General features: G+C 65.6%; 115 protein-coding genes, 2 tRNA genes and 2 pseudogenes (2 of these 119 only partly in view). 52 read left to right on the forward strand and 67 right to left on the reverse strand.

The annotated features are described in order from the left end of the window. A protein-coding gene (gene gltB, locus HALKA_RS0110885) for a glutamate synthase large subunit (protein WP_026190270.1) crosses the window boundary here: on the reverse strand, positions 1-1,630 show its 5' end (the start). 2,939 nt of this gene lie to the left of the window's left edge; the window shows 1,630 of its 4,569 coding nt (coding positions 1-1,630); its start codon is at positions 1,628-1,630; the stop codon falls past the left edge of the window. Between the two features lie 114 nt (positions 1,631-1,744). Between gltB and HALKA_RS0110890 the strand changes: the two genes are divergently transcribed. Continuing rightward, entirely contained in the window at positions 1,745-1,948 is a 204-nt protein-coding gene (locus HALKA_RS0110890) for a hypothetical protein (RefSeq protein ID WP_018258023.1), read from the forward strand. Here HALKA_RS0110890 and HALKA_RS0110895 read toward each other — a convergent pair. Then, the gene (locus HALKA_RS0110895; RefSeq protein WP_018258024.1) at positions 1,888-3,141 is read right to left on the reverse strand and encodes a Glu/Leu/Phe/Val family dehydrogenase; all 1,254 of its coding nucleotides are present in this window, start codon (positions 3,139-3,141) and stop codon (positions 1,888-1,890) included. The two genes, HALKA_RS0110890 and HALKA_RS0110895, sit on opposite strands and share 61 nt — an antisense overlap. A gap of 658 nt (positions 3,142-3,799) precedes the next feature. On the opposite strand from HALKA_RS0110895, the pseudogene HALKA_RS0110900 reads away from it, so the two are divergent. Next, positions 3,800-3,970 (forward strand): annotated as a pseudogene (locus HALKA_RS0110900) (IS110 family transposase); the annotation flags it as partial. Positions 3,971-4,101: 131 nt separating this feature from the next. Further along, the gene (locus HALKA_RS0110905) at positions 4,102-4,419 is read left to right on the forward strand and encodes an RPA12/RPB9/RPC11 RNA polymerase family protein (protein ID WP_018258026.1); all 318 of its coding nucleotides are present in this window, start codon (positions 4,102-4,104) and stop codon (positions 4,417-4,419) included. Between the two features lie 174 nt (positions 4,420-4,593). Here HALKA_RS0110905 and HALKA_RS0110910 read toward each other — a convergent pair whose 3' ends face one another. Continuing rightward, positions 4,594-5,760 (reverse strand): hypothetical protein, encoded by a 1,167-nt coding sequence (locus HALKA_RS0110910; RefSeq protein ID WP_018258027.1) that lies wholly within the window; start codon positions 5,758-5,760, stop codon positions 4,594-4,596. 127 nt (positions 5,761-5,887) lie between these two features. Here HALKA_RS0110910 and HALKA_RS0110915 point away from each other — a divergent pair, with 127 nt between their 5' ends. The 3 genes from HALKA_RS0110915 to HALKA_RS0110925 are packed head-to-tail and all read left to right on the forward strand — an operon-like array spanning position 5,888 to position 8,396. Then, positions 5,888-7,120 (forward strand): digeranylgeranylglycerophospholipid reductase, encoded by a 1,233-nt coding sequence (locus HALKA_RS0110915; RefSeq protein ID WP_026190271.1) that lies wholly within the window; start codon positions 5,888-5,890, stop codon positions 7,118-7,120. A 51-nt stretch (positions 7,121-7,171) separates the two neighbouring features. Beyond that, a complete protein-coding gene (locus HALKA_RS0110920) occupies positions 7,172-7,915 on the forward strand; it encodes an NAD(+)/NADH kinase (RefSeq protein WP_020493630.1) in 744 nt (247 codons plus the stop codon). Between the two features lie 52 nt (positions 7,916-7,967). Further along, on the forward strand, positions 7,968-8,396 hold the full coding sequence (locus HALKA_RS0110925) for a DUF7313 family protein (protein ID WP_018258031.1): 429 nt from the start codon (positions 7,968-7,970) through the stop codon (positions 8,394-8,396). Positions 8,397-8,836: 440 nt separating this feature from the next. Here HALKA_RS0110925 and HALKA_RS0110935 read toward each other — a convergent pair whose 3' ends face one another. From HALKA_RS0110935 to HALKA_RS0110970, 8 genes are all read right to left on the reverse strand, one after another. Next, positions 8,837-9,109 carry a DUF7314 family protein gene (locus tag HALKA_RS0110935; protein WP_018258033.1) on the reverse strand — a complete coding sequence of 91 codons (273 nt, stop codon included), beginning with the start codon at positions 9,107-9,109 and terminating at the stop codon, positions 8,837-8,839. Beyond that, positions 9,102-9,416 carry a DUF7315 family membrane protein gene (locus HALKA_RS0110940; RefSeq protein WP_018258034.1) on the reverse strand — a complete coding sequence of 105 codons (315 nt, stop codon included), beginning with the start codon at positions 9,414-9,416 and terminating at the stop codon, positions 9,102-9,104. The genes HALKA_RS0110935 and HALKA_RS0110940 overlap by 8 nt, the downstream gene beginning before the upstream one ends. A gap of 64 nt (positions 9,417-9,480) precedes the next feature. Then, on the reverse strand, positions 9,481-10,248 hold the full coding sequence (locus HALKA_RS0110945) for a cytochrome b family protein (protein ID WP_018258035.1): 768 nt from the start codon (positions 10,246-10,248) through the stop codon (positions 9,481-9,483). A 2-nt stretch (positions 10,249-10,250) separates the two neighbouring features. Beyond that, on the reverse strand, positions 10,251-11,054 hold the full coding sequence (locus tag HALKA_RS0110950; protein WP_026190272.1) for a cytochrome b: 804 nt from the start codon (positions 11,052-11,054) through the stop codon (positions 10,251-10,253). 4 nt (positions 11,055-11,058) lie between these two features. Beyond that, positions 11,059-11,913: a Rieske (2Fe-2S) protein gene (locus HALKA_RS0110955; protein WP_018258037.1), complete on the reverse strand. Its 855-nt coding sequence runs from the start codon at positions 11,911-11,913 to the stop codon at positions 11,059-11,061. A gap of 2 nt (positions 11,914-11,915) precedes the next feature. Beyond that, positions 11,916-12,332, reverse strand: coding sequence for a DUF7318 family protein (locus HALKA_RS0110960; protein ID WP_018258038.1), 417 nt, complete (start codon positions 12,330-12,332; stop codon positions 11,916-11,918). Further along, positions 12,332-13,012, reverse strand: a complete 681-nt coding sequence (locus HALKA_RS0110965; RefSeq protein WP_018258039.1) for a halocyanin domain-containing protein — start codon at positions 13,010-13,012, stop codon at positions 12,332-12,334. The genes HALKA_RS0110960 and HALKA_RS0110965 overlap by 1 nt, the downstream gene beginning before the upstream one ends. A gap of 110 nt (positions 13,013-13,122) precedes the next feature. Further along, positions 13,123-13,986 (reverse strand): DUF7319 domain-containing protein, encoded by an 864-nt coding sequence (locus HALKA_RS0110970; protein ID WP_018258040.1) that lies wholly within the window; start codon positions 13,984-13,986, stop codon positions 13,123-13,125. Positions 13,987-14,100: 114 nt separating this feature from the next. On the opposite strand from HALKA_RS0110970, the gene HALKA_RS0110975 reads away from it, so the two are divergent. Continuing rightward, on the forward strand, positions 14,101-14,586 hold the full coding sequence (locus tag HALKA_RS0110975) for a DUF7321 family protein (RefSeq protein WP_018258041.1): 486 nt from the start codon (positions 14,101-14,103) through the stop codon (positions 14,584-14,586). A gap of 19 nt (positions 14,587-14,605) precedes the next feature. On the opposite strand, the gene nth is transcribed toward HALKA_RS0110975, so the two are convergent. Then, on the reverse strand, positions 14,606-15,292 hold the full coding sequence (gene nth, locus HALKA_RS0110980) for an endonuclease III (RefSeq protein ID WP_018258042.1): 687 nt from the start codon (positions 15,290-15,292) through the stop codon (positions 14,606-14,608). Between the two features lie 172 nt (positions 15,293-15,464). Next, positions 15,465-15,926, reverse strand: a complete 462-nt coding sequence (locus tag HALKA_RS0110985) for a redoxin domain-containing protein (protein WP_018258043.1) — start codon at positions 15,924-15,926, stop codon at positions 15,465-15,467. 109 nt (positions 15,927-16,035) lie between these two features. Here HALKA_RS0110985 and HALKA_RS0110990 point away from each other — a divergent pair, with 109 nt between their 5' ends. Further along, entirely contained in the window at positions 16,036-16,569 is a 534-nt protein-coding gene (locus tag HALKA_RS0110990; RefSeq protein ID WP_026190273.1) for a GNAT family N-acetyltransferase, read from the forward strand. 33 nt (positions 16,570-16,602) lie between these two features. Then, complete coding sequence (locus tag HALKA_RS0110995; protein ID WP_018258045.1) at positions 16,603-18,045, forward strand: RtcB family protein; 1,443 nt, start codon at positions 16,603-16,605, stop codon at positions 18,043-18,045. A gap of 125 nt (positions 18,046-18,170) precedes the next feature. Here HALKA_RS0110995 and HALKA_RS19500 read toward each other — a convergent pair. After that, positions 18,171-19,396 (reverse strand): annotated as a pseudogene (locus HALKA_RS19500) (IS701 family transposase). 179 nt (positions 19,397-19,575) lie between these two features. Then, entirely contained in the window at positions 19,576-20,109 is a 534-nt protein-coding gene (locus tag HALKA_RS0111005; protein ID WP_018258046.1) for an inorganic diphosphatase, read from the reverse strand. 240 nt (positions 20,110-20,349) lie between these two features. Here HALKA_RS0111005 and HALKA_RS0111010 point away from each other — a divergent pair, with 240 nt between their 5' ends. After that, a complete protein-coding gene (locus HALKA_RS0111010) occupies positions 20,350-20,709 on the forward strand; it encodes a PadR family transcriptional regulator (RefSeq protein ID WP_026190274.1) in 360 nt (119 codons plus the stop codon). Positions 20,710-20,728: 19 nt separating this feature from the next. Here HALKA_RS0111010 and HALKA_RS0111015 read toward each other — a convergent pair whose 3' ends face one another. Together HALKA_RS0111015 and rnhA are read right to left on the reverse strand one after the other, a co-directional pair. Further along, positions 20,729-21,325, reverse strand: coding sequence for a DUF7108 domain-containing protein (locus HALKA_RS0111015; protein ID WP_018258048.1), 597 nt, complete (start codon positions 21,323-21,325; stop codon positions 20,729-20,731). Next, positions 21,318-21,911 (reverse strand): ribonuclease HI, encoded by a 594-nt coding sequence (rnhA, locus tag HALKA_RS0111020; protein ID WP_018258049.1) that lies wholly within the window; start codon positions 21,909-21,911, stop codon positions 21,318-21,320. The genes HALKA_RS0111015 and rnhA overlap by 8 nt, the downstream gene beginning before the upstream one ends. A gap of 170 nt (positions 21,912-22,081) precedes the next feature. On the opposite strand from rnhA, the gene HALKA_RS0111025 reads away from it, so the two are divergent. Next, positions 22,082-22,558 carry a DUF5797 family protein gene (locus HALKA_RS0111025; RefSeq protein WP_018258050.1) on the forward strand — a complete coding sequence of 159 codons (477 nt, stop codon included), beginning with the start codon at positions 22,082-22,084 and terminating at the stop codon, positions 22,556-22,558. Position 22,559: 1 nt separating this feature from the next. Here HALKA_RS0111025 and HALKA_RS0111030 read toward each other — a convergent pair whose 3' ends face one another. From HALKA_RS0111030 to HALKA_RS0111040, 3 genes are all read right to left on the reverse strand, one after another. Then, the gene (locus tag HALKA_RS0111030; RefSeq protein ID WP_018258051.1) at positions 22,560-23,600 is read right to left on the reverse strand and encodes a DUF5787 family protein; all 1,041 of its coding nucleotides are present in this window, start codon (positions 23,598-23,600) and stop codon (positions 22,560-22,562) included. A gap of 64 nt (positions 23,601-23,664) precedes the next feature. Then, positions 23,665-24,084 carry a hypothetical protein gene (locus tag HALKA_RS0111035; protein ID WP_018258052.1) on the reverse strand — a complete coding sequence of 140 codons (420 nt, stop codon included), beginning with the start codon at positions 24,082-24,084 and terminating at the stop codon, positions 23,665-23,667. 99 nt (positions 24,085-24,183) lie between these two features. Continuing rightward, a complete protein-coding gene (locus tag HALKA_RS0111040; RefSeq protein WP_015764017.1) occupies positions 24,184-24,609 on the reverse strand; it encodes a bis(5'-nucleosyl)-tetraphosphatase in 426 nt (141 codons plus the stop codon). Positions 24,610-24,834: 225 nt separating this feature from the next. Here HALKA_RS0111040 and HALKA_RS21415 point away from each other — a divergent pair, with 225 nt between their 5' ends. The 3 genes from HALKA_RS21415 (at position 24,835) to HALKA_RS0111055 (ending at position 26,539) form a co-directional block, all read left to right on the forward strand. Next, on the forward strand, positions 24,835-24,996 hold the full coding sequence (locus HALKA_RS21415; RefSeq protein WP_018258053.1) for a hypothetical protein: 162 nt from the start codon (positions 24,835-24,837) through the stop codon (positions 24,994-24,996). Between the two features lie 53 nt (positions 24,997-25,049). Continuing rightward, positions 25,050-25,376: an uS10/mL48 family ribosomal protein gene (locus HALKA_RS0111050; RefSeq protein ID WP_018258054.1), complete on the forward strand. Its 327-nt coding sequence runs from the start codon at positions 25,050-25,052 to the stop codon at positions 25,374-25,376. A gap of 185 nt (positions 25,377-25,561) precedes the next feature. After that, on the forward strand, positions 25,562-26,539 hold the full coding sequence (locus tag HALKA_RS0111055; protein WP_018258055.1) for an aldo/keto reductase: 978 nt from the start codon (positions 25,562-25,564) through the stop codon (positions 26,537-26,539). 153 nt (positions 26,540-26,692) lie between these two features. On the opposite strand, the gene HALKA_RS0111060 is transcribed toward HALKA_RS0111055, so the two are convergent. Both HALKA_RS0111060 and HALKA_RS21420 read right to left on the reverse strand, forming a co-directional pair. Continuing rightward, the gene (locus HALKA_RS0111060) at positions 26,693-27,112 is read right to left on the reverse strand and encodes a DUF371 domain-containing protein (RefSeq protein ID WP_018258056.1); all 420 of its coding nucleotides are present in this window, start codon (positions 27,110-27,112) and stop codon (positions 26,693-26,695) included. A gap of 25 nt (positions 27,113-27,137) precedes the next feature. Further along, entirely contained in the window at positions 27,138-27,311 is a 174-nt protein-coding gene (locus HALKA_RS21420; protein WP_169333102.1) for a hypothetical protein, read from the reverse strand. Between the two features lie 108 nt (positions 27,312-27,419). Between HALKA_RS21420 and HALKA_RS0111070 the strand changes: the two genes are divergently transcribed. The 3 genes from HALKA_RS0111070 (at position 27,420) to HALKA_RS0111080 (ending at position 31,151) form a co-directional block, all read left to right on the forward strand. Next, positions 27,420-29,249 carry a glycoside hydrolase family 2 protein gene (locus HALKA_RS0111070; protein WP_018258058.1) on the forward strand — a complete coding sequence of 610 codons (1,830 nt, stop codon included), beginning with the start codon at positions 27,420-27,422 and terminating at the stop codon, positions 29,247-29,249. A 254-nt stretch (positions 29,250-29,503) separates the two neighbouring features. Next, entirely contained in the window at positions 29,504-30,394 is an 891-nt protein-coding gene (locus HALKA_RS0111075) for a coiled-coil protein (protein WP_018258059.1), read from the forward strand. Positions 30,395-30,485: 91 nt separating this feature from the next. Then, positions 30,486-31,151: a LysE family translocator gene (locus HALKA_RS0111080; RefSeq protein WP_018258060.1), complete on the forward strand. Its 666-nt coding sequence runs from the start codon at positions 30,486-30,488 to the stop codon at positions 31,149-31,151. On the opposite strand, the gene HALKA_RS0111085 is transcribed toward HALKA_RS0111080, so the two are convergent. Further along, entirely contained in the window at positions 31,148-31,867 is a 720-nt protein-coding gene (locus HALKA_RS0111085) for an HD domain-containing protein (RefSeq protein WP_018258061.1), read from the reverse strand. The genes HALKA_RS0111080 and HALKA_RS0111085 overlap by 4 nt on opposite strands. Before the next feature lie 1,000 nt (positions 31,868-32,867). On the opposite strand from HALKA_RS0111085, the gene HALKA_RS0111090 reads away from it, so the two are divergent. Next, positions 32,868-33,593, forward strand: a complete 726-nt coding sequence (locus HALKA_RS0111090; protein ID WP_018258062.1) for a GNAT family N-acetyltransferase — start codon at positions 32,868-32,870, stop codon at positions 33,591-33,593. A 168-nt stretch (positions 33,594-33,761) separates the two neighbouring features. Here the strand turns inward: HALKA_RS0111090 and HALKA_RS0111095 are convergent, their stop codons facing one another. Continuing rightward, positions 33,762-33,941 carry a hypothetical protein gene (locus tag HALKA_RS0111095; protein WP_018258063.1) on the reverse strand — a complete coding sequence of 60 codons (180 nt, stop codon included), beginning with the start codon at positions 33,939-33,941 and terminating at the stop codon, positions 33,762-33,764. 114 nt (positions 33,942-34,055) lie between these two features. Here HALKA_RS0111095 and HALKA_RS0111100 point away from each other — a divergent pair, with 114 nt between their 5' ends. Then, positions 34,056-34,472 carry a Rieske (2Fe-2S) protein gene (locus HALKA_RS0111100; RefSeq protein WP_015764031.1) on the forward strand — a complete coding sequence of 139 codons (417 nt, stop codon included), beginning with the start codon at positions 34,056-34,058 and terminating at the stop codon, positions 34,470-34,472. 45 nt (positions 34,473-34,517) lie between these two features. Here the strand turns inward: HALKA_RS0111100 and HALKA_RS0111105 are convergent, their stop codons facing one another. After that, positions 34,518-34,808 (reverse strand): transcriptional regulator, encoded by a 291-nt coding sequence (locus tag HALKA_RS0111105; protein ID WP_018258064.1) that lies wholly within the window; start codon positions 34,806-34,808, stop codon positions 34,518-34,520. A 100-nt stretch (positions 34,809-34,908) separates the two neighbouring features. Beyond that, positions 34,909-35,544: an FAD-dependent oxidoreductase gene (locus HALKA_RS0111110; RefSeq protein ID WP_018258065.1), complete on the reverse strand. Its 636-nt coding sequence runs from the start codon at positions 35,542-35,544 to the stop codon at positions 34,909-34,911. Positions 35,545-35,722: 178 nt separating this feature from the next. On the opposite strand from HALKA_RS0111110, the gene HALKA_RS0111115 reads away from it, so the two are divergent. From HALKA_RS0111115 to HALKA_RS0111140, 6 genes are all read left to right on the forward strand, one after another. Further along, complete coding sequence (locus tag HALKA_RS0111115) at positions 35,723-37,486, forward strand: 2-oxoacid:acceptor oxidoreductase subunit alpha (RefSeq protein WP_018258066.1); 1,764 nt, start codon at positions 35,723-35,725, stop codon at positions 37,484-37,486. Next, positions 37,483-38,346 (forward strand): 2-oxoacid:ferredoxin oxidoreductase subunit beta, encoded by an 864-nt coding sequence (locus tag HALKA_RS0111120; protein WP_018258067.1) that lies wholly within the window; start codon positions 37,483-37,485, stop codon positions 38,344-38,346. The genes HALKA_RS0111115 and HALKA_RS0111120 overlap by 4 nt, the downstream gene beginning before the upstream one ends. 443 nt (positions 38,347-38,789) lie before the next feature. After that, positions 38,790-39,095 (forward strand): DUF7565 family protein, encoded by a 306-nt coding sequence (locus tag HALKA_RS0111125; RefSeq protein WP_018258068.1) that lies wholly within the window; start codon positions 38,790-38,792, stop codon positions 39,093-39,095. A 154-nt stretch (positions 39,096-39,249) separates the two neighbouring features. Continuing rightward, positions 39,250-40,152, forward strand: coding sequence for an ABC transporter permease subunit (locus HALKA_RS0111130; RefSeq protein WP_018258069.1), 903 nt, complete (start codon positions 39,250-39,252; stop codon positions 40,150-40,152). Further along, complete coding sequence (locus tag HALKA_RS0111135; RefSeq protein ID WP_018258070.1) at positions 40,149-40,898, forward strand: ABC transporter ATP-binding protein; 750 nt, start codon at positions 40,149-40,151, stop codon at positions 40,896-40,898. The genes HALKA_RS0111130 and HALKA_RS0111135 overlap by 4 nt, the downstream gene beginning before the upstream one ends. Next, a complete protein-coding gene (locus tag HALKA_RS0111140; protein ID WP_018258071.1) occupies positions 40,895-41,467 on the forward strand; it encodes a DUF8130 domain-containing protein in 573 nt (190 codons plus the stop codon). The genes HALKA_RS0111135 and HALKA_RS0111140 overlap by 4 nt, the downstream gene beginning before the upstream one ends. A gap of 185 nt (positions 41,468-41,652) precedes the next feature. On the opposite strand, the gene HALKA_RS0111145 is transcribed toward HALKA_RS0111140, so the two are convergent. The 5 genes from HALKA_RS0111145 to HALKA_RS0111165 all read right to left on the reverse strand — a co-directional run bounded on the left by HALKA_RS0111145 (position 41,653) and on the right by HALKA_RS0111165 (position 46,361). Then, on the reverse strand, positions 41,653-42,090 hold the full coding sequence (locus HALKA_RS0111145; protein WP_015763885.1) for a transcription elongation factor Spt5: 438 nt from the start codon (positions 42,088-42,090) through the stop codon (positions 41,653-41,655). 4 nt (positions 42,091-42,094) lie between these two features. Then, positions 42,095-42,274: a protein translocase SEC61 complex subunit gamma gene (locus HALKA_RS0111150; protein WP_015763884.1), complete on the reverse strand. Its 180-nt coding sequence runs from the start codon at positions 42,272-42,274 to the stop codon at positions 42,095-42,097. Between the two features lie 95 nt (positions 42,275-42,369). After that, positions 42,370-43,539, reverse strand: coding sequence for a cell division protein FtsZ (ftsZ, locus tag HALKA_RS0111155; RefSeq protein WP_018258072.1), 1,170 nt, complete (start codon positions 43,537-43,539; stop codon positions 42,370-42,372). A 102-nt stretch (positions 43,540-43,641) separates the two neighbouring features. Continuing rightward, positions 43,642-45,003: a D-aminoacyl-tRNA deacylase gene (locus HALKA_RS0111160; RefSeq protein WP_018258073.1), complete on the reverse strand. Its 1,362-nt coding sequence runs from the start codon at positions 45,001-45,003 to the stop codon at positions 43,642-43,644. Then, positions 45,003-46,361 carry a calcium:cation antiporter family protein gene (locus tag HALKA_RS0111165; RefSeq protein WP_018258074.1) on the reverse strand — a complete coding sequence of 453 codons (1,359 nt, stop codon included), beginning with the start codon at positions 46,359-46,361 and terminating at the stop codon, positions 45,003-45,005. The genes HALKA_RS0111160 and HALKA_RS0111165 overlap by 1 nt, the downstream gene beginning before the upstream one ends. A 171-nt stretch (positions 46,362-46,532) precedes the next feature. On the opposite strand from HALKA_RS0111165, the gene HALKA_RS0111170 reads away from it, so the two are divergent. The 5 genes from HALKA_RS0111170 to HALKA_RS0111190 are packed head-to-tail and all read left to right on the forward strand — an operon-like array spanning position 46,533 to position 50,885. Continuing rightward, positions 46,533-47,330 carry a shikimate dehydrogenase gene (locus HALKA_RS0111170; protein ID WP_018258075.1) on the forward strand — a complete coding sequence of 266 codons (798 nt, stop codon included), beginning with the start codon at positions 46,533-46,535 and terminating at the stop codon, positions 47,328-47,330. Positions 47,331-47,385: 55 nt separating this feature from the next. After that, positions 47,386-47,862: a DUF4332 domain-containing protein gene (locus HALKA_RS0111175; protein ID WP_018258076.1), complete on the forward strand. Its 477-nt coding sequence runs from the start codon at positions 47,386-47,388 to the stop codon at positions 47,860-47,862. A gap of 46 nt (positions 47,863-47,908) precedes the next feature. Further along, entirely contained in the window at positions 47,909-49,384 is a 1,476-nt protein-coding gene (gene pabB / locus HALKA_RS0111180) for an aminodeoxychorismate synthase, component I (protein ID WP_018258077.1), read from the forward strand. Continuing rightward, complete coding sequence (locus HALKA_RS0111185) at positions 49,381-50,028, forward strand: anthranilate synthase component II (protein ID WP_018258078.1); 648 nt, start codon at positions 49,381-49,383, stop codon at positions 50,026-50,028. The genes pabB and HALKA_RS0111185 overlap by 4 nt, the downstream gene beginning before the upstream one ends. Beyond that, complete coding sequence (locus tag HALKA_RS0111190) at positions 50,013-50,885, forward strand: aminotransferase class IV (protein WP_018258079.1); 873 nt, start codon at positions 50,013-50,015, stop codon at positions 50,883-50,885. Before HALKA_RS0111185 ends, HALKA_RS0111190 begins: the two co-directional genes overlap by 16 nt. Positions 50,886-50,895: 10 nt before the next feature. Here HALKA_RS0111190 and HALKA_RS0111195 read toward each other — a convergent pair whose 3' ends face one another. From HALKA_RS0111195 to HALKA_RS0111255, 13 genes are all read right to left on the reverse strand, one after another. Further along, positions 50,896-51,186 (reverse strand): DUF7526 family protein, encoded by a 291-nt coding sequence (locus tag HALKA_RS0111195; RefSeq protein ID WP_018258080.1) that lies wholly within the window; start codon positions 51,184-51,186, stop codon positions 50,896-50,898. 156 nt (positions 51,187-51,342) lie between these two features. After that, positions 51,343-51,415: transfer RNA gene (locus HALKA_RS0111200), tRNA-Gln, on the reverse strand. Between the two features lie 121 nt (positions 51,416-51,536). After that, positions 51,537-51,968 (reverse strand): metal-dependent transcriptional regulator, encoded by a 432-nt coding sequence (locus tag HALKA_RS0111205; RefSeq protein WP_018258081.1) that lies wholly within the window; start codon positions 51,966-51,968, stop codon positions 51,537-51,539. A 31-nt stretch (positions 51,969-51,999) separates the two neighbouring features. Further along, positions 52,000-52,479, reverse strand: a complete 480-nt coding sequence (locus tag HALKA_RS0111210) for a hypothetical protein (RefSeq protein ID WP_018258082.1) — start codon at positions 52,477-52,479, stop codon at positions 52,000-52,002. Positions 52,480-52,692: 213 nt separating this feature from the next. Continuing rightward, a complete protein-coding gene (locus tag HALKA_RS0111215; RefSeq protein ID WP_018258083.1) occupies positions 52,693-54,267 on the reverse strand; it encodes a PKD domain-containing protein in 1,575 nt (524 codons plus the stop codon). A gap of 69 nt (positions 54,268-54,336) precedes the next feature. Next, positions 54,337-56,265, reverse strand: a complete 1,929-nt coding sequence (locus HALKA_RS0111220; RefSeq protein WP_026190276.1) for a glycosyl hydrolase family 18 protein — start codon at positions 56,263-56,265, stop codon at positions 54,337-54,339. A 266-nt stretch (positions 56,266-56,531) separates the two neighbouring features. Further along, positions 56,532-58,517: a glycosyl hydrolase family 18 protein gene (locus HALKA_RS0111225; protein WP_026190277.1), complete on the reverse strand. Its 1,986-nt coding sequence runs from the start codon at positions 58,515-58,517 to the stop codon at positions 56,532-56,534. A 769-nt stretch (positions 58,518-59,286) separates the two neighbouring features. Beyond that, entirely contained in the window at positions 59,287-61,161 is a 1,875-nt protein-coding gene (locus HALKA_RS0111230) for a PKD domain-containing protein (protein ID WP_018258085.1), read from the reverse strand. A gap of 622 nt (positions 61,162-61,783) precedes the next feature. Then, positions 61,784-62,995, reverse strand: a complete 1,212-nt coding sequence (gene sufD, locus HALKA_RS0111235; RefSeq protein ID WP_018258086.1) for a Fe-S cluster assembly protein SufD — start codon at positions 62,993-62,995, stop codon at positions 61,784-61,786. Between the two features lie 14 nt (positions 62,996-63,009). After that, a complete protein-coding gene (sufB, locus tag HALKA_RS0111240) occupies positions 63,010-64,440 on the reverse strand; it encodes a Fe-S cluster assembly protein SufB (RefSeq protein ID WP_018258087.1) in 1,431 nt (476 codons plus the stop codon). Positions 64,441-64,510: 70 nt separating this feature from the next. Next, on the reverse strand, positions 64,511-65,440 hold the full coding sequence (locus HALKA_RS0111245; RefSeq protein ID WP_018258088.1) for an ABC transporter ATP-binding protein: 930 nt from the start codon (positions 65,438-65,440) through the stop codon (positions 64,511-64,513). A 173-nt stretch (positions 65,441-65,613) separates the two neighbouring features. Further along, on the reverse strand, positions 65,614-66,693 hold the full coding sequence (locus tag HALKA_RS0111250; protein WP_018258089.1) for a hypothetical protein: 1,080 nt from the start codon (positions 66,691-66,693) through the stop codon (positions 65,614-65,616). Between the two features lie 44 nt (positions 66,694-66,737). Then, positions 66,738-68,813 (reverse strand): GAF domain-containing sensor histidine kinase, encoded by a 2,076-nt coding sequence (locus HALKA_RS0111255; RefSeq protein WP_018258090.1) that lies wholly within the window; start codon positions 68,811-68,813, stop codon positions 66,738-66,740. 447 nt (positions 68,814-69,260) lie between these two features. Here HALKA_RS0111255 and HALKA_RS0111260 point away from each other — a divergent pair, with 447 nt between their 5' ends. Next, on the forward strand, positions 69,261-69,719 hold the full coding sequence (locus tag HALKA_RS0111260; protein ID WP_018258091.1) for a MaoC family dehydratase: 459 nt from the start codon (positions 69,261-69,263) through the stop codon (positions 69,717-69,719). On the opposite strand, the gene HALKA_RS0111265 is transcribed toward HALKA_RS0111260, so the two are convergent. From HALKA_RS0111265 to HALKA_RS0111280, 4 genes are all read right to left on the reverse strand, one after another. Further along, positions 69,716-70,060, reverse strand: a complete 345-nt coding sequence (locus tag HALKA_RS0111265) for a DUF5658 family protein (protein WP_015763861.1) — start codon at positions 70,058-70,060, stop codon at positions 69,716-69,718. The two genes, HALKA_RS0111260 and HALKA_RS0111265, sit on opposite strands and share 4 nt — an antisense overlap. A gap of 143 nt (positions 70,061-70,203) precedes the next feature. After that, positions 70,204-71,964, reverse strand: coding sequence for an acyl-CoA carboxylase subunit beta (locus tag HALKA_RS0111270; RefSeq protein ID WP_018258092.1), 1,761 nt, complete (start codon positions 71,962-71,964; stop codon positions 70,204-70,206). A 118-nt stretch (positions 71,965-72,082) separates the two neighbouring features. Continuing rightward, positions 72,083-72,967 (reverse strand): class 1 fructose-bisphosphatase, encoded by an 885-nt coding sequence (locus tag HALKA_RS0111275; RefSeq protein WP_026190278.1) that lies wholly within the window; start codon positions 72,965-72,967, stop codon positions 72,083-72,085. Continuing rightward, complete coding sequence (locus HALKA_RS0111280; protein WP_018258094.1) at positions 72,964-73,752, reverse strand: class I fructose-bisphosphate aldolase; 789 nt, start codon at positions 73,750-73,752, stop codon at positions 72,964-72,966. The genes HALKA_RS0111275 and HALKA_RS0111280 overlap by 4 nt, the downstream gene beginning before the upstream one ends. A gap of 162 nt (positions 73,753-73,914) precedes the next feature. Here HALKA_RS0111280 and HALKA_RS0111285 point away from each other — a divergent pair, with 162 nt between their 5' ends. Then, the gene (locus HALKA_RS0111285; RefSeq protein WP_018258095.1) at positions 73,915-74,775 is read left to right on the forward strand and encodes a 3-hydroxyacyl-CoA dehydrogenase family protein; all 861 of its coding nucleotides are present in this window, start codon (positions 73,915-73,917) and stop codon (positions 74,773-74,775) included. Between the two features lie 326 nt (positions 74,776-75,101). Then, positions 75,102-76,271: an acyl-CoA dehydrogenase gene (locus HALKA_RS0111290; protein ID WP_018258096.1), complete on the forward strand. Its 1,170-nt coding sequence runs from the start codon at positions 75,102-75,104 to the stop codon at positions 76,269-76,271. Here the strand turns inward: HALKA_RS0111290 and HALKA_RS0111295 are convergent. Both HALKA_RS0111295 and HALKA_RS0111300 read right to left on the reverse strand, forming a co-directional pair. Continuing rightward, a complete protein-coding gene (locus HALKA_RS0111295; protein WP_018258097.1) occupies positions 76,268-76,522 on the reverse strand; it encodes a hypothetical protein in 255 nt (84 codons plus the stop codon). The two genes, HALKA_RS0111290 and HALKA_RS0111295, sit on opposite strands and share 4 nt — an antisense overlap. Before the next feature lie 57 nt (positions 76,523-76,579). Beyond that, positions 76,580-76,867: a PadR family transcriptional regulator gene (locus HALKA_RS0111300; protein WP_018258098.1), complete on the reverse strand. Its 288-nt coding sequence runs from the start codon at positions 76,865-76,867 to the stop codon at positions 76,580-76,582. Positions 76,868-77,294: 427 nt separating this feature from the next. Between HALKA_RS0111300 and HALKA_RS0111310 the strand changes: the two genes are divergently transcribed. Continuing rightward, complete coding sequence (locus HALKA_RS0111310) at positions 77,295-77,570, forward strand: DUF7111 family protein (RefSeq protein WP_015763852.1); 276 nt, start codon at positions 77,295-77,297, stop codon at positions 77,568-77,570. Positions 77,571-77,587: 17 nt separating this feature from the next. On the opposite strand, the gene HALKA_RS22145 is transcribed toward HALKA_RS0111310, so the two are convergent. Then, complete coding sequence (locus HALKA_RS22145) at positions 77,588-77,716, reverse strand: hypothetical protein (RefSeq protein ID WP_018258100.1); 129 nt, start codon at positions 77,714-77,716, stop codon at positions 77,588-77,590. 120 nt (positions 77,717-77,836) lie between these two features. Beyond that, positions 77,837-79,057, reverse strand: coding sequence for a proteasome-activating nucleotidase Pan1 (gene pan1, locus HALKA_RS0111320; protein ID WP_018258101.1), 1,221 nt, complete (start codon positions 79,055-79,057; stop codon positions 77,837-77,839). A 191-nt stretch (positions 79,058-79,248) separates the two neighbouring features. Here pan1 and HALKA_RS0111325 point away from each other — a divergent pair, with 191 nt between their 5' ends. Genes HALKA_RS0111325 through rad50 form a run of 4 tightly spaced genes read left to right on the forward strand, consistent with a single transcriptional unit; the run spans position 79,249 to position 83,891 of the window. Next, positions 79,249-79,527, forward strand: coding sequence for a MarR family transcriptional regulator (locus HALKA_RS0111325; protein ID WP_018258102.1), 279 nt, complete (start codon positions 79,249-79,251; stop codon positions 79,525-79,527). Positions 79,528-79,568: 41 nt separating this feature from the next. Next, positions 79,569-79,922, forward strand: a complete 354-nt coding sequence (locus tag HALKA_RS0111330) for a DUF7966 family protein (RefSeq protein WP_018258103.1) — start codon at positions 79,569-79,571, stop codon at positions 79,920-79,922. Continuing rightward, a complete protein-coding gene (gene mre11 / locus HALKA_RS0111335) occupies positions 79,919-81,184 on the forward strand; it encodes a DNA double-strand break repair protein Mre11 (protein WP_018258104.1) in 1,266 nt (421 codons plus the stop codon). Before HALKA_RS0111330 ends, mre11 begins: the two co-directional genes overlap by 4 nt. A 31-nt stretch (positions 81,185-81,215) precedes the next feature. Further along, entirely contained in the window at positions 81,216-83,891 is a 2,676-nt protein-coding gene (gene rad50 / locus HALKA_RS0111340) for a DNA double-strand break repair ATPase Rad50 (protein WP_026190279.1), read from the forward strand. Here rad50 and HALKA_RS0111345 read toward each other — a convergent pair. The 3 genes from HALKA_RS0111345 to HALKA_RS0111355 form a co-directional block, all read right to left on the reverse strand. After that, the gene (locus tag HALKA_RS0111345; protein ID WP_026190280.1) at positions 83,888-84,313 is read right to left on the reverse strand and encodes a DUF7346 family protein; all 426 of its coding nucleotides are present in this window, start codon (positions 84,311-84,313) and stop codon (positions 83,888-83,890) included. The two genes, rad50 and HALKA_RS0111345, sit on opposite strands and share 4 nt — an antisense overlap. A gap of 116 nt (positions 84,314-84,429) precedes the next feature. Beyond that, entirely contained in the window at positions 84,430-84,816 is a 387-nt protein-coding gene (locus tag HALKA_RS19510; RefSeq protein WP_018258107.1) for a DUF7322 domain-containing protein, read from the reverse strand. 43 nt (positions 84,817-84,859) lie between these two features. Then, positions 84,860-85,048: a DUF7331 family protein gene (locus HALKA_RS0111355; RefSeq protein ID WP_018258108.1), complete on the reverse strand. Its 189-nt coding sequence runs from the start codon at positions 85,046-85,048 to the stop codon at positions 84,860-84,862. A gap of 144 nt (positions 85,049-85,192) precedes the next feature. On the opposite strand from HALKA_RS0111355, the gene HALKA_RS0111360 reads away from it, so the two are divergent. Next, positions 85,193-89,230, forward strand: a complete 4,038-nt coding sequence (locus HALKA_RS0111360) for a DNA polymerase domain-containing protein (RefSeq protein ID WP_018258109.1) — start codon at positions 85,193-85,195, stop codon at positions 89,228-89,230. A 63-nt stretch (positions 89,231-89,293) separates the two neighbouring features. Next, the gene (locus HALKA_RS0111365; RefSeq protein ID WP_018258110.1) at positions 89,294-89,878 is read left to right on the forward strand and encodes a GNAT family N-acetyltransferase; all 585 of its coding nucleotides are present in this window, start codon (positions 89,294-89,296) and stop codon (positions 89,876-89,878) included. Between the two features lie 82 nt (positions 89,879-89,960). Here HALKA_RS0111365 and glyA read toward each other — a convergent pair whose 3' ends face one another. Then, a complete protein-coding gene (gene glyA, locus HALKA_RS0111370) occupies positions 89,961-91,205 on the reverse strand; it encodes a serine hydroxymethyltransferase (protein WP_026190281.1) in 1,245 nt (414 codons plus the stop codon). Positions 91,206-91,331: 126 nt separating this feature from the next. Between glyA and HALKA_RS0111375 the strand changes: the two genes are divergently transcribed. The 6 genes from HALKA_RS0111375 (at position 91,332) to HALKA_RS0111400 (ending at position 97,565) form a co-directional block, all read left to right on the forward strand. Then, entirely contained in the window at positions 91,332-92,063 is a 732-nt protein-coding gene (locus HALKA_RS0111375; protein ID WP_026190282.1) for an HFX_2341 family transcriptional regulator domain-containing protein, read from the forward strand. A 150-nt stretch (positions 92,064-92,213) separates the two neighbouring features. Beyond that, positions 92,214-93,869: an MBL fold metallo-hydrolase gene (locus tag HALKA_RS0111380; RefSeq protein WP_018258113.1), complete on the forward strand. Its 1,656-nt coding sequence runs from the start codon at positions 92,214-92,216 to the stop codon at positions 93,867-93,869. Positions 93,870-93,915: 46 nt separating this feature from the next. After that, positions 93,916-95,598, forward strand: a complete 1,683-nt coding sequence (locus HALKA_RS0111385; RefSeq protein ID WP_018258114.1) for an acyl-CoA mutase large subunit family protein — start codon at positions 93,916-93,918, stop codon at positions 95,596-95,598. A 58-nt stretch (positions 95,599-95,656) separates the two neighbouring features. Continuing rightward, positions 95,657-96,097, forward strand: coding sequence for a hypothetical protein (locus HALKA_RS0111390; protein ID WP_018258115.1), 441 nt, complete (start codon positions 95,657-95,659; stop codon positions 96,095-96,097). Between the two features lie 39 nt (positions 96,098-96,136). Next, the gene (gene mce, locus HALKA_RS0111395) at positions 96,137-96,526 is read left to right on the forward strand and encodes a methylmalonyl-CoA epimerase (protein ID WP_018258116.1); all 390 of its coding nucleotides are present in this window, start codon (positions 96,137-96,139) and stop codon (positions 96,524-96,526) included. Between the two features lie 70 nt (positions 96,527-96,596). Then, positions 96,597-97,565 carry a nucleotidyltransferase family protein gene (locus tag HALKA_RS0111400; protein WP_015763833.1) on the forward strand — a complete coding sequence of 323 codons (969 nt, stop codon included), beginning with the start codon at positions 96,597-96,599 and terminating at the stop codon, positions 97,563-97,565. Between the two features lie 18 nt (positions 97,566-97,583). Here HALKA_RS0111400 and HALKA_RS0111405 read toward each other — a convergent pair whose 3' ends face one another. Then, positions 97,584-98,840 carry an NAD(P)/FAD-dependent oxidoreductase gene (locus HALKA_RS0111405; RefSeq protein WP_018258117.1) on the reverse strand — a complete coding sequence of 419 codons (1,257 nt, stop codon included), beginning with the start codon at positions 98,838-98,840 and terminating at the stop codon, positions 97,584-97,586. A 127-nt stretch (positions 98,841-98,967) separates the two neighbouring features. Here HALKA_RS0111405 and HALKA_RS0111410 point away from each other — a divergent pair, with 127 nt between their 5' ends. After that, positions 98,968-100,086, forward strand: a complete 1,119-nt coding sequence (locus tag HALKA_RS0111410; protein ID WP_018258118.1) for a threonine synthase — start codon at positions 98,968-98,970, stop codon at positions 100,084-100,086. Here HALKA_RS0111410 and HALKA_RS0111415 read toward each other — a convergent pair. The 7 genes from HALKA_RS0111415 to HALKA_RS0111445 form a co-directional block, all read right to left on the reverse strand. Beyond that, positions 100,083-100,694: a J domain-containing protein gene (locus HALKA_RS0111415; protein ID WP_018258119.1), complete on the reverse strand. Its 612-nt coding sequence runs from the start codon at positions 100,692-100,694 to the stop codon at positions 100,083-100,085. The two genes, HALKA_RS0111410 and HALKA_RS0111415, sit on opposite strands and share 4 nt — an antisense overlap. 49 nt (positions 100,695-100,743) lie before the next feature. Beyond that, positions 100,744-101,499, reverse strand: coding sequence for a proteasome assembly chaperone family protein (locus HALKA_RS0111420; RefSeq protein ID WP_018258120.1), 756 nt, complete (start codon positions 101,497-101,499; stop codon positions 100,744-100,746). A 4-nt stretch (positions 101,500-101,503) separates the two neighbouring features. Then, on the reverse strand, positions 101,504-101,686 hold the full coding sequence (locus HALKA_RS0111425; RefSeq protein WP_018258121.1) for an RNA-protein complex protein Nop10: 183 nt from the start codon (positions 101,684-101,686) through the stop codon (positions 101,504-101,506). A 4-nt stretch (positions 101,687-101,690) separates the two neighbouring features. Continuing rightward, positions 101,691-102,524 carry a translation initiation factor IF-2 subunit alpha gene (locus tag HALKA_RS0111430; RefSeq protein WP_015763827.1) on the reverse strand — a complete coding sequence of 278 codons (834 nt, stop codon included), beginning with the start codon at positions 102,522-102,524 and terminating at the stop codon, positions 101,691-101,693. Then, a complete protein-coding gene (locus tag HALKA_RS0111435; RefSeq protein WP_015763826.1) occupies positions 102,521-102,694 on the reverse strand; it encodes a 30S ribosomal protein S27e in 174 nt (57 codons plus the stop codon). Before HALKA_RS0111435 ends, HALKA_RS0111430 begins: the two co-directional genes overlap by 4 nt. A 4-nt stretch (positions 102,695-102,698) precedes the next feature. Then, complete coding sequence (locus tag HALKA_RS0111440; protein ID WP_015763825.1) at positions 102,699-102,983, reverse strand: 50S ribosomal protein L44e; 285 nt, start codon at positions 102,981-102,983, stop codon at positions 102,699-102,701. A gap of 76 nt (positions 102,984-103,059) precedes the next feature. Further along, the gene (locus HALKA_RS0111445) at positions 103,060-103,287 is read right to left on the reverse strand and encodes a hypothetical protein (protein ID WP_018258122.1); all 228 of its coding nucleotides are present in this window, start codon (positions 103,285-103,287) and stop codon (positions 103,060-103,062) included. A 176-nt stretch (positions 103,288-103,463) separates the two neighbouring features. On the opposite strand from HALKA_RS0111445, the gene HALKA_RS0111450 reads away from it, so the two are divergent. Further along, positions 103,464-103,724 (forward strand): HAH_0734 family protein, encoded by a 261-nt coding sequence (locus HALKA_RS0111450; RefSeq protein ID WP_015763823.1) that lies wholly within the window; start codon positions 103,464-103,466, stop codon positions 103,722-103,724. A 151-nt stretch (positions 103,725-103,875) separates the two neighbouring features. Further along, a complete protein-coding gene (locus tag HALKA_RS0111455; protein ID WP_018258123.1) occupies positions 103,876-104,547 on the forward strand; it encodes a ribonuclease HI family protein in 672 nt (223 codons plus the stop codon). A gap of 56 nt (positions 104,548-104,603) precedes the next feature. Here the strand turns inward: HALKA_RS0111455 and HALKA_RS0111460 are convergent, their stop codons facing one another. Beyond that, positions 104,604-106,988 (reverse strand): DUF2298 domain-containing protein, encoded by a 2,385-nt coding sequence (locus tag HALKA_RS0111460; protein WP_018258124.1) that lies wholly within the window; start codon positions 106,986-106,988, stop codon positions 104,604-104,606. A gap of 102 nt (positions 106,989-107,090) precedes the next feature. Between HALKA_RS0111460 and HALKA_RS0111465 the strand changes: the two genes are divergently transcribed. The 3 genes from HALKA_RS0111465 (at position 107,091) to HALKA_RS0111475 (ending at position 108,461) form a co-directional block, all read left to right on the forward strand. Continuing rightward, positions 107,091-107,858 (forward strand): glycosyltransferase, encoded by a 768-nt coding sequence (locus HALKA_RS0111465; protein ID WP_018258125.1) that lies wholly within the window; start codon positions 107,091-107,093, stop codon positions 107,856-107,858. Continuing rightward, entirely contained in the window at positions 107,851-108,312 is a 462-nt protein-coding gene (locus tag HALKA_RS0111470) for a GtrA family protein (protein WP_018258126.1), read from the forward strand. The genes HALKA_RS0111465 and HALKA_RS0111470 overlap by 8 nt, the downstream gene beginning before the upstream one ends. Before the next feature lie 74 nt (positions 108,313-108,386). Beyond that, positions 108,387-108,461, forward strand: a tRNA-Met gene (locus tag HALKA_RS0111475). A 609-nt stretch (positions 108,462-109,070) separates the two neighbouring features. Here HALKA_RS0111475 and hpt read toward each other — a convergent pair. Further along, the gene (gene hpt / locus HALKA_RS0111485) at positions 109,071-109,640 is read right to left on the reverse strand and encodes a hypoxanthine/guanine phosphoribosyltransferase (protein ID WP_015763818.1); all 570 of its coding nucleotides are present in this window, start codon (positions 109,638-109,640) and stop codon (positions 109,071-109,073) included. Between the two features lie 36 nt (positions 109,641-109,676). Beyond that, positions 109,677-110,971: the 3' portion of a hypothetical protein gene (locus tag HALKA_RS0111490; protein WP_018258127.1), read on the reverse strand. The gene runs 568 nt beyond the window's last position; 1,295 of the gene's 1,863 nt are visible here — the last part of the coding sequence; the start codon falls outside the window, past its right edge — the gene reads right to left on this strand; it ends in the stop codon at positions 109,677-109,679.

Raw genomic sequence — 110,971 nt, forward strand, 5'->3', positions numbered from 1 at the left:
AGTCCAGCGGCGGGTTCGTCACCTGTGCGAACAGCTGCTTGAAGTATGTAAACAGCGGCCGGTTGAACTGAGAGAGCACCGACAGCGGCGTGTCGTCGCCCATCGAGCCGACGGGGTCTTTCCCCTTCTCGGCCATCGGCTGGATGAGGTGGTCGACCTCGTCGTAGGTGTAGCCGTACATCGCCTGATGGCTCCGGAGTCCGTCCACGTCGCCGATCGGCGCGTCGGACTCGCGGCCGGCGATGTCGTCGATATCGACCTGTTCCCGTTCGACCCACTCGCCGTACTTCTCGTCGCTGATGTCCTCGAACACCTCTTCGTCGGGGATGACGCGACCCTCCTCGGGATCGGCGAGGAAGCACTGTCCCGGCTGGAGACGGCCGCGTTCGTCGATCTCGTCGGCGGTGTGATCGAGCGCGCCGGCTTCGGAGGACATCACCAGCGTGTTGTCCTGCAGGATGTCGTACCGGCAGGGGCGCAGGCCGTTGCGGTCGAGCACTGCGCCGACGCGGTCGCCGTCGGTGGCGGCGACGAGCGCCGGACCGTCCCACGGTTCGACGAGCGAGGCGTGGTAGTCGTAGAAGTCCCGCCGGTCGCCCTGCACGTCGTTCATCTCGCCCCGCCAGGCCTCCGGAATGAGCATCCGGAGCGCGTGGGGCAGGTCTCGACCGTCCTGCAAGAGGAGTTCGAGCGCGTTGTCGACGCTCGCGGTGTCGGACTGGTCGGGATCGTCGATGATCGGCTTGAGCTTCTCGATGTCCGACTGCGCGCTCTGCTCGCCGTCGTCGAACGCGTCGCTCTCGATGTCGGTCTCGCGGGCGCGCATCCAGTTGATGTTGCCCTGGATCGTGTTGAACTCGCCGTTGTGGATGATGTTCCGATACGGGTGAGCGAGGTGCCACGCGCCGAGCGTGTTCGTCGAGAAGCGGGCGTGGACCAGTGCGAACGTCGATTCGAACCGCTCGTCGCTCAGATCGGGGTAGTAGCCCGACAGCTGTTCCGCCTTCAACAGCCCCTTGTAGACGATCGTCTCGTGGTCCAGCGAGCAGACGTAGAACCGTTCGTGGCCCGCCGGCTCCGCCGTCTCGATTTCGTTCTCCAGCACGCGGCGACCAACGTAGAGCTGTCGCGAGAAGGCGTCGCCGGTCGCGCCGGTGGCCGACGTGACGACGACCTGTGTCACGTCCGGCTCCGATTCGAGTGCCGTCGCGCCGAGGTCCTCGTTGTCCGTCGGCACCGAGCGCCAGGCCAGCACGTCGAGCCCTTCTTCGGCCAGCGTCGATTCGACGAGATCTTTCAGCGCCGCGGCCTCGTCGTCGTCCTGTGGGAGAAAGAGCGTCCCGACGGCGTACGCGCCGGGGTCGGGGAGATCGGCGTCGAGTTCGTCCGCGAAGAACTCGTGGGGGATCTGCAGCATGATACCTGCGCCGTCGCCGGTGTCCTTCTCGGCACCGGTGGTCCCGCGGTGTTCGAGGTTCGCCAGTAGTTCGAGTCCGTCCTGTACCACCCAGTCGTGTGACCCGCCGTCGAGATCCATGACGACCCCGACACCGCAGTTCGACCGAGCATCGGTCGGGTCCGCGAGCCCTGCGGCGCTCCCGGACCGGTCACTCTGCTGTCGCTCAACCATGTGTAATCCGAGCATAGTAGTTCCCCCACAAGAGGGTGTCCCTGATACAATAAGGGTACATCATACACATTCCAATGAGTATTATTACCATATAAGGATTTGTGCGGATCGACCATGAGGATCTCCGACATCGTCGGTACGACCGGCCGCTACACGGCAAAGAAGACGGTTCTGTGGTCTCTCCGCTCGTCGCTGGCGACGGTAGCGTCGCCGAAAAACGCGGCGACGGGCGTCTCGACGACGGTCCCAGCGCCGGCCTACGGCCAGGTGCCGGACTGCTCGGCGGCGGTCAGCACGCGCTCGATGGCGACGACGTAGGCCGCGATGCGCATGTTCGGGAGGTCGTGTTCCTCGTAGGCGTCGACGAGCGTGTCGAACTGCTCGACGATGATGTCTTCGAGCCGCTCGTTGACGGTCTCCTCGTCCCAGTAGAAGCGCTGGCGGTTCTGGACCCACTCGAAGTACGACACCGTGACGCCACCGGCGTTGGCGAGGATGTCGGGGACGATGAGCACGTCTTTCTGTTCGAGCACGTCGTCGCCGTCGGGCGTGATCGGGCCGTTGGCTGCCTCCGAGATCACGTCCGCCTGGACGCCCTCGGCGATCTCTGCGTCGATCGCGTTCTCCAGTGCGGCCGGGACCAGCAGATCCACGTCGAGCTGGAGGAGCTCCTCGTTCGCAATCTCCTCGTCGGCACCGTGGAAGCCGACGACGGAGCCGGTCTCACGCTTGTGGTCTTTCGCTGCGACGGCGTCGAAGCCGTCCTCGCTGTAGATCCCACCGCTGGAGTCCGAGGCGGCGACGACCGTCGCACCCATCTGCTCGACGAGCTTGGCGGTGATCCAGCCCGCGTTCCCGTAGCCCTGGATCGCGACGGTGGCGTCGGCGATGTCCTCGCCGAGGTAGTCGAAGGCCTCGCGGGCGGCGATGACCGTCGAGCGACCGGTCGCCTCGACGCGGCCCTCGCTGCCGCCGCTCGCGAGGTCCTTCCCGGTGATGACGCCGGGCTCGGTCGTGCGCTCGATCGTCTCGTAGGTGTCTTTGATCCAGTTCATCTCGCGCTGGCCCGTGTTCACGTCAGGCGCTGGCACGTCCCGGTCCTCGCCGATCAGCGGCGTCAGCTCCTCCGCGAACGCGCGGGTGACGCGTTCGAGCTCGCTCTCGGAGTAGTCGCTGGGGTCGATGATGATACCTCCCTTACCGCCGCCGAGCGGGATGTCGACCGTCGCCGTCTTGTAGGCCATCCAGCCCGACAGTGCTTTCACTTCTTCGCGAGAGACGTTCGGGTGATAGCGGATTCCGCCCTTGTACGGGCCGCGGTCGCCGTTGAACTGCGAGCGGTACGCGCGGAACACTTCGATGGAGCTGTCGTCCATCTCGACGGCGAGGTTCGTCTCTAGAATGCGCTCCGGGTTCTTGAGGCGATCGAGCATTCCCTCGTCGACGTCGAGGTACGCTGCCGCGTCGTCTACCTGCTCCTGGAAACTCTCGAACGGGTTTACGTCTGCCATAACTGAATGTTTGTACACCAAGCTTAAAAGATAACGAAACGATACAGAGTGCATGACCATCCGATATAAAAATATGACGTAATATTCTCCCGATGAATATGTATTATTTGGTGGCAAATATATTCCTTGTATGCGACTATATTACGTATAAGGTAGTGACCGAACATTCTAACGGCAACAAAGTCCGCATTCTTCTCTCAGTCTGTCGTTTGTCACACGACAGTCTGACGCCCTTTTATGATGAACCATCCGCCACTCTCTCCCGGGGGCACCGGAGAATGTCACACGCTCCCTCGACCCCATCTTCGTTTCGTCACGGCCGTCGCTCGGGCACTCTCACGTGACAGACCGCGTCGACGACAGCGGTGGCTCTGCTTCTCTCAGGTGACTGCCTGTCCGGTACGTCGACAGATGCGGGCTCTCGGAACGGTAGTGATTCAATGGAAACGCTGCTACGCCATGAAAGCGTGAAACAAGATATGGGGCGCAAGAGACCGATATCTGAACCGTGCCTTCGAGCACGTGGTAGTGACTGGTCCGTGTGCGAAGGAAGCTGAGTCATGGGCGCTACAGCTCGGATACCGCGCCGCGCGGCATCCGGGAAAGCCCGAATAGGTACATCTCTGCTTCACGCACTGGCGTCCCGGGTGAACGAACCATGTACCTCGGAATCGACGTCCACAAGCGGTACGCACAGGTGGCAGTAATGGACGAGGCTGGAGAGATCGTCGAAGAGGTTCGCGTCGAGAACGCGAACCTCGATGACCTCGCCAAGCGGTACGCTGGTGCAGAAGCCGCGATCGAGGCGAAGTATACGATCCACCGGGTGTGAGTGCGTAGACGAGGGACGGAGTCTCCCGGTGACGCACGGTCGGTCCGGTAACGACCGACAGGCCTCCGTCTGAAACCTACGAACGAAAGCTAACACATATATCCGACAACCGCGTGTTCCGACGGTGTATGCGATTCTGTGACAAGTGTAGTTCGATGATGCACACGGAGGGCGACACGTGGGTGTGTCGCTCCTGTGAGAACGAGGAATCACGGGACTCGCACGCCGAAGCGGCGATGACGACCCAGGACGGACAGCGCGACGACGGGGCACCCGCCGTCGCCGACGCGACTCAGGACGCCACCGAGACGATGCACGAGTCCTGTCCGGCCGAAGGCTGTGACAGCGACCGTGCCGGCTACGAGATGCTGCCCAAGCCGGGCGGCTCCTACGAGGTTCGGCTGTTCACCTGCGTCGAGTGTGGCCACAAGTGGCGCGAGTCCTGACGGCGCGAATCCCGTCGAATCAGGGTTTGCCCGGCAGTACTTCGGGTTCTCCAGACCGATAGATGTTCTGGCAACCACCTTTTTCCCGCTCGGGTTCGCACTTCGTGCGAACCGCTCTCGGCAAAAACGTGGGCGAAAAAATCGGGATTCGCACACAGCGCGAATCCCGTCGAATCAGGGTTTACCCGGCAGTACTTCGGGTTCTCCAGACCGATAGATGTACTCCACGGCCACGCCGGTCAGCGGCGAGTCGACGGCGGTCGCGTACTCCTTGGCCAGATCGAGGTACTGTTCGGTGATGTCGACGACGCGGCGGTAGGCGGTCTCGTCGTCGGGGGCCAGCAGGTACTCGGCGGTGACGGGGGTTAACTGTCCCTCGCAGCGGTCGTCGGCGTAGTCGTCCACGTCGTCGAGCCAGATCTGTGCGCCGACGATCGCGAGCACGATGGCGCGGGCGAACTCGTCTTCGATGTCGAGACCGGCGAGTCGGTACAGGTCGAGCATGCCGTCGTACAACACGCCGACTCGGGCGTACTGCGTCTTCATGTACGGAAGTTCTCGTTCGTCCTCCGAGAACAGTTCGGCGACGTCGTCGTCGGTGAACGCGGCGAACTTGTACTCGTCGCGAACGTTTGCGAGCGCCGTGTCGTCGCCGTCTTCGGCGGCGTCCATGAGGTCGCGAAAATGGGTGTCCCGATCCTGGTGGGCCTCGCTGTAGTCGACGGCCCACTGGTAGCGCCGGGCGACGATCGGCGGCAGCCCGTCGAGGATTTCGTCGAGGTGGTCCTGAAGCGCGCCCTGTGCGACCTCGGCGACGCGGCGCATCTCGTCGGGCTCGAAGTCGACGGCGAAGTCCTCGAACTCGGCGTCGTTGATCGCGTCGCGCATGTCGCCGTCGATCAGCGCCTCGATGGAGAGGCGGGTCATCTGCTCGGCCCGAACGACCATCTCTCGGGACGACAGTTCCTGAGTGGGGCCGGCCTGGAGCGCCGTCTCGTCGACGTCGGGAACGCCGCTTTCGATCTCGTCGGTCACAGGGTCCTCGCCGGCCCGCTGGCGCGCGCGGCGGTAGACGTAGCCAAGCGTCAGCTGTGCGGGCAACACGAGCTTCGTGTCGTACTCGAAGCTGACGCTGTCGCGGTCGAACGCCTCCGCGAGGGCGTCCTCGACGAGCGCGAACACGTCGTCGATCATCCGCTCGGTCCGATCGTCGACCTCGCCTTTCAGCGACAGACTCCCGTAGTCGAAGACGCCGGCGTCGGCGTAGTAGCCAAGCACCGCTCTGACTGCCGTCGGGAGCCGACCGCTGTCGGCGAGTCGCCCTGCACCTGTCTTGAGCATTGAGACCACCTGCGGACGACATCGCCCGCGCTATCGAAGTGCTGTGCTCGGCGGGGGCTTTACGCTTTCGAGAGACGCGGCGACGACGTTCAGCAAGACTCATTACCGACACGTCGTATCACAGGATATGAGTGAGCGTTTTGACGTGGTCGTCGCCGGTGCCGGGCCAGCAGGAGCCCAGTGTGCCCGGGACCTGGCTGCGCGGAACTACGACGTTCTCGTCCTCGAAACGGAGCCAGAAGACGGGTTCCCACGTCAAAGCAACAAGTCGACGGCAGGTACCTTCCCCTCGATGATGGCGTCGTTTTCGATCCCCGACGACGTGGTCATGCAGTACACGGACAGCGTCGTCCTCGAATCGCCCAACGACTACTACATCCAGGACCAGGCCGGCGCGGTGCTGGAGTTCGCCGAGTTCAAGCAGTTCCTCGTCGCCGACAGCCGCGAGAAGGGCGCAGAGTATCGCTTCGACTCGCGGGTGACCGCCCCGATCACCGAAGACGGCGAGATCGTCGGCGTCAGCTACAACGGCGATCGGGAGGTCTACGCCGAGATCGTCGTCGATGCGACGGGACCGGCCGCGCCGCTGGCGAAGAAACTCGACGTGTGTGACCTGAAGCGCGAGCACCAGGCCATCGGGATCGAGTACGAGTTCGAGAACGTCGACGTGAACCACCCCGAGTACGCCGACCTCCGGGACGCGATGATGCTCCGACTGGACCACGACCTCGCACCGGGTGGGTACTCGTGGATCTTCCACACGGGCGGGCGCTCGGCGAAGGTCGGGCTCTGCTACATCCAAAACGACTCTCACAGCCAGCGGGCGAAGGAGGGAATGGGCATCGACGACTACCTGGACTACTGGCTCGACCGCGATCCCCGCTTCGACGACGCCGAGAAGCTCGAATCGAAACAACACCGCGGCTCGGCACACATCCAGCGGCCGTCCTCGATGAGTACGGACTCGTTCATGGCGATCGGCGACACCGTCCCGACGATCGATCCGCTGTGGGGCGAGGGGATTCACAAGGGGATGAAGTCGGCTCGGATGGCCGCGATCACCGCCGACGCCTGCCTCACGCCCGAGACGCCCAACACCGACGCCGAGACGATGGCGACCTACGACAAGCTCTGGCACAGCGAGGTCGCACCGCGGGCCCGCGAGCGGCTGTTGATGACGGAGCTGCTCTATCTCGTTCCCAACAGCCGCTACGACCAGCTGATGGCCGACCTGAAGGAAGTCGGTGCCGGGACGCTCGCACGCGTCAACGCCGGTGAGAAGCGCGCGATCAGCAAGCTGTTGCACCTCTCGGACCTGCCGACGCTCGTGAAGTACGCCCGTCGGCGACTGAGCGCCTGACTGTCGCGGTCGTTCAGCAGCTTTTTTGCCGGCCACTCGGATGCACTACCAATGAGTTCTGGGGCACCAGTCGTCGGTGTCGTCGGTGAGGTCGACGACGACCTCGCCGACGCAATCGAAGACGCAGGGGGCCAGGTGCGAACCGGCACAGCCGAGGCCGTCGTCGCAGACGCCCCCGACGTAGTGGTCGCTGTCGGCGAGCCCGCGACGCTCGCGGTCGCACGCCAGCACCCGTCGATACCGGTCGTGCCCGTCGACGCGGGTCGTGGGCTCCGCTCGGTTCCCGGAGCGGCCGCCGTCGAGGCGGCCGCCTCGATCGTCGCCGGAGAGTGGACGACAGAATCCCACCCGCTCGTGGCCGTCGAGTTAGACGGCGAGCGAGTCGACTGCGCCCTGTTCGACGTGACCCTCGTCACGTCGGAGGCCGCCCGGATCTCCGAGTTCGCCGTCACCGCACGGGCGACCCACGTCGGGAAGTTCCGGGCCGACGGCGTCGTCGTCGCCACGCCGGCCGGAACGCCCGGGTACGCACGGCAGGTCGGAACGCCGATCGTCGCCGCCGAGACCGGCGTCCTCGCAGTCGCTCCGATCGCACCCTTCGCGACCAACCCCGACCACTGGATCGTGGGCGACAAGCGGATCACTCTCACCGTCGAGCGGGACGAAGCCGACGTGACGCTGTTTGCCGACGATCGGTCCGTCGCTCCGGTCTCACCCGGAGAGACGGTAGCGCTGACGACGGATCGATCGGTCACGGTCGCCGTGCTCCCGGCGAGTCGGCCCAGGTTCCCGTAGGCCGGACCGAGAATTGGAAAGACACTAATGGGCGTCGGACGGATTTGCTTCTATGGAGCCGTTCGTCAACATCTTCGGGCAGCTGGACACGCTCCACAGTTTTATCGAGCCTGTCCTGCTCGCGCTCGTCGTCGCCAACATGGCGACGCGATACCTCGCCCACAACCGTCACGTCGAACAGTACGAGGACGGCGGTGCGGACGCGATCAGCCGCTTTATTCCTCACGAGGCGACCAACGTGCTGTTGATGCTGGCCTCGTTTTACTACCTCACCGTCAACCACCACGGGGGGATGATCCTCTCGATGTTCGTGGCGGGACTGCTCATCACCGACCTCTTCGAGTTCGAGTCCCGAAAGGTCGAAGCCCGTCGTGACATCCCGCTGGATCGGCCGAAGGCGTCGCTGAGCCTCTGGACGCTGTCGCTTCTGTACCTGGGCTTCCAGATGCTCTTTACCGGGACGATCGGAACGATCATCTGATACGGTTTATTGTAGTTGCTTACCGGTGATCGTCTACTCCGTGGCGACGATCACCGGTAAATCGCTACAATAATCCGTATGAGACTGGCCGTCGCCGTCGTCCGGTCGCCCGCACGTGGCGTGCGGTCGGCCGGTGATCGTTACCAGTCGGTGTGGGACCGACAGTCGTCGCCTCGTCTCCGATCGGCACACCTCGTTTTCGATCTGTGATCGGCAGCTCCCCTTTCGACGCCGCCAGATTGCTCGCCGGCTCAGCGCCCACAGTGGTGCAGTCGGCCGTCGCCGTCACGAGCGCTGTGCGACGCCCGGTACGAACTGTGTCGAGACAGCGCAAGCGACGTTACTGGCGTCACCCGCCCCACAAAGCACCGCAATCTCACGGCAGAGAGCAAACCCGCTGTCGACCTCACGTGCCGGAACACCGAGACCGACGCCGACGATCAACTGCTACGCTCGGCCCAGACCTGACGGCCTTCCTCGACCAGCGGGATCAGGAGCCAGAACGTGAGCGCGCCGATGATAGCGAACCAGAAGAACGCGTCGCCCATGAACAGGGCCACCTGGTCGTAGACCGTCAGCGTCTCTGCGGGCGGCGCTTCGCCGGTCAGCTGTGCGCCTTCGAAGCTCGGAGTCTTGTACCAGCCGGCGACCGTCATCCAGCCGAGACCCCCGATCACGAGGGCAGATAACCCTTTGATGAACTCGTCAGCCATTACCTGAATCTTCGGCAGCGTCGTCTTTAGACTTTCCCATTTCCTCGGTCCGAAAGCGCGTCGAGAAGGCGTAGACGACGGCACCGAACACGATCAGCCCGATCCCGGCGAGTGCGACGATCGGGTCGATCTCCGAGGCCGGAAGCGTCGCTCGTTCAGTTGCCCGGTCAACGAGCACGAAGCCACCGACGACGCCGACGACCGCAAAGAGCGTCGAGAACACGGTGACGGTCTTGTACATCCGGAGCGGGACGACCACGTCTCGGTCCTGGTCTGTGTCCGCGTCGACCGACTGTTCGTCCGTCATCGGCGGCTCTAGGGGCGGCAGCTACTTATATGGGACGAGACGCCGACAGAAGAGCGACGCCGAGTTACTTCGGCGGCCGCAGCCGGTAGTAACGGCGGTTGAGGTTGAACATGTACCCCTCCCGCATCGTCCGGAGCGCGGCGTAGGTGATCACCCCGCAGACGATCGGGAACAGGAAGCTCAGGTCGAGCAGGAGATCCGAACCCATGGGAATGAGGTTCTGGACCGACAGCGCCGCGATGGTCAGGCTGAAGACCACGCCGGTCATCCCGACGGCCGCCCAGAACGGCTGTTCGACCGGTCGCCGCGCCGAGCCCTTGTTGAGGAAGGGGACGATCGCGACGAATCCGACGACGACGACGTTTGCGATGACGCCGTACATCCGGTCGCTCATCAGCTTCTGGCCGCCGAGGAGGCTTATTTCTGGATTGAGAGTCTGAAGCTTCAGGAGGCCGAAAGACCAGTAGAGATACCAGTCGGGCAGGATGATCGCCGGCGTCTGATTGGCGTTGGCCGGGTGGGGCATCTCGGGGGGGAGTGCCGCCGAGAGGAACAGGATCATGCCCACGAAAAACGAGGTGAGTGCGAGGTTGCGCATCATCTCGTGGGGCCAGGCCGGGAACGCCAGCACGTCGCGCTCGACGTAGTCCGACTGCTGGCGTAGGTCCTGATCTTCACGCCGGGACCGCTCGAAGTACTCGTAGGTCAGGCGCGCGAGTCCCTCGGTTCGTTCCTTGCGCTCTCGCCACGTCGGCGTCTCGTCGTCCGGCGCGACGATGCCTGTCCCGGAACCGTCCGTGCGAACGTCGTCGTTGGTGTCGTTGTCGCTCATGATTAGTGTGGTTCAGCGATGCCCTGCATCCAGACGATACCAATGTGGACCGCGATGATCGCAGTCGTGATGAACGGCAGGAAGAACACGTGCAGGATGTACATCCGTTGTAGCGTGCTCTGTGACAGAGTGAACCCGCCGAACATCAGCTGTGCGACCCACTCGCCGATGAGCGGGATCGACAGCGCCATCTCGACGCCGATCTGGCCGGCCCAGTAGCTCAGCTGGCTCCAGGGCAGCAGGTAGCCCGTGTACCCGAACACGAGCGTCAGCGAGATCAGCACGATGCCGATGATCCAGTTGACCTCACGGGGTTCCTTGTACGCGCCGGTGAAGTAGACCCGGAGCATGTGGAGGAACACGGCGGCCACCATCACCTGCGCGGACCAGCGGTGGATCGAGCGCAGGAGATACCCGAGGTTGAGCTCGCCCATGATGAGCTGGACCGACTCGTAGGCGACCGTCGCGGTCCCGTCAGAGGCGGCCGCAGCCGGTGCGTAGTAGAACCCGAGCAAAGCCCCGCTGATCGCCGCGACGATGTACGAAATCGTCGAGAACGATCCGAGCGCGTACAGCGGGTACCAGTACCAGAACTTGTTGTCGAGGTTGTACTGTTCCGTGTGGCTCTTTGGCATCTGCATGTTGACCTTGTAGTAGAGGTCTTCGAGCAGTTCCAGGTAGTCGACGATGCGCAGTCGCTTGTCGAGCCACAGCAGCGTCGTCAGGTAGATGGATTCGAGCGTCGTCAGCTCTCTGGACTCCATCCACCCTTTGTGGTCGTGGTCGTCTTTGCGTTCTAAACTCATTGTTCTATAGTGGCCGCGGCAGCGCGGTGAAGGTCACCTGTGTCGGGCTGAACGGGTCGTACACCGACTGGTGGCACTGGCAGTACACCTTGTCTTCCGCGTTGTACGCGGCAGCGCCCGACAGCGTCTTGTAGCCGGGGTTACAACAGAAGTGGGTACACTTGTTGACCCAGGCCATGAAGGACTGTTCGGTCGCCTCGGCGAAGTACTGCTGGACCGGGCCCGGGATGCTGGAGTACTTGCCTTCCCCGTTGGCGATCTTGGGGACCTCCGGGGATCGGAGGACCTGGACGGTGATACTCTGTACGTCACCCTCGGACCGCCAGCTCGCGGTCGCGGGTTTGCCCAGCCCTTCGCTCCCGATGTCGTTGCCCCACTCCTCGTAGTTGTCGAACATGTCGACGGTGAGGGGGTCGCCGTCGGAGTACTCGGACTGCCAGTCGTAGTCACCGGTCGTCATGGTGAACGTGTTGTTCTGCTCGGCCTGGGGTTGGACACCCTCGGCCGTCTGGAGCCCGCAGTACTGGAGCATCTGGGAGGAGTACGGGATTCCGCTCCCGCCGAAGTCGTCCTCGATCGCGATCCCGCGCTCGGAGTCGTACTCCGGCCAGAGGCCGTTCAGTTCCCCGTCTTCGATCGTGATCGGGATGACCGGCATACCGCGCGGAGCCGGACCTGCCGTGTTTTCGATCCCGACGTACGTCGCCGAACCGCCACCGGCACCGCCCGACGACGTCGTGGTTTCGAGGGCCGCCGCGCCGCCAGCACCGACGCTCGACAGCGTCGCGCTCCCGACGACGCCCTTGACGAACCGTCGACGGCCGGATTCGGCCGGATACTTGTCTTCGTCTAGTGGCATAGTTATTTCTTGTAGTAGGGGTAGACCGCTCGCTTGATGCTCTCGATGGGGTCGTCGCCGCCGAAGGACTCGCCGTCGACGTCTTCTTCGCGGATGTAGAGATCTTCCCACTTGCGACGGCGCTTCTTGACGATCATCACGTCCGGGAGGAACTCTTTGCGATACAGCAGCATGATAAAGGCGAGGTCGACGAAGATCACGGTCAACACGCCGCCCATGAACATGTTGGCGTTGATGAGCCGCGATGTCAGGGACGGCCCGACGCCCGAGGCCCAGCCCGCGAGGATGCCGTAGGTGAACAGGCCGACGAAGACGACCTCGATGATCGTCAGGAGGACGATTCCCAGGGCCGCCGCCGTACTCTCTCGTGGCTGTTCGTAGCGGTGGATGTCGCCGTAGTTAGAGCCTGTCGAGGACATCAGTTGTTCCCTCCTTTCGTGTTCGCCGATTCACCGTACTTCAGCAGGTAGAACGTGAAGATCGTCGAGACGACCATCGCGAGTCCCGCACCGATACCGACCCAGTGGGGCTGGATCGGCACACCGGCTTCCTCGGGATTGAGGGTCTCGACGCCGCCGCCTTCCCCGCCACCGCCGCCGGAGTCAGCCGTGGGGTAATCGGTCCCGACGACGATCGCGCCTTTCATGTTGAGGCTCTTGTGGGGGACACAGTAGTACGGGTAGATACCGTCCTCTTCGAAGGTGTGCTCGTACTCGACGCCGGTCGTGTCGACGGCGTCACCCGAATCAAGCGGACCGTCGCCGTCGGAGATGACGTTGTGTCGGCCGCCTTCGCCGGTCCACTCGAACTGAACGGTCGCGCCGTTGTCGACGTGGACCGCCGCTGGCCCGAAGCCGAAGGCACCGCCGTTTGCCTGGACGCCGACCTCGACGGTCGTCGAGTCCTGCCCCGTGGCGTCGACGGTCTCGCCGTCGAAGTTGCTCACGCTGCCTAACCAGTCGCCGTAGTCCGGTGTGCCACCACCGCCGCCGCCGTCGCCGCCTTCCTCCTCTTGGGCGACGGCAGCACCGGTGGCACTGGCGGCCGCGGAGGCCCCAGCGACACCTCCGGCAGTCCGGACGAACTCCCGCCTATTCATAGACGTGCGAAACTCAGGACCGAATTTGTATAAACCCACCGAATACCGCCGGCAGGCACCGTTATAGACGACTCAAGGCTAAAACCTCGCCCTTCAGGGCGGGGAGGATGTCAACCTTCGTGTTGACCGTCCTCACCCTCTCCGGAACCGTCGGGTTCCAGCGCCGGCACGAACTCCGGACGCTCTCCGTCCGAGAGGCCGATCGCCCGGAGCCGATCGCGGTACTCCTCCGAGCGGAACTTGTCCGAGAGGCGGGCGTTGGCGACCACCAGGAAGAGCACGAGCGCGATCGCCAGGAACGCCAGCCCGCCGACGATCAGGAGGACCGGGCTCGCACCCGCACCGCCGATCTGACCAGCGGCAGCCAGGATACCGCCGCCGATCAGCACGAGTCCGGCGAGCAACTGGACACCGGCGATCAGCTGGAGCATCCAGTTGCCGAGCTCGGTGCCCCCCTCGGGGACCTCGTCCGGTTCCGGGAGCGGGTCGTCGCTGGGCGGTTCCGGCACGTCGTAGTCGTCCATCGAACAGAGCGCGACGGTCGGCTTCACGTCGCGCAGCACCGTCCCGTGTCCCTCGACGGTCCCGTCCGGAAAGACCAGCGCGTACCCCTCGTCGGAGTACGCGAGCACGCGCTGGGGGTCCGTGTGGCGTTCGACCCGAGCGAACACCTCCCGTGTGGCGACGCGCGAGCGGAGGTCGTCGGCCACCCGATCGAGCAGCGCGCCACCGGTGATCCAGCTCTCCTCCTCGAAGGCGACTTCCCACTCTTCGGCGGTCATCTTCGCCATGTCCTCGGGGCCGAAGTCGTCGAAGTCGTACTTCTCCTCGACCTCCGCCCGGAGCGCCTCGACCGACGCCTCGTCGGTGGCTGGCCCGGACGACTGCTCGCCGTCGGCGTTGACCCCGCTGTCGGCTGTCGCCCCCTGCTGGTCGGCGTCGTCTCCCGGTGGCGTCGATTGCGGGTCGGCCATTTGCCGACGCTAGGTCCCAAAGGCTCTTGTGCTTTCTGACATCACCGCTGTCGCCGTCCGGCAACGCGATCGGGGCTCCGGCACGTTTTAGCGCGGGCTTTCCCTAGGTGGGGTATGCCGGTCTCCGACGCCCTCGTCGCGACGATCGTCTTCGTGGCCGTGACCGCGAGTCTCCCGTGTTTCCTCTACGGCGCGTACTACATCATCGAGACCGAGCCCGTCACCTGGGGCGTGCTGATGCACCACCTGAAGTTCGTCGTCACCGGCCTCGTGTTGACGACGGTGCCGATGCTGGTCTGGATGGTGCCCCGGCTGCCCGACCAGTTCGGTGGCCTCTCGGCGCTCCACGCCGTCCTCGGACTGCAGGCGTACGCGATGCTGTTGTTCGGGATGACGGGGATCGTCCGCATCTTCAAAGCGAAGTACGAACACGACCTCTACGAGGAGTACGATCAGGAGCTACTGCTCGACGAGATCGGCGGCGACCGGATGGACCACTGGCGCAGTCGCCTCCGGATCGGCGTCTTCGGCTACGTGATCTTCTGGCTGCTGGCCTACGTGGTCGGCGTCGTCCGCTACGTCATCAGATACCTGGTGTGACGGGCCGGCACGCACCCGATCACGACCAGGGCTCGCCGCTGGCGAGGTCCACGTCGCCGTCGCCCTTCTCGGACGGACAGATGTCGCCCAGCACGCAGTCGCCGCAGTCGGGGTTGCGAGCGTCACACACCGCGCGGCCGTGGTCGATCAGCAAGTGTGTGAACTGCTGCCACTCCGATTCGGGGACGACCGGCATCAGGTCCTCCTCGATCGCTTCGGGGCGCTCTTCGTCGGTCAGTCCCAGCCGACGCGTGATGCGCTGGACGTGCGTGTCGACGACGATCCCCTCGACCACGTCGTGGCCGTGCTGGAGCACGACGTTGGCCGTCTTGCGCCCCACGCCCGGCAGGTCGGTGAGCCCGGACATGGTGTCTGGCACCGCCCCGTCGTACTCCTCGACCATGATCTGGCCGGCCGCCGTGAGGTAGCCGGCCTTGTTGTTGTGGAACGTGATCCCGTAGATGTCCTCGGCCAGTTGCTCCTCGTCGGCCTCGGCGTAGTCCCGGGCGGACTGGTACGTCTCGAAGAGGTCTGCGGTCACTTCGTTGACCCGTTCGTCCGTGCACTGCGCCGAGAGGACGACGGCGACGAGCAGTTCGAGTCGACTAGAGTAGTTCAGCGAGATCGCGGAGTCGGGATACTCCTCGTGCAGTCGCTCGATGACTTCCTCGGCCTGTGCCTCCCGCGTCGCGAGCGTCGTGCCCATAGGCGTGGCTCGGTCCGGCGAGGCTTGAGCGATTCGACTCCGGCATGCGTGGCGATTTTTGTGCGTGGTGACTGGATCACCGCGAACAACCAGAAAGCGCCACCCGTCGGCTGGTCGGTCGGCCGACACTGGTGGGGGTTCGGGTTCGACGAGTGTTGGTCTGGTCCCCCGGTCAGAGAGACGCGAACGCCGCGAGCACGTCGTCGATCGGCGGATCTGCGGCCGGACCGTCCGCACGCCACGCGAACCGGAATCGACAGGACCGGTCGACGACGAACAGCGCGCGCCGAGGCCGCCGGCCGTCGGGCGTCTCCGCGAGCGCGTCGTACCGTTCGGCGAAGAATGCGTTCGGGTCGGCGAGTAAGGGAAAGGGGAGATCGAGGTCCGCGGCCAGCGCCTCGACGGTGTCGAGATCGGCGACGACGACCCCGAGCACCGAGAGCCGGTCGATCGATCGCGACCAGTCGACGGCCGCGAGATTTCGGAGGAGCGCCGTCCCCGCGTCGTCGGGCGCGACGAAGGCGACGGCGACAGGCGCTTCGCGGGCCGCCGCGGAGAGCCGATAGGTCTGGTCGCCGTCGGCGGTCGGGCGCGGGAGGTCGAAGTCCGGAGCGGGGTCGCCAGCATCGAGCATACGCCGACGGAGGGGCGACCGGCACAAGAAAGCGCGGTGTGTCTGAGAACGCGGTACCACGCACCACACCGGGGAAACACTCAGGTGTGTCTCACTGATGGGTTGGCGTATGCCCGGCCCAGTGTTCATCGACGGCGACGATGTCGAGTTGCGGACGATCGAGCGCGAAGACCTCGACTTCTGTCGGCAGACACTGAACGATCCGGCAGTCCGTCCGGGACTCGCCGCGACCGATCCGCTGACGAGCAGCGACGAAGAGGAGTGGTACGAGCGCCACGTCGTCGAGGGAGACGACGTACACCTGCTGGTCTGTGACGACGGCGAACCAGTGGGGACCGTCGGCCTCAACGGCGTCAACGAGACGTTCGGCAACGCGGAGCTTGGCTACTGGATCGCCCCCGACTACCACCGGAACGGCTACGCGACGGCGGCGGCCCGAGCGCTCGTCGACTACGCGTTCACGGAGCGGCGGCTCCACAAGGTGTACGCCAACGCCTTCGCGTTCAACGAGGGATCCCAGCGCGTCCTCCAGAAGGTCGGCTTCGAGCGGGAGGGAGTCCACCGAGAGCAGGCCTTCATCGACGGCGAGTACGTCGACGTGTACCGCTACGGCCTCCTGGCACCCGGTCACACGGCACCGTGAGGTTCATGCGCGCGAGCGGAGTACCCATCGCGTATGATCGAACTGACGGGTGACCACACCACGGCCCGGGTCATGGTCGAGGACGAGTCGCTGGTCGAGGAGAACTGCCTCGACCAGATCCGGACGCTGATCGACCACCCCGCGTTCACCGAACCGGTCCGCGTGATGCCAGACACCCACTGGGGAGCCGGCGCACCGATCGGCTTCACGATGCCACTCGGCGAGCGCATCGTCCCCAACATCGTCGGCGTCGACGTGGGCTGTGGGATGGCCGCGACGAAGCTGGGCTCGACGCTCCCGCTCTCGGACGCCGAGCGCGAACGCCGCGTGCGCGAGGCGATTCCGATGGGCCAGGATGTCCACGACTACGACGACGCGGTCCACCTGGTAGAGGAGTTCCCCTTCGAGCGGGCCAACGAGGTCTTCGAGGCGTTCGCGGCCAGCTTCGAGGAGCGGTTCGGCACCGCGATCGATCCCCTGGAGTTCGACTTCGAGGGCTACGACGCCGACTACTTCGAGTCGCTCTGTGAGCGGGTGCTGGCCCAGCAACGCCAGAGCATGGGCTACGTCATCCGCGGGGTCGGGACGCTGGGCGGTGGCAACCACTTCGTGGAGTTCGCTCGCGCCCAGACGACCGGGGACTACTGGCTGATCGTCCACAGCGGCTCGCGATACCTCGGCAAGTCGGTCGCCGAGTACTGGCAGGGCAAAGCGACCGAGCGGCGCAACGTCGCGACTATCCGCGAGTCCCTCCCGGAGCGGTACCACGAGTACCTGCAGTTCGACCCCACGGCGGTCTCGGACCGAGACCTCTACGAGTGGGTCACCGGCGGCAAGGGCGAGTCTCACCTCCGGAAAGACGCCATCCGCGAGGCGTTCGACGGCGGCGAGATCGAAGACGTCTTCGACCGGCTGGGCGATCTCCGGCCCGACAGCGCCGACCGCAACACCGATCTCGACTATCTGGTGGGCCGGGAGGCCCACGGCTACTACGTCGACATGCTGTTCGCCCAGCAGTACGCCCGCTGGAACCGCGCGGTCATGTCCGACCGGATCTGCGAGGCCATCGGCGTCGAGCCCGTCGAGCGCTTCCAGTCGATCCACAACTACGTCGACTTCCGCGACCTGACGATCCGCAAGGGCGCGACGCCGGCCCGCGAGGGCCAGCGACTCGTCGTCCCGTTCAACATGGCCGAGGGGTCGCTGCTGGCACGCGGGCGGGGCACCGACGAGTGGCACGACACGGCCCCCCACGGCGCGGGCCGCGTGATGGGCCGAGGCGAGGCCCACCGCACCGTCGACATGGACGAGTTCGAGGCGGCGATGGAGGGCGTCTACTCCGAGTCCGTGGTCGAATCGGTCCGCGACGAGGCACCGATGGCCTACAAGTCCGCCGACGCCATCGCCGACGCGATCGAACCGACCGCCGAGGTCGAAGACTGGCTCGACGCCGTCCACAACCTCAAGGCGAAGTAACGGACCGACTGGTGGCGACCGTTGCCACGGAGGTGGTCAGCCACTATAGTAGCCATTGAAAATCAATGCACACCCGATCGCACGACGGCAGTGCGATCGGTGTGTAAATCGTTTCAATTGTTACCTCAGCTTTGAACGTTAGCGTCGGCTGTTGAGTGAACGAAGAGGTGATCGATCTCCTCCATGAGGTCATCGACGCCACGATCATTGTTGTCTCGAACCCACGAGAGGAGGTTGTAAACGGCTTCTTTCAGGGAGTGCTCAAGGTTCGCTCGAAGCGATGACGCTTTCGAGCGAACCGTCCCCAAGGCGCTCGATTCGGGATCAAGACGAACGAGACTGTAGGCAGCCATCAGAAGGTGCCAGTGCCGACTGGCACCTTCGTCGGTCTGCATCTCGCAGTCTCCCAAGCCGAGATCCTGCTTCGAGTCCTCGAAGAACGTCTCGATGCGCCACCGCATCCCGTAGGAGCGAATAATGTGCTCGGTCGGTGCGTCGATCTTGTTCGTAGCGAGGTACTTGACCGGGTTCTCTTCGTCTTCTTTGTCGGTTTTTTCTCAGCGAGGACCAGCTTCACGTCTCCCAACTGGGAGACGGGAAGCTTCTTCGTCCAGATGTGGTAGATTTCGTCCTCAACGTTACGCTCAACCGTGTCGATGCGCTCTTCCAGCGCATCGACGCGGATCACTTCTCCGCCGTAGGTCACCTGTCGATTGCTCCGGAGCGGGCCAATCCAGTCCTTGTCGTATGATTCGATGAGTTCAGGAAGGCCGGAGTCGTGGGCGAACCACGAGTCGAAGAGGTAGGTGTCCGCTGGGACACCTACCTCGTCTTCGAGTTCTGTGACGATATCGCGGGCGAGGTCGTACTTAGTGTCGTGGTCTTGGCCGTCTCCATCCTGTTTTTCGTAGAGGCGGAAAGTGAGCGGATAGGCGGTTTTGTCGTCAGCGTAGAAGGCGTAGATGAGGTCTTGGCCCCAGACAGTGTCGCCTTGGGCGTGATCGTAGAAGCGACCGACGCCGGGGACGTCGTCCCCGGCTTTCTCGGTGATCGTGTCGTCGAGGATGATGTAGCCATCCTTCGACCAGCGCGTTTCACCGTGTTTTTGGAGTTCTTCGAGGCGTTCGTGGTTGAATTGCTGTTCGTCCCAGTCGTACTCGGTGAGGAACTTGTTGAGAGCGCGTTTGTCTCCAGCTGGAAGGACTTCGCGTGCGATACCTGCCACGGTCTTGTTGCTGGCCGCAACAAGACCTGTGGCGTAGGTTTTGGCGTGATAGCGTTGCGCCGGTGAGAGCGACTCGAACTCGTCGAACACACGCATACACGACAAGAAGTCCGTAATCGGCATCATCCGTCTTCGCTACCGCCTATGTCACGCTCCAACTTCAACGTTCAAAGCTGAGTTGTAGTTGCTTACCGGTGATCGTCTACTCCGTGGCGACGATCACCGGTAAATCGCTACAATAATCCGTATGAGTGGACGGATCGTACCACGCAAAAATGGCGGAGTCGAACAGCGACGCGGCTCGCTTACGCGATCTGTTCGTCGTACAGCTCTTGGGCGTGTTCGATCGCGTCGTAGGCGGCCTGCTTGTCCTCCCAGCCCAGCGTCTCGACTTCCTTACCGGCTTCGAGGTTCTTGTAGGTCGCGAAGAACTCGTCGATCTCGTCGAGTTGCTGCTGTGGGATGTCGTCGAGGTCCTCGATGTGGTCGTAGCGCGGATCCTCGCTCGGGACGGCGATGACCTTGTCGTCTTGCTCGCCGTCGTCGTCCATCTTCATCAGAGCGACCGGACGCGCCTCGATGATACAGCCGGGGAACGTCTGGTCCTCGACGAGGACGAGCACGTCGAAGGGGTCCTCGTCGTCGTAGTACGACTGCGGGATGAAGCCGTAGTCCGACGGGTAGTGGACGTTGCTGTGGAGCACGCGATCGAGGACGACGCCGGGAACGTCCTTGTCGTACTCGTACTTGTTGCGCTCGCCTTTCAGGCACTCGACGACCGCGTAGATCTCTTCTGGCGGGTTCGGACCGGTTTCGAGGTCTTCCCAGAGGTTCGTCATCATCGGCGACTCCGACGGGCGTCCAAAAAGTACTTTCGTAATCAACTACGACTACCGGGAGGAAGCGCAAGACGACGGGTATTTCGCCGCCGGTAATATTCGCTGGTGATAACAACACCCGTTATTTGGAATATTTTCGATACACTGGCGCAGCGACCACGACGGCGCAGTCTCTCGGTAACGCGCCGACCTGCGAGCGAGTTAACAAGTGTTAAATAGCTTGATGACATTCAGCTAACCATGTCAGAGGCACAAACCAAAACTGACACACCCGGTATCGCAAGTGAATTGACGGCGTTCCAGCAGAACATCCTCGTCATTCTCTCCGAAGAGCCACGCTACGGGCTGGCCATCAAGCGAGAGCTGGAGAGCTACTACGACGGCGAAGTCAATCACGGGCGTCTGTACCCGAACCTCGACGACCTCGTCGAACTCGGCCTCGTCGAGAAGAGCGAACTCGACAAGCGAACGAACCAGTACGGACTGACCGAAGCGGGGAAGGAAGCTGTGCTCGACCAGCTTTCGTGGGTCTTCGGGAAGTTCGTCACCGAGGAATCGCGCGCCGAAGAACTCCGGGACCTCGTCCAGCAGCACGAGTAAGAAACACGATTGCCCCGAGTCACTCGGGGTGATCGCTGCCGAGTGGGTACGGCACGTCCATTTTTTCGAAGGTGCGACGAAGTGACTCGTTCAGCAGCGACGCCTGCCGGTCGTCGGGCCAGACGTTGCGCTCGAAGTAGTCGTCGCGAAACTCGACGAGCTCTGCCCGCGTGAGGTCCTCGATCGGTTTCGCGTAGTGGTTGCTCGCGAAGTCCGCCAGCGCGCGGGCGTTCGCTGCGTGGACCTCGCCGTCGTCGTCGGCGACCGCTGCGACGAGTTCGTCGTTGTGTTCGGCCACGACCGCCCAGTCGCTCCCCTCGCCGGGACCGGACAGCGGCCGTTCGATCCCACGGTCCACGTCGTCGATCCGGTCCGGGTGGATCCGTCCGTCGGAGATCCACTCGCCCGGGTGACAGACGAGCACGTCCCTGGCGTCGTCTTCGCGGACCCGAGCGGTGTACTCGTGCTCGGCGAGCAGTTCGTCGCGCTCGTCGCGGTAAGCCCGCGCTTCCGCGTCGTCGACGGCGTCTCTGGCCAGTCGAGTGAGTCGCTCGGCCTCGTCGACCACGTCCGTCGGCAGCGCCGAATCCGTCGTCGAATCGTCGTGTTCAGGCATCGTCGAGTGCCTCGTTGGCCAGTTCGTCTGCGCGTGCGTTAATCTCTCTCGGTACGTGTTCGATCGACCACTCCTCGAAGGCCATCAGCCCCTCGCGGGCGTCGACGCGGTGCTCTCGGAGTTCGGGATCGTTCGTGTTCCACTCCCCGCGGACCTGCTTGACGATCAACTCGGAGTCGCCCCGGAGGCGGATCTCGTCGAACCCGTGATCGCGTGCGACTTCGAGCACGCGAAGCAGCGCCCGGTACTCGGCCTGGTTGTTCGTCGCGGTGCCGATCCGCCCGCCGCCGTCAGCGACGATTCCGTCGTCGGTCACGAGTACCCAGCCGACCGCGGCGGGGCCGGGATTCCCGCGCGAGGCCCCGTCGAAGTACGCGTGGACCCGCCCGCCGTGGTCGCGAAGGAGCCCCTCCAGCTGGGCCGTGTCGCCGCCCTGGACGACGACTTTCCCGTCGTAGGCGACCGCCGTCCCACCACCGTGGCTGGCCCGCCACTCCTCGTGGTCGGTGTTGCCCGCCTCGACGGCCACGCCCGCCGCTTCGAGGCGTTCGCGAGCCCTCGTCTCGTCGCACTCGATCGTCGGCATCGTCTCGTTGATGACCGACGGATGGATAAAACGCTTCCTTCTCCGAGACTGGCGGCGGGTCACGGTACACGTGTGCCGCGTCGTTTGGCGGGACACGCCGCGGCGACCCCAGCCGCCGGCCGGCGAGAGTCCAGAACCACCAAGTATGGTGGTGGTCGTACAGGCTACCGATGGCACTTTCCGAGGAGGCTCGCGACCGGCTCGCCGACATCGTCGAGCTCCAGCCCACGAAGAACGCGGATCTACAGGATCGGTGGGGGATGGACAGCGGGAGCGAGGTCCACCAGTACCTCGAAAACGAGCTCAAGGAGTACTACTACCGCGACGAGAGCAGCCTCATCTGTGCCACGCCGGAGGCCGTCGAGGTCCTCGGCGGCGATCCGGCAGACGGCCAGCAGGTGACCGTCACCGAGCTACAGCAGGCGGTGATCGACTGTCTGGCCGGCCCGGACGAGGAGAGCCAGAGCGTCGTCTCGGTCCTCCACGACCTCCGCGAGGCGGGCCACGACCCCGAGGTGGACGACGTTCGATCGGCGCTGCGGTCGCTCGCGGACAAGGGGATCGTCGAAACCGTCCAGAAGACCGTCCCGACTTTTCGGCTGGCCGTCGAACGCGACCGGATCGACGTGGCACAGCTCGACGACTGAGTCACCCGGTCCCGTCGTCGAGGCCGGGCCTGTGCCGCCGTCGCTGGTCGTCGAGCAGGCGTCTGATCCCCGCGCCGGGTCCGCCGTCGATGGGCCACCCGCCGGTTCGCCAGGTGGGTGGTTCGGGCTCGAACTCGCGACAGCCCGATCGACACGTCGACGGCATCGGCACTCGTTCCTTCGCTTCGCAGTACGGTACGACGCTGTCGCCCTCGGTCCGGAGCCGGAAGTGCCGACAGTCCGGCCGGAGCGAGTCCGCGTAGGCCCGCCAGCCCCGTTCGTAGGCGCGTTCCGCGATCGAACGCCGCTTCTCGGCCTTCCACTCGGGATCGACGTACTCGAAGCGCGCGGCGCTCAGGTCGTCGTCGGGTCGCTCCACGATGCGCGTGCCCGGCTCCGAGACCGCGAGAGACTGGGGGTACCACGCCACGTCGGCCTCGACCGTCGACGGATCGACCGTCAGGACGCCGGCCGCCGCGGGCAGATCCTCCAGCAGGATCGGTTCGATACGCTCGTCGGTCCGTTCAGTCGCGACCCACACCTCGTCGGCCAGCCCCAGCGCCACGTCCCGTTCGAGCTGGGGCGCGAGCCTGCGGGCGGCACTCGCGTCCAGATCGGGCTTGTTCTCGATGGCGACGATCCGCTCGATCCAGTCGGGGTAGGCGTGCCGCCGTCGGATCTCGATCCGGTTGCCCCGCTTGCGCCGGTCCAGAACGCCGCGGTCGGCGGCCGTGTGGATCGCCTCGCGGACGTACCGCCAGGGGTAGCCGGGGTCGGGCAGCGCGTCCCGGTAGTACGCCCACTCGGTGGGCGCGTGTCCGAGGACGTGACGGAGGTCCGAATCGAGTCGCTGGCGGCCGAAGTTCGCTCGCCGGCGGAGTCCCGCGGGATCGCACTCGACGACGATCGTGTCCCAACGGCGTCGCTTCGTGCCCAGTTGCCGAGCGACGAGAGCGGGGCTGTCGCGGTCGCCGTCTGGCGGCCACGCTCGCTCGGCCCACTGGCAGACGCGCAGTTCGAAGGCGAACTCGGAATCACTCATCTGAGCGCTGTGCTGTCTCTCTGACGGCCACTCCACAGTACCGAACAGCGGGCTACGAGACCGATCAGGAGTTGAGGACACTCCCGATCGCACCACCGATGGTGTATCCGATCGGCGACATGAACAGGAGGCCGATGAGATTGGAGAGCGCACCGATACCGCTCAGGAGTGCCATCCCGCCGGCCGCTTCGCCGGTCGCACCGCTTGCGGCACCCATGACGCCACTCAGGATGATCTGTCCAGGGATGAATACGACGTTGAACGCGACAGCTGCGATCATCCCTGTGACGAGCGCGAACTTGATCCCGCGTTTGACCTCCGAGAGTGACGTAAAGACGGCGACGACCGCCGCACCGAGGACGACCTCTTTGAAGAACGGTACGATTCGAATGAAGTTGATAATCGGAACGAACCCCATCACGAGAAGCGCGACGAAGATCGTGCCGATCGATTTCTTGACTTCGGAATCGTCGAAACCAAACATTCGTGCTTATCGCGTACAGCCCATCGTGTCTAAAAGATACCGCTAAGGAAATATGCGCCAGAGTGCAGGCGGTGGACCGGAACACGGTCCACACGCCGCTCACTCCGCTAGCTTCTCGTCGAGGAACTCGTGAGCCTGTTCGAGGATCTCACGAGGACCGTCCTGCGTGACGGTGTTGATCGCCTGCTCGTAGTCGCGCCACTGCAGGTCGCGGTGTTCGTTGGACAGCTCTGCCGATGCCTCGTAGGACTTCGCGACGAACAGATGTACCGTCTTGTGGATGGTGTTGCCGTTCGCCTCGAAGACGTAGTCGTAGTCTTCGCGAAAGCCATCTAACAGCCGGAAATCGCCGATTCCGGCTTCCTCTTTCACTTCGCGGATGGCGGTCTGTTGTAGCTCCTCGTCGCCTTCGACCCCGCCCTTGGGGAACTCCCAGTCACCGGGTCTGCTCTTGAGCAGCAGGTACTCCCGCCGGCCACGCGTGTCGCGAAAGAGGATGGCTCCCGCGCTCGTGGCCTCGATCATTAGCGTAGCTTAGACCGGCCCTACTTATGAGGATATCGGAGCGACGACGGCCGGGCGGACACCCGCAGCGGTCGCAAGCGTGCCGCCGTGCCGCGACTCGGTCCCTCTGTGCCGTCCGTGTGCAGCGTCGCCAGACCGAACTGGCGGCCCTCGTCACGACCGCGGGCCGACGGTCCCGACTGCGATGCGACACTGTTTTGATCGTGGTTTCGTATGCAAAAACGTATGCCGTACATGTCGGCCGACGACTTCTCGGTCCACGACGACGACTGCGAGAAACAGGAGAGCGACTGGATGCCGCTCTCGGACCTCCCCGACGAGGTCACGTCGATCGAGGATCTCGACTGCGAGTGCTGGGCGGACTACGAGTCGCTGTCGGAGATCTAGTCCGGTCCGAAAGCGAGCCCTTTTGAGCACGCTCGCCGACACAAACACCAGAGATGCCCTTCGTGACGAAACTCACACTGGAGAGCGGAGATCGACGGCGTCTGGACAGCGTCGTCGACGAGATCAAAGAACAGGCCGAACGGAAGGGTGTCGAGCTCAAGGGCCCACACCCGCAGCCACCGGACCACCTGCGCGTGCCACAGTCGAAGACGCTCGACCCGGCGGGCGGGCGCTTCGAGTCCTGGGACTACACCGTCTACACGCGCACGATCGAGATCGTCGACCACGAGGAGTTCGCCCGCGCGGTCGCGGGCCGAGAGTTCGACGACGGGATCCACGTCGCCGCCGAGGTCGAACAGCGCAGTCACCTGGGTTCCTGACGGGTCCAGACAGGAGAGACCACAGGCCCCGATCAGTGTTTTCCGGCTTGGACGTTCGTCACAGACGCACAGCCGGTAGTACCAGCGACGGCAGCCGTCACTGCCCCGAAGCCGGGACCACTGTCTGTCCGGCGCAGGCCGTCCAGACCACGATTTTTATGTGAGTGGAAAATCGTTCACAACACATGGAGTACACACGACTCGGTTCGACTGGGTTGCAGGTGTCACCGATCTGTTTCGGAACGTGGCGGTTCGGGCTGGAACACGAGGACAGCGGCGTCGTCGAGACCGACCGCGAGGACGCCCACGAACTGCTCGACGCCTTCGCAGCGCAGGGCGGGAACTTCATCGACACCGCCAACGGCTACGGGCAGGGCCGCAGCGAGACGTGGATCGGCGAGTGGCTCGAAGACCGGGACCGCGAGGACTTCGTCGTCGCCTCGAAGTGCTACTGGTCACAGGTCTCTCGGTTCCAGGAGAACCTCTCGAAGAAGAACGTCAAAGCGGAGGTCGAGGGCTCGCTCGACCGACTGGGCACCGACTACCTCGACATCCTCTACTGTCACCGCTTCGACGACGGGACGCCGCCAGAGCGCACGCTGCGCGCGCTGGACGACCTCGTCAGCCAGGGGAAAGTCCACTACGTCGGCATCTCGACGTGTGACGCCTGGAAGCTCACGAAGGCGCTGTGGGAGGCCGACGTGAACAACTACGAGGCCTTCACGGTCACTCAGCCCCAGTACTCTGCGACCTACCGCGAACCGGTGGCGGAGTACCTGGACGTGTGTGCCGATCAGGACCTCGCGGTCTGCCCGTACTCGCCGCTGCACGGCGGCTTCCTCACCGGCAAGTACGAGCGCGTCGGCGACGGCGAGGTCGAGGCCCCGGACGGTTCCCGCGGCGACATCGACGACCACTTCGAGGACTGGTACCTGACAGAACGGGCCTGGGACGTGCTCGACGAGGTCCTGGCCGTCGCCGACGAGGCCGACGCGACCCCGGCACAGGTCTCGCTGCGCTGGCTGATGGACCACGAGCGGTTCACCTGCGTTCCGATCATTGGTGCACGCACGGTCGACCAGCTCGACGAGAACCTCGGCGCGGTCGAGGTCGAGCTGTCCGACGACCAGTTCGCCCGGATCGACGACGCGATCGAGGTCTGAAGCGCCGCTATTCGACCGCTTGCGCAGGATCGACGACCTCGCCAGTGGACGATTCGACGCCGACTTGGTCACAGCTCTGCTAGCGGACTGGCGTCGGGATCGTCACTCATGGGCGTGTCTTGGGCCAGCCGGGATAAAGGCTCTCCAGTTCCGTCAGGGCCTCTCGACGGCGAGCGTGATCGTCGCGCCGGCACCGTCCGCGAGCGCGGCGACGAGCCCTCGATCGAGGTCGGTCGCGGCAGCGTCGGCCTCGACCATCACGGTCCGGTCGTCGACGTAGTCGCTGGTCCGACAGACGTGGCTCCGGTCGCTCTCGAAGGTCAGGTCGGGATGACCGCTGCCAGTGACGGTGTCGGTGTGCCCGCCGGCTTCGATCGTCATCGTGATCGTCGCCTCGTCGTCCCGGCAGGCCGCGACGAAGTCGGGGTCGAACTCGCTGGGCACTCGGTCGGCCTCGATACCGAGGATACAGTCCCCGGCGGGCGTGAGGAAGTCGTCGCTGGTCACTTCCAGCGTACTCTCGTGTTCGGCGCTGACGTGCTCGTGGCCGTGTGCGTGAACGACTTCGTCCATACGGACGCCTGCCGCCGCCCGTACTTCAGCGGGTCGACTCGGGCCGGGAGACGGCGATCGTCACCGCACCGCAGACACACTCGTAGGCCGACTGGCGACCGGCGGCCGTTTCGAAGACGATGGCGGGTTCCTCCGGCAGCGCTCGGTCACACTCCGGTGCCTCACAGGTGGCCGAACCGGTCGTGAGTTCCTCGATCATGGTCAGTCGTTCGGCCGACACCCACGTCAAGGTCCGGAAACCCCGGAGTGAAAGTGAAAGTGGTTGTCGAGGGTAAAGGATATGCCCACGGGGAACGCCCGATGATGCATGTCGCTGGAGTGGAGCGCTGGGGCGGTCGATCCGGGGGGAGATCCGCCGTCAGCCGAGACCTGGCAGCCGATCGACGTGCCCGGGCGACCGACCGAGTTCGTCGACGCCGAGGCCGTGGCCTACCGGGCGAGGTTCGACGACCCACGGGACCCAGACGAAGCATACGCTGTTCTGGTACTCGAGGGAGTCTACGCTCACGCGCGCGTGTGGCTCGACGGTGAACTGATCGCGGAACACGACGCGTACTTCGAGCCACTCCGAGTGCCCTTGCCCGTCGGCGAGGACAACGAGTTGCTCGTCGAGTGTCGCCGTCCCGAAGATCGGTTCGGCGGGATCTACGACACCGACCGCGTTCCGACCGCGTCGTCCGTGCCGGGAATCTGGTGGGACGCGCGCATCGAGACCCACCCGGACCCGTACGTCGCCGAGTTGAACGTTGCGCCCCGCGTCGACGGGGAGTCGGCCTCGGTCGCGGTCGAGGCGACGGTCGTCACCGACGAACCGCTCGACGACCGGCTGACACTCTCCTTGCGGCCGACCAGCGAGGTTCGGGGCGGAGGAATGATGAACAGAGCGCGGGTCGACACCGACGCCGGCCGAGCCACGGTCGCCCACGAGATCGACGTACGAGACCCCTCGCTGTGGTGGCCCCACGACGTGGGGAGCCAGCCGCGCTACGCCGTCCGGGCGAAGCTGGCCGACGACGAGCGGACGGTAGAGACCGGACTGCGGTCGGTGTCGTACGACGAGTCGGGACTGCTCGTCAACGGACAGCGCGTCCCGGCGCGGGGCGTCACTCTCGTCGACGGGACGGTCGAAGACGTTCGGCGGGCGGTCGACGCCAACGCGAACCTCGTTCGAGCCCACGCCCACGCGCTCTCGCCCGCAGTGTACGAGGCCTGTGACGAGCAGGGAGTGCTCGTCTGGCAGGACCTCCCGCTGACCGGACCCGGCGAATTCGACGTCGACCGCGCCGCGGCTCTACTGGAGCGGCTCGTGTGGTCGCGCCGTCGGCACCCGAGCCTCGCAGCGGTCAGCGTCCACGACGGGCCGGTCACAGACTACGCCGACGGGCTGGGTTCGGGACTGCTCGACCGAGTTCGGTTCCGCTGGCGGGCGTGGCGTGCCGACTACGACGGTGCGTCCGCGGGGCGGGTGGCCGACGGCATCACCGAGGTCCCGGCGTTCCCCGTCGTCGGGCCGGCGGGCATCGACCCCGACGCGGCGACGATGTATCCCGGCTGGACGTTCGGCGAGGCTCGCGACGCCGAGTGGCTCTGTGATCGCTACGGGCTCGGCACCGTGGTCGCGGCGTTCGGTGCCGGGGCGCTCGCGAACGGCGACGACGAGGCCACCGCCTTCGAGGGGGAACGCCGCGCTGCCCGCGTCGACGGCGGTGTCGACGACTCCCAGGCGATGCAGGCCAGCGTCGTCGGGACCGTCGCCGAGACGCTCCGCCGACGCGACGCCGACGTACTCGCCGTCGACACGCTCCGGGACGCCGACGGGGCCGGCATGGGCGTCCTCGCCGAGGACGGGACGCCCAAAGCCGCCTTCGAGCGACTCCAGAGCGCCTACGAGCCGACACAGGTCCTGCTGGCCGACCCGACGCCGGGCGACAGCGAGGTGGTACTGGTCCACGACCGGCCGACCGGCGGTCTCGCGACGGTCGAGTGGGACGTAGACGGCGACAGAGAGCAGACCGAAGTCGAGATCGAGGCCTGCGGTCGCCAGACGGTGACGACGATAGCGCCGCCGGCCGGCTCGGACGTGACCCTCGCGGTCGCGATCGACGACATGGTCGCACGGAACCGGTACACGGTTTAAGTTGACTGCGTTCCGTGTGAATGTCTCACAATTACCGTTCTGGGCCGTGTGACGGGCAACCACGGTAGTTGGTGTACCGGAATATTTAAACAACACCCACCCGAATGTGTAGCTACCAGAACGTCTTCGACGTTCAGGCAGTATCGCGTTACGCCCAGCATGACAGGGAACCCTGCTTATCGGAGACAGCCCATCATCGTTAGGGAGTCGACTGCCCAGCGTCGTGGCGGACATGGCATCGAGGATTAACAACAATGGTAGATTCGATAGATCAATCGAAGAACGTAGAACTCACAGAAGACGATCTCGAAAACAAGTCCAAAGGCGAGCTCATCAAGCTCGCGGGACAGCTTCGAGACCGACGAAACGAACTCAACCAGATGGCGTCCGAGCGCGCGTCCGACCGGGACGATCTCAACGCCAAGACGCGTGAGAAGGTCGACGAGGCCCAGGAACACCGCGAGGAGCGCGACGAGCTCAACGAAAAGGTTCAGGAACACAAAGAGAGCCGCAACGAGCTCAACGCCGAGGCCAACGAGCTGTTCGACAAGGTCGAGCAGCTGAAAAACGAGATGGAGCTCGACGAGGGCAAGTCCATCGATGAGCTCGAGTCCGAGATCGAGGACCTCGAATTCAAACAGCAGACGGAAGTCCTCTCCAGCGAGGACGAGCGCGAACTCATCGAGAAGATCGAGGAGAAGCGCGACAAGCTCGCCAGCAAGAAAGAGAAGCTCGACCAGACGGAGGACCTCGACGGCATCAAAGAGGAGGCCGAGGAGGTCCGATCGGAGGCCAGCCAGCACCACCAGAAGGTGACCGAGCTCGCCGACGAGGCCCAGAAGCACCACAACGAGATGATCGAGGCCTATCGCGAGGCCGACGACATCCGCGACGAGGCCGACGAGATGCACGAGAAGTTCGTGGAGGCCCAGGAAGCGGCCGACCAGCACCACGAGGACTTCGTGCGCGTCCAGAAGCGCCTGCGCGAACTGGACAAGAAGGAGGAAGCCGAGGAACGCTCGGCTCGCGAGGAAAAGCAGGAGGCCGCCCGCGAGGAGGCCGAAGAGATCTACCAGAAGTTCAAGGAAGGCGAGACCCTCGACACCGAGGACCTCATGAAGCTGCAGAAGGCCGGCAAGCTGTAAGTTCTCTCTCACTCTCTCCCGTTTACGCCCGTCCAGCAGTGCCGACGGTCGCGAACGACAGGATTACACCGGACAGAGACCAACGCCTCCCGTGGAACTGTTCGTGACACTGCTTGGCGGCGTCGTGTTCGGACTCGCGCTGGCGGCCCCACCGGGACCCATGAACGCCGTGATCGCCGAGGAGAGCGTCCTCCGAGGGTGGCATGCCGGCTTCCGGGCCGGCCTCGGCGCGATGATCGCCGACCTGGCCTTTCTGGGCCTCGCGATCGTCGGTCTGGTGACAGTCGTGCGCGACAACCCCAACGTGGAGACGGCGATGCTCGCGGTCGGCGGCCTGTTGATGCTGTACTTCGCGGTGGGTGCAATCGACGACGCACAGACGTTCGTCGGCGACGATTCGGGAGACGGAAACGGGTTCTGGAAGGCTTTCGTGCTGGCGCTGACGAACCCCTATCAGGTGGTGTTCTGGCTGACCGTCGGCGTCGGACTGCTGGAGCAGGGCCGACTGGACGTGCTGGCACCGCTTCCCGTCGTCGGCCCGTCACTGGCAGAGCAGGTCGTCGTCCAGACCGGCCATCCCGTCCTGCTGGTCGGGCTGTTCGCGGGCATCGTACTGTGGATCACGAGCTTTCCCGCGGCGCTCGTCGGGGCCCGAGAGCGTGTCGAGCGCCTCGCACCGGCGGTGGCGTGGCTCTCGGCGCTCGTGCTGGCAGGCTTCGGTGGCCTCTTTCTCGTCGAAGCCGTGGGTCGGCTCTAGTCGTCGCCGCCGACGCCGGTGGCCACGTCGCCGACGTGCGAGTCGTCGTCCATCTCGGCGACTTCCAGCTCCAGCCACTCCTGGAACCACTTGGCTCGTTTGAGCCGGCGGTGGACGATCGCTTCGGCGGTCTCGCTCTCGATGCGCTGGCGAGCGTCCTCGCCGCGTTCGATCACGCGGCCGACCATCTCGGCGGCGTCCATGTGCGAGCGCGACTCGTAGCCCATCCGCAGGAGCATCAGCGCCGTCCCGTTGGCACCGACCTTGTCGAGCACGTCGGCCTCGATGAGACACTGAGTCTCCAGCGGGAGGTCGGTCAGATCGTCCTGGTAGGAGTGGTCGCGGACGGCACTACACACCTGCTCGACGAACGAGTCCGGGTAGTCGCCGTGGCTCAGCAGGTACTCGCGGGCGATGGTCGCGCCGACCTCCGCGTGGACGTCCTGCTCGGCCTCCAGTTTCGCGATGTCGTGAAACAGCGCGGCCACGCGGGTCACGTCGACGTTCGCTCCTTCCTCGCGTGCGATCTCGACGGCGAGATCGACGACGTTCAGGATGTGGTTGAAGCGATACTCCGCGGAGTGCCACGGGTACCACCGCATTCGGCCGCCTTCCGCTTCGTTCTCGACGCTCGCGGCGAGATAGTCGTGGACGAAGTCCCGCATTGCCTCGAACTCGGCGTCCGAAACCGGTGATTCACGGATTTCGACGCCCACAGAAGCACCTCCGTCGTCGCAGTTCGGTATTCATCTTACGTACAAAAAGGTCCGTTCGACTCTTTAGCGTTACGACACCTCCAACGACTCGAAACGATCCCGAATTCCCCCACGAGCAGGCACCAGAAGCGCCACAGCGACACTCTCCGTGTCGGCCGGGGCGAAGAGAGGGACGAACGCGTGTCTCGATCGTGGTCGTTGAACGTCACGGCGCGTCCGACAGCGACTGGCCGAATGTTCACTGCTCCGTCCGTCGGCTGTCAGAGCCCTCGGCTGACACACGGTTAGAGAGCCGCAACACGAAAAGAGACAGGGGCGACAGATTAGTAGTGTTCAGAGAAGAGATCGAGAGTGGCATTGTGGAGGCACCGAAAGCCCTCGTACAGTTGCGGTCCCGGGACCCACGCTGCGCGCGCTCACTTTGCTCGCGTGCTTGTGGGGTCCGGGTTCCCGCAACTGCACTCGCCCTTTCATCCGCCAGGGTTTAGATGACCGAGCAGCCGAAACCTGCCGGATGAAAGGGCGAGGCGCGGTCGGCGGTTCTGCAGCGGCACTATTCGACTGGAAGGAGAATATCCGCTACAGAACCGCCGAGCGTACCGAGGGCTTTCGGTGTCTGCGGCTCTGCAAACACAGTTGCTAAACTGAACACCGCCGACAGATTCGACCGCGGTCGTGGTTGAGCGACGTGTGGAATGCGGTCGAGACCTGCCACCGAGAAGTACGCTCTGGAGCGTCGAATGCCAGATAAGGGTCGATGGTATCTTCTGTCACCGTTCGAGTTTTCGTTGCCGTATCGTACACCTCCAACAATAGAAGACAGGCATTCGGACAGTAATAAGCGTTTCTTCGGGAAAGAATAAAGTAGTAAATCACGGCCCCCACACCTCTAGGAGTTCTAGGGAACTGTGCGGGGAAAGCCGGTCGAAAACATACGACTCCACCAGAAGTAGTGTTGCTCATCTGAATTTTTATCCCACCGGAGCCCGAACGAGGACGTATGTCGATCAGAAGAGCGGCGTCCGCCGACAAGCCCGCGATCCGCGACGTTGCCCGACGATCGTTACAGGCGTCGTACTCGCTCGGACCGCACGCGATCACGAGTGCGATCGAGGAGTGGTACGGCGAGGAGCGACTCGACGAGACGCTGTCCGACGACGGTCGCGTGTTGCTCGTCGCCGTCGAAGACGAGCAGGTCGTCGGCTTCTCCGAAAGTACGCTGGCCGGCACAGAGATCGGGACGCTCCTCTGGTTGCACGTCGACCCGGCCTACCGGGGTCACGGCATCGCCTCGGAGCTGTTCGAGGCGACGAGGACGGAACTCGAATCGCTCGGTGCCGAGCGAATCCACGGACGCGTGCTCTCGGACAACGCGGACGGAAACGCGTTCTACCGTTCGAAGGGCTTCGAGCCTGCCGGCGAGGAGTCCGTCGAGATCGACGGGCGAACCTACGTCGAGCGACGCTACGTCGAAACCAGCCCGAGCGGTCGCGAGCCCATCGAGACCGACGGTACCACCGTGTTCGTCGACCACGACGCGACCGAGAACGGTTCCGTCGACGCCTTTCACGTGGTGTACCGAGACCAGGCGGGCGGCGATCCGTACGGGTACTACTGTGCGAACTGTAGCACGCTCGCGAACGCGATGGACGCGATGGGACGGATCGAGTGTGACAACTGCGGCAACGCCCGCAAGCCCACGCGCTGGGACGCCGCGTACCTCTAGGTGCGTCTCCTCGTACGGATGTCAAAGCGGCAGAGAGACGCCGTCACGGAGAGAGCCGAGAGAACGGGCGGCGATGGGGCCATCGACTCATACTACCGGCTGTAACTCTGTCACGGATTTCACCACCCCGGAGTGGCGAATATCCGAACGAAGTTACAGCCGGCAGTATCAGGAATCGGAGCCGCGGCCGTCCCGTGCTGGGCGTAACACGAGCGCGTAGTAGAGGACGAACACCGCGATCGCGATGGCGACGCCCAGAATCGTGTCCATCAGGACCGTTTCGAGCGACGAGTGCAACGCGACGGCTGAAGCGATCGTACCCCCGAGAACGAAGCTTCGGACGAACATGGGCGTAGTTCGAACCACCGTTATATAAACGGAGATCCCCGTTTTCAGTCGCTGGGAGAGGTCCGTACAGAATCGGGGCGTTGAAACGGACCTCCCTCCAACGGAGAGGCGAGCATGGACGCCGACCGACGTATCGTCGATACCGAGGCCGTTCCCGACGACGGTACCGTGCTGTTCACTATCGTCGACGGGAGCGAACGGAGAGAGGGGATCTTACTGCGACTGTCCGACGGCATCGTCGCCTTCGAGAACTACTGCCCACACTGGCGAGACGTGCGTCTCGACAAGGGTTCGGGGGCGACGCTACGGGGTGCCGAACTCGTCTGTGAGAAACACGGCGCGACCTTCGAGACCGACACTGGATACTGCAACTTCGGTCCCTGCGAGGGCGCGACACTCAGCGAGGTCGACGTGACCGTCGCGGACGGCGGCGTCTACCTCACCGAAGACGGCTGCGAGTTCGGCGGGCTGGGACCGGCCGACGACGGAGACCTGTCCTCGGGGAGCCGGATCGGCTTCTCGGGGAACTGAACACGGCACGCCGAGCAGTCTGTCGGAGCCCCGGTCCCGACAGCGTCACTCGACGCGATAGGCGGGTTCGGAGATCGCCTCGCTCTTGCACTCGGGGCACCTGCTGGGCCGATTTGTCAGGTCGTCGAAGTCGTCGAACCCACACTCCTCACAGGCCGGCGGTGCGACGAGTAACTGCTCGTCTGTCGACTCCAGCGAGCGAGCGATGTGTTCGACGTGATCGAGCGCGTCGCTGGTCGGTATTTCGAACTCGCGAGCGATCGCGCCCGCGGCGAGCGCCTCGGCCCGGAGTCGGTCGGCGATGCGCTGGCGCGTCGTCCGACTTGCCTCGCGCATGGTATCTTTTGGCACACTGTCGGTAAAATACTTTTTGCCTCCGGAATCGCCCGACGACGCTGTTCCCCGATACCCCAGCGGAGCACCCTGGGACTCCCAGCTACCCGAAGTTCTCGATCTTGGCGTCGTCGGTCGTCCCGCCGGCATCCTCGACGGCGGCCGTCGCCGCGTCGATGAAGTCGGCGAACCCGTAGACGAACAGCTGGCCGCCGTCTTCGAGCGCCGCGGCGGTGGCGTCGGTCAGATCCTCGTCGGCGTCCAGGAGTCGCACGAACGTACCGGCGTCGTCGAGAGCCGCCAGTCGCTCCTCGTGGACCGGCTCGTCGTCCCGGTAGACGATCGCCGCGTCGTTGCCTTCGGCCAGCGCGCGCTCGGCGATCCCGACGGCGGGGCCGACACCGGGACCACCGGCCAGCACGACCGCTCGTGACTCGTCCTCGTAGTAGTCACTGCCGAAGGGACCGGCCACGGTGACGGTGTCGCCGGCCGTCAGACCGCCCAGCAGCGGTCCGACCGTTCCGTCGGAATCGATCCCGACGGTGATCTCGAACGTCTCAGTCACCTCGGGCGAGGAGATCGTGTAGAATCGCGGTTCGGTCTCGCCGTCGACTTCGAAGGTGAGCTTGACGAACTGGCCGGGTCGAGCCGAGAACTCCGTCGGCGTCTCGATGTCGATCGCCACCGTGTCGGGGCCGACCGCTCGGACAGCCGCGACGCGACAGTCGGTGTCGTCCATGGGACCGCTTGGTGGATCGGCGGCAAGCCGGTTTCGGTCCCGGCGACGCACCGCGTGGCGAAAGTTGTGACTCGGAACCGGGTATATGTTCCCGCCGCCACGATCACCGAATCGCCCCACCCGATAGTCGACGGTTTACAGAAGGTTTTTCCTTTGGCGACGGGTACCCGAGGCTAGAATGCCCGAAGACCTCAACTGGGCCATCGGCGGCGAAGCCGGCGATGGAATCAACTCTACCGGGAAGATCTTCGCCCAGGCACTCTCGCGGGCAGGTCGGCACGTCTTCACGTCCAAGGACTTCGCGTCGCGTATCCGCGGTGGGTACACGGCCTACAAAGTCCGGACGGCTGTCGACCGCGTCGAGAGTGTCGTCGACAGACTGGACGTGCTGATCGCACTGACAGAACGCACCATCGACGAGAACATGAACGAGCTCCACGAGGGCTCGGTCATCATCTACGACGGGGAGCGGACGACGATGCAGAACGTCGAGATCCCCGAGGAGATGATCGGTCTCGAAGTGCCGCTCAAGCGACTCGCCGAGGAGGCCGGCGGCGCGATCATGGCCAACGTCGTCGCGCTCGGGGCCGCCTGTGAAGTGACCGGCTTCCCCATCGAGAACTTAGACGAGTCCCTGGAGAAGCGCTTCGGCGACAAAGGCGAGGCGATCGTCGAGAACAACAAGAAGGCCGCCCGCGCCGGCCAGGAGTTCGTCCAGGCGGAATACGACCACGACTACGGCTACTCGCTGGAGACGACCGACAACGATTACGTCCTGCTCAACGGCGACGAGGCCATCGGCATGGGCGCGATCGCCGCCGGCTGTCGGTTCTACTCCGGCTACCCGATCACGCCCGCGACGGACGTGATGGAGTACATGACCGGCCGCGTCGACCAGTTCGGCGGCAAGGTCGTTCAGGCCGAGGACGAACTCGCCGCGATCAACATGGCGCTCGGCGCTGCCCGTGCCGGCGCACGCGCGATGACGGCCACGTCCGGCCCCGGGATCGACCTGATGACCGAGACCTTCGGGCTCGTCGCGACCACCGAGACGCCGCTGGTGATCTGTGACGTGATGCGCTCCGGTCCCTCCACGGGGATGCCGACCAAGCAGGAACAGGGCGACCTCAACATGGCGCTGTACGGCGGCCACGGCGAGATTCCGCGGTTCGTCGTCACGCCGACGAACATCTCGGAGTGCTTCTGGAAGACCGTCGAGGCGTTCAACCTCGCCGAGAAGTACCAGACGCCGGTCTTTCTCGTGTCCGACCTCGCGCTGGCAGTGACCGAACAGACGTTCGCGCCCGAGACCTTCGACATGGACGAGGTCGAGATCGAGCGCGGGAAGGTCGTCGACGAGGACGACATCGATAGCTGGCAAAACGAGAAAGAGCAGTTCCAGCCACACTTCCCCGCCGCCGACGGTGTCTCGCCCCGTACCTTCCCCGGAACGAGCGGCGGCGCACACATGACGACCGGCCTCGAACACGACGCGCTCGGTCGCCGGACCGAAGACACCGAGGTCCGCGAGGACCAGGTCGAGAAGCGCGAACGCAAGGTCGAGACCGCCCGCGAACGGGAAGACTGGGACTACCGCGAGTTCGGCGATCCCGACGCCGACACCCTGGTCGTCTCGTGGGGCTCGAACGAGGGCGCGATGCGCGAAGGACTGGAGATGCTCGCCGAGGACGGCCTCGACGTGCGCTTCATCTCGGTGCCCTACATCTTCCCGCGGCCCGACCTCAGCGAGGAGATCGAGGCCGCAGAGCAGACGATCGTCGTCGAGTGTAACGCCACCGGGCAGTTCGCCGACGTGATCGAACACGACGTGCTCGAACGCGTCGACCGCGTCAACAAGTACGACGGCGTCCGCTTCAAGGCCGACGAACTGGCCGAAGAGATCAAAGACGCGGTCGCCGAGGAGACAGAGGTGTCAGCATGAGCTCAGACATTCGCTTTACCGACTTCAAGTCCGACAAGCAACCGACCTGGTGTCCCGGCTGCGGTGACTTCGGGACCATGAACGGCATGATGAAAGCGCTGGCCGAGACGGGCAACGACCCCGACAACACCTTCGTCGTGGCCGGGATCGGCTGTTCGGGCAAGATCGGAACGTACATGCACAGCTACGCGCTCCACGGCGTCCACGGGCGCGCGCTCCCGGTCGGCATCGGCGTCAAGCTCGCCAACCCCGACCTCGAAGTGATGGTCGCTGGCGGCGACGGCGACGGCTACTCCATCGGTGCCGGCCACTTCATCCACGCCGTCCGCCGGAACGTCGACATGACCTACGTGGTCATGGACAACCGGATCTACGGACTCACCAAGGGACAGGCCTCGCCGACTTCCCGCGAGGACTTCGAGACCTCGACCTCGCCGGACGGGCCGAACCAGCCACCGGTCAACCCCAAGGCGCTCGCCCTCTCCGCGGGCGCGACGTTCATCGCGCAGTCCTTTTCCTCGAACTCCCAGCGCCACGCCCAGCTGGTCCAGGAGGCAATCGAACACGACGGCTTCGGCTTCGTCAACGTCTACTCGCCGTGCGTGACGTTCAACGACGTGGACACCTACGACTACTTCCGCGACACTATCGTCGACCTCGAAGAGGAAGACCACGACCCGACCGACGCCGACCAGGCCAAGGACAAGATCCTCGACGGCGACAAGGAGTACATGGGCGTCCTCTACCGCGACGACGACTCCGTGCCCTTCGACGAGCGTGAAGGGTTCGACCAGAACATGAGCGAGATCCCGGACGGCGCACCCGACGGTGCGATGGATCTCGTCCGAGAGTTCTACTAACTCACCTCTTTGCTCGGCGGGTTCGAGTCGCGCCCTCGGCGCGCTCGAACTGCTCCCGTCGAAAACACGGGTGAAAAAGTCGACTTCATGGTTCAAGAGAGCGAAGCTCTCTTCTCATCACGAAAGGCGCTTCACGCCTTTCGAACGACTCCGTTCGGTCGAGTGAATCACGCTACTCTCCCTCTTATCTGAACACTACCCTCGGTCGTCGGCGGTGTTCAAATAAGCCGCTGCATTTTCTGAGTTGGAGACACCGAAAGCCCTCGGCCCGCTCCGGGGTTCTGTGGCGGATATCCTCACTCCGTTCGGATAGTGCCGCCGCAGAACCCCGGACCGCGCCTCGCCCTTTCGGTGCTTCAGACTGCCTGCACTGATCTCTTATCTGAACACGACCCGGCCGTCGGGGAGAACGCTTTTGACTCCGGCTCGCATCCCCTCGGACAATGCCACGCTGGGAGTGTGCGATCGACGCCGACGGCGAAGTCTTCGAACGCGTGGAGGACCTCATCGTCCACCAGTCTATCGAACACGAGCGGATCGCGTGTAAGGTCTGTGGGGCGGTGCTTCCCGACGGCTACTTCGCGATCCGTCACGCGTTCGACGAACACAGCCGCGCCGAGTACGTCCGAGCCTACGACGCCGACGCCTCCGAGGTCCGCCGGCGTGAGAACGTCAAGGAGAGCATCGAGGAGACCGCCGACATCAGAGAAGTCATCGACCGCCTCGAAGGCGACGAGAGTGCGCCGTAGCTGCGTGTCGCCGTTCTCGCAGCTCGTGACTGATACGGACGGTTGTAGGCGTTTACCCAGTCGACCGCACGACGGCGTGCGGTCGATCTGGTAAAGGCCTACAACTTTCCGTATGATAGGTAGTATTATCAGATGGCGAGACAGACCCCATCGTATGGCCCTCCCGCGATGGTTCCCGATCGCTCGCAACGAGGCGTCCGCGCTTCTCACCGCCAAAGGTCCCTGGTTACTGGCCCTCCTCCTCGTCGGCTGGGCGTACCGCCCGCAGTACCTCGCCTGGGACGAACTCGGGCGGAACATGACGGTCGCCTTCCTCCAGTCGGCTGGGAGCGTTCTCCTCCCACTGGGCGTGTTGCTGCTGAGCTACCGCGCGATCGTCGAGGAACGAGACACCGGCAGCCTGAAGTTCCTGCTGGGGCTGCCGGTGACCCGCACCGACATCCTCGTCGGGAAGGTCATCGGCCGGAGCGTCGGCCTCGCGGTCCCGGTCACCGTGGCCGCGATCGTCCTGGGGCTGCTCGGAGCCGTTCGCTTCGGGCTCTTCTCGCCGCTGCTCTTTCTCGGAGTCACGCTCGTCACGCTGCTGTACGTCCTCACACTCGTCTCCGTCGCCACGGCGGTGTCGGCGGTGACGACCAGCACGGTCCGCGCGACAGCGCTGGTCTTCGGCGGCTTCTATCTCCTGCTCACGGTCTTCTGGCAGCGCCTCGCGAGTGGCCCCGTCTACGGGGCACTCACCGGCAGCGCCGCCGATCCGTACGCCGCGCCGGCCGACGGACTCCTGTTCGTCTTGCTCCGTCTCACTCCGGAACGCGCCTACGGCGTCGTGACGAACTGGCTCCTCGGCGTCGGCAACTCCGGCGCGGGCTACAGCGTGGTCCTGACCAAGCTCCAGCCGGGAACGAACGTGAACGCGTTCGTCGTCGACGCGGCGTTCAGCCAGACCACGGCACCGGCCTTCCTCCACGAAGCGCTCGGGCTCGTCGTGCTGGTGGCCTGGTGTGTCGTGCCGTTGGCACTGGCTCGCTATCGCTTCGAACGGGGGGATCTCGCGTGACGCCGCCCGCTATCGAAACGGACGGCCTCACGAAGCAGTACGGCGACTCGACGGCGCTCTCAGAGCTGGATCTGACCGTCGAGCGAGGCGAGGTGTACGGCTTCCTCGGGCCCAACGGAGCCGGCAAGTCGACGACGATCAACCTCCTGTTGAACTACATCAAGCCCACCGCCGGCACGGCGCGGGTCCTCGGCCACGATCCGTGGAACGACGTGGTCGCCTGTCACCAGCGGGTCGGCATCTGCCCGGACCGGTTCGACACCTACGACGAGCGCTCGGCGCGACGCCACCTCGAACTCGTCATCGACACGAAGCGCGCCGACGACACGCCGCGACCGCTGCTCGAACGCGTCGGGCTGGTCGACGCGATCGACAAGCCCGCCGGTGAGTTCTCCCAGGGGATGGAACAGCGCCTGGCCCTCGCGATGAGTCTCGTCGGCGACCCCGACCTCCTCGTGCTCGACGAACCCTTCACCGGGCTCGATCCCCACGGGGCGTCCCTCGTTCGATCGGTCGTCGAAGCCGAATCCGAACGCGGCGCGACGGTGTTTTTCTCCAGTCACGTGCTCGGACAGGTCGAACTGGTCTGTGATCGCGTCGGCATCCTCCACCGGGGTCGACTCGTCGCCGAGGGTTCGCTGGCCGAACTCCGAGATCGATGTGATCTGTCGGCCGACGCGACCATCGAAGCGGTGTTTATGCAACTCACAGGCGACTCCGTTCGTACGGGGGAGGTGGACCGATGAACCGACGCCGCTATCTCGGCGTCGCCACCGCGGCCATGAGCGGGCTCGCGGGCTGTCTGGCCGACACGGAGTACGCCGTGAGCGCCGTCGCCGTCGACGACATCGCTGCCCCACTCGCACTCGACGTGACTCCCGTCGACCGGAGTGTGACGGTCGACAGCCCCGGCACGCTCGCGCTCCGGCTCCGGAACACCGGCGAGGACGCCATCGAGATTCGAACGACGGGCGTCTGGCCGTTCGGCATGCTCGGCCTGTCCCCACCCGGCGAACGCGGACCCGACGCGATCCTCCTGCTGTCGGACCAGTACGAGGAGACCGATCGGGTCGAAGTCACGACCAACAGCGCCCACCTCGACAACACCCCGCTCACGAACACGCTCGACGGCGGCGAGTCGGTCGGCGCACAGTACGAGATCCACGGCCAGCGAGTCGTCGACACCGGAACCCACACGCTCCGTGGCTACTTCGACGCCGTGCCCCTCTCCTATCGCGAGCCCGACGCCGACGAATGGACCCAGTACCATCCCGACGTGACCGTCGACCTCTCGAAGCGGTCGCTGCTACCGTAGCACTCCCGATCGGGACCGTCGGGCCTCCACCTTTTTCAGCGTCGGGTCCGCTCGCAGTGCTCGCGGATCACTCCTCCAAAATGTGGATCTCGCTTCGCTCGGTCGAGTGAATCGGCGACGGAGTCGCCGAATGCTGGCTTACGGTTCCTCCCCGTTCGTACGATTCGAGAACCGGTTCCCTCCGGTCACCGCTCTTCGCTGTCCAGCACCCGAATCTGGTCACCGCGGACGGTGACCGGAATCGGGACCGTCGCCTCGTACAGCTCGACGGTGACCTGATCTTTGCCCTCGTCGATGCGCTGGACCTGGGCCTTCTCGCCTTTGAACGGGCCGGCGATGAGTTCGACGATGTCGCCCTCGGCGATCCCTTCCACGTCGGGTTTCGGCGAGAGGAAGTGCTCGACCTCCGACATCGAGGACTCGCCGGGGACGACGCCGTTGGCGTGGGGGATCTCGTCTAAGATCCGCTCGAAGACGCTGGCGTCGTCGGCCTCGACCATGACGTAGCTGGTCAGCGAGTCCGGCGCGAGGGCGGCGTGGATCGACTCCTCCTCGCGGCTGATGATCATGTCTGCGACGGTGCGCTCCTGACTGGCCGTGGTTTTGACTGCGTAGATTCCCATAGTATCACGCTGGCGTAGAGCCGGGGACGACCGACATCAACACGAAGATGACGAATCCGATGAGTCCGACGAGTACGATGCCAGCCCCCGCGATGAGGGCGACCCTGGAGAACTCCTCCCAGGAGGGCGTGCTGGCGAGCTTGAGCACCCGCACGTACGAGGTGAGATCGTAGGGTACGTCCATGCCGACCGGTAGCCACCGGGGGCTTTTCTATATTGTGGTCGGCATTTCGTCGCGGCGTCGCCCGCGTGACGGACGACACCCCGGTCCGTCGGCGACTACTCGACGTAGTCGATGTCTTCGCCGAGTTGCTGGGCGGCCTTTTCACGTTCGGCCTCGCTCTGGCCGTAGATCTGCGGGCTCTCGACGCCGGTGACGACGATCATGGTCTCCATCTTCCCCTCGAACTCCTGGTTGACGCTCGCGCCCCAGATGATGCGAGCGTCGGGGTCGATCCGGTCGTAGATCTCCTCGACGACGCCCTCTGCCTCCTCGATGGACATGTCGGGGCCACCGACGACGTTGACCAGCGCGCTGTTGGCACCGTCGAACTCCACGTCCAGCAGCGGCGAGCGCAGGGCCGAGCGGATCGAGTCCTGGGCCTTGTTCTCGCTGTCGGACTCCCCGAGGCCGATCATCGCGACGCCGCCGTTCTCCATGATGGTGCGAACGTCGGCGAAGTCGACGTTGACGAGGCCGGGCTTGGTGATCAGTTCGGTCATCCCCTTGACCGAACGCATCAGCACGCGGTCACAGATCTTGAACGCGTCCTGCAGCGGCATCGAGGGCGCGTAGTCGAGCAGGCGGTCGTTGGGGACGACGATGACGGTGTCGGAGACGGCTCGGAGGCGTTCGAGGCCGGCGTCGGCGTTGGCGCGGCGTCGCTCGCCCTCTGCGGTGAACGGGATGGTGACGATCGAGATCGTCAGCGCGTCGGACTCCTGTGCGGCCTGTGCGACGACGGGGGCGGCACCGGTCCCGGTCCCGCCACCCAGTCCAGCGGTGACGAACACCATGTCGGAGCCGTCGATGGACTGCTGGATGTCTTCGATGTTCTCCTGGGCGGCCTCCTCGCCGATCTTCGGGACCGACCCGGCACCGCGGCCGCCGGTGCGCTTCTTCCCGATGAGGATCTTCGTGTCGGCCTTGACCTCGTCGGCGAGGTGCTGGGCGTCCGTGTTGGCGGCCACGAGCTTCGCGCCGTGGATCCCCTCCTCCATCATTCGGGTGACCGTGTTGCCGCCCGCGCCCCCACAGCCGACGACGGTGATCTTGGTTTCGAGGTCCTTGACCACGTCGGCCAGCTCGTCGTCCGTCATCGTCCCAGACGTGTTCGTGGCGTCTGGCGTGGTCGAACTCTGGTCCTGGTCGGGCCCCTCGGAAGCGGGATCGTCTCCCTCCCGCTCCTCCTCGGCCTCGTCGATTGCGTCGTCGATTATGGAGTCCATAATTTGAACGCCGATAACAAACGAGCGCTTATTAGTGTTCCCCTGCTGTCTGACGACTGGCTGACGTATCTCGACGGCGACGGCCAATTTCGGGCCGAACAGTTACGGAGACCGTACTTCTGCGAGTTCGAACTCGTCGACGCGCTCTCGGACGACGTCCGCGGGATCGACGGTCTCGCCGTCGACCTCGACCGAGCGGCCGGCCGATAGCTGTCCGAACTTCGGGCCTTCCGGAACGCCGTGCTCGCGGGCCAGCGACGGGTCGAAGGCGGTTTCGCGAGCCCGGAGACGGTCGCCGTCCCGAGCGACCTCGTCGTAGGACTGTGCCAGGACCGCGGTGACCCCCTCGACGATGGGCTCGCGGTCGTCGGGCGCTGGCAGCGCCACGGGGCCAACGACTTCGGTCCCGTTCTGTTCGGTGTCGAACGCCAGCGCCGTCCGGGCGACGACCGCTCGGGTCCGTTCCCGGTCGATCCCGATCGCCCTGGCCAGCAACTCCTCGGACGGATCCCAGACGACGAACTCGCCGTCGTGGTTTCTCGCGGGCTCGCCACACCGGAGGCCGTCGTCGATGGGTCCGATCGCGGCTTCCAGTCGGTCGACCAGTCCCAGCGAGACGCCGCTGGTCTCGCGGACCCACGTCTCGTCGACGACCCGATAGCCGAGGTCTTCGATCGTCTCGCGCAGTGCCGGCCGCTCGGCCTCCAGCAGTGCGTAGTCGGCACGGCTCTGCTCGAAGGCCCGCTCGATCACGTCCCGGTTGTCCCGGGGATCGCCCATCGCGTCCAGCGCCCAGTCGGCACCGACGTGGCCGATCGCCCAGTCGGTCTCGCGGCGGACGCGCTCGAACCTGGGCGCGTAGTGGCCGCCGCCAAAGCCCACGAGGTGGCGACGCGTTCCGTTCTCACGCGGCGTGTCGGGCTCGGTGTCTTCGAGCGCGAGGATCGCTCGCGCGACTGCCCGCGCGGCGTCGGCGTCGTCCCACTGGGGCTCGTCGCTCCCGACTTCGACGAACATCGAGGGAGCGCCGACGACGCTGGGGCCGTGGTGGGTCGCCTCCATCCCAACCTCGTAGCCCTCGGGCGCGAACGATTCGAGAGCCTCGACGACTCTGCGGTGTGCGTTCGGACAGGCACGGGCGAGGACGCCGTCCGCGCCGCCGAACTCCGCCGGCCCGAAGTTTCCCGTGTGGTGGGCGGTCAGGAGCGGCCCCGTCTCACCGGCGTGGCGCGACGCGAAGACGAGCAGGTCGGGGTCGTCGAAGGCCGTCGCGACCGATTCGAGGTCGAGGTGGATCGCGTCGAACGTTCGGAGTTCGATCCCGTCCCGACGGTAGACGGTGCCGCCACCGTCGCCGTCCGGCCGCTCCTCGTCGACGGTCTCCGTCCACTCGACAAGATCGAGCAGCCGTTCGCCCACGTGTTTGGAGGCCGAGTCCGACCGCGAAACGACGACGGCGAGCATCAGTCCGCGAACTCCTCGTGGACGGGCTCACGGTCTGTCGCGTCACGGACCGCGTCGGCGGTCAACCCGAACAGTAACTGCACCGACTGGCGACGCTTGACCAGCAGCGCCGTCCCGGCGACCAGGTAGACCGCGGTGTAGACCAACAGGAGTTCGTAGCTGTCGACGGGCAGAGCCAGCCATTCGCGGATCAGGACGAACTCCAAGATCACCTGCGAGACGAACAGGCCAAAGAGGACGAGCGCCTCGCGGATGCTGATCTCGAAGTTACTGAGGATCGCCAGCGCGAAGTACGACTGGGCGGCGGTGATCCAGATCTCGGCGGCCTGCTTCGCGTCGAATGGCAGGACACCGTAGGCACCGTACGAGAGCGAGAACACGACCGAGAGGGTCCCGATCAGCAGCGTCCACTGGTTGAGCTTCGAGGAGATCAGAGCGTTGAAACCGGCCGTCGAGCGTGCCTTGTTGACCAGCACCGCGACGACGATCAGCTCCGGCGACTCGCTGGCCAGTGGCGCGACCCACTGGATCATGAAGAACTGCGGGACGCCGTTGTCGATCCCGATCTGTTCGAGCCCGTGGGCGAACGGCTCGACGGCCGTGAAGATCACGACGCCGGAGTAGACGAACAGCACGATCACGGACAGAGGTCGCCACGGCAGCGGCCACTGCTGGAGGTATCTGGGGACGCCGACGTGTTCCTCGCCCTGTTCGATGTCGGATTTGAGGATCAACGCGATGTAGGCGACGTAGATCCCCACGAGGACGACCGTATCGAGGATGTCGATGCCGCCGCCCAGTGGCACCAGGAAGGCCCACGCCGTCGCCGCGAAGAGGAAGGTGATCTCGGTCGCGATGTCGGTGTCGAGCTGGACCGAGTCGCCGAGCCATCCCTCGCGGTCCTGGACGGCGGGATCTTTCGTCTCGAAGGCCCGCCAGACGGTGAACACGGCGATACCGGCCCAGCCGATTCCGATGAGGATGCGGTTCGCGCCGGTCATGTTGGCCACGGCGAGGTTGGCGTCGTGGCAGGCCCCGGTAAGCGCCGTCTCGCCGGCCTCGATAGCGGCCGGTGAGAGCGCGTTACAGGCTTCGGTCGTCGCGCCACCGGCACCGGCGTTCCAGGCGTACAGCGCGTCGACGGCGTACTCCGGTGCGACGGCGAGCACCGCGAGGACGGCGATCGCGAAGGCGCGCGGCACGTCTTTCTCCGCCGTCTCGGCACCCCAGGCCAGCAGGAAGGACGCACCGAGGACGGCGATCCCCGTCAGGGCGACCTCCGGAAGCGTTCCGAGGTGGACGACGCTGCCGGCGAGCAGACCGACACCGACCAGCGTGTTGTAGACGAACAGCACCATCCAGGGGGCTGTCAGCCCGGCTACGACTCCGATCTGCACCAGTGGATGACGAAGGCGGCTCACTACCACACCCCTGGACAGGTCCGTTCGAAAAGCTTGCGGAACGGCCGGCGAGTGGTCGCCGGTCGTCGCGACCGTATCTTTGATATTCACCGCGCGTGCCCAGGAGATATGGACGTGTTCGGTCTGATCGGGAACCCGGTCGGTCACTCGCTGTCGCCGCCGATGCACGAAGCGGCCTACGAACAGCTCGACATGGACGCTCGCTACGTCACCTTCGAACCGGACGAAGACGCGGCCGCAGCCGCCATCGAGAGCGCCCGGACGCTGGGAATCGTGGGTCTGAACGTCACGATCCCGTTCAAGCAGGCGGCCTTCGAGGCCGTCGATCCGGATCCGCTGGCCCGGCGGATCGGTGCGGTCAACACGGTCGACCTGACCGGCGACGAGCCACGCGGCTACAACACGGACGCCGTCGGTGCCGTGCGCGCGCTCCGCCGTCACGACGTGGCCCTCGACGGCACCGCAGTCGTGGTCGGCGCGGGCGGTGCCGGTCGGGCGGTCGCGTTCGGGCTGGCCGACAAGGGGATGTCCGTCCGGATCGCCAACCGGACCGTCGAGCGCGCTCACGACCTCGCCGCGGACGTGCCGGGGGCGACCGGCCACGCGCTCGACGAACTGCACGACACCGTCGCCGACGCGGACGTGCTGGTCAACTGTACCAGCGTCGGGATGGACGAGGACGCGACCCCGGTGCCGGCCGACGCCCTCCACGGCGATCTGTCCGTCCTCGATGCCGTCTATTCGCCGATCGAGACGCGACTGCTCCGGGACGCCGCCGCCGCCGGTGGGACGACCGTCGACGGCGCGTGGATGCTCCTGTTCCAGGGCGTCGAAGCCTTCGAGCGCTGGACCGGCCTGGATGCACCGGTCGATCACATGAACGACGCACTCCGCGATCGCCTGTGAGAAGGTTGCCACTAACCCGGAAGGTGTTAAGTGTCGGCGACCAGTAGCCCCTCACATGGGTCTGTTGCAGAAACTGAAATCGGCACTCGGGCTCGACGTTTCGGGGTCGCCGTCCGCCGGGGGAAACACTCCACAGGACGTCGACGTGACCGTCGAGCGCGAGCCGTCGACGGAGTCGGAGGACGCCGTCAAGGGGACCGAGACTGACACGTCAGGAGCAACGCACGATGCCGACACGGCGACCGAATCCGAGCCCGCGAGCGAGCAGGCCGACGCGGACACAGACGACGAGTCCGAGACGACGGCAGCGGCGGCCACCCCGGAACCGACCGACGACGACTCCCCAGTCGACGACGACGCACCGGTCACCGAGATCAAGGGTGTCGGACCGGCCTACGCCGAGCGACTCGAAAACGCCGGGATCTCGACCGTCTCGGAACTCGCGGCGGCCGACGCCGACGAACTGGGGGAGGCGACCGACCTCTCTCCCAACAGGATCTCCGGCTGGATCGAACAGGCGAACGCCTTCTGACCGTCGACCGCAAGGGAATTATCCGCCGCTCACCTCCTGTTCGGTAATGCCAACTGTCGTCACTGACAGGGACTCGTTCCTGTCGGTCGCTGCCGACGCCGCTCCCACGGCCCGCGTTCCCGTCGAGGTTCGCGTCACGGTCTCGGACCCGTTCGTCGCCTATCGACGCGCACGCGACGGCGACGCGGCCGGCGGCGTCTATCTCGGGACGACCGGCGGCCAGTCCGGCTGGGGCTACTTCGCGACGATGCCCGCGGATTTCCGCGAGGTCAGACCCGGCGAGGCCGACTCGCTGGCAGCTCTGGCCGACGCAGTCGACACCGACGACCTCGCCCGCGGCGACTGCGACGTTCCGTATCCGTGTGGGGTGATCGGCTGGCTCTCCTACGACGTGGCCCGCGAACTGGAGTCGCTGCCCGACGACGCGCTCCGTGATCGTGCGCTCCCGCGCCTCCAGCTCGCGACCTACGACCGGATCGCCGCCTGGGAGGAGCCCCGCAGCGACGAGGTCACGCTCCGAGTGACCGCCTGTCCGCGCCTCGACGAGTTCGAACGGCCGGCGCTGGCCTACGAGTTCGGCCGCCAACACGCGCTGGAACTCGCCAGGGCGGCCGTCGACGGCGATCCGTCGGTCGGTGACCCGACCTCGGCGGCCGACGACGCACGGTTCGAGAGCGACTGCACGCCCGAGGAGTACGCCGACCGCGTGCGGGCCGTCCAGGACGCCGTCCGCGACGGCGACACGTTTCAGGCAAACGTCTCACAGCGCCTCGTCGCTCCGGCGGCCGTCCACCCCGTCGCGGCGTTCGACGCCCTCCGGACGGTCAATCCGGCCCCCTACTCGGCGCTGGTGGAGTTCCCCGGGATCGATCTCGTGAGCGCCAGCCCCGAGCTGTTGCTCCGCCGTGACGGGGACGCGATCGAGACGGAGCCGATCGCCGGCACACGCCCGCGAGGTGACACGCCAGAAGACGACGCCGCCCTCGAAGCGGAGCTACTCGACGACGAGAAAGAGCGGGCCGAACACGCGATGTTGGTCGATCTCGAACGAAACGACCTCGGGAAGGTCAGCCGGTTCGGCAGCGTCGAGGTGACCGACTACCGGCGGGTCGACCGCTACTCCGAAGTGATGCACCTCGTCTCGAAGGTCGAGGGCCGCCTGCGCGACGGGATGGACCTCGCCGACGCCGTCGCCGCGGTCTTCCCCGGCGGGACGATCACTGGTGCCCCCAAGCCCCGGACGATGGCGCTCATCGACGAACTGGAAGCGACCCGACGCGGCCCCTACACCGGCTCGGTCGGCATCTTCGGGTTCGACGATCGGGCGACGCTGAACATCCTCATCCGGACGCTGGTCCGCTACGAGTCCCGGTACTACCTCCGGGTGGGCGCGGGGATCGTCCACGACTCCGTCCCACGAAGGGAGTACGACGAGACCCTCGCCAAGGGGCGGGCACTGATCAACGCCGTCGACGAGGCACTCGACGCCGACGCCGAAATGACCGTGGAGGCCGAGCGATGAGCGTCGCGCCGACGATCCTGGTGATCGACAACTACGACTCCTTCGTCTACAACCTCGTCCAGTACGTCGGCGAGGTCGTCGAACGCCTCGGCGGCGGTCCCGAGGACGTGCTCGTCCGACGCAACGACGCGGTCTCCGTCTCGGACATCGAGCACCTCGATCCGGACGGGATCGTGGTCTCGCCCGGCCCCGGAACGCCCGAGGCGGCCGGCGTCTCGATGCCGATCTTCTCGCGACTCCGGTACCCGACGCTCGGGGTCTGTCTGGGCCACCAGGCGCTGTGTAGCGCCAACGGTGCCGAGGTGGGGCACGCGGAGTCGGTCGTCCACGGCAAGTCCTCGACGGTCACCCACGACGGGACGGGCGTGTTCGCGGACCTGCCCGACCCCTTCGAGGTCGGTCGCTACCACTCCCTGGCCGTCGAGCGAACCGCACTGCCCGACGCGCTCGAAGAGACCGCGGCCACGGTGTCTGGGACCGACGGGGACGTCAGAGACGACGCTGCGGGCGACCGCCGCATCGTCATGGGCGTGCGCCACCGCGAGCGGCCCCACGTCGGCGTCCAGTTCCACCCCGAGAGCATCCTCACCGACGGCGGTAAGACGATGATCGAGAACTTCTGTCTCCAATGCAATACCACGTAAACGGCGATCTCGTCCCGGCGAGTGAAGCGACCGTCTCCGTCAGAGACCGAGGCTTCCAGTACGGTGACGCGGCCTTCGAGACGATCAGGGCCTACGGGGGGATCCCCTTCGAGTGGACGGCCCACCGCGACCGTCTCCAGCGGACCGCCGAGACGCTCGGCTTCGGCCACGCAGTGCCCGACGACCTCCGGGACAGGGTCGACGAGACGCTCGCCGCCAACGACCTCGACGACGCCTACGTCAAGCTCTCTGTCACCCGCGGCGTCCAGCCCGGGACGCTGACGCCCGACGAGACCGTCGATCCGTCCGTCGTCGTCGTCGTCCGCGAGCTTCCACGCGGCGGGACCGAGGGCCGCTCAGTCTGGGACGGCCCGGCGGACGTACAGACCGTCAAAACCCGTCGGGTGCCCGACGCGGCGCTTCCGGCCGACGCCAAGACCCACAACTACCTCAACGGAATCCTCGCTCGGCTGGAACTGCGCCGCGCCGCGACCGACCGCTTCCGGGCCGACGAGGCGCTGTTGCGCGACACCGACGGCAACGTGGTCGAGGGTGCCACCAGCAACCTCTTTTTCGTCACCGAGGCCGGTCTGCGAACGCCCGCCAGCGACCTGGACCTGCTACCGGGCGTCACCCGCTCGGTCGTGATGGACCTCGCCGAGTCCGAGGACTTCCCCGTCGAGACCGGGACGTACACCGTCGACGACGTTCGCGAGGCAGACGAGGCGTTCCTGACCAATTCGACGTGGGAGATCCGACCCGTCGCCACCGTCGACGGCATCGACGTGGGCACCGGTCCGATGACGAAACTGCTCCAGCGGCTCTACGACGAACGCGTCGAGAGCGAGTGTTATTAGACCGACGCCCTCACCGCACGTCGACGGCCTCGTAGACCCCCGGTACGTCGGTCTTCCGGACCGTCGCCGTCAGTTCCGCGCCCTCTTCGACGGCGTCGTCGGCGACGATCGTCACCGGTTCGATCGGGTCGCGCCTGAGAAACGACCAGAGCCGTTCGAGCCAGCCCGGCTTGCCGCCCTCGCGACAGACGAGGACGTATCGGGACTCCGCCAGCGCCGCCAGCTCTGCGACCAGTTCGGCCTCGTCGAGTTCCGCCGGGCTGACGACGTGAATCACCTCGCCCGTGATCGTCTCGGTCATGGTCTCACTCACCAGGGCGCGGGAATCTACCTTGCGGTCCGGGACGCAACTCCGGAACGTAGCCTCGGGCGGATTCGAACCGCGAAGGCTCGAATTCTCTCGCCTTCTGCTTCGAATCCACCGTGCGCTATTCGTCCTCACTTCGCTCGGACAAAATAGTCCCGGGCGGATTCGAACCGCCGTCATGGGCTCCAAAGGCCCATATGATTGGCCACTACACCACGGGACTTCATCCAAGTATTGCTCGGCGGTGTTTAATAGAATTGTCTTTGCAGTCGCCGTCCGCTCCACCGCAAGACTGGCGACCGGGCAGCCGGGCCGCGGCGCGTCTCCGATCCAGATCGACGGCGCTAGTCGGACGCCTCGGCTTCCAGCTCGATCAGCCCGCACACGTCGTCTTCGGCGTCGAAACAGTCCGGACACTGCGGTTCCCGGTCGATGATCGTGTCCAGTCGCTCGGCGACGGTCTCGTCGATGACGCCCTCCAGTTGCTTTGCCTCGCCGCGGAACTCCTCGACTTCCAGCACTTCGAGGAGAAACCGCTCGATGATGCAGTAGTTCTGGAGCGCCTCGCGTGCGCGGTGAATCCCCTCGTCCGTGAGGTCGACCCCCTTGTACTTCTCGTGTTCGAGGAGGTCCTGGTCTTCGAGCTTGCCGATCATCTCGTTGGCACTGGCCGGGCTGACTTCGAGCATGTCGGCCACGTCACCGGTCGATGCTGGGCCGTCCTCCTGTTCCTGGACGAGGTAGATGGCTTTCAGATACTGGTTAGCGGTGTTCACGTGGATCCCTCCGTTGGTGTCGCGGCGGCACTCATTCGCGTCCCTCCATGAGTTCGGTCACTTCCTCGACGCCGTCTGCTTCCTCGTCGCGGATGCGTTCGAGCGTCGAGAGGAGCCGATTTCGGTCGATACTGAACTCGGTCTCGGAGGCCTCGATCGCTCCGATGAGGTCGTCGTAGAACTTGTACGCCGTCTCCTCGTTGCACAGCTGATCGTAGAGGACGCCGTCGAACTCGTCGTCGCTCTCGTACTGGGCCTCGACGAGCGTCTGGATCTCGTCGAACGGCACCGTCTCTGCCTCCAGTTCGCCGATCAGCTCTTCGAGCGCCCGACGATGTTCTTCGGACTCGCTGGCAGCGTGGTCAAGTAGTGTCTCGACTGCGGGATCGAGATCCGCCGAGACGCTGGCGTGCTTGTCGGCGCGGGCCTCGACGACCTCTTCGAGGACGACGCCGATCTGGAGCAGCCGTGCGAGCTGGTGGTCGGAGCCGACTGGCCGCTGGAGGCTCACGGTACCTGCCCCCGTCGGTCACGCGTCTGTACAGTCATGGTCGTTGCTCGGGGAGGCGACGACTTAAGCGGTTCCCTCGCGGGCCACGCTCCGTTGCCCCGAGCAGCTAAAAACGGCTGCGCCGGGCCGACCCCTTCGCACTGCCTGTTCGTCTGGACACCATCTCGCGATCCCCGCTGGGTCGCGATTCTCCTCGCATGGTCTACGTCCGCATCAGTCCTCGTCGGACTCGAACGTCGCGAATATGTCGGCCTGCTCGGCGGCACTGGACTTGTACAGCGCCCAGAAGCTCAGCAGTCCGAGGTCCTCGTTTTCCGCCCAGTCGACGATGGCGCTGGCGTCGTCGGTCGTGAAGTTGTCCTCGCCGACGTTCGGCGTCACACCCAGCATCTCCCAGCGTTCCTGCTCGGACTTGTCCGGGTAGACGTTGGCCAGCCAGTCGACAGTGCCCTGTCCGGCCGAGGGGATGATCGAGGTGTAATCGCCCGAGAAGCCCATGGTCATGATGTTGACGTAGGACAGGTCGATGCCCTTCTCGACGGCGTCGCTGACCATGTCCTTGGCGGGCGAGTAGTCGCGGTTCTCGATGCCGCCCTGTCCGGCCGGGACGGTGTAGGAGATCTTCACCTCGGGGCGCTCGTCTTGTAGCATCGCGAGCGCTTCGTTGCGGATCTCGTAGACGCTGCCGTCACGGCCCGCCTCGTTGGCGTTCTCGTCGTCGATGTCGAGGTGGGTGACCCCGAGCGTGTCGAGGATGTCGGCGTAGGCGTTCTTGAGTTCCGTCGCGTCGGTCGCGTCCCGCGCGACGGTGCGACCGTCCCAGCCACCGATGGCGACCCAGACCTCGATACCGTTGTCCTGGAGCGTCTGAATCTCGTCGGTGTAGTCGGTGAGCGGACGCTGGCCGCCGGAGGTGAGCCAGCCGGGATTGACCTCGCCGTCGTCGGTCGCGTCGCCGACGAACGAAACGACGACCCGATCGGTGTCGACGTTCAGCGTCCCGTCGACGAGACTTCCCCACGTGCCCTGGTAGGGCGCGAACACGTCGTCTTCCTTCTCGGACCCGCCACCGGTGTCGCCGACCGCGACGCTCACGGAGTCGCTGGCGGTCGCGCCAGCGTCGTCGGTGACGGTCAGCGTCGCCGTGTACTCGCCCTTCGCGTCGTAGCTTCTGGTGACGGTCTCGCCCGTCTCGGTGGTACCGTCGCCGAAGCCCCACTCGTAGCTCGTGACCGAACCGTCCTGATCGGCAGAGCCGGAGCCGTCGAAGGTGACCGTCTCGCCGACCTCCGGCGAGGAGGGCGAGGCCGAGGCGACCGCAGTGGGTGCGAAGTTCCCACACGCGCCGACCAGCGTCCAGACGTTCTGGCTCTCGGCGGGTTCGGTCCCGCTGGTCCACCACTCGGCTTCCCAGAGCCGACCGTCGTAGATCACTCGGTCGCCGCCGGTGTAGGTCGCCCCCGAATCGTACTGCGGGTAGTCGTCGCAGTTCGCGCTGTCACTGTCGTCGCCGTCGTCGCCATCGTCGCCGCCGTCGCCGCCGTTCCCGCCACAAGCGCCCTCTCGCGTCCAGACGTTGGCGCTCTCGGACGGCTCGTCCTGGGTCCACCACTCGGCGGTCCAGAGCGCACCGTCGTAGGTGACCTGGTCACCGCCGGTGTAGGTGGTGTCTGCGTCCCACTCCGGGACGCTACTGCAGTCTGCGCCGGCCGCGATGCCGCTGGCTCCGATACCGAGTGCTGTCAGTGCCGATGCTTTGCGTAGAATGTTCCGTCGTGTCTGTTTCATTGGTGTGATAACGTGATTCGTTCGTCCGCGATCGATTCGACGCGCCGAAAAAAAGCGATGTGATCGTCGCTACGCGGTCCGGTTGATCGTGTCGAGCAGCGTCTCGTTCCAGTCCTGGGAGAGCTCCCAGAACATGACGCCCTGCATGCCACGCTCTTTGGCGAACTTGACCTTCTCTTCGATGGCCTGTTCGTCGTCGTAGCTGATGATCGTCTCTTCGTCTTCGTTGACGATGTAGGGGACCGCACCGGGGTCGTGGCGCTTCTTCGTCCAACCGTCCGCGCCCTCGATGTTCTCTTCGAGGTCGCCGAAGTCGAACGCGCCGGTCGGATCGGCTCCGTCTTCGAGCTGGTCGTGCCACGTGCCCTTCGGGAGGCCGCTGTAGCTCCCGTACATCTCGGTGCCGTTGAAGCCGCGGCCGTAGAACGGCAGGCCGAGGATCAGTTCGTCGTACTCGGCGGGCTCGGCCGGCGGGTACTCCCACTGGCCGGGCCAGTAGCCCGTCTCGCCGTGGTCGCCAGCGTAGAGCTTGTCGACAGAGTACTCGACGAAGTACTGGGCGGTGTAGGTCTCGCCGTACTGTCCGTTCTCCGTGGGGTGGGAGTCGCCGTACAGCGGTGCGTTCTGACCGACTACGTCCATCCACGAGCCCGTGAAGTCGTAGGCCATGATGGAGGCGAAGTCACAGATCTCGCCGACGTCGCCGTGACGGAGGCCACCGGCGTTCCAGTCCGAGCCACCGTTCGCGACGGACAGCTCGTAGTACTTACCGTCTTCCTGGGCGGCTGCATCGAGCGTGTCGCGCAGTGCCTGCAGGAGGTCGACGTGGGTCTCGTAGTCCTTGTTGCTCCCACACTGGCACTTGCCCTGGGAGCTACCGGGGTGTTCCCAGTCGATGTCGATGCCGTCGAGGTTGTACTTCCGGAGGATCTCGACACAGCGGTCGGCGAAGGACTGTCGATTGCTCTCGGTCGCGGCGATCTCGGAGAAGCCGGTCGAGTCCGCCCAGCCACCGATCGAGAGCGTGATCTTGGTGTCGGAGGCCGCTCCGTCCTTGAGCTCCTTGAACCGTTCGAGGTTCTCGCGGTCCTGGTCGCTCATGATCGTCGGTACCGCCTTCTCGGCGTCAACGCCGAGGAACGCGTACTGGACGTGCGTGACCTTGTCGAAGGGGATGTCCTCGGGGTAGTAGTCGTACTCCGGCGTGGCCTTCCAGCCGGGGTAGTAACCGATGACCTTGAACTCGTCGTCGGGGCTGTCCGGTGCCGGCATGACCGAGAGCGTCTCGGTGACGGAACTGGACGCGCCCTCGGCGTCCGTGACCGTCAGCGTGACCTCGTAGTCACCGGCCTCGTCGAAGGTCAGCGAGTTCTCTGCACCCTCGACGGTGCCGACGGTCTCGATGTCCCACTCGTAGCTCAGGGAGTCCCCGTCGGGATCGGAGGACCCGCTGGCGTCGAGGGTCACTTCCTCGCCGGGCTCGGGCGAGGACGGCGAGACGGTAAAGGAGGCGTCGGGCGACTGGTTCTCGTCGCCACCGCCACCGCCGCCACCGCCGCCGCCGTCACCGCAGGGACCCTCCAGGGTCCAGACGTTCTCGCTCTCGGCGGGTTCGGTGCCCTTGGTCCACCACTCGGCGGTCCACAGCGATTCGTCGTAGGTGACCTGATCGCCGCCGGTGTAGGCCATGCTCGATTCCCACGCGGAGGCCTCGCTGCAATCCGTGCTGTCGTCGCCGTCGCCCGGTGGAGTGTTACCACAGGCACCCTCCTTGGTCCAAACGCCGGCATCCTCGGCCGGCTGGGTACCGCTGGTCCACCACTCGGCAGTCCAGAGCGCACCGTCGTAGATAGCCTGGTCGCCGCCGGTGTAGGTGGCGCTCGCGTCCCACTCGGAGACGCCACTGCAGTCCGCTGCTGTTGCTGTCGCGCTGGCTCCGACTGCCAGTGCCGACAGGGCCGTTGCCTTCTGTAGCATGTCGCGTCGTGTTTCTCTCATAGATAGTGTCGTGGTTTCGCTGCGTCGTCTGTGTTTGATCGGTCCGTGTGACGGCGGCGGGGCTATCGAGTCACGCTGTCGCCCCCTTTGCCGTCGGTTCGCAAAGCGGCCCGGGGGTGAACGTCAGTTACCCCCGTAATTGCACGCCACCGCACAGGCCGTGATACGGAAAGTTGTAGGTCTTTACCAGATCGACCGCACGCCGTCGTTCGGTCGACTGGGTAAACGCCTACAACTTCCCGTATGAGGCGCTGCTGGAACGGACGCTATTCGTTGAGCGTGTTCCAGAGCGTGCTGATCAGTTCGCCGTCCTTCGTGTCGCCACCGATGGCCCACAGCATCGTCCCGCCGTACGGCGAGTCGCGGAGCCACTGGGCTTTCATCTCCATGGTCTCGACGGTGTCGTGGGAGATCATCTCGCCGCTGGCCTTGTCGTAGCCACCGCCCTTGTCGGGGTTGTAGCTGTAGGCCGTCATGGCGTCCTCGTCGATGTAGGTCTCGTAGTCGTCGCCGTCGATGATACTGGAGCCGCCACGGGAGCCACCGGCGAGGTCGTAGTACTCGTAGATACCACCGATGGTACCGAAGGTCCCCTCGCCGCTGGCGTTGCCGTCCTCTCCGTCGAACTTCTGGAAGAGGCCGTCGTCCTCGCCGTTGCCCTCGCCGTCGGGGTCGTTGACGTTGCTCCAGCTACGCCCGTAGAACGGGACGGCCATGTTGAGCTGGTCCGGCGACCAGCCCTGCTGTTCGAACCAGCTGAGAGCGTAGGAGGCGTTCCAGCTGTCGGACTTCTCGAACGGGTTGTCCGGGTTCTCCTTGAGCGGGGCGTGATGGCGGGTGTACTCGCTCCAGATACCCGCGTAGTCGAAGGTCATCACGAGGATGAAGTCGAGGATGTCCGAGAGCGCGTCGTGCTCGTAGTCGGCCATCGCCTCGGGGTCCGCGTTGACCGCGGCGGTGACCTCGTAGGGCTCTTCGCGACCTTCCTCTGCGGCCTTCTCGTCGAGGCGATCGCGGACCGCCTGACACAGCTTCGTGAAGTTCGGAATGTCGATTTCGGGACGTTCGACGTTCTCCTTGTTACACGCCTCGCCGCCGTCGCCCTGACAGCCCCCGCCGTGGGGGAACTCCCAGTCGATGTCGATGCCGTCGAGGTTGCCTCGGTCGACCCACTCGGCACACTGATCGGCGAAGCGCTGGCGGTTCTCCTCGGTTTCTGCGGCGTACGAGAAGTACTCGGAGTCGCCCCAGCCACCGATCGAGAGCGTGAACTTGGTGTCTTCGTTCTCTTCGGCGAGCTCGGCGATGCTCTTTCCGCCGGGTGCGTCACGCCAGTCGGTGTTCTGGTTCCAGAACGCCTGCTGGCCGTGACTGTCGCCGACGAGGTTGACGGAGCCGTCTTCCTCCGGGCGCGCGAACGCGTACTGGACGTGCGTGATCTTGTCCAGTGGCATGTCGGACGGGGTGTACTCGCGGTCGTACTGTGCCCACTGTCGGTAGTAGGCGACGACTCGCTTGTCGCCGGGCTGCGTGCCGCCCGCGGTGCCGACGAACACGGATCGGGTCGCAGTCGCCTCGTTGCCGTCTGCGTCGGTGACGGTCAGCGTGACCTCGTAGGTGCCTTCCTCGTCGAGCGTGACCGTGTTCTCGACGCCGGAGATCGGACCCTGGTCGCCGACCATCCACTCGTAGGACTCGATGTCGCCCTCGGAGCCGCTGGCGTCCAGCGTGACGTCCTCACCGACGTCGACGCGCGTCGCGCTGGCGTCGATGACGGCGTTGAGGTCGGAGGACCCACCGTCCTCGCCACCGTCGTCGCCGCCGTTGTCGCCGTCGTCGACGGCGCGGACCTTCGTCCAGACGTTCGCGCTCTCGGCGGGTTCGGTACCCTTGGTCCACCACTCGGCCTCCCAGACGAACCCGTCGTAGGTGACCTGGTCGCCGCCGGTGTAGGTCGCGCTCGAATCGTAGGCAGGAATGTCGCTGCTGCCGCCGTCGTCGGAGCCGCCGTCGTCCCCGCCGCCTCCGTCAGCGGGTCCGACTTTCTCCCAGACGGCCTCGTCTGCGCTCGGTGCCGTTCCTTTGGTCCACCACTGTGCTTCCCAGACGTATCCCTCGTAGACGACTCGGTCGCCACCGTTGTAGGTCGCGCTCGAATCGTACGTCGGATACTCTTCTTGTGCTGTTACCGCGGAGACGCCGGCCAGACCGGCCAGCGCCGAAAGCGATTGTAGATAGTTGCGACGTTGCATGGTTATTGTCGCGGCGGTGTCGACCGTTGGCGTGCCACCGTTGGATCTGTCCGCCCCGCTGTCGGGACGGCGTTCTAGTCCCCAATCCGCACCCAACGTTCTCTCACCCAGCCGCTGTGGGTACCACGCACCTGCATACACTAAAAAACTCCGAAAATTAATATTTCCATGCATAGAACGGATATCCACATTCATCGGAACCGTCGCGTTATTTTATAATGATAAATGATATCCTCTCGGACTAACACGTGGTATGTGACACTTTCACTCACTACTGCTGTTGTCAACACTCTTCTCATTGCCTTCGTCGGTCTGTCAGGGGCCCGTGCGTACAATCTGCTCTCCACGCCGGTGCCGAGTCGTTGCCGAAGTCCTACACGATTGTTCACCCAGAAAAAACGCACTCGTGAGACTGATTGTGTGATCTTTTGTACCATGACTCAGGGAGAGACCTTGCAGGCACTCTACCGGAGCCTAAACGCTGTTTCGTGGCGTGAACCGACCGACTTCGTCGCTTGCGACAGCTCGTTCGTACGACCACCGTACCGACCGAACCGATTCACACCGTCGTCGTGCGGTCAGATACGGAGCGGTACTGTTGACCGTAAATACGTAATCGGTTTCGCCATCCCCGGCGGCGTATCTCTACACGAAGTTACGGCCACCGATATGTGCCCTGATTGCCACTGTCGCCGTCGTGGCACGGATCGGCGGCAAAAAAAACGGTGTCGCAGTCTCGTGACGGCCTCACGGTCGACCGTCGTCGCCGTCACTGCACCTGGTTGTAGATGCCTGCGAACTCGTAGGCGCTCTGGTCGATGCCGCTGCACTTGCCCGAGACGGTCCCGTCGGGACAGTCGCCGTTGTCTCGATCCAGCGACCAGAAGGAGACGAGACCGATCCCCTTGTCCTCGACGAAGGAGACGACTTCCTCGGCGTCCTCGGGCCGGTGCTGGCCACCGACGTTGTTCTCTCCGATCATCGGCGTGATGCCGACCATACTCCAGGCCTCGTCGGCGGAGAGGTCCGAGAAGATCGACAGCAGATCCTCGTGGGTGCCGTTCGCGGTGTCTTTGACAGTGCTCGCACTCGGACGGACCCAGCCGTAGTTCATCGTCATGACGTTGACGTACTGCACGTCGACGCCGTTGTCGCGAGCGTTCTCGACGACGTACGTGCCGTGCTCGGTCAGGCCGGTCGTCCGACAGCGCAGCGTGTACGACACTTTCAGGTCCGGGTTCTCCGACTGGAGTTCGGCCAGCGCCTGATTGCGTCGGTCGACGGCGGCCTCGTCGACGGACTCGATGTCGAAGTCCAGGTGCGTGACGCCGTACGTGTCGATCACGGACTGGTACTCCGATTTGATCTTGTCGATGTCGGTCGTGTCCTGGGCGATCATCGTCCCGACCGCACCGCCAAAGGAGATGATGATCGTGCCGCCCTGGTCCTGGTACGCCTGGAACTCCGATTTGAGCCCGGCCTCGCCGACGAGTTGGTCGACCTCTCCGCCCCACGCGGCGTTGCCGTTTCCGTCCGAGAGGACGAACGCGGTGGTGACGCTGTCGTTGCCCGCCTGCTCTGCGTGATCGACCAGCGTCGTCTCGGGATCGGTGAAGACGTAGTTGTACGGCGCGAACTCGGTCGTCCCTTCGGTGCCGCCGGAGCTGTCGCCGACCGAGACGAGCGTCTCGTTGGTGTCGCTCGCGCCCGCGTCGTCGGTGACGGTCAGCGATACGGTGTAGTCGCCGGCCGAGCCGTAGCTGTGACTGACGGACTCGCCCGTCCCCGTCGTCCCGTCGCCCAGGTCCCACTCGTAGCTCTCGATCGTCCCGTCGGAATCGCTCGAATCGGCCGCGTCGAAGCTGACCGACTCGTCGGGAGCCGGGTTCGATGGGGAGACGGTGAAAGAGGCGTCCGGCGCGGCGTTGCCGCTCGAAACCGAGATGGTCGTCGAGTCCGTCGCCGTCGCACCGGCGTCGTCAGTGACCGTCAGGGTCACGGTGTAGTCGCCGGTCGACTCGTAGCTGTGACTCGCCGTCTCTCCGGTCGCCGTCGTTCCGTCGCCGAGTTCCCACTCGTAGCTGGCGATCGAGCCGTCGGGATCGCTCGACTTACTCGCGTCGAAGGAGATCGAATCACCGGGTTCGGGCGTGCTCACGTCGGCCGAGAACGACGCCGTCGGCGCGGTGTTCTCGTCGCCGTCGTCGCTACCGCAGGCCCCTTCCAGGGTCCAGACGTTCTCGCTCTCGGCGGGTTCGGTGCCCTTGGTCCACCACTCGGCGGTCCACAGCGAGCCGTCGAAGGTGACCCGGTCGCCACCCGAGTAGGCAACGTCCGACGCCCACGACTGGACGCCGCTACAGTCGACGCCGCTGCCGCTGTCGCCGCTGTCGCCGTCGTCGCCACAGGCCCCTTCCAGGGTCCAGGCAGCCTCGCTCTCGGCGGGTTCGGTGCTCTGTGTCCACCACTCGGCGGTCCACAGCGAGCCGTCGAAGGTGACCTGGTCGCCGCCGGTGTAGGTGGCGCTCGCGTCCCACTCGGCGACGCCGCTACAGTTTGCTGCCGATGCGCTCGCACTGGCTCCGATCGCCAGCGCGGAGAGTGCTGATGCGTTTCGCAGGAAGCTTCGTCGTGTCTCTTTCATGTGTTGTGTGATCGTGTCGTCGGTTCGAACGCGGGCCAGAGCCGACCAGCGCCGCGTCGTGCTACCACGACCGACCGACACGGCGTCTGGTGACCCTCCCAGCTTCGCGCCCCCAGCCGTCGTGTCAGATCGGTCGCCGATACGTCGATCCGTATCGCCACTCGTGGCACCCCCCGGTGCGCCGAGTGCGTTTCCCGGCACATCCCTGTGTAATGATGCCACACAACCACACACGTTTCACACACAAAATCGTTACGAAAACTCGGGTCTACGTTGGCGAAACGTCGTCGCGTCGTTCAAACTACGGTCACACTGTTTCGTAATAGCGGGTCACTCGCTCACAGATTCCGACGACGCCGTTGGAGGCCTCATACGGACGGTTGTAGGCGTTTACCCAGTCGACCGCACGACGGCGTGCAGTCGATCTGGTAAAGACCTACAACTTTCCGTATCAGAGACGGAGACGACGATCACCGTGCGCTGTCGGCTTCGTACAGCGATTCGCCGCCCGGACTGGCGAAGCCGGCCACAGCACACGGCTAACCGTGGGAATCTCGAAAAAGCGTCAGAACCGAAGTCGTCGCCAGCCCAGCCGTGTCCGGGCCGTTCGTGGGCGAACGAACTACTCGCGGAGGCGCTCGACGACGAGGTCGTCGAGATCCTCGCGAAGTTCGTCGACCGCGATCTCCTCGAAGACGGGCACGAAGAAGCCTTCCACCAGCATGTTCTCTGCGCTCTCGGGATCGACGCTGCGAGAGGTCATGTAGAACATGTCCTCCTCGTCGACCTGTCCGACGGTCGCCGAGTGGCTGGCTTCGGTGTCGTGGTTGTTGATGATCAGCTTCGGCGACGCGTCGGCCTCGCTCTCGTCTGAGAGCATCAGGGTGTTCTCCCGCTGGTAGGAGTTGGTGTCCCACGCCTCGCGGCCAACGTCTTGGACGCCCTCGTACACCGAGCGGGCGGCGTCGTCGAGGACGCCGCGGGTGACGAGGTCGGCCGTGGTGTGTTCGGCCTCGTGCCAGACCCGGGACGCGATGTCGAAGTGCTGGTCCTCGTGGCCGAAGAAGGCCCCGACGATCTGGGACTCCGAGGCGTCGCCGAGCAGGCGCGTCTCGACGTTGGACTTGGTCAGTCGAGAGCCGATGTTGCCCTCGATCCAGTCGACCGTGGCGTAGGTGCCGGCGTGGCCGCGCTTGACCTGGAAGTTGTAGCTGTCGTCGTCGAGGTTCTGGAGCGTGCCGTACTGGACGCTGCTGTTTTCCTCGGCGGCGACTTCGACGATGCCGGAGTAGTACTGCTCGCCGTCGACGTTGGTGCCGGTGGTCTGGCGTTCGAGGATCGTCACGGACGAGGACTCCTCGGCGACGACCAGCGTGTAGTTGAACAGCGATCGGCTGTTCATCGTCGTCCGGATCTTCACGTCTTCGGCGTCGACGCCCTCGGGGACGTAGACGACCGTCCCGGCGCTAAACAGCGCCGTCGAGAGGGCCGTGAGGTAGTCCCGCTGGGTGTCGACGGCGGAGCCGAACTGCTCCTCGATCAGATCGCCGTGTTCGTCGAGCGCGTCGCTCCACGAGAGCACGTCGACGCCCTCCGCGTCGACGCGGTCTTTCTCCTCGTCCCAGTCGAGTGGGTCGACGAGCGTCTCGTAGTCGAGCGCGTCGAGGTTCGTCCAGTCTCGACCCGGCGTCCGGATCACGTCCGGCATGTCCAGCGAGTCGAGGGCCTCGTACGCGTCGAGACGCGTTTCGAGCAGCCACTCGGGCTCGTCGAGTTCCTCGGATATCTGCGTTACCTGTTCTTCCGTGAGGTTGGCGTGTACCTGCGTACTCATTGTCGATCCGGGAGTTACCCGAGGCTTCCCTCCATCTCCAGCTCGATGAGGCGGTTCATCTCGACCGCGTACTCGATGGGCAGTTCCTCCGTGAGCGGTTCGATGAAGCCGGCGACGATCATCTGCTTGGCGTCGTCGTCGTCCAGACCGCGGCTCTGGAGGTAGAACACGTCCTCGTCGCCGATCTTGCCGACGGTCGCCTCGTGGGCCACGTCGACTTTCGACTCCTGAATCTCCATGTACGGCATCGTGTCCGACGTGGACTCGTTGTCGAACATCAGCGCGTCGCACTCGACGCTCGTCGAAGCTCCCTCCGCGCCGTCCGCGATGTGGACGAGGCCGCGGTAGTTCGTCCGGCCGCCGTCCTTGGAGATCGACTTCGACTCGATGGTCGACTTCGTGTCGGGTGCGTTATGATATACCTTCGCGCCGGTGTCGATGTTCTGGCCCTCGCCGGCCATGGCGATCGTGATGTGGTTGTCCGTCGCGCCCGGTCCCTTGAGAACCGTCGAGGGGTACAGCATCGTCGCCTTCGACCCCATCGAACCGGACACCCACTCCATCGTCCCGTCGGCCTCGCAGATGGCGCGTTTGGTGTTGAGATTGTAGGTGTTTTTCGACCAGTTCTGGACCGTCGAGTACTGGACGTGAGCGTTCTCGCCGACGAAGACTTCCACGCCGCCGCTGTGGAGGTTGAACTCCGAGTACTTCGGGGCCGAACAGCCCTCGATGTAGTGGACCTCGGAACTCTCTTCGGCGATGATGAGCGTGTGCTCGAACTGGCCCATCCCGTCGCTGTTCATCCGGAAGTACGCCTGAATCGGCATGTCGACCGACGTGTCTTCCGGGACGTAGACGAACGAACCGCCCGACCAGATCGCGCCGTGGAGTGCAGCGAACTTGTTGTCGCTCGGGGGAACGGCCTTCGTCATGAAGTGCTCGCGGACGAGCTCTTCGTGCTCCTGGAGGGCCTTGTCCATGTCACAGAAGACGACGCCCTTCTCCTCCCACTGCTCCTGCATGTTCTGGTAGACGATCTCGGACTCGTACTGCGCGCCGACGCCCGAGAGCGCGTTCTTCTCGGCTTCCGGGATGCCGAGCTTGTCGAAGGTGTCCTGGATCTCTTCGGGGAGATCGTTCCAGTCGTCGACGCCGCCGCGGGTCTCGATGTCCGGGCGGATGTAGGGAACGATCTCGTCGACGTCGATCTCCGAGAGGTCCGGTGCGCCCGGCCAGCCGTCCGGCATCGGCATCTGTTTGAACTGTTCGAGTGCCCGGAGCCGACGCTCCAGCATCCACTCGGGCTCGTCTTTGTCCTCCGAGATGACGCGGATCGTCTCCTCGGTCAGGCCCTTCTCGGCTTCGAAGGCGGACTTCTCCTCCTTTTTGAACTCGAAGCGCTTCTCCGTGTCTGTTTCCTTGATGTGGTCTTGATCTGAACTCATGTTTTGTAGTCGTACTTAGGGTTTGCTGGTTATGTGGGTTGTGCCGTAGACGGAACGCCGTCGTTCTGTCTCAGGCGGCCTCGTAGACTTCCTCGCGGACCCAGTCGTACCCCTTGTCCTCGAGCTTCTCGGCCAGTTCCGCGCCGCCGGATTTGGCGATCTCGCCGTCGATCATCACGTGGACGTGATCGGGCTCGACGTAGTCGAGGATGCGCTGGTAGTGGGTGATCTGGAGGACACCGGTGCCCTGCTCGTCGCGCAGCGCGTTGATGCCGTTGGAGACGTCCTGCAGGCGGTCGATGTCCAGCCCGGAGTCGATCTCGTCCAGCACGGCGATCGACGGTTCGAGGATCGCTGCCTGGAGGACCTCGTTTTGCTTCTTCTCGCCGCCGGAAAAGCCGGCGTTGAGGTAGCGGTTGGCGAACTTCTCGTCCATGTCGAGCTGTTCCATCTTCTCCTTGAGGAGCTGCTGGAACTCGGCGACGCTGACCTCGCCCTCGTCGGCGGGGCCTTCCATCGGGGAGCTGTCGTAGCCCGCTGCGTCCTCGTTGGTCGCTTCCTCGTCGGCCTCGCTCTCCTCGTCTTCCTCCTCGAACAGCTCTTCTTGCTCTTCGAGCTTGGCGTTGAGCGCCGTCCGAAGGAAGTTCACCATCGTGACGCCCTCGATCTCGGCCGGGTACTGGAAGCCGAGGAAGATACCGAGCGCCGCGCGCTCGTTGGGCTCTAGCTCCAGCAGGTTCCAGGTGCGCTGGTCGTCGTCGATCTCGATGTCCTCGGCGACGTCGCCGTCTTCGAGGTGGATGAGCACTTCACCGTCGGTCACCTCGTATTCGGGGTGGCCCGCGACGATCTTCGCCGTCGTCGACTTGCCCGATCCGTTGGGGCCCATCAGCGCGTGGATCTCGCCCGACTCGACTTCGAGGTCGACGCCCCGAAGGATCCGTTCACCGCCGTCCTCTGCCACTTTCGCGTGGAGATTGTTGATTTCGAGTACTGCCATAGTATGTACTTAGGTCAACCGAAAAGATGGCCGTCACGCTCATAATACTTTCGCAATCCTCCGAAGTGTCTTTCGAGATCCGAAAATATTTTTCTCAGTTGCAGAACAGTCTCACAGGGAGTGTCCCGTGGCTCTCTATTGCTCTCGGGACACCGCCTCGACCGGACGACGTGTTATCCGTCGTCGAGGCGCTGCCCGCAGTTCGGGCAGAATCTGATCTCCGTCCCCGGCGAGAACGTCGCGTTGCAGGTGCGACACCGCTGACCGACGGGACCCTCGTGCGCGGTGTCGATACCGGCCGGGTCCGAGACCTCGTCGTCGGGATCGTAGACCCGCGTCGTCTGGATGTGGACGGGGACGCTCCGTCCCTCGCCGCTGTCGGTCGTGCTGGATCGCGTCTGGCTGGTCGCGGTCGCCCGTCCGCCCGCGGCGCTGGCGGCCACCTGACCGAAGGGGTTGCGCTGGCCGGCACGCAGCGAGCCGCGGTCGACCGTCGGCTCGGACCACCTGACGTACGCCGCCGCCAGCGACTGACAGACGAGGTATGCGCCGACGAGCACGGCCGGCGTCACTGCTCCGGCCGCCAGGAGCGCCGGAACGCCGACGGGACCGAGATCGACGACACCGAAGAGTGCCGTGGGCACGCCGAGGACGGCCATCGCGTCCCGGACCATCGCGCCGGCACCGGCGACGGCACCGAGCTGGACGACGCCGGCCGTGGCGTAGGCCGAGAACGTCAGGAACGACGCGGCGTGGACCAGCCCGGGACGGGAAAACGAGAAGACCCGGTAGCTAAACGCCGCGGTGCGTGCGAGCAGCTGTGCGCCAGCGACGAAGGCGACCGCGTACGCCGGCCAGGCGATCGGCGAGACGATCGTAGCGGCCAGCGAAACGGCCAGGACGACCACTGGGGGCCACAGCAGGGTCCCCGGCGCGTCGAAGCGGTAGTGACTCTCGACGTTTCCGGAGACGTTTGTGACCCGACTCCGGAGCCGGAGCGTCGCCGCGAGCGCGGGCAACACGATCCAGGCGACGACGCCCCCGGCGAGGAGCGCCAGCGTCTGGGTCGAGGCCGTCCCGAGCGCGAGCGTGCGGCCCGCTTCCCTGGCACCCAGAGCGGCCGCCGCGGCCGTGCCGGCGACCCACCCGACGAAGCCGATCACGGCGAGTAGGCAATCGAGGAAGAACCACCGTTCGGTCTCGACGGCGAGTCGGGCGGACGCCGCCAGTTCGCGTCGACGTTGCTCGGCCATCGATGTGCTCTTGCACACTCGGTGGCATAGCCCTTACGACACTTTCACGACCGTTCGACGTCGGTGATCTCGAACCGTGCGCCGCCGTTGGACCCGGTCGTCGCGGTGATCGTCCACCCGTGTGCCGTGACGATGTCTCGGACCAGCGAGAGCCCGAATCCCGTCCCGTCCTGTGCGGTCGTGTACCCCGTCTCGAACACGTCGGACCGTTCGGTCTCGGGGATCCCCGGACCGTCGTCTTCGACGTAGAAGCCGGGTTCGTCGGTGAGTGGTCCGATCCGAACGGTGACGTTCTCGCCCCCGTGTTCGACGGCGTTCGTGATCAGGTTCTCAAGGACGTGGGCCAGCCGTTCTCTGTCGGCCAGCACGGTGAACGCTCCCTCGAACGCCGTCTCCAGCGTCGCCGACGCCGTCTGTACCGTCTGCCAGCACCGGTGAGCGATCTCCGGGACCGAGACCGGCTCGCGGTCGCTCACCGAGTGGCCCTGCCGGGCGAGCGCCAGCGTCTCCTCGATAATTGCGGCCATCCGTTCGAGGGCCTGCTGGGCCGTCGCGAGGTGATCGTCGTCGCGGTCGTTCCGGACGTACTCGACGCGTCCGAGCGCGACGTTGAGCGGGTTGCGGAGGTCGTGGCTCACGATGCTGGTGAACTCTTCGAGGCGCTCGTTCTTCCGTTCGAGCTCTCGGGCCTGTTCTCTGAGGCGGTCTTCCTGTTCGGTCCGCTCCAGTGCCGCGACGATCCCCATCGAGAGCACCTCCCCCAGTGCGACGTCGACGGAGTCGAAGGCATCCGGCTCGCGTGCGGACGCGACGAAGACGCCGTAGTCGTCCAGCGGATAGATGATCACGCTTCGGACGTTCGTCGCCTCGCTCAACTGATCGTGCTCGGCCGTGTCCTCGACGACGGCCGGCCGGCCGCGGCCGTACGTCTCCCAGACGAACGTATCGATGGGATCGTCGTCGTGTGCCCGATAGCTCGGCACTTCGCCGATCACCTCCCACACGCGCTCGTTGACCGCCGTCGGTTCGAGCACGTCGCCGTCCCGGATGTGAATGCCGGCGAGTGGCAGCGTGAGCGCGTCCTCGGCCGCGTTCACTGCGACGTTTGCGATCTGGGACTGGGACTGTGCGCCGATCAGCCGCGTCGTCCGCTGTTGGAGCCGCTTGATTCGCTGCTCTCGCGAGACGTGCTCGCTCACGTCCGTCGACAGACCGATGAGCGTCGTTCTCTCGTCTTCCAGCAGCCCGGAGCGGTTTCTGAACCACCTGCTCTCGTCGCTGTCGGCCGGCTCCAGGCGGTACTCGAGTTCGACGCTGTCTCGTTGCCCGATCGTGACCGCCTGTATCTGCTCGACGAGGCGCTCTCTGTCGTCGGGATGGACGAACCCGTCGACGAACTCCGAGAGCGGATATTCGGTGTCTCGATCGAGACCGACGATCCGTTCGACCGGTCCGAACAGCCGGAGCGTCCGAGCGGAGACGTTCACCGTCCAGAGCACCGAATCGGTCGCGTCCAGCACGAACGAGAGACGCTCGTCGAGATCCTCCAGGGCGACGGGCGCTTCGGCGTCTGCTTCGGTCGGCTCACAGCGAGTCGTCGATCCACTGCTCGTGACGGCCGAGTAGACCGGCTCCGGGGAGCGAAACCGCGTCAGCGAAGACCCGACGTACAGGGCGACCGCTTCGAGCCACTCTCGATCCGACTCGGTGAACGCCATCGGATCGGCGGCGGTCGCAAAGACGACGCCGACGCCGTCGATCGGGACGCTGAGCACCGATCGCGTGGCGTCGCTGGGACTCCTCCTGCCGTCCCCGGTCGGTCTTCTCGTGGTCGACCCGTCGTCGGCGAGGTCGCCGACGAGATAGGAGTCGCCGTCTCGGACGGCGAGTGACTGGTAGTCCCAGCCGGGCCGGTCTCGGAGATCCTCGACGGTGGCCCCGTCGTCGCTGACTGCCACCGGCTCCAGGCCACCATCGGTGTCTAGCGAGATCACACAGCGATCTGCATCGAGCCGGTCGAGACAGGCGTCGACCACTCGGTCGTACACGTCGTCGGGAGTCTTCGCGGACAGGAGGCCGGTCAGCATGGACTGATCGACACGGGCTGCCGGGCCACTCATGTAACGACATCTACTTATTCCGAGGGTCCCAAATAGTTACCCCTTAGTGTGTAAATTGTTGGCTGATACTTTCGCGCCGGTAGTGTTCAGATAAGCGACTGCATCAGTGGACTTGTAGACACCGAAAGCCCTCGTGCAGTTGCGGTCCCGGGACCCACGCTGCGCTCCAGTAGGTGCTTGCGGGGTCCGGGTTCCCGCAACTGCACTCGCCCTTTCATCCGCCAGGGTTCAGACGATCAAATAGCCGATACCTGGCGGATGAAAGGGCGAGGCTCGGTCGGCGGTTCTGCGGCGGCACTATCCGAGCGTAGTGAGGATATCCGCCACAGAACCGCCGAGCGGGCCGAGGGCTTTCGGTGCTTCACTTCCGCCACTCTCGATCTCTTATCTGAACACCGCCTTCGCGCCACCCCCGAGTACTTTCACCGACGCCGACGACGAGCCGCTATGGCCGGCAACTACTACGAGGCGTTCACGGTCGGCGAGACGATCACACACCCCCGCAGCCGAACCGTCTCGGAGAGCGACAACCAGCGCTTTTGCGACATGACGATGAACCAGCAGCCCCTCCACCTCGACGCCGAGTTCGCCGCCGAAACCGACTTCGGCGAACGGGTCGTTAACGGGCTCTACACGCTCTCGCTGGCGGTCGGACTGACGATCCCGGAGACGACCGACGGGACCATCGTCGCCAACCTCGGTTACGACGAGGTCGAACACCCCGCGCCGGTGTTTCACGGCGACACGATCCGAGCGGAAACGACCGTGACCGACAAGCGCGAGACCAGCGACGGCGACCGCGGTGTCGTGACGATGTCCGTCGACGTGTTCACGCAAGACGACACGCTCGTTTGCTCGTTCGAACGGACGGTCCTCGCCGAGAAGCGACCCGACCAGCGCCCCTAAAAGAGCAGCGTGTAGTTGACCAGAGAGGCCGCGAGCCAGGGGAGCGCGAGTCCCAGCGGGATGACCGGCCCGTACTCCGGGCGGTACTCGCGTGCCAGTCCCGCGGTCCCGAGTACCAGCACCTTCACGAGACCGAGGACGGCGAACCCGACGTGTTCGAACGCGTACCCCATGATCGGGTTCCCCTCGCTGAACCCCGACTGCAGTCCGACGTACGTCAGAACCACGTCGAGGGTCAGGGTCGACAGCGCGACGAGCCACAGTTCGAGCTCGACGGTCGACAGTTCCAGATAGCGATGCTCCAGCCACGCACGTGTCGACGGTACGATGTACTGATCCATTCGTCCACCCACCCAGGGTTCTCTCTGCGAACCGCCTCGCAGCTAGGTCGACAGTGGCGCTACTGGTTCAAATAGTTCGGTGTTGGCAGACCGATCGCGAGCGCCGCGCCCGCGGTGAGCCCCGACTCGCGGTCGACGCACCGTCACAGCACGGTCCCGTGTTTCTTCGAGGGGAGGTCCTTCTCCACGTCCTCGTAGAACGCGAAGCGGGCGGCAAGCTCCGTCCGCAGATCGCTCGGCGGGACGATCTCGTCGATGACGACCTCGCTGGCCATCCGGTGGACGTCGATGTCCTCGCGGAACTGCTCGCGAAGCTCCGCCTCCCGTCTGGCGCGTTCCTCCTCGTCCTCGATGTCGGCCAGTTCGTTGGCGTAGACGGCGTTGATCGCGGCCTCCGGTCCCATGATCGCGATCTCGCCCGACGGCAAGGCGAGGGTCGCTTCCGGGTCGTAGGCCGGCCCGGACATCGCGTAGATGCCAGCACCGTAGGCCTTCCGGGTGATGACACACTGTTTGGGCACCGTCGCCGAGGAGGTCGCGTAGATGAGCTTCTTGCCCGCTTCGAGGATCCCCTCTTTCTCGACCTGCGAGCCGGCCATGAACCCCGGTGTGTCACAGAGGTACAGCAGCGGGACGTTGTACGCGTCACAGGTCCAGACGAACTCGGCGGCCTTCCGGGCGGCGTCGGGGAAGATCGCGCCGGCCCGCTGGCTCGGGTCGTTGGCGACGATCCCGACGGGGCGGCCGTCGATCCGGGCGAACGCCGTGAGCATCTCCTGGCCGTAGCGAGGGCGCAACTCCAGCAACGAGTCGGCGTCGATCACCCGCTCGACGAGGCGGCGCACGTCGTAGCCCCGGTTGGGTGCCTGCGGAATGACGCCGTCGATCCCCGCTGGGGACTTGGCGGGCTCGTGGCCGTCGGTCCGTGGCGGGTCTTCGTCGGCGTTGTCCGGCAGGTAGCCGATCAGCTGTGCGACGAGGTCCCGAGCGTGTTCTTCGTCTTCGGCGACGAGATCGGCGCTCCCGGAGTAGCGTGCGTGGACGTCCGGGCCGCCGAGTTCGTCGAGATCGATCTCCTCGCCGGTCACCATCTCCACCATTCGGGGGCTGGCGATGGCCATCGCGCTCATCCCTTCGACCATGACCGTGAAGTCGGCGAACACGGGCGTGTAGGCCGCGCCAGCGATACAGGGGCCGTACAGCACGCAGATCTGTGGGACGCGACCGGAGAGCATCGAGTGGTTGTAGTAGTACTTCCCGATCCCCTCGCGGTTGGCGAAAAAGCCCCGCTGTTGGTCGATTCGGCCCCCGGACGAGTCCATCAGGTACAACACCGGTCGTCCGGTCGTCAGCGCACGCTGTTGCATCCGGAGGAACTTCTCGACCCCGCGCTCTGCCATCGACCCGGCCTTGACGGTGAAGTCGTTGGCCATGAAGTGAACCGAGCGGTCCTCGAACTCCGCCGCTCCGGTCAACAGCCCGTCGGCCGGCAGTCGCCGGTCGGGATCTGCCTCGTCGACGGTGGGAGAATCCGGCGACCAGCTGTCGAAGTTCGCGAACTTGCCGTCTTCGAAGGTCAGATCGCCGAACCACAGCTCCAGTCGGTCCCGAACGAACAGCTTCCCCTGGTCGGAGAGGCGCTCGCGGTATCGCTCCGGACCGCCGGCCTCGATGTCGGCGATCTCCTCGCGCAGGCGACGCTCGCGGTCGGTCGGGCCGAGGTCGTCGTCGGCCGTCTCGTCGTCCCCGCTGTCGTCGCCCGACTCGTCGACCCGATGGACCACGCGTGGCTCTTCGTCGTCACCGACGAAGACGCGGACGGCCTCGCCGACGTGTTCGGCGATGGCAGCGGCAATTGCTGACGCCTCTTCGCGGGTTGCACCGGCGGCGATGCGCACCTTCATGTCTGTCGCATCACACCGCACTGTTACAAGACTGCCGGCGAGTCCGACCCCGTCGGCGTGGCAAGTGACGCCTCTGGACCGCTCCGAGATCCGCAAAACCAGCGTCGATTTCCGCAGACTACTCGTGGCGTTCGTATCGCTCTTCGAGGCGCTCGATCAGCGACGTGTTGCCGAGGTGCAGCGGCGTTCGGTCGTGGATGTCGTCGATCTCCCGGTCCAGGAGCGACTGCTGTCCGTCCGAGGACTTGCCGCCAGCGCCCTCCACGATGTAGCCCATCGGCTGCCCTTCGAACTGGAGTCGCAGTTTCCCCGTCGGCCGGTACTCCAGTGCGGGATAGGAGAAGAGCCCCCCGTAGGTGAGGACCTGGCTCACGTCGGCGATCATCGCGCCGCCGTAGCGGAGCTTGAGCCGTTCCTGGAGCTCCATCGCGTAGTCGGCGAACGCGTCGTTCCAGTTCTCCCGACCGCCCCCGAAGCCATAGACCGTCGGGTCCGTCGGGACCGACACGTCGTCGTCGACGACGCGAGCGTCGCCGTCGTGGATGATGTACTCGCGGACGCGATCGTTGCGCGCCACGACCATCGAGGTCGTCGGGCCGTAGATGACGAAGCCGGCGGCCACGAGGTTCCGGCCGATCGTCGGCGGCTGCGTGTCGTAGATGCCGAAGATCGTCCCCATGCCGCTGTTTGGTTCGAGGTTCGAGGAGCCGTCGAGCGGGTCGACGGCGACGTGGCGGTGGCCCTCGTCGACGGTGACTGACTCGCGTTCCTCGCTGGCGTAGCTCCCGACGCCGTCGAGTGCCAGGAGGCGCTCTTCGAGCAGTTCGTCGGCGACCAGGTCGGCCGCGAGCTGGCTCTCGCCGCTCGGGTTCTCCTCGTCGGCGAACTGGCGCTCCGTCGCGATCGCCTCGCGGATTTCGGTCGCGGCGTCGGCGAACTCGCCGACGATGCGCCCGGTCGTCGTGTCTGTCATGCCCGGGGTGAGGTCGGTTGATTTACTCATTGAAGTGCTGCGTCGACGGATTGCCCGTCGTGGATGACGCGTTCGAGCGCGTCGAGGATCTGATCGGGCTGTTCTCGTTGCCAGACGTTGCGTCCGACGGCCAGCCCCGCGCCGCCGGCGTCCATGACCGCGCGGACGCTCTGGAGGAACGCCTCGTCGGAGCGTTTCGAACCGCCGCTCATCACGACTTTCGTCTTGCCGGCCATCTCGACGGCGTGGGCCATCCCCTCCTTGCTACCGGGGTACTTCACCTTCGTCACGTCCGCGCCCAGTTCCAGTCCGAGCCGGGCGGCGTACGCGATGACGTCTTCACTGGTGTCGTTTTTGAGCCCCTGTCCGCGCGGGTAGGACCACAGGACGACGGGCATGTCGTACTCGCGGGCTTCCTCCTGGATCTCGCGGAACTCCTCGACCATCTCGACCTCGTTGTTCGAGCCGGGATAGATCGTAAAGCCGACGGCGTCGGCCTCCAGCTGGGTCGCGGCGTACTCGACCGAGCAGTTGACCGACGAGTCGGGTTCGCCCATCCACATGTTCGAGGTGCCGTTGAGCTTCGCGAGCAGCGTCACGTCGTCCTCGTAGGACGGGTAGTACGCCTCGCCGACTCCCTTCTGCACTGCCAGCGACGTGACGGCGTCGTGAGTCGCGGCCCGAAACACCGACTCGGGATCGGCACTCTCGGGGCGACCAGCGAAGTCGACCGGGCCGTGTTCGAGCCCGTGATCGTATGCCAGGATCAGTACGTTGCCGTCGCGCGTAAGCGGAGTCGCGTCGATGGGACGCATCACCAGCCGATTCACGAGCAGGCCATATATACATTGTTCTTGACATTTACTACGATCTGAGTTAATGTTCTCAAGACGCGGCCCCAATTGCCGCTTTTCGGGGGGCCGTGTGGCGTGTCACGCGGCACCATATTTACCACGATAGCGGTCGAACCGTCGCGCATGTCCGATATCGGAGAGATCGAGACGGTCGCCGTCGTCGGGGCTGGCACGATGGGAAGCGGCATCGCACAGGTGGCTGCGACCCACGGCTACGATGTCGTGATGCGCGACATCGCCGAGGATCTGGTCACTGAGGGGTTCGAGGCGATCGACGACAGCCTCTCGCGCCTCGTCGCGAAGGACACGCTCACCGAGTCCGAGAGCACCGCAGCTCGCGAGCGGATCACCGGCACGACCGACCTCGACGACCTCGCCGACGCGGATCTCGTCGTCGAGGCGGTCGTCGAAGACGTAGAAGTAAAACGGTCGGTCTTCTCCGACCTCGACGAGGTGTGTCGCTCCGGGGTCGTGCTCGCGACCAACACCAGCACGATCTCGATCACGACCATCGCGAGCGCGACGACGCGCCCCGAACACGTCGTCGGCCTCCACTTCATGAACCCCGTGCCACTGATGACGGGGGTCGAGCTCGTCGTCGGCGAGCGCACCGCGGAGGCGACGGTCGAAGCCGCTCACGACTTCGCCGCCTCCCTGGACAAGGAGACCTGGGAGTCCGACGACAAACCCGGCTTCGTCACCAACCGGATCCTGATGCCGTGGCTCAACGAGGGCATCCGGGCGTACGACGAGGGCGTCGCCACCAAGGACGACATCGACCGCGGGATGAAACTCGGGACGAACGTGCCCATGGGCCCGCTGGAGCTGGCCGACCACATCGGGCTGGACGTGGTGCTGGACGCCACCGAGACGCTACACGAGCAACTGGGTGATCGGTACCAGCCCGCCTATCTCCTCCGCCGGAAAGTCGAGGCCGGCGATCTGGGCAAAAAGAGCGGGAACGGGTTCTACGAGTACGAGTGATACTGCTGGCCGTCACTTGCAAGATATTCGCGACCACGGGATCGCGAAATGCTGTACAGCCGGCAGTATGATACGGACGGTTGTAGGCGTTTACCCAGTCGACCGCACGACGGCGTGCGGTCGATCTGGTAAAGACCTACAACTTTCCGTATGAGAGGGACCGTCTCCCCGGTCGGCCAGAGCGATCTCCGCGAACGGTGCCGCCGCTGGGCAACACTGATACTGCCGGCTGTAACGTCGTGAAGATCTTCGCCACCCGGGGTGGCGAAATCGTTCACAGATTTACAGCCGGTAGTATGAAGCACCGAGGCTCGCAACATCGGTGTATGGACTTCGCCCCCACCCAGGAGCAGCGCCAGATCCGGGAGATGGTCGCCGAGTTCGTCGACGAGGAGGTCGTCCCGCGGGCCGCCGAGATCGACGAGACCGACGAGTTCCCGCAGGATCTCGTCGACCAGATGGCGGAGCTCGGTCTGATGGGGATGCCGATTCCCGAGGAGCACGGCGGCGCTGGCCTCGACTACCACGCCTACGCGATGGCCCTCGAAGAGATCGCTCGGGGCAGCGGCGGGCTGGGAACCGTCGTCGCGGCCCACATCTCGCTGGCCTGCAACATGATCTACGAGTTCGGCGACGAGGCCCAGAAAGAGGCGTACCTCACGCCGCTCGCGGAAGGCGAGGAGATCGGCGCGTTCGCGCTGTCGGAGGCCGGTGCCGGCAGCGACGTGCCGGCCATGGAGACGACGGCGAAGCCGGTCGGCGGCGATCCACACGAGGGAGGGGAACCCGACGAGTACGTCGTCGACGGCGGCAAGCTGTGGATCTCGAACGGCTCCGTCGCAGATACGGTCGTGCTCTTCGCCAAGACCGACCCGGAAGCGGGCAACAAGGGAATCTCGTCGTTCGTCGTCCGGCCCGAAGAGGACGACGGGTTCCACGTCGAGGGCACCGAACACAAGCTCGGCGACAAGGGCTGTCCGACGGCGGAACTGCGGTTCGACGAGATGCACCTGCCCGCAGACCGGCGGCTGGGCGAGGCGGGACGCGGGTTCGTCCACGCGCTGAAGACGCTCAACGGCGGCCGGATCACGATCGCCGCCCGCGGCGTCGGGATCGCCCAGGCGGCACTGGACGAGGCGCTCGACTATGCCGGCGAGCGCGAGCAGTTCGACCAGCCCATCGGCGACTTCCAGGCGATCCAGCACAAGCTCGCGGACATGGACACGAAGACCGAGGCCGCCCGGATGCTGATGCACAAGGCCGCGGACAAGAAGATCCGCGGCGAGAACTTCGTCAAGGAGGCCGCACAGGCGAAACTGTACGCGTCGGAGGTCTCGCGCGAGGTCGCCAACGAGGGCATCCAGATCCACGGCGGCTACGGCTACACGAAGGACTTCCCGGTCGAGCGGTTCTACCGCGACGCGAAGCTCAACGAGATCTACGAGGGGACCAGCGAAGTGCTGCGCAACACGATCGCCGACCAGTTGCTCGACTAAGGGAACGAGAGCAGTCCCTCGACGACGACGGCCCGCGTGAAGTAGAACGGCTTCCCCTCTGTCTGGTGTCGGTTGGCGCTGATCGTCCCGAGACCGAGGAGGAGCGCAGCGCCGACGAGCGCGGCGGTCGCGCCGACTGCTTCGGACGACAGACCGCCAGCGGTACCGAAGGCGAACACCGCGAGCGTCCCGAGGGCGGCAAACGGGAGCGCGTCGAGACTCGCGTAGAGGGCGGAGCGAGACAGAGTCATGTGGCGACCATCGGCCACCCGTCAGATAGAAATTGTCCTTGACAGAGGCGGGCGGTCTCACCCGTCCGTCTCGCCCAGTTGCCCGCGTATCCACTCGAACTGCTCGCGAAGCCTGTTCTCGCCCGCCTCGGTCAGCGAGTACTCGTCGGCGATCCCTTCGGTTTCCTTCTGGAGGAATCCACTGTCGACCATCGCCGAGAGGCCGCCGTAGAAGCTCTTTGGGTCGATCCGCTCGTCGTAGTGTCGTTCCAGTCGCGTCTTGAGCGTCTGGCCGTTCAGTCCGTCTTCGCCGGCGAGGATGATACAGATGTCCCGGCGGCGACCGCTCTGGAGCCACTTCGTCATGGGTTCACCGAGGCACGGGCGACACTCGACTGTTGCCTTTCTCGGCCGCGGACCGACACGAGTACGTCCCCAGCGCCTCTCGGCGCTGTGGGTCCGTCCCGTTCAGTCGCGTCGGCTCGGCGACGAACACGAGGCCGACCCGTTCGAGCCCCCGCTCGTGAGTGCGATTCCAGCGCTGACAGAGGAAGCCCGCGAGCGCTGCCCGGCGCGGTTCGGTGTCTCCGCTCCGGAGTCGGAGCAGGGTACTTTCGCCAGCGCGCGCGTGTCGACGCGAAATCGCCGCTCGAACCACTGTCTGGCGTCGCTGCTGGCACGAGCGACGAGGCGAACGCTCACGGGCGGTGGCTCGGCGCTCTGGCCCACAAGCGTTCCGTTCTGGCACGCACCGACCGATAGTTTCGACTACCCCTCGTCCCTAGGGCCGACGATGACAGACGACGTGGCCGAAGCCGACGGGATCACGGCACGGTATCGCGAGACCGACACCGAGCGCGTCCTCGAATACGATCGCGACGGGCGGACGGCCGCGATCGCGCAGAACACTGATGGGTACGCCATGCTCAAGGTCAGACCGACCGCCGACGGCGACGAACTCGAACGCTACTACGGCTTCGACATGGCGCTGGACCACGCCGCCGAACTCCTCGGCGTCGGTCCCCACGACCTCCCGGTACCGGATGCAGCCGCCGACATGGGGATGTGAACGTCACGACGCCGAGATCACGACAGCAGCGCGTACGGCACGACGAACAGCAACAGAAAGACGACCAGTAGCACGAGCCCGTAGCTGATCGTCGTCGCGACGGCTGCGAGCCAGGGCGGTTCATCGAACCGATCGAGTGCGTCCATACGGCTCCGTTGACACCGAGCGAGCAAAGACGTTCCGGCGAACTCACCTCACCGGCTGGAACGTCGCGACGAGTCTCGCCGCTCGGTGGCGACTCGCTCCGAAGGCGAACGTCAGCAGAATCAGGCGTACGTCGGCGACACGTCCTGGGCGTCGCTCTCTTCGGACTCGATTTTCTCCCAGGCGTCGGTGAAGTCCCCCATCCGGACTTCGGTGCGATCGTCACGGATGGCGAACATCCCCGCTTCCGTACAGATCGCCTTCACGTCGGCACCCGACGCCTCGTCGATGTCACCGGCGAGTCGCTCGAAGTCCACGTCGTCGGCGACGTTCATGCCGCGGGTGTGGATCTGGAAGATCTGTTTGCGGCCCTCGTAGTCCGGCTTGGGCACCTCGATGAGGCGGTCGAAGCGGCCGGGGCGGAGGATGGCGCGGTCGAGCATGTCGAAGCGGTTGGTCGCGGCGATGAGACGGATCTCGCCGCGCTCGTCGAAGCCGTCCATCTCGCTGAGCAGCTGCATCATCGTCCGCTGGACCTCGGCGTCGCCGGAGGTCTTCGAGTCCGTCCGCTTGGCCGCGATGGCGTCGATCTCGTCGATGAAGACGACGGCTGGCTCCTCGTTGCGGGCCAGTTCGAACAGGTCCCGCACCAGCTTCGACCCCTCGCCGATGAACTTGTGGACCAGTTCCGAGCCGGCCATCTTGATGAAGGTCGCGTCGGTCTGGTTGGCGACGGCCTTCGCCAGCATCGTCTTCCCGGTGCCGGGCGGGCCGTGCAGGAGCACGCCGGAGGGCGGATCGATCCCCACGTCCTCGAACATCTCGGGTGACTTCAGCGGGAGTTCGACGGTCTCACGGACCTCCTCCATCTGCTCTTCGATCCCGCCGATGTCTGCGTAGGTCACGTCGGGGCTCTGGTCGACTTGCATCACGCGAGCCCGCACGTCGGTCTCGTCGTCGAGGCGCTTGACGATCGACAGGGAGTTGTTGACGGCGACGCGGGAGTCCGGTTCGAGGTCGTCGCGCATCTCGTCGGTGACCTCGGTCAGGGCCTCCTGGTTGTTGCCGTGTTGCTTGATGACGACGCCCTCGTCGGTCAGTTCCTGGACGGTGGCGACGAACAGCGGCGACTGCTTGAGCTTCTTGTTCTCGTGGGTGAGCCGTTCGAGCTTCTGCTGGTACTTGTTGTTCTCGGCGTTGGCGTCCAGCAGCTTGTCGCGCATCTCCTCGTTTTGATCCTCCAGCACTTCGAGGCGCTCCTGTAACGCCTCGATTTTCTCCTGCTGGGACGCGTCGTCGTCGTCGTCGTACGGCAGATCGACCTCGTCGACGGTGTCGGTCATTACCACTCGCTAGCGGGTCAGCCATTATGAGGCTTCGGGTCGGGTCAGGTTCTGACTCCACCGTTTCTGGACCGTCTCGCGCCGAATATCTGCCGTCTCAGGTGTTTCCCTCTTCGCCACCGTTTGATTACTGTAGATTATAAAATAGAACAGAAAATATTATCACTCTGTATTTCCAACGGTGAAGTAGCATGAGCACGTCAGAACTCGATCGACTCGGTGGTGCATCGGAGCCGACGACCGTCGAGTGGGACGCGGTCCGCGAACTCCCACCGAGTGCCAAACTCGTCGCGAAGGTCCTGGAGTACAACGGAACGCTCACGCAGAGCCAGCTCTCCGAGGAGACGCTGTTGCCCGCACGGACCGTCCGCTACGCGCTCAACCGCCTCGAAGAGGCGGGGGCCGTCGACTCCCGATTCTCTTTCGCGGACGCACGGAAGCGCATCTACACCCTGACCGTCGAGCAGTAACGGGCCACAACCTTTTGTGTGAACGCGCCACAGCCCGCCTCGTGACCGACGAAGCGACAGTCAAAGCGCGGCTCCGTGCGCTCGCGGACACTGACGAGACCGACCGCTCGGACGCGACGCCGACCGCCCTCCAGGCCGAGCACAGGGAGACGATCGAACGGGCGACCGACGCACTCGACGATCTGGCGGCGGCCGCGGCCTTCGTCGACGACGGCGGACTGACGGACCTCGAACGAGCCGTCGAGGCGGCCGAGGAGTCTGTCAGCGCCGCCAGCCAGCGCGGACGCGAGACGCTGGCCGCATACCGTCGGTACCGAGCCGCTGCGTCGGGCGATCAGTTTCACCCCGGTCGCGGAACCTCTTTAGGCGACGGTGCCGAAGTCGAGAACAGATGACGCGGGTCATACACACCGGCGACACCCACATCGGGTACCAGCAGTACCACGTGCCCGAGCGCCGGGACGACTTCCTGAACGCGTTCCGACAGGTCGTCGACGACGCGATCGGTTCGGGGGCCGACGCCGTCGTCCACGCTGGCGACCTGTTTCACGACCGGCGACCGACGCTCACGGACGTGCTCGGAACGCTGGACGTACTGGAGCGACTCGACGACGCCGACATCCCGTTCCTGGCCGTCGTCGGCAACCACGAGGCAAAGCGCGACGCCCAGTGGCTCGATCTCTACGAGTCGCTGGGGCTGGCGACTCGCCTCGACGACGAACCGCGCGTGATCGGTGACACGGCCTTCTACGGGCTCGACTACGTCCCGGGCTCACAGCGCGACGCGCTCGACTACGAGTTCGCGTCCCACGAGGCCGACCACGCCGCGCTGGTCAGTCACGGCCAGTTCCAGCCCTTCGACTACGGCACCTGGGACGCGACGGCGATCGTCGACGAGGCCACCGTCGACTTCGACGCGCTCCTGCTGGGGGACGAACACACGCCCGGCACGAAGCAGGTCGACGAGACGTGGCTCACCTACTGTGGATCGACCGAGCGCGCCAGCGCGGACGAGCGCGACGACCGGGGGTACAACATCGTCACGTTCGACGGCGACGTGACCATCACGCGCCGGGGACTCGACACCCGCGAGTTCATTTTCGTCGAGGTCGAACTGGCCGGCGACGAGGGGCTCGAACACGTCCGCGAGCGCGTCGGCGAGTACGATCTGACCGACGCGGTCGTGATCGTTCACGTCGACGGCGAGGGCGAGCCGATCACGCCGGCCGGCATCGAGGAGTTCGCACTCGATCAGGGGGCGCTGGTCGCGCGCGTCACCGACCACCGGGAGTTCGCCGACGAACGCGAGGTGGCGGTGAGCTTCGCCGACCCAGACGAGGCCGTCCACGAGCGCGTGCGAGATCTCGGTCTGAGTGAGGCAGCCCGAGACATCGACGAGACGATTCGCGCCTCGAAGGTCCCCGACTCGAACGTCGCCGACACCGTCGAAGAGCGCGTCGCCGACCTCGTCGAAGCGGGCGATCTGGCTGTCTTCGACGGTGCCGACGCCGAGAGCGCGCACCCGGAGACCGAAGCCGACGGCGGCCACGCGCCGACCGACGACCGAAGTTCCGCGACGGACGAGACAGCCGACGCCGCTGGCGAGACGGGGTCGGCGGACCCGGACGACCAGTCGACGATGGGGGAGTACCTGTGAGCGACGACACCGCCTCCCGAGAGGTGATTCGATGAGGATCTCTCGGGTCCGGATGGAGAACTTCAAGTGTTACGGCGAGGCCGACCTGCGGCTCGACCGCGGCGTGACGATCATCCACGGCCTCAACGGCAGCGGGAAGTCCTCGCTGCTGGAGGCCTGTTTCTTCGCGCTCTACGGGACCAAGGCCCTCGACGAGACCCTGGACGAGATCGTCTCGATCGGGGCCGACGACGCGACCGTCGAGCTGTGGTTCAGCCACGGCGGCGGCGACTTCCACATCGAGCGCCGCGTCCGGGCGACGGGCGAGCGAGCGACGACCGCCAAGTGCGTCCTCGAAACACCGGAGGGGAGCTTCGACGGGGCTCGCGCCGTCCGCCGCCGCGTCACCGAACTCCTCCGGATGGACAGCGAGGCGTTCGTCAACTGTGCGTACGTCAGGCAGGGCGAGGTCAACAAGCTGATCAACGCTTCGCCGAGCCAGCGCCAGGACATGCTCGACGACCTCCTCCAGCTCGGGAAGCTAGAGGAGTACCGCGAACGGGCGAGCGACGCCCGCGTCGGCATCGGTCGCGTCCGCGACGACAAACAGGGCGCGCTGGGCCAGCTCGAAGAGCAGATCGCCGAGAAGGAGGAGCGTGACCTCTACGACCGTCTCAACGAACTCCGGAGCCAGATCGCCCAGACCAGCGAGGAGATCGAACGCATCGAAAGCCAGCGCGAGCGGGCAGCCGAGACCCGAGACGACGCCCAGTCGATCATCGACGACTACGAGGAGAGACAGGCCGAACTCGACGAACTCGAAGCCGAGATCGACGAGCTCCGCGAGACGATCGCCGAAACCGAACGGGAGCGAGACGAGATCGACGAGCGGATTCGGGACCGCAAGGAGACGCTGAGCGAGCGCGAGACGGAACTCCGGGAGGCCGTCGCCGAGAGCGCCCTCGACAGCGCCGACTCCGAGGCCGTCTCGGACCGGATCGACGAACTGACCGCCCGCGACGACGAGCTGCGAGACCGGATCGAACAGCAGCGGGTCGCGGCCTCGGAACACGGCAGCGAGGCCGAGTCACTGCGCGAGAGCGCCGCGACTCTCGACGAGCGAGCCACGGAGAAACGCGAGGAGGCCGAGCGGCTCGAAGCCGAGTTGGCCGACACCCGCGAGGACGTACGGGAACGGCGCGGGCAACTCGACGAGATCGACGAGCGAATCGAGACGCTCGCGGCCCGCTTCGAGGACGCACCGGTGGATCGGGACGGCGTCGAAGACCACCGCGACGAGGTCGCGTCGACGCTCGAAGACGCACACCAGCGGGTCACGGAGCTGGAGACGACGCTCGAAAGCGAACGCGAGCGCGTCGCCGAGGCCCAGCAGCTCCTCGAAGCGGGGAAGTGTCCCGAGTGCGGGCAAGACGTGGCGGACTCGCCCCACGTCGAGGGGATCGAGGAGCAGCGCGAACGCATCGAGCAACGCGAGCGTGACCTCGAAGACGCTCGCGAGACCGTCAGGGATCGCGAGGAGCGACTCGAACGAGCCGAGCAACTCGTCGAGACGGCGGCCGAGATCGAGACCCTGGAGACGAGACGCGACGACGTTACGCGCTTGATCGAGGACCGCGAGTCGGGGCTCGACGAGGAGGAAGACCGGATCGAACAGCTCCGGGCCGACGCCGAGGCGTTGGCGTCGGAGGCCGACGAGAAGCGCGAGGCGGCCACCGAGGCCGAGCAAGCGGCCCAGGAGTGTCGCGACGTTGTCGCCGACTGCAATCAGCAGCGCCAGGAGTGCAAGACGGAGCTGGAACGGCTCGAACGCATCGAGACGCTACTCGCGGCGGTCGAGGACTGTGAGGACGACCTCGAACGACTGCGCGAGCAGCGCCAGCAGAAAGGCGAGATCAACGACGAGCGCCGCGAGCGACTCGCCGACAAGCGAGAGCGCACGTCCGCCCTCGAAGCGGAGTTCGACGACGCCAACGTCGAGGAGGCCCGCGCGGAACGCGAGCGGGCGACGGAGTACATCCAGCAGGCAGACGAGAAGCTCGACGAACTTCGGGCCGAACGCGACGACTTACAGGCGAGTGCCGGGGCCGTCGAAAACGAGATCGAGGCCCTGGAGGAGCTCCGTGACCGTCGCGACGAACTGGCGGCGACCGTCGAGAAGCTCGCGACGCTGTACGAGGAAGCCGAGGAGCTGGAGTCGATGTACGGCACCGTCCGCGCGGAGCTGCGCCAGCGCAACGTCGAGACGCTCGAACGGATGCTCAACGACGTGTTCGATCTGGTCTACCAGAACGACTCCTATTCCCACATCGAACTCGACGGGGAGTACCAGCTGACGGTGTACCAGAAAGACGGCGAGGCGCTCGATCCCGAGCAGCTCTCGGGGGGCGAGCGCGCGCTGTTCAACCTCAGTCTCCGGTGTGCGATCTACCGCCTGCTGGCCGAGGGGATCGAGGGGGCCGCACCGATGCCGCCGCTGATCCTCGACGAGCCGACCGTCTTTCTCGACTCCGGGCACGTCTCACGGCTGCTCGGCCTGATCGAGTTCATGCGTGACGACGTGGGCGTCGAGCAGATCGTCGTCGTCAGCCACGACGAGGAACTCGTCGGAGCGGCCGACGCGCTGGTCCGCGTCGAGAAGGACTCGACGACCAACCGCTCGACGGCACGGCGAGTCGAGGCGGGCGTCGTCGCGGACGCCGCCGACTAGTCGCCTCGCAGCGTCGCCAGTGCCTCGCTGGCGACCACAGTGGTGTCGTACCCGCGACCGCCCGGCACGTCCGCTTCCGTGACCAGCCCGGCAGCGCGAAACTCCGCCAGCAGGCCGTGGAGATCGCTCTCGCACAGTTCGTACCGATCGAGGAGGACGCGCACGTCGGTCGGGCCGCGCGCTTCGAGTGTCACCAGCAGTCCCAGCGCGCGGTCGTCGTGTGTGGCGGTCACGACTCGACGGAGCGGCTCGGACACCGCAGTTGCCGCCGTCGAGAGCGGGCTCGTCTCCGTCACCGGTTCGAGGGCGTCGTTCGGGAGGTGGCGCTCCTCGCCGGTCGCCGGATCGCGGACGAGACTCGACTCGCTGGACTGCTCGACCAGCAGATACCGATCACCCTCACGGTCTTCCACAGTTCGCATCGGTCACCGTTCGGCTGGAACGCGTGTAGGTGTTGTGTTGTCTTCGGACGAGCAGTCCACACGCGGCGTCGGCATATCGCGTGGGCGAGCACCGAGCGCCGCCGGTGGCGACGGTCTCACTGAGCGTCTTCCCGCCGGTCCCGGTGGAAGCCGTAGTACCTGACGAGCCCGTACACGAGCGCCAGCGCACCGACGGCAAAAATCTGGAGGCCGCGGTCCCAGTCCCCCAGAAAGTACGCGAACATCGGGCCGACGGCGAGGCCGAAGACGGCGACGTTGAACACCAGAACGAGTTTCCAGAACAGGCGGACGCTCTCGGCGTCGGCGTCGGCCGCCCCCGGTTCCGGCGGGTCGGGAATCTCCGGCCCCATCGATTCCGGATCGGTCTCCGTCCCGGGGGCGGTCGGCACTCCCGGACCGATCTGCTCGGGGTCGGGACCGTCGACCGAGGGAGGCGTCGGCCCCTCGTTCGCGGCGCTATCGTCGGGCTCGTCGCTGCTCACGTCCGGGCTTTCGTCCCACCGGCCAAAAGCGGTTCGCCCTGGCCTACACGCGCTCGGTCAGGGTGACCGCCGTGTCCGTCTGCAGCCACGCGAGCGGGTTCTCGGCGTCGTAGAACACTGTCCCCTCGTCGGTCTCGTAGGTTTCGGTCGTCTCTACTGCCGCCGGCAGTCCGGGTTCGGAGCGTCGCTTCTCCGCGCTGTCCCGCTCGTCTGCGTGTGCGTTGTCCGACATAGGGACTCAGACGTAGGTATGCGATGAGTTACCATATACCTTCTGGCCGTGACCATACTTTCGTCCTGCGATTCGAGCGACACGTTGGGCCGTGGATCGCCGACCGCCGTAGTTTTTATCGGGCATCCCGAACGACGCCACATCATGAGCGAGCAGGGCCAGCAGGACCTCGGCGCGTTCGTCGACAGCGACGACACTGACGACGAGCGCGACGTTGCCCAAGAGGCAGCAGCGGTCGCCGGCACGAGCGCGTCGACTGCCGACGTGGTCGACGCCAGCGATCGACTCTTCGAGGACGTCGAGGAGACGGTTTCGATGGCCGTCACCCAGATCGACTACACCATCGAGGGGCGCGGCGACGACGAGTACCCGATCATCCACGTCTTCGGCCGGACCGAGGACGAGGACGCCGTCCACGCCCGCATCTACGACTTTCGACCGTACTTCTACGCGCCCGCAGAGAACGTCACGGAGGAGCGACTGCGAGGCTACGACAGCATCACTGGCTGGGAGGAGACCGACGCAGACGGCGATCCCTACGAGTCGATCCGAGGCGAGCGACTCGTCAAGATCTTCGGTCGGACGCCCCGTGACGTGGGACAGATCCGCGACGAGTTTGACCACTACGAGGCCGACATCCTGTTTCCCAACCGGTTTCTCATCGACAAGGGGCTCACCAGCGGTGTCGAAGTCCCGCTCAGAGAGGACGACGACGGCAGTCTCCGGGTCCATCACGCGGAGGTCGCGCCCGCGGACGTGCAGGCGACACCGCGAGTCAACGTCTTCGACATCGAGGTCGACGACCGCTCGGGGTTCCCCGAGGACGGCGAGGAGCCGATCGTCTGCCTGACGAGCCACGACTCCTACCGCGACGAGTACGTCCTCTGGCTGTACGAGGCCCCCGACGGGATCGAAGGGCCGGACTCTCTCCCCGACTACGAGCCTATCGAGGGCGAGATCGACGCCGAGATTCGAAGATTCACCGAGGAGGAGGCGATGCTGGAGGCCTTCGTCGACTACATCGACGAGACGAACCCGGACATCCTCAGCGGGTGGAACTTCGACGACTTCGACGCGCCGTACTTCCTCGACCGACTGGAGGAACTCCAGGGTCCACACCACGACTACGACCTGCGTATCGACCGCCTCTCACGAGTGAACGAAGTCTGGCGCTCGGGCTGGGGCGGCCCCGACATCAAGGGTCGGGTCGTCTTCGACCTCCTGTATGCCTATCAGCGGACCCAGTTCAGCGAACTCGACTCCTATCGGCTGGACGCCGTCGGCGAGGTGGAACTGGGCGTCGGAAAGGAACGCTATCCCGGCGACATCGGGGATCTCTGGGAGGACGACCCCGAACGCCTGCTGGAGTACAACCTCCGGGACGTGGAGCTGTGTGTCGAACTCGACCGCGATCAGGACATCGTCGCCTTCTGGGACGAGGTCCGGACCTTCGTCGGCTGTAAGCTCGAAGACGCCACCACGCCCGGTGACGCCGTCGACATGTACGTCCTGCACAAGCTCCACGGCGAGTTCGCACTCCCCTCGAAGGGCCAGCAAGAGAGCGAGGACTACGAGGGCGGGGCCGTGTTCGACCCCATCACCGGTGTCAGAGAGAACGTGACGGTGCTTGACCTGAAGTCGCTGTATCCGATGTGCATGGTGACGACCAACGCGAGCCCCGAAACCAAAGTCGATCCCGAGACCTACGACGGCGACACCTACCGCGCGCCCAACGGGACCCACTTCCGGAAGGAACCGGACGGCGCGATCCGGGAGATGGTCGACGAACTCCTCAGCGAGCGCGAGGAGAAGAAGAGTCTCCGAAACGAGCACGACCCAAAGGAAGCGGCGTACGAGCGCTACGACCGGCAACAAGCGGCGGTGAAGGTGATCATGAACTGCTTTACGCCGGACACCGAGGTCGTCACGCCCGAGGGCGTTCGCGACATCACGGATCTCGAAGTCGGCGACGAAGTGTACTCTCTCGATCCGGAAACGATGCGCATGGAGGTCAAGCCGGTCGTCGAGACCCACGACTACCCCGACTATCGGGGCGACCTCGTCGACATCGAGACGAGTAAGATCGACTTCCGAGTGACGCCGAACCACCGGATGCTCGTCCGGAAGAACGAGACCAACGGGATCACCGAAGACGAGTACGGGTTCGTCGAAGCGGGCGAACTCGATCGAGCGACGAACTACGAACTGCCCCACGACTGGGACGGTCCCGACGGTGAGCGGCTCAACGAGGTGGATCTCGTCGACATCCTTGACGGTGCGTTCGAGGTGTGGTGTGATAACGACGACCACGGACATACTCTTGCCGCAGAGGTTGGGTACCGTCCGGACAAGATGCAAAAGCAGGGTGAAGACGGGACTGGCTACGTGTTTGACGCCGAATCGTTCCGGGAGCACCGTGCGTATATTGATGAGAGCTGTTCAGGGTTTTACGTCCACTCTGAGCGCGGTCGCAAGTGGATTCCGCGGTTTTACGACGGTGACGACTTCCTCGAACTGCTGGCGTGGTACATCACCGAAGGAAGCATCTACACATCTGCGGATAAGCAGTTTGGTGACCATTTCCGAGGTAGTTCAACAACAGTGAACATTGCACAGGATGCGGTCCCGGACGGAGGATCTGGTGACGACCACACACGGATAGGCAGCCTCCTCGACGGCATGGGGTTCGATGTGTACGTCGACGAGAAAGGGTACCAGTTCACTTCGAAACTGCTTGGTGATCTCTTCGAACGGCTCTGTGGTAGCGACAGCTTCGAGAAGCGGATTCCCGAGTTCGTGTTCGAAACGAGCCAAGCACAGAAACGGACCTTCCTTGATACGCTTATCGCTGGCGACGGGGACTGGCAGACCAACAGTTGGCGCTACAGCACTGCAAGTGAACGGCTCCGCGACGATGTCTTACGACTCTGTGCCCATCTCGGACTCACCGCCAGCTACAATGAAGACAGTGGAACGTACCGCATCTACGTCACCGAAGACAGCAAGAACACGCTCCGGATGCACCGGAGTGGCGGTGAAAGCACGGCTGAAAACGGTGTTCACTGTGTCACAGTTGAGGACAACCACACTCTGCTCGCCGGGCGGAACGGGAAATTCCAGTTCGTCGGTCAGTCGCTCTATGGTGTCCTCGGATGGGATCGGTTCCGTCTATACGACAAGGAGATGGGGGCGGCCGTCACGGCGACCGGTCGCAAGGTGATCGATTACACCGACGAAGTCGTCGCCAGAGAGGGGTACGAGGTCGTCTACGGGGATACTGACAGCGTCATGCTACAGGTCGGAGACATCGGCCCGGACGACGTCGAAGGCGACGTTGTGGTCACCGACGAGATGCGGGCAAAACACCCCGAGATGGACGACGGCGAACTGGAAACCGTCGCGGCGACGATCCAGAAGGGGTTCGAACTCGAAGAGACGATCAACGAGGCCTACGACGATTTTGCCCTCGAAGAACTCAACGCGCAGTTTCACCGCTTCCAGATCGAGTTCGAGAAGCTCTATCGGCGCTTCTTCCAGGCGGGCAAGAAGAAGCGCTACGCCGGCCACATCGTCTGGAAGGAGGGCAAAGACGTCGACGACATCGACATCACCGGCTTCGAGTACCAGCGTTCGGACATCGCACCGATCACCAAGCGCGTCCAGAAGGAGGTCATCGACATGATCGTCCACGGCGAGGACGCCGACACGATCAAGGAGTACGTCCACGACGTGATCGAGGACTACCAGGCCGGCAACGTCGACCCCGAAGACATCGGGATCCCCGGCGGTATCGGCCAGAAACTCGACAGCTACGACACCGACACGGCCCAGGTGCGCGGGGCGAAGTACGCCAACATGCTGCTGGGGACGAACTTCCAGAGCGGCTCGAAACCCAAACGGCTCTACCTCGACCGCGTTCACGACGACTTCTTCCAGCGGATCGAGGCCGAGAAGGGCCTCGATCCCGCCGAGGATCCGCTGTACGGCGAGTTCCGCCGCGATCCGGACGTGATCTGTTTCGAGTTCGCCGACCAGATTCCCGAGGAGTTCGAGGTCGACTGGGAGAAGATGCTCGACAAGACGCTGAAGGGTCCGATCGCCAGGATCCTCGAAGCGATGGGCATCTCGTGGGACGAGGTCAAGTCCGGCCAGGAACAGACCGGCCTCGGCCAGTTCATGTGAGCCAACGGGCGTTCCGACGCGGGTGACCGTATCCTTTTCACTCGGGCCGGCCTAGAGCCGAGCATGTACGTCCGAGACGCCAAAAACCGAGAGGAGGTCTGGTTGCTGGATCACATCGAGGAGATGGGGCTCGACGCGAGTGCGTTTCGGTCCCGCGACTACGTCATCGCGATCGACGAGGCGGACAACGAGAAGGCCGGCTTCGGCCGCATCCGGATCCACAGGACCGACGACACGGAGATCTGCGAGCTGACGAGTATCGGCGTCCTCGACAGCTGGCGCGGTCAGGGCGTCGGCGCACACGTCATCGAACGACTCGTCGAGTACGCCGGGGATCAGGGCTTCGACGAGGTGTACTCGCTGACCGACGAAGCCGACTACCTCCAGCAGTTCGGCTTCGAACCGATCGAGGTGGCTCAGCTGCCGGAGAAACTCCGCGAGCGACTGGCGACCAAACAGGAGAACATCCAGCCGGAGGCGGTGCCGGTCCGGCTGGCCGTCGACCGCTTCGAGCTGCCCCAGCGCTTCCGTGACGCGTTCAAGGATGCCGCCCCTGGTGCCGACGAAGAAGCCGAGCCGGAGGAAGGGCCGGAGGACTTCGGGATCGACCCGGACGAGGCGACCTACAAGTACGACACTGGGCGGTAGATTCGGCTCGTTCGGGTCCACATCCGGACGAGGCGACCTACAAGTACGACACTGGGCGGTAGAGTCGGCTCGTTCGGGGCCGCTATTCGTAGACTGGGAACCGATCACAGAGGTCGGTGACGACCTCGCCCGCGTTCTCTCGGACGGTCTCGTCATCGGGCGCGTCGAGCACGTCCGCGATGGCCTCGGCGAGCCGCCGAGTCGCGTCGGCGTCGAAGCCCCGCGTCGTGATCGCGGGCGTGCCGAGGCGGACGCCGCTGGTGACCGTCGATTTGCGCCGGTCGCCGGGGACCGTCGACTTGTTGCAGACGATGCCGGCGTCTTCGAGGGCTGCTTCGGCGCGCTGACCGGTGAGATCGGGATGGCTCTGCTGGAAGTCCACGAGGACGAAGTGTACGTCGGTGCCGCCCGAGACCAGATCGAAGTCGCGCTGGGACAGTTGCTCGTCGAGGGTGGTCGCGTTCTCGACGATCTGGTCCGCGTACGACTCGAACGCCGGCTGGAGAGCCTCGTGGAAGCCTGCGGCCTTGCCCGCGACGTTGTGCATCAGCGGGCCGCCCTGACAGCCCGGGAACACCGCTCGGTCGACCGCCTTTGCGTACTCCTCGCTGGCCATGATCATGCCACCCCGGCCCGACCGGATCGTCTTGTGCGTCGAACAGGTCACCACGTCGGCGACGCCGACTGGAGAGGGGTAGAGATCGGCGGCGACGAGGCCGGTGAGGTGGGCGATGTCGGCGACGTGGACGGCGTCGACCGATTCGGCGATCGCTTGCAGACGCTCCCAGTCGATGTGCCGGGGATACGCAGAGTAGCCAGAGACGAGCAGGTCCGGGTCCGCCTCGCGAGCGCGCTCGGTGACGGCCTCGTAGTCGAGCCGGCCGGTCTCCGGGTCGACGTGGTAGTGGGCTACGTCGTAGTGGGTCGCCACCGCGGTCGCGTCGTGGCCGTGGCTGAGGTGGCCGCCATCGGAGAGTTCCAGCGAGAGGATGCGGTCACCCGGTGCCAGCAGGGCCTCGTAGGCCGCGAGGTTGGCCTGCGTGCCCGAGTGTGGCTGGACGTTGGCGTGGGGCGCGTCGAACAGTTCTCTCGCGCGCTCGATTGCCAGTCGTTCGACCTCGTCGGCGTGCTCACAGCCGGCGTAGTAGCGGTCGCCCGGACGGCCCTCGGCGTAGTTGTTCGTCAGGACAGAGCCCTGTGCCCGCAAGACGGCCTCGCTGGCGTGGTTCTCGCTGGCGATCAGCGTCAGCGTCTCGCGCTGGCGCTCTCGTTCGGCTGACAGTGCGTCCGCGAGCGACTCGTCGACTGCGGTCAGATCTGTCGGCACGGTCGATCGCACTCGGGGATCTGGTAAGAGTTCTATCACGACAGCGGCGACAGTCACGGGACGGCCGACACAGTTGTCGCTATTGTCGACACAGTCTTTTTGTGCCGGGGTGTCGACGCCGTAGACATGGACGTTGCCCAGCGCGTACACTTGATGCCCGTCGGCTACGAGAACGACCGGATCGTCCTCTCTGCCCAGCGGTTCAGCGCCGACCGCGTCGTGTTGCTGGCGTACGACGACCAGACGCCTCATCCCTCTTACAGCGAGACCGTCCGTGAGCGCCTGGACGGCGCGGGCATCGACCACGAGACGATCGACTGCAACATCTTCGACTTCTACGACTCGCTGGGGACCATCGCCGAACTGGCGACGCGCCTCGACGACCACGACGTGTACGTCAACCTCGCGACCGGCAGCAAGGTCACCGCCATCGGCGGCATGATCGCCTGCATGGCGACGGGCGCGACGCCGTACTACGTCCGGGCCGAGCGCTACGCCGCCGAGACGGACGGCGACGTTGCCGAGGGCATCCGCGAGGTGACGGAGCTGCCGACGTATCCGATGGACCATCCCGATCCCCAGCAGGTGGCGGTCATGGCACACCTCGAAGCGGAAGGCGGTGTGACCAAGCGGGCGCTGATCGACTTCGGCGAGCAGGAGGGCCTGCCCTTCCTCGCGGAACACGACGCCGCGAATCGGAAGAGCCAGTACCGACTGCTCGACAGTCACGTCCTCACGCCTCTCTCGGAGACCGGCTACGTCACGATCACCGAGCGAGGGCGCTCGAAACGCGTCGAGCTGACCGACGCCGGTCACAACACGCTGCGGGCCTTCCGGTACCTGCTCGACGACGCGTGAACTGCGGTCGCCACGTCCGTTCTGGGTCCCTTCCCGTCGTCCACGACGGCAGCGACGCGAGACTGTGCCGCGGCCGCCCCACCGGCGCTTGCGGGGGACATATTTATTATCGAACCGAGTGTTTCGACCCAGTGGGATGGTGAAATCAGTGTGCGCATAACGTATCAACACGCGAATCCCCGAGGGGGCAAGGAGTCGACGCTGCTGCGTTTCGAGGGGCTGATTCCCGATCAGACCGTCGCCGTATTGATCGACGCCGGCAGTGGGGCGACGGTCGACGATCTGTTGGATCGGTCGGCCGACGAGTACCTGACGGCCATCTGTCTGACACACGCCCACCTCGACCACTACGAGTCGCTCGGTCGGGTGATTCAAGACGGCGCACCGATTCTGGCAACGCCGTCGACGACCGCAATTCTCGAAGACGTGTTAGCGGCGGGAGAGGCGTACTACGACATCACCGAGACCGAGCGGGTCCTCGACCGACTCGACGCGTGTTCCTCGTGGACGCGCCTCGTCGAGGGGCTCCACGTCCATCCGGTCCCCGCGGGTCACGCACCGGGTGCCTGTGGGTTCCTCTTCGCCGTCAGGGACGACGACGTGTACCGAACGATCCTGGCCACCGGGGACTTCACGCGACGCGGGGCGGCGGGGTATCCCGGCCTCCCGACGGACCTCCCGGTCGACGCGCTGGTCCTGACCGGCGCGACGAACTCCTCGTTCGAGGCGACGGCTACGGAGCTCGTCACGTCGATCACGGAGCGGGTACTGGCCGGAGCACCGGTCCTCGCCTGTGTCAGCGCGCTCACTGGCGTCCAGATCGCTTACTGGCTCGGCCACTACTTCGATCGGATCGACGAGCGGGTTCCGATTCGACTCGCGGGTCACGTCGCGAACGTGTACGACCGGCTCGGGTACGAGGTTCCCGCCGTCGAGTCGATCCCCGTATTCGACGATCCGGGGCAGTTCGTCGAGAACGGTGCAATCGCCATCGCCGGCCCCGAGGTGCCGGTCGACGGGAGTTCGAGCAGGCTCTTCGAGCAACTGCGGACCGACGCCAACGCCTTCGTCGTCCAAGTGACCGGCGGGGGGACGGACCCAGTCACGTCGGGTCGATGCACGACGGCCGATTTCGTCTTCAGCAATCATCCGACGAGAGAGGTCGTCGACGACGTGGTCGCGGCGTACGACCCGGTCCACGCGGTCGTCGTCCACCAGCGCAGCGACGGCGCGGACCGCTTTACCGACCGATACGACAGTTACGTGTGGGCCACCGACGACGCCGACGAGTACTGCCTGTTCGATCGGGGCGGGTGGACGGGACCGCCCTGGGTGTCCGAGCGCACCGTCAGAACCGTCGAAGCCAACACCGACATGACCGGGCACCTGTTCGAGGACATTTCGTCGTCGTCGGTTCCCGTCCCGACGGTCGAGCGAACTCCCTCCGTTGATCTGACCGGCGAGGGACTCCACCTCGACAGCCTCGACGAGCGCTTTGGAGGGCGCGAGCCGGTCGCGGACACGAGTCCGCCGTCGCCGACGGCCGACGACGCGGCGGCGTCAGCGGTGGACGACGCGGCGGAGTCAGTGGTGGACGGCGCTGACGAGTCAGCGGACGAAGGGTCGCCGGGGTTGGCCGACATCGAGCGCCGACTCGACGCGATCGAAACGCGGCTCCGTGCCGACGAGTTCGAGGCCCGCGTTATCGACGCCCACGACGGCGTCACACTGTTGCGACTCGACGAGGAGATCGACGGTGTCTCTCACGGTGACCGGCTGACGGTGTCGCTCTCGCCGATCGAGTGAGACGTGGCGCGCCACCCTTTTGATCGCGCCGCCCGAGAGATCAGCCATGTTCGATCCCGAGGAACTGGCGGCCATCCGCGCCGAGAAAGAGCGCTGGCACGAGGAGACCGCCCGGCCGACGCTCGACCGGTTCGGGGAGCGCGAGGAGCAGTTCACCACTGACACGGCGGGCCGCGAGGTCGACCGACTCTACACGCCCGCAGACGTGGCCGACCTCGACTACGAGGAGGATCTGGGGTTCCCCGCAGAGGAGCCCTACACTCGCGGCGTCTACTCGACGATGTACCGCGGACAGCTGTGGACGATGCGTCAGTACGCCGGCATGGGCACCGCCGCCGAGACGAACGAACGGTTCCAGTACCTGCTCGACCAGGGCCAGACCGGGCTCTCGATGGCCTTCGATCTGCCGACACAGATGGGCTACGACTCCGACGACGCAATGGCGGCCGGCGAGGTCGGGAAGACCGGCGTCGCCATCGACTCGCTGCGGGACATGGAGGTCGTCTTCGACGGGATCGATCTGAGCGAGGTCTCGACCTCGATGACGATCAACGCGCCAGCGAGCGTGTTGCTGGCGATGTACGTCGCCATCGGCGACCAGCAGGGCGTCCCGCGAGACGAACTGCGCGGGACGATTCAAAACGACGTGCTCAAAGAGTACATCGCACGCAACACCTACATCTACCCGCCGGAGCCGTCGATGCGGATCATCACCGACATCTTCGAGTTCTGTTCTCAGGAGGTACCGAAGTTCAACACGATCTCCATCTCCGGCTACCACATCCGCGAGGCCGGCTCGACGGCGGCCCAGGAGATCGCCTTTACCCTGGGCAACGGCATCGAGTACGTCGAGACCGCTCTCGAAGCCGGACTCGACATCGACGACTTCGCTCCGCAGCTGTCCTTTTTCTTCGCCGCCTACAACAACATCTTCGAGGAGGCCGCGAAGTTCCGGGCGGCCAGGCGGCTGTGGGCCGAGATCATGGAGGAGCGCTTCGATCCCGACGACCCGAAGAGCAAGCAACTGAAGTTCCACACCCAGACGGCCGGCTCGACGCTGACGGCCCAGCAGGTCGAGAACAACGTCGTCCGCGTCGCTTACCAGGCACTGGCCGCGGTGCTGGGCGGGACACAGAGCCTCCACACGAACGGCAAAGACGAGGCCGTCGGCCTCCCGACGGAAGATTCGGTTCGGACCGCGTTGCGGACACAGCAGATCCTCGCCCACGAGTCCGGCGTCGCCGACACCATCGATCCGCTGGGCGGGAGCTACTACGTCGAATCGCTCACCGACGAGCTGGCCGCCGACGCCCGCGAGATCCTCGACACCGTCGACGACCGCGGCGGGATGCGCCGGGCGATCGAGGACCAGTGGGTCCAGCGCCAGATCCAGGACGTGGCCTACGAGCGCCAGCAAGAACAGGAGGCCGGTGATCGGATCATCGTCGGCGTCAACGAGTTCACCGTCGACGAGGAAGAGCCGGTCGAGATCGAGGAGGTCGACGAGACGCTCGAAGCCAGACAGCACGAACGCCTCGACGCCCTCCGCGAGGAACGCGACGACGACCTCGTCGCCGAGCGCCTCGACGCCCTCCGTGTCGCCGCCGAGGGCGACGGCAATCTCCTGCCGCCGATGATCCGAGCGGTCAAGGCCTACGCGACCACGGGCGAGATCTGCGACGTGCTCCGGGACGCCTTCGGCGAGTACCAGCCGGGTGGGCCGGCGTAGGACCGTCGTCCGGCGATAGCGACAACTGATTTAAGTAGGCGGTACATCGGGGCCATACATGGTCGAAACGAGACGGCTCGTCGCAGTCTTCCTGATCGGACTGCTCGTCGGCGTCGCCGCGACGACGGCCGTGAGCCTGGGCTTTCAGCAATCGCTGAGCGTTTCGGTGCCGTCGTCGTCCGTGTCCGGCGACTGTAACTCGACCGCTGACGCGAGCGGGTGGGCCGCACAGGTCCCGAACCGCGGCCACCAGACGATCCTGCTGAACCAGACGATCTCTGGTCCGGTGGCCGGTAGCTCACTGGAGGGCGACACCGACTTCCGCCTGACGATCGACACCAGCAGCTCCGAGCCCGACTGTCGGTACGAGGCAGTGTTGACGCTGCCGGACAACTTCGACTCGCTGACGGTGCTACACGACGACCGTACGGTGCTCCGGATCCAGAACCGGGGCGACGACACCTCACGGTTCTGGCAGCTCAACGAATCGGCAGCCTAGGACCCCAGTCATTAGTGGGCTCGCGCTGTCGGCTCGGATATGCACTTCGACCACGCCGGCATCGCGACCGACGACGCGGCCACGCTCGCGGCGCTGTATCGTGACCTTCTGGACGCACCGATCGCTCACGAAGAGCGCTTCGACGGCCTCGATGTCGTCTTTCTCGAACTCGACGGCGGCTACTTCGAGTTGCTGGAACCGACGGCCGACGCCGACGGCGCGATCGCCGGCCATCTCGACGACCACGGCCCCGGCATTCACCACCTCGCCGTCGCCACCGACGACATCGAGGACGCACTCGCGGCCGCACGCTCTGCCGGCGTGGACCTGATCGACGAGGAACCGCGGCCCGGAGCGTGGGGCCACGACGTGGCCTTCCTCCACCCGCGCTCGACCGGCGGCGTGTTGCTGGAGTTCGTCGAGCACTGACCGCCTCTCGTCGTTCGGGACCGTCGGCGAGAACAAAAAAGACTTACTCCAGCCTCGGGTGCGTTCCCGTATGAAGGCTGTCGTCCTCGCCGGCGGTTACGCGACCCGTCTCTGGCCGGTCACGAAACACCGGCCCAAGATGCTCCTGCCGATCGGTGACAGCACCGTCATCGACCGCATTCTGGGCGAACTCGAACGCGACGATCGCATTTCGGAGGTGTTCGTCAGCACCAACGAGCGGTTCGCGACCGACTTCGAGGCTCACCTCGCAGACTCGTCGTACGAGAAGCCGAAACTCACCGTCGAGGACACGACGGAGGAAGACGAGAAGTTCGGCGTCGTCGGCGCGCTCGCCCAGCTCGTCGATCGGGAGGGGATCACGGACGAGGATCTGCTGGTCGTCGCCGGCGACAACCTCATCAGCTTCGACGTGGCCGAGTTCCTCGACTTCTTCGAAGGTGCCGGCACGCCGACGATCGCGGCCTACGACGTGGGTTCCAGAGAGCGAGCGAAGTCCTACGGGCTGGTCGAACTCGACGGCGACGAGGTCGTCGACTTCCAGGAGAAGCCCGACGATCCCAACAGCACGCTCGTCTCGATCGCCTGCTACGCCTTCCCGGCGGAATCGGTCCGTTTCGAGGAGTACCTCTCGGGTGGGAACAACCCCGACGAGCCCGGCTGGTTCATCCAGTGGCTCGTCGCCAACGACGCCGTCTCCGCCTTTACCTTCGACGGCGCGTGGTACGACATCGGCACGCCCGAGAGCTACCTCGAAGCGGTCGCCTGGGAGCTGGACGGCGACGCCGTCGTCGCCGACTCGGCCACGGTCGAGAACACCACCGTCGGCGAGAACGTCCACGTCCTCGACGGCGCAGAGATCGTCGATTCCAGGCTCGACAACTCCGTCGTCTTCCCCGAGGCGACGATCCGTGACAGCGATGTCCGGCAGTCGATCATCGACCGCGAGACCCACATCGAGGACCTCGATCTGGCTGGCGCGTTGATCGGGGCCCACACGCACATCACGAACGGCGAGTGATCGCTCGCTCCGACGTTCTCACTGCGTATCGAGCGCCGCTCCCGCGGCGACTCGCCCGCTCTCCAGTGCGCCCTGGATCGACGACCAGCGGGTGTAGTCCCCGGCCAGCACCACCGGCCCCTCCGGAGCGTCGACCGCGGGCAAGCCGGCCCGGAATCCCGGTGGCTGATCGAACTGCGCGAACTCGATGCGGTCGGTCTCGATCAGTTCGAGGTCGGCGAAGCTGGCCTGGGGGTACCACTCGGACAGGGCCGTCCGGACCGTCTCGAACAGCGTCTCGTCGTCGGCCTCTCGCTCTCCGAGGAAGGTCGCAGCGTACGACGCGTGGCCGTCCGGGGCGTACTCCGGTGCGACCGCCGACAGCGGTGCGATCTGGTTCGGCCGGTCGTCCTCGGCGTTGAGCACGATCCGCCGCCCCATCTCCGGACGATCGCCCGACGGCAGTGCGACGTGTTGGGTGACACAGCTCCGTGCCGTCGTCGTGATCGCCGCCACGCCGGTGAGGTCGCTCGCGGCCTTCGGATCGGTCGCGACGACGGCGGCGTCGGCCCCGACGGACTCGTCGCCGATTTCGACGGTGACGCCGTCGCCGGGAACGACCGCGTCGACGGTCGTTCCGGTTTCGACGGTGACGCCGGCCGCCCGCGCCCGGTCGGCGAGCTGGGCCGTGATCGCACCCATGCCGCCGGCCGGCACGGCGGTCGATCCCTCGGTGAGCATCTTGAACGTGTACTCGAAGACGGCGCTGTCCGTCGACAGCGATCGGTCGAGCGTGATCCCGCCGTAGAAGGGCGCTGCGAAGGACTCGACGAACCCCTCGGAGAATCCTCGATCGGCGAGATACGTCTCGATCGAGGAGCCGCCACGCCGGAGAATCTCGTCGACCGAGCGTCCGCGCAGCTCGCGCTGGAGGCGGTAGAGCCTGAGTAGGTCCCGAATCGTCACCTCGTCGTTGAAGATCGTCGCCAGCGCCGAGCCGGGATCTCGGAGGGGATCGGCCAGCACCGATCGCTTGCCCGGCCGGGCGATCGTCGCACCGGGAGTGAACCGCCGGAGGTCGAGCGCGTCCAGGTCCAGCTCCCGTTCGACCGCCGGATAGGCGGGAAAGAGGACCTGGAACCCACGGTCGAGCGTGTACCCGTCGACGGTACGAGAGCGAACGCGCCCACCGACGGTCTCGCGTCGTTCGAACAACGTCACGTCCGCGCCCGACTCGGCGAGGTGGCGGGCCGCGACCAGCCCCGCCAGTCCGCCGCCGACGACCACGACATCCATACCGGATCGTTCGACCGCGACCACAAAAACGGCTCGGGCTTTGCTACGTCACGGTCGAGCCACCCCGAGACGGGAGTCGAAGGAGCCCGACCGTACAGCACAAGGGAGCAGGGTCCACAGTGCGAGTATGGAGACGAGTCCGGCCTTTCGCGAGTTCGCCTGTGCAGACTGCGAGGAGACGTTCGACGCCGACGAGATCGAGCTGCGCTGTCCGGCGTGTGGCGGCCTCCTCGTGGCCCGGTACGATCACGATGCCCGTACGGAGCCGACGCGGCCGCCGCTTCCGCTGGCCCGCGAGCGCCGCCACTCGCTCGACGAGGGCGAGACGCCCGCGACCGACTGTCCGACACTGGCCGACGAGATCGGGGTCGATCGACTCCTGCTCAAAGACGAAGGGCGAAATCCGACCGGCGCGGCGACGGATCGCGGACTCGCGGTCGCCGTCAGTGCCGGCGCGGCAGTCGGTGCCGACGCCGTTTCGCTCCCGACGACCGGCAACGGCGGTCAGTCGGCGGCTGCCTACGCCGGTCGGGCCGGCGTGACCGCTCACAGCTACGTCCCCTCGCGGTGTCCGTTCGTCAACAAAGCGATGATCAACGTCCACGGCGGGGAGATGAACGTCGTCGAGGGACGCTATCCCGACGCGCTGGCGGCCTACGAGGACAGCGACGAGGCGCGGTTCCCCGTCGGTCCGTCGTCGCCGTACCGCCGCGCGGGCGTCAAGCGACTGGGCTACGAGCTGCTCACCGGGCCGGCCCCGTCGGCGATCGTGGTCCCGACCGGCCACGGGATCGTCCTCGCCGCGATCCACACGGCGATCGAGGAACTCCGGGAAGCCGGTGCCCTCGACGCGACGCCGCGCCTCTATGCCGCACAGCCAGCGGGCTGTGCGCCCATCGTCGACGCCTGCGGAACCGCCGACGCGGTCGCGGCCACCGAACAGCCCGACACGATCGTCGGCCCCCTGGAAGTCCCCGATCCCGCGGTCGGCTCTCTGGCCGTCGCGGCCGTCGACGAGACCGGCGGGCGCGGCGTCGCCGTCTCGGACAGCGACGCGTTGCAGGCGGCCGTCGACGCGGCCGGCACTGCCGGCGTCGAACTCAGCGCGACCGGCGGCGTCGCCCTGGCCGGCGCGCGCGAACTCGCCGCGGAGTTCGAGAATGAGACGATCGCGCTGGTCAACCCCGTCGCGGGCTCGAAAGAGGACGACCTGCTTCGCAGCCACCTCATGAGTCAGGGCATCTAGTCGGCGGCGTGTTGCTTCGCTCTCGTGTAGGCCCGTCTGACGCGCTTGAACGCCTCCTCGTCGCCGCCGTGGTCCGGATGGACCTCTTTGACCTTGCTCCGGTAAGCTCCCTTGACCTCCTCCAGGGTCGCCGAGGCGGGCAGACCGAGCTCGCGGAAGGCGTCGGCCGTCGGGTGGTACTCAGACCCGTCGTCGCTCTCTCCGGTCGACCCACCGTCGATTTCGGGCGTCTCGAACGGGAGCCTGGCACCGAGGTGCCAGCCCGGCATCTCGTGTTCGACCAGGACGGGGACGGTCGGTGATCGGTCGATCCGGTAGTAGGCCCGCGCGTCGAACGTGATCGCTACGTCGCGCTTGGGCAGGTAGAAGGCGACGGGCTGGCCCTCGACGAAGTGATCCTCCGCGAAGGGCTCCTCGATCGCTCGCAGGTACGACCGAAGCTCCTCGCGTCGCCGCCCCTCACCCGTGCCGGACGAGCCATCGGCTGCCGGCGGCGGGAAGAGTCTGGCTGCAGCGACGAACAGGCCGGCGACGGCGACGCTGCCGACCACTCCGACGCCCAGGCCCACCACGAGCCACTCCGGCAGCGACCCAAACTGCGCGAACACGGCCCCACGTTCGGCTGGCGTGATAAAGAATCGTTCGCTGTCGGTGCGATCAGCCGATGTACCGAAGGTCTTCGTCGGAGGGGGTCGGCGTCCCCTGTTCCATCTCCTGAATCTTCCGGGCGACTTCCTCCATCTCGTCTGCGCGGTCTTCGAGTGCCTCGTAGTCGATCTCGAAGCCGAGCAGTTCCTGGAGGATCTCCAGGACCGCCTGCGCGCTCTTGGGGTCGACGAGATAGCCCGAGGTTTCTCCCATGAGACAGGCCGCGTCGAGGTCACGGCGGCCGCTCAGCCCAAGCAAGAGGCCCGAGACGCCGACGATACCGCCTGCGGGCTCGTTCTCGCGGAAGGCGACGCCGACCGATTCGAGTTCCTCGATCAGCGAGTCGGTCGTCGACGCCCCGAGCACGTCGTACTCCTCGATCAGTTCGCCGGTCGGGACGCCACCGAGCGCGTACACCGACTCGACGCCGAACTCCTCGGCCACGTCGAGGAAGGTGTCGGTCAGCCCGTAGTGGCCCCCGTTGTCCTGTGCCTGGTGGTCGCCCGTGAGCACGAGCATGTCCCGCCCGTCTTCTGGCCTGACGGCGTGAAACTCCGCCGACGCCAGCTGTGTCGTGCCGTCTTCGACGGTGACCTGTGGCGGGAAGTGCTGGGAGTAGACGCGGGCGACCAGCACGCTGTCGAGTTCTTCGAGCAGGTGTTCGACCGCGAGCTTGCCGACGTGGCCGACGCCGGGCAATCCTTCGACCAGTACCGGATCGGTCAACTCGCCGTCCGCGATTCGCTCGATCTCGAACTCGTCCATGGCCCTACTCCCGTCGCCGTCGCTTAAGTGCGCGTCGATACTCGCCGTAGGGGTCTTCGGGATCGAACGGTGCCGGCGCGCTGTTGACGGCGTCGCTCCCACACTCGGGACAGCGCTCAGAAAGCGTGTAGACGGGCCGGTCGTGCTCGGACGCCCACTCGGAACAGACGCGGAGATCGGCCCGCATCGGCTTACTCTTCGTCTTCGTTGCGCTCGCGGTGGAACTCGCCGGTGCCACCGTGTTCGACGACGACCGCGCGGGCACGGTCGGCGCTGGCTTCGAGCTCGGATTCGGCGCGCTTGTAGTCGGGAGCCCGGACCTTGATCCGGTACTCGGGCGCACCGACGTAGGTCACTTCGAGTTCGACCTCCTCGGGCACGTCGGCGTCTGCATCCGCGCCGTCGGGAAGTGCGTCGGCGTCGCCCTCGGCGGCCTGGAGCGCCTGCTTGATGAGCTCGACGCCGTCACTGCCGGGACAGGTCAGGTCGACGTAGCCGGTCACGTCGACGTAGGGCACCGAGACGTTCTCGCGTGCGGTCTCGACGACGGCGTCGATCTCGTCCTCGGAGAGGTCCGTCTCGTCGAGGGCCTCCGTCCCGTGGATCGCCGCGGCCTCGAAGCCGTCGTACAGCGAGCCGAAGTCGGCGAGCAGTTCGTTCGCGACGGCGGCGTACTGCTCGTCGGCGAGATCCTCGCCGAAGGCCAGCTCCATCCAGTTGTCGGCCTTCTGCTCGTTTTTCCACTCCTGGATCTTCTCTTTGCGCTGGTGGTCGTTGACGTCCTTGATCGAGAGGTTGATCTGCTGGGCGTCCTCGTCGATCTCCAGCACCTTCACGACGACAGTCTGGCCCTCGTTGACGTGGTCGCGGACGTTCTTGATCCAGCCGCTGGCGACCTCGCTGATGTGACAGAGGCCGCGCTTGTCCTCGTACTCTTCGAGGTCGACGAAGACGCCGAAGTCCTCGATCTCGTCGATCTTGCCGACGGCGAGTTCGCCGGATTCGGGCCAGCCGCTGTACTTCATCGCTGTTCGACCGTTTCGAGGACCGCACCCTCGATGGTCGCCTTGCCGCCGGTCGGGCGGGCGAGCGTGTGCCCACAGACCGCGCAGGCGACTTCGGTGGCGGCCTTGCTGAAGACCGTCTGTTCGTTCTCACAGTCCGGACATTCGACGGAGAGGAAGCTTCCTGCCATCGTTCTAGTCCTGGAACTCCAGTCGGCCGGCTCGCCATCCCTCGCGGAGGTGGGCCTTGCCACAGTCGCTACAGCGGTACTTGAGGTTCGTCTTCTTGGTGGGCTTGTCCCCACCGGGCACCTTCGAGAACTTCCCGGAGTTCCCGATCCCCTTGGAGTTGCGGTCGGCCTGACGGCCGCCGATCTGGGTCATGCCCGACGTGCGGCCGGAACGGACCTTCTCGACCTCGTGTTCGTTGTGCTCGTTACAGTGCGGACAGTACGTGTTAAATCGGCGTGGCATCTGCATAGATATCGACCTTACGGCGAGGTTACACAGCGGTGCTTAAAACCCCGACGGTTCGGTCCCGACCACGCCGACGGTGTCAGGACAGCAACTCGACGAGCCCGGCGAGGAGTCCCGGGACCACCATCACCGCGAGGCCGGCGACGACGAGTCCGCCGGGCAGGAGGACCAGACCCGAACTGGTCAGCAGCCACAGTGCCAGACCCAGCACCACGATCGCCAGGCCGAGCAGGCGGAGGCCCCACACGACCGTCCGCCCGACGCCCGTCCCCGTCTCCGTGTCACGTCGTCCGAACACCTCGTCCATGCCCGAAGCGATGTCGTCCCATCGACAAAACTGCTGTGGCCGTTCGAGAGCCGTCCGCGACGGTCGGGCACTCGGCCCCGTGGCCGGCCCGCTCACGCCCCGCGTCGCTCGGTCACGACGGCAGATTCGCGCTCCGCACCGTAGAAGCTAAGTGCGCTGTCGGCAAAGGCCGGCGCATGAAGAAGCTCATTATCCACGGGGATCCGGGAATCCGGAAGGGTGCCACCATCGAGTACGACGGCGAGGAGTACGTCTGCTTCGCGATCGCCCGTCAGGGCGACTGGCACGGGCCGGACGAACCGCAGCTGTGGTGTACGATCGGCAAACCCGAGGAGCGCGAACGGTTCATGCGCCGCGAGTTCGTCGCGATGCACCTCGACACCGAAGACGTCGACGCCGGTGCGGTCGGCGTCGTCGAGCCACGCGGCGACGCCTGATCCTGCTGGCGGTCTGTTTCGTCTTCTCTGCTGTCACTGCCGGACGCCGGTCCCTCGTAGCGACGGCTCTCGACCGTCGAAGAGCCCACCGACATCGATAGGTGGCTACGGCCCCGACGCCGCGTATGGAACGGTCGCGACGACAGCGGCGGTGGTCACGGTGACGGCGGCCCGTGATCTCCCGTCGGAGTCACTGTCACCGCTCGCCGAGCGCGTCGAGCGCGTCCTGGCCGCGTACGACTACGAGGTGTCGGCAGCGATCGACGCGATCGACGCGGCGGTCCCCGGCGTCGGCGGACTGTTCGAACCGGGAACCGAGCCGGCGGAGCTGCGAGCGGCGATCGAACGCGTGCTGGCGGCCGACGACCACGAGACACGGGTCGATCGCGACCTGGCCGGCGAGACGGCGATTCTCTACGTCGACGGCAGCTCCCGCGGGAACCCGGGGCCGGCGGGCGCTGGTGCCGTCGTGCAGGGCGAGGGCGGCGAGTCGCTGCTCCGTCTCGCGCGGCCGGTCGGCTCGCGGACGGACAACAACACCGCCGAGTACGCCTCGCTCGCGCTCGGGCTGGCACGCCTGCTGGCGCAGTTCGAGCCCGCACGGATCGAGGTCAGGATCGACTCGCGGACGGTCATCCGGAGCGTCTGGGAGGAGCGGGCCGATCCCGGTGCCCAGTTCCGCGAGTACCGGGCGGCCGTCGTCGCGCTACTCGAACGGGCACCGGACGACGACTGGCGACACCTCGCGGACAGCGATCCGAACCCCGCCGACGCGCTGGCGACGGTCGGGGCCGACATCGCCGCGCTGGGTCCCGGTGGCTGACGCTCGCGACCCGCGACCGGGACCGTCGAAACGGGGCACACGCCGCTTGTGGCGGGCTATGACGACTCTCCCTCACTGTCGTCGGCGACCCGGTAGATCGTCACACCGTCGAACTCCTCGACCGGCTCGACGCCCGACGCTCCGTCGACGGTGATCTGGTCGTAGGTGGCCCGCTCGACCGGGCCGACGTAGACGTACCGCACGTCGTAGCGTTCGAGCAGCGCGGCCTGCTCCTCGGGCTCGCTGGTGTAGATCGTCCGCACGTCCCTCAGTCGCTCCTGATACGGCTCGTCCCCGCGGTACTGAGCCTCGTGGAACCACCCGAGGACGGTCGGGAGCCCGGTCAGACTGGCCGGCGCACTCGACCCCTCGCCGTCCGAGGCGTCCCAGGTGTATCCGCCCGGTGCCGCCGTGACGAGGACCGGTCGCCCGGATCGATCGTCGAGCCAGTGGATCGCGGCGGCCTCCTCGGGATACTCCGAGTCGAGGTAGGCGAGCCCGTCCAGCGTCGGGTCCGAGCCGTCGAACGCGGTCGTCGCCGCCAGCGGCGCGTACAGCCCGGCACCGACGACGAGGACGGCGAGGGCGACGCGGGGCAGCGCCGACCGGGCCCGGTCGAGTGTGTCCTCCGAGACGGTGGCGGAGTTCGTGAACACCCACGCCAGCGCCGGCCCGAGGGCGAGACTCCACAGCACCCACACCTGCATCGACACCTTGAACATCGTGTTCATCCGTCCGGTCGACTCCTTGAGGTAGACGAACTCGATCAGCGTCACGAGCCCGATGCCGGCGACGATCAGCACCGTCTCGAAGCCGGCGCTGGCCGCGCCGCCGTCCGAGCGTGCGCGGTCCGTGTCGCCAGCGGCTGAGGCGGTACTCGGCGTCGTGCCGGGCCGTCGCGCGAGGGCCCAGCACGCGCCCACAAGCGGAACGAACAGGCCGAGTGCGGCGAGATCGAGGACCGCGAAGCCGGCGATCGCGACGGCGGAGCCGATCGTCGCGGTGGTCGCCCGCTCGCCGAATCGCTGCCGGCCGCGAGCCGCGAGGTACGCGAGGAAGGTGGCCAGAAAGAGCCCGTGGACGAGCAGGAGTTCGGTGAGCGAGGATCGGTCCGGCAGGACGGCGATCTCGCGCCCGCTGGCCGGCCCGAGCCAGAACGGCAGCGACCAGAGCAAACCCAGCGCGACGACGGCGACGGCGACGCCCAGCCCGACGGCGAGGCGCGACCCCTCCCGCCAGAGGGCTGTTTCGGGGAGCCGGTCGGCGAGCGGTTCGGGCAGCAGTGACCGTGCGTCGGCCGGCGCGAGGGCGACTGTCAGCAGCGCCAGCCCCGCCGGCGTCGGGAACGACCAGGTGTTCGTGACCGCCAGGAGACCGGCGACCGGCGGGAGGACGCCGACCACGAGCAGCCGACGGCGCGCCACCTCGCGGGCGGGCGTCCGGTAGTAGGCCAGACAGACCGCCGCGGCGAAGACGAGAAACGCGGTACTCATCATGTGGGCGTGCATGTCCCCGTTGAACCACGAGAAGAAGGGGAACTCGTTGATCGTCGGCGCGGTCGCACCCGGGTCGGCGTCGCCGAACTGGAACGCGAAGTCGCTCCGGTGGTCGGTGATGACGCGGCTCGCGTCGAAGTAGTAGAACTGGCCGAGCCCGTCTGCCAGCCCGTCCCGTTCGATCCCGACGACGCCAGCGAGCCACGCGGACGGGCCGTCGGGCAGGAGTGCGATCACCGCTCGCACCGGCGTCGTGAGGTTGCTCGCGAGCCCGACCGCGAAGACGCTCAGGACGCCGGCCAGCCGACGCGGAATCGCGCGGTCGGCCGCGACGTTGCCGGCGACGCCGTACGCCGCGGTCACGAGCATCGCGTAGAAACCCGCCAGCGAGAGGTTGTAGGCGAACCGTCCCGCGGTACCGGTGATGCGGGTGAGAATCGCCGCGACGAGGTGGCCGCCGTAGTAGTACGCGACCGGCTCACCGGCGAACCACACGTCCTCGGGCGGCAGGGTCTCGGCCCTGACGAGGGACTTCAGGAGGCCGAAATCCAGCATCTTCTCGCCGATCGCCAGCGGGAGCGGCGCGATCACCGGGTCGCTCGCGCCCAGCGGGACCGCGAACGCGCGCATCCCGACCAGGAACAGGAAGGCCGCGCTAAAGACCAGACAGCTCTCGCCGATCCGCCCCGGATCGAGGTCGACGCCACGACTCCCCGCGAGAACGACCAGCCCGACGAGGACGGCGACGCCCAGCCAGATCCCCGCGGTCATCGACAGCCGGCCGACGAAGAAGGTGACCAACCAGACGACGGCGACCGACAGCACGACCGCGACGCCGGAGCCCCCGTCCTCGAAGCGCGGGAACAGCCAGCTCGTGACGACGCTGCCGGCCACCAGTAGGGCGAGATAGAGCGCCAGCCAGAGCGCGACGAGACCGTATTCCATTAGTGGGGACAGCGTCACCACCGATAATACGCTTTTTGCACTGCCCCGTGGCCGGCGGGAATGTCGAACTGTTTTTAGCCGCGGTCTCGATTGCCCGGACGAATGGATCAGTCGGTGGGTATCGTCGTCCCTGCGTTTCGACCGGACGTGGATCGACTGGGCTCGTACGTCAGGACGCTCGACGAGCAGTTGGCTCCGGCACAGATCCGTATCGAACTCGACGATCCGGAACCCGGCGTCACCGAGGGGCTGGCCTCGCTCCCGGCCGCGGTCAACGCCGTCCCCTACCGCCGCGGGAAGGGGGCCGCGATTACCGCCGGCTTCGAGGCGATCGAGACGGACGTTCGCGCGTTCGCCGACGCCGACGGATCGACCGACGCGGCCTCTCTCGCACGCGTCATCGACCGGGTCAGGGCCGGCGAGGCGGACCTGGCGGTCGGTTCTCGCCGTCACCCCGACGCGACCGTCAGCAGCCACCAGACCTTCGCGCGGCGGTTCCTGGGCGACGGCTTCGCCTGGATCGCCGGCCACCTGCTCGACGTGTCGCTGCACGACTACCAGTGTGGCGCGAAGGCGATCACGGCCGAGGGGTGGGAGCACGTGCGCACGCACCTCTACGACGCCGGCTTCGCCTGGGACGTAGAGCTGGTCGCGATCGCCGGTGCGCTGGGACTGACCGTCGCGGAGGTCCCCATCGAGTGGGAGGACAGACCCGGTTCGACGGTCTCGCCGGTGCGAACGTCGCTGAACATGGCGACGGCGCTCTTGCGCGCACGCCACCGGGCGAAGCGGCTGAGCGACAGTCGTCTCCACGCCGCCATCGCCGCGACACGCGAGAAGGGTCCCGCACTGATCGACAACGATGAGTAGCCGCCTCGCACCCCTCCGATCGCTGCTCTCGGGGGTCCGCTTTGGGAAGTTCGCCTCGGTCGGCGCGGTCGGTGCCGCCTTCGACACGACGACGTTCGTCGTCCTCGACCAGTTCGTCGGCGTGTCGACCGCCGTCGCCAACGCCGTCGGCATCGAGATCGCGATTCTCGTGATGTTCGTCGTCAACGACAACTGGACCTTCGCGAGCGAAGGCGAGGACGACCGCCGCTCGCTGGGCGCGCGCCTCGTGCGCTCGCATCTCGTCCGTGCCGGTGGGTCGACGCTGCAGTGGAGCATTCTCTTCGCCGTCCTCGTCGTCTACGAGGTCGGCGTGCCCGTCTCGCTGGGTCCGGTCGACCTCTGGCCGATCTTCGTCAAGGGCGGCGCGATCGGGATCGCCATGTTCGTCAACTACGTCTTCGAGAGCATCTTCACCTGGCGCGTCCACGAGTGAGTGTGCCGCGAGAGGAACCCACAGAGGACGACCGAATCACAACCCTTAATCAGGGGGAGACGATACGAGATAGTAGCGGGATGGGATAGCCAGGAGATTCCGGCGGGCTCATAACCCGTAGATCGGTGGTTCAAATCCACCTCCCGCTATATTTTGCCGCGAGCAAACTCGCGAGCGGAAAATCTTCGCCGAGTGGATTTGTACCCTATTAGTCGCGCGCAGCGAAGCGAGCACGTCTGATTCCGGTTCAAATCCACCTCCCGCTATATTTTACTGACGCCAAACCGAGGAGCGAAGCGACGGGTTCGGCGTCGGTATAGAGAGCACACCGTGGATATGAACTCGGAACGCGAAGCGAACAATCCGCTGTACGGCACCGCCGACAGTATCACGACGGCGAGGCGGATCGTCTACTGAACGCCCTCGACTCGCTCGACGGTTCTGTGCGGGATATCGTCACTCGCGACGCTCGTTCGATAGCGCCCGCGCAGAACCGCCGACCGCGCCTCGCCCGTTCGTCCGCCAGGCCAGCAGACGCGACAGCCACACGCCTCCCCAACCGATTCGCTCCCTCCGGTCGCTCATCCCTCGCGCAAGGTCGTCGCGGCACGGCGGCCGCGACAGCGCGCGCCGCGTCGCTCTGTCCGAGCGACGGAACATCGAAGGACTCGAACGGACGCCTCGGCCCGTCCCGCTCGCGTTTTTCGGCGAGTCGTTCCAGTTCGGTTTCGCCGCGGCCGACAGTGAAGACGGCGCTGTTAGTCGTCGCCGTAGTCGTCGACCACGACGACCTCGCCGTCGACGACGTCGACGTTGATGAGCGTCTTCGCGTGGTAGCCGTCGTCTGCGAGCTTGTTCTCGCCGCCCTCCTTCTTGATGACACAGACGATGTCACAGATGTCCGCGCCGATGTCTTCGAGCGCGCCAGTGAGCGCGGCCAGCGTGCCGCCGGTCGAGAGCACGTCGTCGAGCACGAGCACGCGGTCTCCCTCGTAGACGTCGTTGACGTACATCTCGTTTTCCGAGTAGCCGGTGACCTGCGAGAGCGACACCTCGCCGTCGAGGCCGTACTGACGCTTGCGGACGACGACGAGGGGGATGTCCGTCATCAGCGAGACCGCAGTGGAGATGTGAATGCCCATCGCGGCCGGCGTGACGATCTTGTCGACGTCTTCGAGTTCGGCCTTGCGGATGATCTTGATGACGATCTCGCGGAGCAGTTCGGGACGCAGCATCGGAACGCCGTCGCTGATCGGATGCACGAAGTAGTGGTAGCCGTCCTTCTCGATGATGGGTGCGTCCAACAGCGACTGCTTGAGCTGATCCATGTCGGCGGTACTTCGAGCCGGCACAAAAACCCGTCGTCAACGGAGCGGGATCGCGTCGGCCAGCGTCCGCACCATCGGCAGCGCGTGTGCGCCGCCGAGACCGAAGTACTCGATCGCGGCGAACCCGACGAACGCCGTCGACGACGCGAGCGCCAGCCCGAACAGCGCCGCGCCGATCCGGTCGAAGCACTCGGTCGCGACGGAGACCAACGACCAGCTGCCCAGGGCCAGCGCCACGGCGAGGCCGAGGACGGCGTGGAACTGGAACGCTTCGGCACGGCCCACGTCGAGCGCGACGAGCGCGACGAGGACGAGCTGGCCGCCGATCAGCACGCCAGCGCTCCAACTCCAGAGCACCGTCCGCCAGTGGGCGTCGAGCGCTCGCCCGACCGGTGGGAGCCGCACGGCGAGGCAGACGAGGATGGGAGCGACGGGGAACAGGTACCGAACGGTCACCTGAGCGTGGAGCGGGAGCGAACCGATGTACACGAGCGTGAGCGCAACGGCAGTGAGGGCGAGGAACGCGTCGGCCGACGTGACGCCGTCTGGCAGTGACCGGCGTTCGATCGATCGTTTGATCGCGACGAGACCGGTCGAAGCCGCTACAATCGTCGCGAGGACCGGAGAGGACTCCAGCAGCGTGAGGTTCGCCTCGGGAGTCCCCTCGGCGCGATCGGCGACGTGCTCGATGTACCCGCTCCGAACCAGCGTTCGATACGCGGCTGTCGGGTCCGTCTGTAGTGAGTGGATACCGCGCCGAACGAGTCCGAGGAGTTTCGTCAGTGGCTCTACCGCGGACTGTGCGAGGACGATCCCGACGCGTACGAATCGAGGGAGGTTCGTCGTGTCGCCACCGCTAGACGGGTCTCCCGAGGACAGTTCGCCGGTGAGCGAGATGTCGCTCCCCTGGCCGACGGTCCGGAGCATCCGGGGAACGGTCAGCGGATCGCCGGTGATCAGCGTGTTCGTCACGAACAGCGGGACGAGCGCCAGCAGGAAGACGCCGCCGAGTACGCCCAGAGTCCGCGGGCCGTTGTCTGGGGCCGTCGATACGTCGACGAGCACGAACGGGACGAACAGGACCAGCGCCTCGGGGGCGTGAATCCACGCCAGCAGCGCCAGCAGAACGTAACAGACGGCCCGTGCCTCGAAGGCCCAGTCGCGATCGGCGTCGCGGCTGTAGGCGAGTCCCAGAGCGACCGCCAGTGCGACGGCTGCCGTCACGACGTGACGCTTGGGGACGGTCGCCCAGAATGCCAGCGGCGTCCCAGCGACGACCGCGATGGCGGCGACGAGCCCCCGTCGTCGACCGTCAGTGAACGAAACGAGGC

The sequence above is a fragment of the Halomicrobium katesii DSM 19301 genome (assembly GCF_000379085.1).
Classification (GTDB): domain Archaea; phylum Halobacteriota; class Halobacteria; order Halobacteriales; family Haloarculaceae; genus Halomicrobium; species Halomicrobium katesii.

Bases quoted from the DNA above. Each gene is read 5' to 3' on its own strand.
- HALKA_RS0110890 (WP_018258023.1), top strand. From the start codon at position 1,745: ATGAGGATCTCCGACATCGTCGGTACGACCGGCCGCTACACGGCAAAG.
- HALKA_RS0110895 (WP_018258024.1), bottom strand. From the start codon at position 3,141: ATGGCAGACGTAAACCCGTTCGAGAGTTTCCAGGAGCAGGTAGACGAC.
- HALKA_RS0110905 (WP_018258026.1), top strand. From the start codon at position 4,102: ATGCGATTCTGTGACAAGTGTAGTTCGATGATGCACACGGAGGGCGAC.
- HALKA_RS0110910 (WP_018258027.1), bottom strand. From the start codon at position 5,760: ATGCTCAAGACAGGTGCAGGGCGACTCGCCGACAGCGGTCGGCTCCCG.
- HALKA_RS0110915 (WP_026190271.1), top strand. From the start codon at position 5,888: ATGAGTGAGCGTTTTGACGTGGTCGTCGCCGGTGCCGGGCCAGCAGGA.
- HALKA_RS0110920 (WP_020493630.1), top strand. From the start codon at position 7,172: ATGAGTTCTGGGGCACCAGTCGTCGGTGTCGTCGGTGAGGTCGACGAC.
- HALKA_RS0110925 (WP_018258031.1), top strand. From the start codon at position 7,968: ATGGAGCCGTTCGTCAACATCTTCGGGCAGCTGGACACGCTCCACAGT.
- HALKA_RS0110935 (WP_018258033.1), bottom strand. From the start codon at position 9,109: ATGGCTGACGAGTTCATCAAAGGGTTATCTGCCCTCGTGATCGGGGGT.
- HALKA_RS0110940 (WP_018258034.1), bottom strand. From the start codon at position 9,416: ATGACGGACGAACAGTCGGTCGACGCGGACACAGACCAGGACCGAGAC.
- HALKA_RS0110945 (WP_018258035.1), bottom strand. From the start codon at position 10,248: ATGAGCGACAACGACACCAACGACGACGTTCGCACGGACGGTTCCGGG.
- HALKA_RS0110950 (WP_026190272.1), bottom strand. From the start codon at position 11,054: ATGAGTTTAGAACGCAAAGACGACCACGACCACAAAGGGTGGATGGAG.
- HALKA_RS0110955 (WP_018258037.1), bottom strand. From the start codon at position 11,913: ATGCCACTAGACGAAGACAAGTATCCGGCCGAATCCGGCCGTCGACGG.
- HALKA_RS0110960 (WP_018258038.1), bottom strand. From the start codon at position 12,332: ATGTCCTCGACAGGCTCTAACTACGGCGACATCCACCGCTACGAACAG.
- HALKA_RS0110965 (WP_018258039.1), bottom strand. From the start codon at position 13,012: ATGAATAGGCGGGAGTTCGTCCGGACTGCCGGAGGTGTCGCTGGGGCC.
- HALKA_RS0110970 (WP_018258040.1), bottom strand. From the start codon at position 13,986: ATGGCCGACCCGCAATCGACGCCACCGGGAGACGACGCCGACCAGCAG.
- HALKA_RS0110975 (WP_018258041.1), top strand. From the start codon at position 14,101: ATGCCGGTCTCCGACGCCCTCGTCGCGACGATCGTCTTCGTGGCCGTG.
- nth (WP_018258042.1), bottom strand. From the start codon at position 15,292: ATGGGCACGACGCTCGCGACGCGGGAGGCACAGGCCGAGGAAGTCATC.
- HALKA_RS0110985 (WP_018258043.1), bottom strand. From the start codon at position 15,926: ATGCTCGATGCTGGCGACCCCGCTCCGGACTTCGACCTCCCGCGCCCG.
- HALKA_RS0110990 (WP_026190273.1), top strand. From the start codon at position 16,036: ATGCCCGGCCCAGTGTTCATCGACGGCGACGATGTCGAGTTGCGGACG.
- HALKA_RS0110995 (WP_018258045.1), top strand. From the start codon at position 16,603: ATGATCGAACTGACGGGTGACCACACCACGGCCCGGGTCATGGTCGAG.
- HALKA_RS0111005 (WP_018258046.1), bottom strand. From the start codon at position 20,109: ATGACGAACCTCTGGGAAGACCTCGAAACCGGTCCGAACCCGCCAGAA.
- HALKA_RS0111010 (WP_026190274.1), top strand. From the start codon at position 20,350: ATGTCAGAGGCACAAACCAAAACTGACACACCCGGTATCGCAAGTGAA.
- HALKA_RS0111015 (WP_018258048.1), bottom strand. From the start codon at position 21,325: ATGCCTGAACACGACGATTCGACGACGGATTCGGCGCTGCCGACGGAC.
- rnhA (WP_018258049.1), bottom strand. From the start codon at position 21,911: ATGCCGACGATCGAGTGCGACGAGACGAGGGCTCGCGAACGCCTCGAA.
- HALKA_RS0111025 (WP_018258050.1), top strand. From the start codon at position 22,082: ATGGCACTTTCCGAGGAGGCTCGCGACCGGCTCGCCGACATCGTCGAG.
- HALKA_RS0111030 (WP_018258051.1), bottom strand. From the start codon at position 23,600: ATGAGTGATTCCGAGTTCGCCTTCGAACTGCGCGTCTGCCAGTGGGCC.
- HALKA_RS0111035 (WP_018258052.1), bottom strand. From the start codon at position 24,084: ATGTTTGGTTTCGACGATTCCGAAGTCAAGAAATCGATCGGCACGATC.
- HALKA_RS0111040 (WP_015764017.1), bottom strand. From the start codon at position 24,609: ATGATCGAGGCCACGAGCGCGGGAGCCATCCTCTTTCGCGACACGCGT.
- HALKA_RS21415 (WP_018258053.1), top strand. From the start codon at position 24,835: ATGCCGTACATGTCGGCCGACGACTTCTCGGTCCACGACGACGACTGC.
- HALKA_RS0111050 (WP_018258054.1), top strand. From the start codon at position 25,050: ATGCCCTTCGTGACGAAACTCACACTGGAGAGCGGAGATCGACGGCGT.
- HALKA_RS0111055 (WP_018258055.1), top strand. From the start codon at position 25,562: ATGGAGTACACACGACTCGGTTCGACTGGGTTGCAGGTGTCACCGATC.
- HALKA_RS0111060 (WP_018258056.1), bottom strand. From the start codon at position 27,112: ATGGACGAAGTCGTTCACGCACACGGCCACGAGCACGTCAGCGCCGAA.
- HALKA_RS21420 (WP_169333102.1), bottom strand. From the start codon at position 27,311: ATGATCGAGGAACTCACGACCGGTTCGGCCACCTGTGAGGCACCGGAG.
- HALKA_RS0111070 (WP_018258058.1), top strand. From the start codon at position 27,420: ATGTCGCTGGAGTGGAGCGCTGGGGCGGTCGATCCGGGGGGAGATCCG.
- HALKA_RS0111075 (WP_018258059.1), top strand. From the start codon at position 29,504: ATGGTAGATTCGATAGATCAATCGAAGAACGTAGAACTCACAGAAGAC.
- HALKA_RS0111090 (WP_018258062.1), top strand. From the start codon at position 32,868: ATGTCGATCAGAAGAGCGGCGTCCGCCGACAAGCCCGCGATCCGCGAC.
- HALKA_RS0111095 (WP_018258063.1), bottom strand. From the start codon at position 33,941: ATGTTCGTCCGAAGCTTCGTTCTCGGGGGTACGATCGCTTCAGCCGTC.
- HALKA_RS0111100 (WP_015764031.1), top strand. From the start codon at position 34,056: ATGGACGCCGACCGACGTATCGTCGATACCGAGGCCGTTCCCGACGAC.
- HALKA_RS0111105 (WP_018258064.1), bottom strand. From the start codon at position 34,808: ATGCGCGAGGCAAGTCGGACGACGCGCCAGCGCATCGCCGACCGACTC.
- HALKA_RS0111110 (WP_018258065.1), bottom strand. From the start codon at position 35,544: ATGGACGACACCGACTGTCGCGTCGCGGCTGTCCGAGCGGTCGGCCCC.
- HALKA_RS0111115 (WP_018258066.1), top strand. From the start codon at position 35,723: ATGCCCGAAGACCTCAACTGGGCCATCGGCGGCGAAGCCGGCGATGGA.
- HALKA_RS0111120 (WP_018258067.1), top strand. From the start codon at position 37,483: ATGAGCTCAGACATTCGCTTTACCGACTTCAAGTCCGACAAGCAACCG.
- HALKA_RS0111125 (WP_018258068.1), top strand. From the start codon at position 38,790: ATGCCACGCTGGGAGTGTGCGATCGACGCCGACGGCGAAGTCTTCGAA.
- HALKA_RS0111130 (WP_018258069.1), top strand. From the start codon at position 39,250: ATGGCCCTCCCGCGATGGTTCCCGATCGCTCGCAACGAGGCGTCCGCG.
- HALKA_RS0111140 (WP_018258071.1), top strand. From the start codon at position 40,895: ATGAACCGACGCCGCTATCTCGGCGTCGCCACCGCGGCCATGAGCGGG.
- HALKA_RS0111145 (WP_015763885.1), bottom strand. From the start codon at position 42,090: ATGGGAATCTACGCAGTCAAAACCACGGCCAGTCAGGAGCGCACCGTC.
- HALKA_RS0111150 (WP_015763884.1), bottom strand. From the start codon at position 42,274: ATGGACGTACCCTACGATCTCACCTCGTACGTGCGGGTGCTCAAGCTC.
- ftsZ (WP_018258072.1), bottom strand. From the start codon at position 43,539: ATGGACTCCATAATCGACGACGCAATCGACGAGGCCGAGGAGGAGCGG.
- HALKA_RS0111160 (WP_018258073.1), bottom strand. From the start codon at position 45,003: ATGCTCGCCGTCGTCGTTTCGCGGTCGGACTCGGCCTCCAAACACGTG.
- HALKA_RS0111165 (WP_018258074.1), bottom strand. From the start codon at position 46,361: ATGGTGCTGTTCGTCTACAACACGCTGGTCGGTGTCGGTCTGCTCGCC.
- HALKA_RS0111170 (WP_018258075.1), top strand. From the start codon at position 46,533: ATGGACGTGTTCGGTCTGATCGGGAACCCGGTCGGTCACTCGCTGTCG.
- HALKA_RS0111175 (WP_018258076.1), top strand. From the start codon at position 47,386: ATGGGTCTGTTGCAGAAACTGAAATCGGCACTCGGGCTCGACGTTTCG.
- pabB (WP_018258077.1), top strand. From the start codon at position 47,909: ATGCCAACTGTCGTCACTGACAGGGACTCGTTCCTGTCGGTCGCTGCC.
- HALKA_RS0111185 (WP_018258078.1), top strand. From the start codon at position 49,381: ATGAGCGTCGCGCCGACGATCCTGGTGATCGACAACTACGACTCCTTC.
- HALKA_RS0111190 (WP_018258079.1), top strand. From the start codon at position 50,013: ATGCAATACCACGTAAACGGCGATCTCGTCCCGGCGAGTGAAGCGACC.
- HALKA_RS0111195 (WP_018258080.1), bottom strand. From the start codon at position 51,186: ATGACCGAGACGATCACGGGCGAGGTGATTCACGTCGTCAGCCCGGCG.
- HALKA_RS0111215 (WP_018258083.1), bottom strand. From the start codon at position 54,267: ATGAAACAGACACGACGGAACATTCTACGCAAAGCATCGGCACTGACA.
- HALKA_RS0111220 (WP_026190276.1), bottom strand. From the start codon at position 56,265: ATGAGAGAAACACGACGCGACATGCTACAGAAGGCAACGGCCCTGTCG.
- HALKA_RS0111225 (WP_026190277.1), bottom strand. From the start codon at position 58,517: ATGCAACGTCGCAACTATCTACAATCGCTTTCGGCGCTGGCCGGTCTG.
- HALKA_RS0111230 (WP_018258085.1), bottom strand. From the start codon at position 61,161: ATGAAAGAGACACGACGAAGCTTCCTGCGAAACGCATCAGCACTCTCC.
- sufD (WP_018258086.1), bottom strand. From the start codon at position 62,995: ATGAGTACGCAGGTACACGCCAACCTCACGGAAGAACAGGTAACGCAG.
- sufB (WP_018258087.1), bottom strand. From the start codon at position 64,440: ATGAGTTCAGATCAAGACCACATCAAGGAAACAGACACGGAGAAGCGC.
- HALKA_RS0111245 (WP_018258088.1), bottom strand. From the start codon at position 65,440: ATGGCAGTACTCGAAATCAACAATCTCCACGCGAAAGTGGCAGAGGAC.
- HALKA_RS0111250 (WP_018258089.1), bottom strand. From the start codon at position 66,693: ATGGCCGAGCAACGTCGACGCGAACTGGCGGCGTCCGCCCGACTCGCC.
- HALKA_RS0111255 (WP_018258090.1), bottom strand. From the start codon at position 68,813: ATGAGTGGCCCGGCAGCCCGTGTCGATCAGTCCATGCTGACCGGCCTC.
- HALKA_RS0111260 (WP_018258091.1), top strand. From the start codon at position 69,261: ATGGCCGGCAACTACTACGAGGCGTTCACGGTCGGCGAGACGATCACA.
- HALKA_RS0111265 (WP_015763861.1), bottom strand. From the start codon at position 70,060: ATGGATCAGTACATCGTACCGTCGACACGTGCGTGGCTGGAGCATCGC.
- HALKA_RS0111270 (WP_018258092.1), bottom strand. From the start codon at position 71,964: ATGAAGGTGCGCATCGCCGCCGGTGCAACCCGCGAAGAGGCGTCAGCA.
- HALKA_RS0111275 (WP_026190278.1), bottom strand. From the start codon at position 72,967: ATGAGTAAATCAACCGACCTCACCCCGGGCATGACAGACACGACGACC.
- HALKA_RS0111280 (WP_018258094.1), bottom strand. From the start codon at position 73,752: ATGCGTCCCATCGACGCGACTCCGCTTACGCGCGACGGCAACGTACTG.
- HALKA_RS0111285 (WP_018258095.1), top strand. From the start codon at position 73,915: ATGTCCGATATCGGAGAGATCGAGACGGTCGCCGTCGTCGGGGCTGGC.
- HALKA_RS0111290 (WP_018258096.1), top strand. From the start codon at position 75,102: ATGGACTTCGCCCCCACCCAGGAGCAGCGCCAGATCCGGGAGATGGTC.
- HALKA_RS0111295 (WP_018258097.1), bottom strand. From the start codon at position 76,522: ATGACTCTGTCTCGCTCCGCCCTCTACGCGAGTCTCGACGCGCTCCCG.
- HALKA_RS0111300 (WP_018258098.1), bottom strand. From the start codon at position 76,867: ATGACGAAGTGGCTCCAGAGCGGTCGCCGCCGGGACATCTGTATCATC.
- HALKA_RS0111310 (WP_015763852.1), top strand. From the start codon at position 77,295: ATGACAGACGACGTGGCCGAAGCCGACGGGATCACGGCACGGTATCGC.
- HALKA_RS22145 (WP_018258100.1), bottom strand. From the start codon at position 77,716: ATGGACGCACTCGATCGGTTCGATGAACCGCCCTGGCTCGCAGCCGTC.
- pan1 (WP_018258101.1), bottom strand. From the start codon at position 79,057: ATGACCGACACCGTCGACGAGGTCGATCTGCCGTACGACGACGACGAC.
- HALKA_RS0111325 (WP_018258102.1), top strand. From the start codon at position 79,249: ATGAGCACGTCAGAACTCGATCGACTCGGTGGTGCATCGGAGCCGACG.
- mre11 (WP_018258104.1), top strand. From the start codon at position 79,919: ATGACGCGGGTCATACACACCGGCGACACCCACATCGGGTACCAGCAG.
- rad50 (WP_026190279.1), top strand. From the start codon at position 81,216: ATGAGGATCTCTCGGGTCCGGATGGAGAACTTCAAGTGTTACGGCGAG.
- HALKA_RS0111345 (WP_026190280.1), bottom strand. From the start codon at position 84,313: ATGCGAACTGTGGAAGACCGTGAGGGTGATCGGTATCTGCTGGTCGAG.
- HALKA_RS0111355 (WP_018258108.1), bottom strand. From the start codon at position 85,048: ATGTCGGACAACGCACACGCAGACGAGCGGGACAGCGCGGAGAAGCGA.
- HALKA_RS0111360 (WP_018258109.1), top strand. From the start codon at position 85,193: ATGAGCGAGCAGGGCCAGCAGGACCTCGGCGCGTTCGTCGACAGCGAC.
- HALKA_RS0111365 (WP_018258110.1), top strand. From the start codon at position 89,294: ATGTACGTCCGAGACGCCAAAAACCGAGAGGAGGTCTGGTTGCTGGAT.
- HALKA_RS0111375 (WP_026190282.1), top strand. From the start codon at position 91,332: ATGGACGTTGCCCAGCGCGTACACTTGATGCCCGTCGGCTACGAGAAC.
- HALKA_RS0111385 (WP_018258114.1), top strand. From the start codon at position 93,916: ATGTTCGATCCCGAGGAACTGGCGGCCATCCGCGCCGAGAAAGAGCGC.
- HALKA_RS0111390 (WP_018258115.1), top strand. From the start codon at position 95,657: ATGGTCGAAACGAGACGGCTCGTCGCAGTCTTCCTGATCGGACTGCTC.
- mce (WP_018258116.1), top strand. From the start codon at position 96,137: ATGCACTTCGACCACGCCGGCATCGCGACCGACGACGCGGCCACGCTC.
- HALKA_RS0111400 (WP_015763833.1), top strand. From the start codon at position 96,597: ATGAAGGCTGTCGTCCTCGCCGGCGGTTACGCGACCCGTCTCTGGCCG.
- HALKA_RS0111405 (WP_018258117.1), bottom strand. From the start codon at position 98,840: ATGGATGTCGTGGTCGTCGGCGGCGGACTGGCGGGGCTGGTCGCGGCC.
- HALKA_RS0111410 (WP_018258118.1), top strand. From the start codon at position 98,968: ATGGAGACGAGTCCGGCCTTTCGCGAGTTCGCCTGTGCAGACTGCGAG.
- HALKA_RS0111420 (WP_018258120.1), bottom strand. From the start codon at position 101,499: ATGGACGAGTTCGAGATCGAGCGAATCGCGGACGGCGAGTTGACCGAT.
- HALKA_RS0111425 (WP_018258121.1), bottom strand. From the start codon at position 101,686: ATGCGGGCCGATCTCCGCGTCTGTTCCGAGTGGGCGTCCGAGCACGAC.
- HALKA_RS0111430 (WP_015763827.1), bottom strand. From the start codon at position 102,524: ATGAAGTACAGCGGCTGGCCCGAATCCGGCGAACTCGCCGTCGGCAAG.
- HALKA_RS0111435 (WP_015763826.1), bottom strand. From the start codon at position 102,694: ATGGCAGGAAGCTTCCTCTCCGTCGAATGTCCGGACTGTGAGAACGAA.
- HALKA_RS0111440 (WP_015763825.1), bottom strand. From the start codon at position 102,983: ATGCAGATGCCACGCCGATTTAACACGTACTGTCCGCACTGTAACGAG.
- HALKA_RS0111445 (WP_018258122.1), bottom strand. From the start codon at position 103,287: ATGGACGAGGTGTTCGGACGACGTGACACGGAGACGGGGACGGGCGTC.
- HALKA_RS0111450 (WP_015763823.1), top strand. From the start codon at position 103,464: ATGAAGAAGCTCATTATCCACGGGGATCCGGGAATCCGGAAGGGTGCC.
- HALKA_RS0111460 (WP_018258124.1), bottom strand. From the start codon at position 106,988: ATGGAATACGGTCTCGTCGCGCTCTGGCTGGCGCTCTATCTCGCCCTA.
- HALKA_RS0111465 (WP_018258125.1), top strand. From the start codon at position 107,091: ATGGATCAGTCGGTGGGTATCGTCGTCCCTGCGTTTCGACCGGACGTG.
- HALKA_RS0111470 (WP_018258126.1), top strand. From the start codon at position 107,851: ATGAGTAGCCGCCTCGCACCCCTCCGATCGCTGCTCTCGGGGGTCCGC.
- hpt (WP_015763818.1), bottom strand. From the start codon at position 109,640: ATGGATCAGCTCAAGCAGTCGCTGTTGGACGCACCCATCATCGAGAAG.